Source organism: Larkinella soli, assembly GCF_003703975.1.
GTDB classification, from domain to species: Bacteria; Bacteroidota; Bacteroidia; order Cytophagales; family Spirosomataceae; genus Larkinella; species Larkinella soli.
Window position 1 is genome coordinate 230687 of record NZ_ML112622.1, and the last position, 88999, is coordinate 319685.

General features: G+C 56.0%; 78 protein-coding genes and 1 tRNA gene (1 of these 79 only partly in view). 43 read left to right on the top strand and 36 right to left on the bottom strand.

Going from position 1 to position 88999, the window contains the following annotated elements:
• Both DX909_RS01070 and DX909_RS01075 read left to right on the top strand, forming a co-directional pair.
• Positions 1-1402 carry the 3' portion of a KUP/HAK/KT family potassium transporter gene (locus tag DX909_RS01070; protein WP_128543193.1) on the top strand. Its footprint begins 542 nt before the window's first position, so only the last 1402 of its 1944 coding nucleotides appear in the window; the start codon falls outside the window, past its left edge; it ends in the stop codon at positions 1400-1402.
• A 19-nt stretch (positions 1403-1421) separates the two neighbouring features.
• Positions 1422-2483, top strand: coding sequence for an NAD-dependent epimerase/dehydratase family protein (locus DX909_RS01075; RefSeq protein WP_128543194.1), 1062 nt, complete (start codon positions 1422-1424; stop codon positions 2481-2483).
• A 67-nt stretch (positions 2484-2550) separates the two neighbouring features.
• Here the strand turns inward: DX909_RS01075 and DX909_RS01080 are convergent, their stop codons facing one another.
• From DX909_RS01080 to DX909_RS01090, 3 genes are all read right to left on the bottom strand, one after another.
• The gene (locus tag DX909_RS01080) at positions 2551-4113 is read right to left on the bottom strand and encodes an Rne/Rng family ribonuclease (protein WP_128543195.1); all 1563 of its coding nucleotides are present in this window, start codon (positions 4111-4113) and stop codon (positions 2551-2553) included.
• Between the two features lie 291 nt (positions 4114-4404).
• A complete protein-coding gene (locus tag DX909_RS01085; protein ID WP_128543196.1) occupies positions 4405-5247 on the bottom strand; it encodes a tetratricopeptide repeat protein in 843 nt (280 codons plus the stop codon).
• A gap of 104 nt (positions 5248-5351) precedes the next feature.
• The gene (locus DX909_RS01090) at positions 5352-5657 is read right to left on the bottom strand and encodes an HU family DNA-binding protein (protein WP_128543197.1); all 306 of its coding nucleotides are present in this window, start codon (positions 5655-5657) and stop codon (positions 5352-5354) included.
• A gap of 142 nt (positions 5658-5799) precedes the next feature.
• Between DX909_RS01090 and mutY the strand changes: the two genes are divergently transcribed.
• The 5 genes from mutY to DX909_RS01115 all read left to right on the top strand — a co-directional run bounded on the left by mutY (position 5800) and on the right by DX909_RS01115 (position 10671).
• Positions 5800-6888 (top strand): A/G-specific adenine glycosylase, encoded by a 1089-nt coding sequence (gene mutY / locus DX909_RS01095; protein WP_229310894.1) that lies wholly within the window; start codon positions 5800-5802, stop codon positions 6886-6888.
• A 51-nt stretch (positions 6889-6939) separates the two neighbouring features.
• On the top strand, positions 6940-7476 hold the full coding sequence (locus DX909_RS01100) for a single-stranded DNA-binding protein (protein WP_128543198.1): 537 nt from the start codon (positions 6940-6942) through the stop codon (positions 7474-7476).
• A gap of 32 nt (positions 7477-7508) precedes the next feature.
• Positions 7509-8855 carry a gliding motility-associated protein GldE gene (gene gldE / locus DX909_RS01105; RefSeq protein WP_128543199.1) on the top strand — a complete coding sequence of 449 codons (1347 nt, stop codon included), beginning with the start codon at positions 7509-7511 and terminating at the stop codon, positions 8853-8855.
• 77 nt (positions 8856-8932) lie between these two features.
• Entirely contained in the window at positions 8933-10291 is a 1359-nt protein-coding gene (locus DX909_RS01110) for a PrsW family glutamic-type intramembrane protease (protein ID WP_128543200.1), read from the top strand.
• A gap of 107 nt (positions 10292-10398) precedes the next feature.
• Positions 10399-10671, top strand: coding sequence for a hypothetical protein (locus DX909_RS01115; RefSeq protein WP_128543201.1), 273 nt, complete (start codon positions 10399-10401; stop codon positions 10669-10671).
• A 9-nt stretch (positions 10672-10680) separates the two neighbouring features.
• Here DX909_RS01115 and DX909_RS01120 read toward each other — a convergent pair whose 3' ends face one another.
• From DX909_RS01120 to DX909_RS01135, 4 genes are all read right to left on the bottom strand, one after another.
• Complete coding sequence (locus DX909_RS01120; protein WP_128543202.1) at positions 10681-11007, bottom strand: hypothetical protein; 327 nt, start codon at positions 11005-11007, stop codon at positions 10681-10683.
• An 84-nt stretch (positions 11008-11091) separates the two neighbouring features.
• On the bottom strand, positions 11092-12081 hold the full coding sequence (locus DX909_RS01125; RefSeq protein ID WP_128543203.1) for a nucleoside hydrolase: 990 nt from the start codon (positions 12079-12081) through the stop codon (positions 11092-11094).
• 32 nt (positions 12082-12113) lie between these two features.
• Positions 12114-13205: an LBF_2804 family protein gene (locus DX909_RS01130; protein ID WP_128543204.1), complete on the bottom strand. Its 1092-nt coding sequence runs from the start codon at positions 13203-13205 to the stop codon at positions 12114-12116.
• Between the two features lie 62 nt (positions 13206-13267).
• Complete coding sequence (locus DX909_RS01135; protein ID WP_128543205.1) at positions 13268-14566, bottom strand: Gfo/Idh/MocA family protein; 1299 nt, start codon at positions 14564-14566, stop codon at positions 13268-13270.
• Positions 14567-14771: 205 nt separating this feature from the next.
• On the opposite strand from DX909_RS01135, the gene ubiE reads away from it, so the two are divergent.
• The 3 genes from ubiE (at position 14772) to DX909_RS01150 (ending at position 16403) form a co-directional block, all read left to right on the top strand.
• Positions 14772-15500: a bifunctional demethylmenaquinone methyltransferase/2-methoxy-6-polyprenyl-1,4-benzoquinol methylase UbiE gene (gene ubiE / locus DX909_RS01140; protein ID WP_128543206.1), complete on the top strand. Its 729-nt coding sequence runs from the start codon at positions 14772-14774 to the stop codon at positions 15498-15500.
• Positions 15467-16183 carry a type IX secretion/gliding motility protein PorT/SprT gene (gene porT / locus DX909_RS01145; protein WP_229310895.1) on the top strand — a complete coding sequence of 239 codons (717 nt, stop codon included), beginning with the start codon at positions 15467-15469 and terminating at the stop codon, positions 16181-16183. The genes ubiE and porT overlap by 34 nt, the downstream gene beginning before the upstream one ends.
• Before the next feature lie 145 nt (positions 16184-16328).
• A tRNA-Val gene (locus tag DX909_RS01150) sits at positions 16329-16403 on the top strand.
• Positions 16404-16745: 342 nt separating this feature from the next.
• Here the strand turns inward: DX909_RS01150 and DX909_RS29415 are convergent.
• Positions 16746-16886: a hypothetical protein gene (locus DX909_RS29415; protein WP_164851160.1), complete on the bottom strand. Its 141-nt coding sequence runs from the start codon at positions 16884-16886 to the stop codon at positions 16746-16748.
• Positions 16887-17475: 589 nt separating this feature from the next.
• Here DX909_RS29415 and DX909_RS01155 point away from each other — a divergent pair.
• From DX909_RS01155 to DX909_RS01175, 5 genes are all read left to right on the top strand, one after another.
• Entirely contained in the window at positions 17476-17712 is a 237-nt protein-coding gene (locus tag DX909_RS01155; RefSeq protein ID WP_128543208.1) for a hypothetical protein, read from the top strand.
• Between the two features lie 4 nt (positions 17713-17716).
• Positions 17717-19654: a hypothetical protein gene (locus DX909_RS01160; RefSeq protein ID WP_128543209.1), complete on the top strand. Its 1938-nt coding sequence runs from the start codon at positions 17717-17719 to the stop codon at positions 19652-19654.
• Between the two features lie 4 nt (positions 19655-19658).
• Positions 19659-20483 (top strand): hypothetical protein, encoded by an 825-nt coding sequence (locus tag DX909_RS01165; RefSeq protein WP_128543210.1) that lies wholly within the window; start codon positions 19659-19661, stop codon positions 20481-20483.
• Between the two features lie 9 nt (positions 20484-20492).
• Positions 20493-21209: a DUF6339 family protein gene (locus DX909_RS01170; protein ID WP_128543211.1), complete on the top strand. Its 717-nt coding sequence runs from the start codon at positions 20493-20495 to the stop codon at positions 21207-21209.
• 65 nt (positions 21210-21274) lie between these two features.
• The gene (locus DX909_RS01175; RefSeq protein WP_128543212.1) at positions 21275-22084 is read left to right on the top strand and encodes a phospholipase D-like domain-containing protein; all 810 of its coding nucleotides are present in this window, start codon (positions 21275-21277) and stop codon (positions 22082-22084) included.
• Here DX909_RS01175 and DX909_RS01180 read toward each other — a convergent pair.
• Positions 22081-23195 (bottom strand): IS3 family transposase gene (locus tag DX909_RS01180; protein WP_128543213.1). Its coding sequence is split into 2 segments (ribosomal slippage): positions 22081-22943 and positions 22943-23195, totalling 1116 coding nucleotides; the frame shifts between segments, so codons are not numbered across the junction. The two genes, DX909_RS01175 and DX909_RS01180, sit on opposite strands and share 4 nt — an antisense overlap.
• Positions 23196-23314: 119 nt before the next feature.
• On the opposite strand from DX909_RS01180, the gene DX909_RS01185 reads away from it, so the two are divergent.
• Entirely contained in the window at positions 23315-25363 is a 2049-nt protein-coding gene (locus tag DX909_RS01185) for an FtsX-like permease family protein (RefSeq protein WP_229310903.1), read from the top strand.
• A gap of 263 nt (positions 25364-25626) precedes the next feature.
• On the opposite strand, the gene DX909_RS29420 is transcribed toward DX909_RS01185, so the two are convergent.
• A complete protein-coding gene (locus DX909_RS29420; RefSeq protein ID WP_164851161.1) occupies positions 25627-26022 on the bottom strand; it encodes a MarR family winged helix-turn-helix transcriptional regulator in 396 nt (131 codons plus the stop codon).
• A gap of 410 nt (positions 26023-26432) precedes the next feature.
• Between DX909_RS29420 and DX909_RS01195 the strand changes: the two genes are divergently transcribed.
• The 4 genes from DX909_RS01195 to DX909_RS01210 all read left to right on the top strand — a co-directional run bounded on the left by DX909_RS01195 (position 26433) and on the right by DX909_RS01210 (position 29367).
• Positions 26433-27092: a GNAT family N-acetyltransferase gene (locus tag DX909_RS01195; RefSeq protein WP_128543216.1), complete on the top strand. Its 660-nt coding sequence runs from the start codon at positions 26433-26435 to the stop codon at positions 27090-27092.
• A gap of 12 nt (positions 27093-27104) precedes the next feature.
• Complete coding sequence (locus DX909_RS01200) at positions 27105-27722, top strand: YdeI/OmpD-associated family protein (RefSeq protein ID WP_128543217.1); 618 nt, start codon at positions 27105-27107, stop codon at positions 27720-27722.
• A 349-nt stretch (positions 27723-28071) separates the two neighbouring features.
• The gene (locus tag DX909_RS01205; RefSeq protein ID WP_128543218.1) at positions 28072-28653 is read left to right on the top strand and encodes a Crp/Fnr family transcriptional regulator; all 582 of its coding nucleotides are present in this window, start codon (positions 28072-28074) and stop codon (positions 28651-28653) included.
• 84 nt (positions 28654-28737) lie between these two features.
• The gene (locus DX909_RS01210; protein WP_128543219.1) at positions 28738-29367 is read left to right on the top strand and encodes a hypothetical protein; all 630 of its coding nucleotides are present in this window, start codon (positions 28738-28740) and stop codon (positions 29365-29367) included.
• Positions 29368-29997: 630 nt separating this feature from the next.
• Here DX909_RS01210 and DX909_RS01215 read toward each other — a convergent pair.
• The 10 genes from DX909_RS01215 to denD form a co-directional block, all read right to left on the bottom strand.
• On the bottom strand, positions 29998-30732 hold the full coding sequence (locus tag DX909_RS01215; protein WP_128543220.1) for a hypothetical protein: 735 nt from the start codon (positions 30730-30732) through the stop codon (positions 29998-30000).
• Between the two features lie 147 nt (positions 30733-30879).
• The gene (locus DX909_RS29850; RefSeq protein WP_229310904.1) at positions 30880-31104 is read right to left on the bottom strand and encodes an RES family NAD+ phosphorylase; all 225 of its coding nucleotides are present in this window, start codon (positions 31102-31104) and stop codon (positions 30880-30882) included.
• Positions 31105-31254: 150 nt separating this feature from the next.
• Positions 31255-33633 (bottom strand): TonB-dependent receptor domain-containing protein, encoded by a 2379-nt coding sequence (locus DX909_RS01225; protein WP_164851162.1) that lies wholly within the window; start codon positions 33631-33633, stop codon positions 31255-31257.
• A gap of 121 nt (positions 33634-33754) precedes the next feature.
• Positions 33755-34825, bottom strand: coding sequence for a helix-turn-helix domain-containing protein (locus DX909_RS01230; protein ID WP_128543222.1), 1071 nt, complete (start codon positions 34823-34825; stop codon positions 33755-33757).
• 211 nt (positions 34826-35036) lie between these two features.
• Positions 35037-35882 (bottom strand): alpha/beta fold hydrolase, encoded by an 846-nt coding sequence (locus tag DX909_RS01235; protein WP_128543223.1) that lies wholly within the window; start codon positions 35880-35882, stop codon positions 35037-35039.
• A gap of 159 nt (positions 35883-36041) precedes the next feature.
• Positions 36042-36272 carry a glycosyltransferase gene (locus DX909_RS30060; protein ID WP_128543224.1) on the bottom strand — a complete coding sequence of 77 codons (231 nt, stop codon included), beginning with the start codon at positions 36270-36272 and terminating at the stop codon, positions 36042-36044.
• A gap of 138 nt (positions 36273-36410) precedes the next feature.
• Positions 36411-40028 (bottom strand): family 78 glycoside hydrolase catalytic domain, encoded by a 3618-nt coding sequence (locus DX909_RS01245; RefSeq protein ID WP_128543225.1) that lies wholly within the window; start codon positions 40026-40028, stop codon positions 36411-36413.
• Between the two features lie 25 nt (positions 40029-40053).
• Positions 40054-43023, bottom strand: coding sequence for a PQQ-dependent sugar dehydrogenase (locus DX909_RS01250; RefSeq protein ID WP_229310896.1), 2970 nt, complete (start codon positions 43021-43023; stop codon positions 40054-40056).
• A 49-nt stretch (positions 43024-43072) separates the two neighbouring features.
• Positions 43073-44575, bottom strand: coding sequence for a GntP family permease (locus tag DX909_RS01255; RefSeq protein ID WP_128543226.1), 1503 nt, complete (start codon positions 44573-44575; stop codon positions 43073-43075).
• Between the two features lie 5 nt (positions 44576-44580).
• On the bottom strand, positions 44581-45525 hold the full coding sequence (gene denD / locus DX909_RS01260; RefSeq protein ID WP_128543227.1) for a D-erythronate dehydrogenase: 945 nt from the start codon (positions 45523-45525) through the stop codon (positions 44581-44583).
• An 87-nt stretch (positions 45526-45612) separates the two neighbouring features.
• Between denD and DX909_RS01265 the strand changes: the two genes are divergently transcribed.
• On the top strand, positions 45613-47004 hold the full coding sequence (locus DX909_RS01265) for a four-carbon acid sugar kinase family protein (protein WP_229310897.1): 1392 nt from the start codon (positions 45613-45615) through the stop codon (positions 47002-47004).
• A gap of 12 nt (positions 47005-47016) precedes the next feature.
• On the opposite strand, the gene DX909_RS01270 is transcribed toward DX909_RS01265, so the two are convergent.
• Positions 47017-48354 (bottom strand): vanadium-dependent haloperoxidase, encoded by a 1338-nt coding sequence (locus DX909_RS01270; protein ID WP_128543228.1) that lies wholly within the window; start codon positions 48352-48354, stop codon positions 47017-47019.
• 190 nt (positions 48355-48544) lie between these two features.
• Here DX909_RS01270 and DX909_RS01275 point away from each other — a divergent pair, with 190 nt between their 5' ends.
• From DX909_RS01275 to DX909_RS01290, 4 genes are all read left to right on the top strand, one after another.
• Positions 48545-49588 (top strand): sensor histidine kinase, encoded by a 1044-nt coding sequence (locus tag DX909_RS01275; protein ID WP_128543229.1) that lies wholly within the window; start codon positions 48545-48547, stop codon positions 49586-49588.
• Positions 49581-50273, top strand: a complete 693-nt coding sequence (locus tag DX909_RS01280) for a LytR/AlgR family response regulator transcription factor (RefSeq protein ID WP_128543230.1) — start codon at positions 49581-49583, stop codon at positions 50271-50273. The genes DX909_RS01275 and DX909_RS01280 overlap by 8 nt, the downstream gene beginning before the upstream one ends.
• Before the next feature lie 38 nt (positions 50274-50311).
• Positions 50312-52054 (top strand): serine hydrolase, encoded by a 1743-nt coding sequence (locus DX909_RS01285; protein WP_128543231.1) that lies wholly within the window; start codon positions 50312-50314, stop codon positions 52052-52054.
• A gap of 856 nt (positions 52055-52910) precedes the next feature.
• Positions 52911-55133: a glycosyltransferase gene (locus tag DX909_RS01290; protein ID WP_229310898.1), complete on the top strand. Its 2223-nt coding sequence runs from the start codon at positions 52911-52913 to the stop codon at positions 55131-55133.
• Positions 55134-55136: 3 nt separating this feature from the next.
• On the opposite strand, the gene DX909_RS01295 is transcribed toward DX909_RS01290, so the two are convergent.
• Both DX909_RS01295 and DX909_RS01300 read right to left on the bottom strand, forming a co-directional pair.
• The gene (locus tag DX909_RS01295) at positions 55137-56453 is read right to left on the bottom strand and encodes a glycoside hydrolase family 2 TIM barrel-domain containing protein (RefSeq protein WP_164851164.1); all 1317 of its coding nucleotides are present in this window, start codon (positions 56451-56453) and stop codon (positions 55137-55139) included.
• Between the two features lie 735 nt (positions 56454-57188).
• Positions 57189-58001, bottom strand: a complete 813-nt coding sequence (locus tag DX909_RS01300; RefSeq protein ID WP_128543233.1) for a class I SAM-dependent methyltransferase — start codon at positions 57999-58001, stop codon at positions 57189-57191.
• 1172 nt (positions 58002-59173) lie between these two features.
• Between DX909_RS01300 and DX909_RS01305 the strand changes: the two genes are divergently transcribed.
• From DX909_RS01305 to DX909_RS01315, 3 genes are all read left to right on the top strand, one after another.
• Complete coding sequence (locus DX909_RS01305) at positions 59174-59443, top strand: hypothetical protein (protein ID WP_128543234.1); 270 nt, start codon at positions 59174-59176, stop codon at positions 59441-59443.
• A gap of 342 nt (positions 59444-59785) precedes the next feature.
• Positions 59786-60031: a hypothetical protein gene (locus DX909_RS01310; RefSeq protein WP_128543235.1), complete on the top strand. Its 246-nt coding sequence runs from the start codon at positions 59786-59788 to the stop codon at positions 60029-60031.
• 58 nt (positions 60032-60089) lie between these two features.
• Entirely contained in the window at positions 60090-60788 is a 699-nt protein-coding gene (locus DX909_RS01315; protein ID WP_128543236.1) for a LapA family protein, read from the top strand.
• On the opposite strand, the gene DX909_RS01320 is transcribed toward DX909_RS01315, so the two are convergent.
• On the bottom strand, positions 60712-61257 hold the full coding sequence (locus DX909_RS01320; RefSeq protein ID WP_128543237.1) for an SRPBCC family protein: 546 nt from the start codon (positions 61255-61257) through the stop codon (positions 60712-60714). The genes DX909_RS01315 and DX909_RS01320 overlap by 77 nt on opposite strands.
• Positions 61236-63026: a PQQ-dependent sugar dehydrogenase gene (locus tag DX909_RS01325; RefSeq protein WP_128543238.1), complete on the bottom strand. Its 1791-nt coding sequence runs from the start codon at positions 63024-63026 to the stop codon at positions 61236-61238. Before DX909_RS01325 ends, DX909_RS01320 begins: the two co-directional genes overlap by 22 nt.
• A gap of 169 nt (positions 63027-63195) precedes the next feature.
• Here DX909_RS01325 and bla point away from each other — a divergent pair, with 169 nt between their 5' ends.
• From bla to DX909_RS01350, 5 genes are all read left to right on the top strand, one after another.
• On the top strand, positions 63196-63960 hold the full coding sequence (gene bla / locus DX909_RS01330) for a subclass B1 metallo-beta-lactamase (RefSeq protein WP_128543239.1): 765 nt from the start codon (positions 63196-63198) through the stop codon (positions 63958-63960).
• 161 nt (positions 63961-64121) lie between these two features.
• On the top strand, positions 64122-64853 hold the full coding sequence (locus DX909_RS01335) for a dioxygenase family protein (protein WP_128543240.1): 732 nt from the start codon (positions 64122-64124) through the stop codon (positions 64851-64853).
• A 163-nt stretch (positions 64854-65016) separates the two neighbouring features.
• Positions 65017-65724 carry a pirin family protein gene (locus tag DX909_RS01340; RefSeq protein WP_206512951.1) on the top strand — a complete coding sequence of 236 codons (708 nt, stop codon included), beginning with the start codon at positions 65017-65019 and terminating at the stop codon, positions 65722-65724.
• A 77-nt stretch (positions 65725-65801) separates the two neighbouring features.
• Positions 65802-66374, top strand: a complete 573-nt coding sequence (locus DX909_RS01345; RefSeq protein WP_128543242.1) for a hypothetical protein — start codon at positions 65802-65804, stop codon at positions 66372-66374.
• A gap of 97 nt (positions 66375-66471) precedes the next feature.
• Complete coding sequence (locus DX909_RS01350) at positions 66472-67041, top strand: sugar O-acetyltransferase (protein ID WP_128543243.1); 570 nt, start codon at positions 66472-66474, stop codon at positions 67039-67041.
• A gap of 1 nt (position 67042) precedes the next feature.
• Here DX909_RS01350 and DX909_RS01355 read toward each other — a convergent pair whose 3' ends face one another.
• Both DX909_RS01355 and DX909_RS01360 read right to left on the bottom strand, forming a co-directional pair.
• Complete coding sequence (locus DX909_RS01355) at positions 67043-67543, bottom strand: DinB family protein (protein ID WP_128543244.1); 501 nt, start codon at positions 67541-67543, stop codon at positions 67043-67045.
• A gap of 33 nt (positions 67544-67576) precedes the next feature.
• Positions 67577-69634, bottom strand: a complete 2058-nt coding sequence (locus tag DX909_RS01360) for a CehA/McbA family metallohydrolase (RefSeq protein ID WP_128543245.1) — start codon at positions 69632-69634, stop codon at positions 67577-67579.
• A gap of 351 nt (positions 69635-69985) precedes the next feature.
• Here DX909_RS01360 and DX909_RS01365 point away from each other — a divergent pair, with 351 nt between their 5' ends.
• From DX909_RS01365 to DX909_RS01390, 6 genes are read left to right on the top strand one after another with little or no spacing between them, the layout of a single operon-like run.
• Positions 69986-71269 carry a TolC family protein gene (locus DX909_RS01365; protein ID WP_128543246.1) on the top strand — a complete coding sequence of 428 codons (1284 nt, stop codon included), beginning with the start codon at positions 69986-69988 and terminating at the stop codon, positions 71267-71269.
• Between the two features lie 14 nt (positions 71270-71283).
• Positions 71284-72240, top strand: a complete 957-nt coding sequence (locus DX909_RS01370) for an HlyD family secretion protein (RefSeq protein ID WP_128543247.1) — start codon at positions 71284-71286, stop codon at positions 72238-72240.
• Positions 72241-72244: 4 nt separating this feature from the next.
• The gene (locus DX909_RS01375) at positions 72245-73177 is read left to right on the top strand and encodes an ABC transporter ATP-binding protein (RefSeq protein ID WP_128543248.1); all 933 of its coding nucleotides are present in this window, start codon (positions 72245-72247) and stop codon (positions 73175-73177) included.
• Complete coding sequence (locus DX909_RS01380) at positions 73174-73926, top strand: ABC transporter ATP-binding protein (protein ID WP_128543249.1); 753 nt, start codon at positions 73174-73176, stop codon at positions 73924-73926. Before DX909_RS01375 ends, DX909_RS01380 begins: the two co-directional genes overlap by 4 nt.
• Before the next feature lie 18 nt (positions 73927-73944).
• Positions 73945-75051: an ABC transporter permease gene (locus DX909_RS01385; protein WP_128543250.1), complete on the top strand. Its 1107-nt coding sequence runs from the start codon at positions 73945-73947 to the stop codon at positions 75049-75051.
• On the top strand, positions 75048-76166 hold the full coding sequence (locus tag DX909_RS01390) for an ABC transporter permease (protein WP_128543251.1): 1119 nt from the start codon (positions 75048-75050) through the stop codon (positions 76164-76166). Before DX909_RS01385 ends, DX909_RS01390 begins: the two co-directional genes overlap by 4 nt.
• A gap of 17 nt (positions 76167-76183) precedes the next feature.
• Here DX909_RS01390 and DX909_RS01395 read toward each other — a convergent pair whose 3' ends face one another.
• From DX909_RS01395 to DX909_RS01420, 7 genes are all read right to left on the bottom strand, one after another.
• Positions 76184-76588: a hypothetical protein gene (locus tag DX909_RS01395; protein ID WP_128543252.1), complete on the bottom strand. Its 405-nt coding sequence runs from the start codon at positions 76586-76588 to the stop codon at positions 76184-76186.
• 44 nt (positions 76589-76632) lie between these two features.
• Positions 76633-79974 carry a maltose alpha-D-glucosyltransferase gene (gene treS, locus DX909_RS01400; RefSeq protein WP_128543253.1) on the bottom strand — a complete coding sequence of 1114 codons (3342 nt, stop codon included), beginning with the start codon at positions 79972-79974 and terminating at the stop codon, positions 76633-76635.
• A gap of 296 nt (positions 79975-80270) precedes the next feature.
• A complete protein-coding gene (locus tag DX909_RS29855; RefSeq protein ID WP_229310899.1) occupies positions 80271-80555 on the bottom strand; it encodes an aldo/keto reductase in 285 nt (94 codons plus the stop codon).
• On the bottom strand, positions 80489-80950 hold the full coding sequence (locus DX909_RS01405; RefSeq protein WP_229310900.1) for an aldo/keto reductase: 462 nt from the start codon (positions 80948-80950) through the stop codon (positions 80489-80491). The genes DX909_RS29855 and DX909_RS01405 overlap by 67 nt, the downstream gene beginning before the upstream one ends.
• Positions 80951-80963: 13 nt before the next feature.
• Positions 80964-82121 carry a putative sensor domain DACNV-containing protein gene (locus DX909_RS01410; protein ID WP_229310901.1) on the bottom strand — a complete coding sequence of 386 codons (1158 nt, stop codon included), beginning with the start codon at positions 82119-82121 and terminating at the stop codon, positions 80964-80966.
• Between the two features lie 150 nt (positions 82122-82271).
• The gene (locus DX909_RS01415) at positions 82272-83639 is read right to left on the bottom strand and encodes a Gfo/Idh/MocA family protein (protein WP_128543254.1); all 1368 of its coding nucleotides are present in this window, start codon (positions 83637-83639) and stop codon (positions 82272-82274) included.
• A gap of 272 nt (positions 83640-83911) precedes the next feature.
• A complete protein-coding gene (locus DX909_RS01420; RefSeq protein WP_128543255.1) occupies positions 83912-84409 on the bottom strand; it encodes a GNAT family N-acetyltransferase in 498 nt (165 codons plus the stop codon).
• 161 nt (positions 84410-84570) lie between these two features.
• Here DX909_RS01420 and DX909_RS01425 point away from each other — a divergent pair, with 161 nt between their 5' ends.
• Both DX909_RS01425 and DX909_RS01430 read left to right on the top strand, forming a co-directional pair.
• On the top strand, positions 84571-85119 hold the full coding sequence (locus DX909_RS01425) for a DUF4468 domain-containing protein (RefSeq protein WP_128543256.1): 549 nt from the start codon (positions 84571-84573) through the stop codon (positions 85117-85119).
• Positions 85120-85144: 25 nt separating this feature from the next.
• Entirely contained in the window at positions 85145-85648 is a 504-nt protein-coding gene (locus DX909_RS01430; RefSeq protein ID WP_128543257.1) for a hypothetical protein, read from the top strand.
• 8 nt (positions 85649-85656) lie between these two features.
• Here the strand turns inward: DX909_RS01430 and DX909_RS01435 are convergent, their stop codons facing one another.
• Complete coding sequence (locus tag DX909_RS01435) at positions 85657-86019, bottom strand: LytTR family transcriptional regulator DNA-binding domain-containing protein (protein ID WP_128543258.1); 363 nt, start codon at positions 86017-86019, stop codon at positions 85657-85659.
• A 404-nt stretch (positions 86020-86423) separates the two neighbouring features.
• Complete coding sequence (locus DX909_RS01440; protein ID WP_128543259.1) at positions 86424-87323, bottom strand: ThuA domain-containing protein; 900 nt, start codon at positions 87321-87323, stop codon at positions 86424-86426.
• Between the two features lie 210 nt (positions 87324-87533).
• On the opposite strand from DX909_RS01440, the gene DX909_RS01445 reads away from it, so the two are divergent.
• Both DX909_RS01445 and DX909_RS01450 read left to right on the top strand, forming a co-directional pair.
• Positions 87534-87941 (top strand): hypothetical protein, encoded by a 408-nt coding sequence (locus tag DX909_RS01445; protein ID WP_128543260.1) that lies wholly within the window; start codon positions 87534-87536, stop codon positions 87939-87941.
• Positions 87942-87962: 21 nt separating this feature from the next.
• Complete coding sequence (locus DX909_RS01450) at positions 87963-88913, top strand: hypothetical protein (protein ID WP_128543261.1); 951 nt, start codon at positions 87963-87965, stop codon at positions 88911-88913.
• Positions 88914-88999: the final 86 nt, after the last annotated feature.

The window sequence follows — 88999 nt, forward strand, 5'->3', positions numbered from 1 at the left end:
AATCGACGATGTGTCCATTCTTCAGGCCGTCAATCCCTATTACGGTATTCATTTTCTGAGTTATTACCCCGGTGCCTTCTGGCTGCTGGGAGCGGTCTTTCTGTCGACGACCGGTGCCGAAGCGCTGTATGCCGACATGGGGCATACCGGCCGGGGCAACATCCGGGCCAGCTGGGCCTTCGTGAAGGTCTGCCTGCTGCTCAATTATTTCGGCCAGGGGGCTTTTGTGGAAAGCATGGAGGGCCAGCGGCTGAACGACCTCAACCCGTTCTATGGCCTGATGCCCGACTGGTTCCTGATTGCCGGCATTGCGATTGCCACGGCCGCGACCGTCATCGCCAGCCAGGCCATGATTACGGGCGCCTTCACCCTCATCAGTGAAGCCATCCGGCTCAATTTCTGGCCGAAGGTCCGGCTGCGCTACCCGACCAACCAGAAAGGGCAGTTGTATGTGCCGAGCATCAACTGGCTGCTGTTTGCGGGCTGTGTAGGTGTGGTGCTGTATTTTCAGGAATCCTCCCGGATGGAAGCCGCCTACGGTCTGGCCATCACGCTGACCATGCTGATGACGACCATCCTGTTCAGCTACTACATGTATTCGCACAAATTCAACGCATGGTTTGTGCTGTTTTTCCTGATCTTCTATCTCTTTGTCGAAAGCTCCTTCCTGATCGCCAACCTGGCGAAGTTCACCCACGGCGGGTGGGTGTCGGTGCTGATTGCGGGCATCATGGCCGGCGTCATGATCATCTGGCTGAATGCCAGCAAAATCAAGCTGCGGTTGACGGAATACGTCAAGATCAGCCAGTACATCCAGCCGTTCAAGGAACTGAGCCGGGACATCAGCATCCCGAAATACGCCACGCACCTGGTCTTTATGAGCAATGCCGCCCGGGCGTCTGAAATCGAATCCAAGATCATCTACTCCATCTTCCAGAAGCGGCCCAAGCGCGCCGACATCTACTGGTTCATCCACGTCGATACCACCGACGATCCGTATACGATGGAGTACAAGGTGAATACCATCGCTCCCGACGACGTTTATAAGATTACGTTCCGGCTCGGATTCCGGGTCGAGCAGCGGATCAACCTGTTCTTCCGGAAGGTGATCGAAGACATGGTGAAGAATAAGGAGGTAGACATTACCAGCCGCTACGAATCGCTCAGCCGTCAGAACGTGATCGGCGACTTCCGTTTTGTGGTGCTCGAAAAGTTCCTCTCCTACGAGAACGATCTGCCCTTCCGCGAACGGATCGTGATGGACGTTTACTTCTACGTAAAAGGATTCACCACGCCCGAAGACCGCTGGTTCGGGCTGGACAGCAGCGCCGTGAAGATTGAAAAGGTGCCGCTGGTGATCCGCCCCGTCGAGAACGTCAAACTGAAACGCATCTATACTTAGTCACTCGTAAACCACATCTATGAAACTTCTCATCACCGGCGGAGCCGGATTTGTCGGTTCCTCGCTGGCGCTTTCGCTCAAAAACAATTACCCTCACTACGAAATTTACGTTCTCGACAACCTGAAGCGCAAGGGCTCCGAACTGAACGTGGCCCGACTGAGCAAAGCCGGTATCCACTTTGTTCACGGCGACATCCGAAACAAAGAGGATTTCGACGCCATTCCGCCGGTCGATGCCCTGATCGAAGCTTCGGCCGAGCCGTCCGTGCTGGCCGGGCTGAACGGAACGCCCGATTACCTGATCAACACCAACCTTTTCGGAACGGTCAACTGCCTGAATTTCGCCCTGAAGTCGAAGGCAAACGTCCTTTTTCTCTCGACGAGCCGGGTGTATCCCATCAAGGCCATCGAAACCCTGAATTTCGAGGAATCCGACACCCGTTTCGTCCTGACCGACCAGCAGCCGATTCCCGGCGTGTCGTCGAAAGGCATCGCCGAGAACTTCCCGCTCGACGGCGCCCGGTCTCTGTACGGAACCACCAAACTGGCTTCGGAGCTGATCATTCAGGAATACAACGAATTTTACGGCCTGAAGACCGTCATCAATCGCTGCGGGGTCATCACCGGTCCTTGGCAGATGGGCAAGGCGGACCAGGGCGTGATGGTGCTCTGGGTCGCCAAGCATTACTTCGAGCAGCAGCTGGCCTACATCGGTTACGGTGGAACGGGCAAGCAGACCCGCGACATGCTGCACATTGCCGACCTGTACCGGCTGATCGACTGGGAGCTGCACCACATCGACGAGGTGAACGGTGAAATTCTGAATGCCGGCGGGGGGGTGGAAAGCAGTGCTTCGCTTCAGGAACTGACCCGGATCTGTCAGGAAGTGACCGGTCGTACGATTCCGATCAACCCGGTAACCGAAAACCGGGCGGCCGATATCCGGCTTTATATCACCGACAATACGAAAGTGACGAACCGAACCGGCTGGAAACCTGAACTGGGCATCCGGGAGATCGTAACCGACATCACGGCCTGGCTCGACGAAAACCGGGCGGCTCTCGAACCGATTCTGAAATAAACGCCGGTCTAATAAAAACGAAAGCCGCCCCGATGGGGCGGCTTTCGGCATTCCGGAGGCTGCGGGATCAGCTCGCCGTCACTTCGATTTCTTCTCCCTGCTTATTGTAGAACTTGAACTCGTTGATCCCGAAAGAACTGTCCTTGATGAGCGTTACCCACGTCTTGTATTTCATGAACCACTGCATCTGTTTCGACCAGATGCCCTTGGTGTAGAAGGCGTACAGGTACGGGTGCATCATGATCTGCACCCCCCGCTCGTTCTGACGGGTCAGTATATAGTCCAGATTCTGTTCGACGAGGTCAGTGATCAGAATGCTGGCCTGAATCGTTCCGGTGCCGCCACAGGTCGGGCAGACTTCCTTGGTAACGATGTTGATTTCCGGCCGTACGCGCTGGCGCGTGATCTGCATCAGGCCGAATTTGGTCAGGGGGAGAATCGTGAATTTCGAGCGATCGGTTTTCATTTCCTCCCGCATCACGTCGAAAATCATCTTCTTATTGTCGGGCTTCTTCATGTCGATGAAATCGATCACGATGATTCCGCCCATGTCGCGCAGCCGGAGCTGGCGGGCAATTTCTTTCGCGGCTTCCCGGTTGACGCTGACGGCCGTAGCCTCCTGGTCTTCTTCGGAATTCGACTTGTTGCCGCTGTTGACGTCGATCACGTGCAGCGCTTCCGTGTGTTCGATGATCAGGTAACCCCCTCCCGGCAGGCTGACCGACCGGCCGAACAACGATTTGATCTGCTTTTCCAGCCCGAACTGTTCGAATACTTTGGTCTTGTTGTTATTATACAACTTGACGATCTTCTCTTTTTCGGGGGCAATCGTGTGGATGTAGGTCTTGATTTCATCATACATCTCGCGCGTATCGACGGTGATGCTGTCGAACGATTCGTTCAGCATGTCGCGAAGAATGGATGAAGCCCGGTTCATTTCGCCAATAATGCGGTCACGCGGTTTGGCGTCGCGCAGCGCGGCAATCCCCTTTTCCCATTTTTCAAGGGAGTTGGTCAGGTCGCGGTCAAGTTCCTCGACGTCTTTGCCCTGAGCCACCGTCCGGACGATAACCCCGAAATGCTGGGGTTTGATGGACGACATCAACCGCAGCAGGCGGGTCCGTTCGGCCTTGTCCGTGATTTTTTTGGAGATGTTTACCGAACTGGCGAACGGCACCAGCACCAGATACCGTCCCGCAATGGAAAGATCGCACGAAAGGCGCGGTCCTTTGGTCGAAATGGGTTCTTTGACAACCTGCACCAGAATTGGTGCATTCTTGTTCAATACCTTGTCGATTTTCCCGAGTTTGTCAATTTCGGGTTCCAGCTTGAAATTATTCAGCCGGCCGGTATTGGCCCGTTTGGCGATTACGTCTTTCGTGAATTTGTTGAGGGAATTAATGTTGGGGCCAAGGTCGAGGTAATGCAGAAATGCATCCTTTTCGTATCCAATGTCGACGAAGGCGGCATTGAGACCCGTCACCAATTTCTTAACTGTTCCTAAGTAAATATCGCCGACGGTAAAGCTGCTGTCCGACTCTTCAACGTGATATTCCAGCAGTCTTTTGTCCTGCAAAAGTGCTATCCGATCACCTCTCTGAGTCGAACTAATGACTAATTCGTTACTCACAAGATGAATAAGCGGTTAAGATGCCTGAAAATAAAGAAAAAGCCGGGCAATCGGTTCGAAGCGGTCAGGCTCTTCACCTGTCCACAAGCGAATGGTTCATCCGATTGGCCGGCCTATAGGGAAAGGCTCCGCAATGCTGCGGGCTCCCTTATTTTTTCTTATGGCGATTCTTTCTCAGACGCTTTTTCCGCTTGTGTGTGGCAATCTTGTGGCGTTTCCTTTTCTTTCCGCAAGGCATGATTTAAATGTGTTTAATCGTGAATACTTGTACCGGGCCGGGGTCCGGTACGTTTACAAATTTTGTTCAAGTTCTTTGACGGCGGCCTGAATGGTCGGGTCTTTTTCCCGTTCCTTCACATCGGCCAGCAATTTCCGGGCTTCTTCTTTCCGGCCCGTTTCGCTCAGGCTGATCGCCAGGTAAAACTGGGCTTTGGTATTGCCCGGGTGAGCGGAAAGAATCGCGCGAAACCGCTCTTCCGCCCGTTTGTACTGTCCGGATCGCATCGACAGCAGCCCCATGTTGAACAACGCCAGTTCGTTCGTCGGGTCCTGCTGGAGCACTTCGCGCAGCAGCATGATTCCCTGCATGGGCGTCTGGGTCGAAACATAGGTCATCGCCATGTTTGCCTTGGCCGCCAGCAGGTTCGGATTGCCGTCGAGTGCCTTCTGGTAATATTCACGCGTCTTGGCGCCTAACGCGGCCGACCGGTTGTTGTCGGCCGCAAAGCCATACGCTTCGTAATACAGATCGCCCGTCCGGAGAACGCCGGCATCCGACGGCGCAAGCTTCACCAGCTGCTCGGACACGTAGGCGGCACTGTCAAACCGGCTCACCTTCCGGTAGGCCTGGATGAGTGCTTCCCCGGCCGCCGGTTTCTGGTCGGAACCGGCGGAAGCGAACCGGCTTTTCAGCCCGGCGAGTTCCCGTTGCTGCTCCGGCGAAAGGCTTGGCGTATGGAGGTCCGAACGATCGTTGCGCAGCACCGCCGAATCACGGACGGCCGTCTGCGGATCGGTAGTGCGGGCATTGGTCAACTTCCGGTCTTCGTTCCGAACCACCACCTTCGGCAGGCTGTACAGCCCCGCCGTCAGCAGAATGCCCGCGCCGACAACCAGAAGAATGGATTTATTCATACTGTCTCTGAAAGTACCGCCGGTGCGGTTTGGCTTCTGACGTCCGACCCTGCCGCTTCGTTCAGCCGGAAGAGTCGGACGTCAGCCGCCGAAAAATGATACGATTAAGCAGAAACGTTTTCGTTCCGTTTAACCTGCGCTTTTACCTGCTCAACAAACACTTTGGCCGGCTTGAAGCTGGGGATGAAATGTTCGTCGATGACCATCGCCGTATTCTTGGAGATGTTCCGGGCCACTTTGCGGGCTCTCTTCTTGTTGATAAAACTACCGAACCCTCTCACGTAGATGTTCTCATCCTTCGCCAGGTTGTTCTTGATGACGGTGAAGAATGTCTCGATGGTGTGTTGAACATCTGCCTTGTCGATTCCTGTCTTCTCGGCAATTTCTGCGATTACGTCTGCTTTCGTCACGTTCGTACTAAACTTTAAGGTTCAATCAGTTGTTGAAAAAAAAGCCTCTTCAATTTGGGAGTACAAAGGTAGATTTTTCCTGTTACAGAAAAAACACTATTCTTTGTTTTTTCTTCTCAACGACACCACTTTACGAAATATTTTGGATTGGTTTTCAGACTCCTGCGACGCACCGGCCGGTTTTGCCGGGACCCTGGCGAAGTGGTACCGGCACCATCATCGCGATTTACCCTGGCGGCAGACGCAGGATCCGTATCTGATCTGGTTATCAGAGGTTATCCTTCAGCAGACGCGCGTCGTGCAGGGACGGCCCTATTACGAACGGTTCGCCCAAACGTATCCGACGGTTCAGGAGATGGCAGACGCCGACGAACGCGACCTGCTGAGGCTCTGGCAGGGGCTCGGCTACTATTCCCGGGCCCGAAACATGCACCAGACCGCCCGGTATGTGGCCGGTGAACTGGGCGGCCGGTTCCCCGACAATTTCCGCGGCCTGCTGAAACTCCGCGGCATCGGCGAGTACACCGCTGCGGCCATCGCTTCGTTTGCGTTCGGCGAAAGGGTGGCCGTGGTCGACGGCAACGTCTACCGGGTGCTGGCGCGGATCTTCGGCATCGAGGAGGATATCACCACCACCTCGGCCAGAAAGACCTTCCAGGCCCTGGCCGGCCGGCTGATTCAGGAGGCCGGCGACCCGGCCATCCATAACCAGGCCATGATGGAGTTCGGTGCCATCCAGTGTACGCCCGTCTCGCCCGACTGTCTGCTGTGCCCGTTCCAGCAGCAGTGCAGCGCCTTCCTGACCGGACGCCAGCACCGGCTGCCGGTGAAAAGCAGGAAGGGCGCCGTCCGTGAACGGTATTTCAATTATCTTGTGATCCGCCAGGGGGAGGCCGTTGCCATGAAAGAACGCCGGGAAAAGGACGTCTGGCAAAACCTTTACGACTTTTGCCTTGTTGAAACGGATCAGCCGGCGGAAGCGTTCCGCGAACTGCCCGAGGGAGAGCTTCTCAACTGGGTGCTTCGCGAGGGTATTCTGAGCGGATTGTCCGACGAACGAACCCAGGTTTTATCCCATCAGAAGATCCGGGCGCGGTTCTGGCTGGTGGAAATTCCGGAAGGCCGGAAAGTGGACTTACCAGAAGGAGTAACTTTTTGTAAACCGTCTGAAACTGAGCGGTTACCAAAGCCAATTTTAATCGCGGACTATTTGAAAAGTCTCGGTTTTTAGTTAACTTTACTTGTTAAGTTCACATCAATCCATCACAATAATTACCCTTTTATGGCAAGCATGAACAAAGTTATTCTGATTGGCAATGTCGGCAACGACCCCGAGGTTCGGTATCTGGACGGAGGATCGGTCGTGGCCCGTTTCAGCGTTGCCACGAATGAACGCTACACCACCCGGAGCGGTGAGCAGGTCGACCAGACCGAATGGTTCCGTGTGGAAGTTTGGAATGACCAGGCCAAGATTATCGAGAAATACGTGAAGAAAGGCAACCAGATCTACGTGGAAGGTCGCCTTCGGACCGAAACTTATAACGACCGTGAGGGCAAGGAACGTTTTTCCCTGACCGTTCGCGCCACGACCTTCCAGTTCCTCGGCACCCGCCAGGATGGTCCGGAAGTAGGCGAATCCTATAATGAACCGGCACCCCGGCCGCAGGCGGCTCCCGCACCGGCGCGTCAGGCCCCGGCTCAGCCGCAGGCCCCGGCCGCCCGTCAGGAAGCTCCGGCCCGGCAGGCCGCCCCGGCCCGCCGTCCGGAACCCGTTCCCGACGATCTGAATAATGCAGGCGACGACGATCTGCCGTTTTAACCCTGCGCGAGTGTTCACCAATTCGAAATTACATGGATAGCGATCCGCTTTCGGGTAAGGTGCTCCTGGCTGACGCCTGGGGCACCTATCTTCGTTTTTATGGCCCCTACGCAGGAATCCTGCTGGTTCTGCTGGCCCTGGCCGCCATCGTCTCCGCTTCCGAAGCGGCCTTTTTCTCCCTCTCTACCGATGACCGGGCCACCTGCCGCACCAGCGACGAGGCCTCGGAGCGCCGGATCATGCAGCTGCTCGACCGCCCCCGAAGGCTGCTGGCCTCCCTGCTCATCTTCAATAACCTCCTCAATCTGGCCATTGTCGTCATCGTGACCTACCTCGTCTGGGAACTGAGCCAGATCGACCCGACCTCGGGCTGGGTGCTGGCCGGGGTTACGGCCGTCGTCACGCTGACCATCGTCCTGTTCGGCGAGATCATTCCAAAGGTATACGCCAGCCAGAACAGCCTCTCGGTGGCCCGGAAAACGGCTCGCCTGGTGGCCGTGGCGTCCGCCCTGTTCAGACCGCTCTCGGTCCTGCTCGTCAGCCTGACCAACGTGATCGACAAACGCATTCAGCGACGCGGTTACAAGGTATCCATGGAAGAACTGAACCAGGCCGTCGAACTGACCAGCAGCGAGTCCACCCAGGAAGAACGCGAACTGATCCGGGGCATCGTTCACTTCAGCAACCTCACCGCCCGGCAGGTCATGCGGTCGCGGGTTGACATTACGGCCTTCTGCGAAGACCTGACGTTCAGCGAACTGATGGAGCAGATCAACCAGTCCGGCTATTCCCGTGTGCCGGTCTACCGGGAATCCGTCGACCATATCGACGGCCTGCTGTACATCAAGGACCTGCTGCCCCACCTCGACAAGGATGACTCTTTTGCCTGGCAGAGCCTGCTCCGGCCCGTTTTCTTCATCCCGGAAACCAAGAAGATCGACGACCTGCTTCAGGACTTTCAGACACGGCGGGTCCATATGGCCATCGTCGTGGACGAATACGGCGGTACCCGGGGGCTGGTTACACTCGAAGACATCATCGAGGAAATCTTTGGCGACATCAACGACGAATTTGACGAAGAAGAACCCATCCCTTACCAACAGGTCGATGAACGAACCATCGTTGTGGAAGGAAAAACGCTGCTGGTCGACGTGTGCCGGGTTCTGAAGATCGACACCTCCTATTTCAATGAAATCAAGGGGGAAAGCGAGTCGTTGGGCGGCCTGCTGCTGGAACTGTTCACCCGCCTGCCGGAAACCGGTGAAGAAGTCGGCTACGGGCCCTTCACGTTCAAGGTGCTGTCGGCCGACGACAAACGGATTCAGAACGTGCAGATCACCCGGCAGGACGTCACCGAAACCGTCGGCGTCGGGCGGTAATCCTCGCCGGAAGCATTTGGATAATCCGCTGGTTTTTCGGAGCTTATCTCCTCTGATAACCAACGACTGATCCGACCATGAATGCCTCTTCTCCGTCCTCCGATTCCAGTACGTTTCAGTGCTATGCCGGTCCCGATGCCGGAAAACGGCTGCTGCTGTCTCCCCACGTCCGGCTGATTCTCGGGAGTGGCTCCCAGAGCAGCTACATCCTGTCGGACCCCTTCGTAACCGATCAGCACCTTGTCATCTCGTACAACGGCGAGGGTCTGGATTTTCAGACCCTCGACAATCAGATGGTCCGGCTGAACGGCACCCCGGCCACGGCCGGCGAGCTGATCGTCGGCGAAGGCGATCTCCAGATCGGAACCTCCCTCTGGCGGCTCTCCCGGCCGGTGGTCGACGACCCCCCGGCCCCGAACCCGGTTTTCAGTGAACCCTTCCATCGCATTACCCATTTTGCCGGCGTCGATCAGCTGGACAGGGATTTCAGTCTGAAGTCCATTTTTTCCCGCATCGGCGAACACCGCACCGACGAGGACATCGAAAACGCCTTTACCGTCGGGACCCGGACCACCACCCCACCCCTCGACGCCATTGCGGCCAGCTGGCCGCAGCCCTGGCTGTTCGGCCGAATCGCCCTGGCCTCGCTGGTCATTTTCTGGGGGCTTTACATCGGCGTAGCCCAGTTCGGCAACGTCATCGTCATCCCCGGGCTGCTCTTTGTGGGTGCCTTCGCCATGCCGTTCGCCTGCCTGATCTTTTTCTGGGAGATGAACGCCCCGCAAAACGTCTCGCTGTACCAGACCGTCAAGCTGCTTTTTACGGGCGGTATTCTCTCTATCCTGATCTCGCTGGTATTTTTCAGTAATGCCGGGTTTCTGTCGAGCTGGCTGGGGGCTTCGAGTGCCGGTATTGTGGAGGAGTCCGGAAAGCTGCTGACGGTGCTGGCGCTGATGCGCAACAAACGCAAATACCCCTGGATACTGAACGGAATGCTGTTCGGAGCCGCCGTCGGAACCGGCTTTGCGGCTTTCGATTCGGCCGGGTATGCGTTCGTGGCCCTGCTGGGCCACGGCTCCATCGATGACGCCCTGAGCAGCATCGTTCTCCGGGGCATCCTATCGCCCTTCGCCCACGTGATCTGGACGGCCATCACGGCCGCGGCCGTCTGGCGGCTCAGGAAGTTTGGGGCTTTCAGATGGGAACTACTGCAGGAAAAAGCCTTCGTCCGACTGTTTCTGGTCGTCGTGCTGATGCACATGCTCTGGAACGCCGGCTTCACTTTGCCCCTTTTACCCGCGATCTTCGGCATTCAGTTCAAACACCTGCTGCTGGGGCTGATCGGCTGGATCATCGTGCTGAGTCTGATCCAGGAGGGCCTGAAACAGATTCGGAACGCCCAGAAGGAGGGCCGGACCGTGCCGGCTGAAAATTGAAGGGCTGCGGGAAGCGGAAGATTATGGGGTTATTTTGGTCCGGAAGCAACCAAAACCGGAGTTGGTTCGTACGTGTAGTGACATTCAACTACCCCAGCGTACGCACAATGAATTCCCTTTTATGGATGCTTCCGGCCGTGCCGGCCGGGCTGTATGCAGCCGCTCTTCTCCGGATTTTGCTGAAAGTCCGGAAAAAGTGTGAATGCCCGGAATGCCGGAATGCGATTCATCTCGAACGCACCTACCGACCCGGGTGGATGAAGCGGTATTTCGGCTACCTGCCCCTGAAATACTTTCATTGCCGCTCCTGCCACTATACGTTTTACCTGCATAGGGACACACCGGATACCGAACCGGTCCGGGCAGAGAAGTATTCCTGAAACGGCAGATTACAGTCCGACCATGATGCCTTTCACGAGCAGGATCAGGAAAGCGAAAGCCGTAATGACCAGCCCCCACTCGCGAAGACGGGTCATGACCTGCTTCATTTCGATCTGGCTCTGATAAGCGCCAATGAAATGTTCGGCAATGTCGGCGGAGGCAAACAGGCTGGCTGCCTGGAGCAGATTCCATGCATAATCATAACCGTCGACACATTTTTGCCAGATGAGAGGCTGAAGAAAGAAGTAAACCACCACGACCCACTCCTTCATTCCAAACCGGGTTACCCTTCCCTGTACCCGGTTCGCGAGGCTGATAAACAGTTGTTTCAACATGCTGCGTACGATGAGCAATCTCAAAGATAGCAAACATCCTGCCATGTTGACACTAACTCTATATAAAAAAAATACTAAAAAGTATTATTTACCCGGCCGGTGCATCATCAGCGTCTCGATTTCCGAGGTTACCTGCGCAACAGGCATGGCCTCGACCAGATAGGCATGGGGGCCGTTCGGATCGTCCTGCCAGGTGTTGCTGCCGCCGTTCAGCACGATGCGCCCGCGCTTCAGGGTATAATACGGCTCGACGCCCCGGATCGCCACCAGCACCGCCGTCTGGTCCCAGCTCATGCGGCCGTTGTTGTCTTCTTTTGTTTTCGGCATACAGAGGGCGAAGACGTCCTTCACCGGACTTTTCAGCGTCTGGTCGGCCACCAGCCGCGGGCCGGTTTTGATCTGTTTCCCGATCTCGAATCCGCTGAAGACGATCGGTGTGGGCCAGCCGGCAAAGGCCCGCTGCGAAGCCAGTGAGTCCTTGTGAACGTTGAATTCGTGGCCTTTCGGGAAGCCGCCCGCCATCGCCACAAGTTGCTTTACCTTTTTCTGCACCAGTTCTTTTCCCGACAGCTTCGAGTACCGGTCCGGGCCGGATTCGAGCAGGTTGGCCAGGTTAGTCAGAAACCCGACGGTCACGACGGTCACGCTGCCGTCGGGCTGGGCGGCCAGCACCTGCCGGTAGGTCGTCACGGCATCCGGCGCTTCGGAACTGGAGCGGATGCGGTGCGGGTATTTCTCCACCAGCATTTCGGGCCACTTCTGCCAGGCACCATCCGAAACTGCCGGGCCTTTCGGAACGCCCGTCGGCAGGTTCGGGCGACCGAAGAAGGTATTCAGGACGTCGATGGTCGGGACGATCAGTTCGTGCTTGTTGGAGGCAATGACGGCCAGGGGTCGGGCCTCTCCCCGGTCGGCCAGGGCGTGCAGCACTGCCATCGCGCCCACGTCGTCATAATCCGGGCCGATGTCGGTATCGAGAATGACAGGAACGGGCGTTTTGGCACGGCTGCCGGAGTTCTGGGCCAGGGAAAGGAGGCTGAACGCCGTCAGGCAAAGGGTCAGGAAGACTTTCATGGTTTAGGGGATTATTCGGCTAAGTTCCGAAATTACACCCATAAGCCGTCTCCTTTCAAAAAATTTCTAAGTACCGCCTTCACCTCGCCCGGCGGTGTACTGAGCCCGACGGCACTGTCCAGCCGCCGAAGCCGCTGCCCTTCCAGCGACGACAGTTCGCCGTCGATCAGGATACTGAAAATGAACAGCCGTTCGAGGCCCTGACGGATGTGTTCCGGGCAGGCAGCAAGTTGCTCGGGCAGGTAGGCGGTCGGCATTTCGTAGCGCAGGTTGAACCTGGCGGTCAGTGATTCGATCAGGAGCAGATGCGGGTAGTTATCGGGTTTCAGGGAAACGGCCGCATACTGAAGAACGCCCGGAATCTGGCCCCTGAAGGTCTGGTCCCGCCCGAATTCCTCACATAATTCATTCACGAACTGGCGGATGGTCAGGGGAGCCATGATCCGGACCTGGGCCTGCTTCAGAATGGACACGGTGGCCAGACCGGACCAGAGGGCGAACACTACCGTGCTCGACATCACCATGAAATACGGTTCGAGCGGCCCTCCCTTGCCGATCCGGGCGGCCAGCTGGAGCAGGCCGTCGCTGAGCAGGGCCAGGATGAAAATGGTCAGGAGGTAGCCCGGCATGGTCCAGGGCAGCAGAGGCCGGGGGGTCAGACGCGGTCGGAACATGCCGCGCTGTGTGCTGTTCCCGGCCAGCTTTTTCAGGTGCGTGCCGAACTGGGCGTCGTGCTGCCGCGGAAACTGACAGGCGATTTCCACCAGACGAACGGCCCATGAATGAACCATGATCTGGGCGTGCAGCATCAGATACAGCACTAAGGCGGCAAACAGGATGCTGACCAGGGGCCAGTCGCCCAGGGCGGTATGCGTCCGGGTAAACCACTCGCGCCAGAAAATATGGGGCAGATATACCACCCAGACGGCCGCAGCGCCCAGGAAGGCCGATACCAGCGTGGCCCCGGCTTTGAGCCGACGGATCACCCGTCGTTCCATCCCGTTAAGCACAAAGGGCTCATCGGAAGGGTGATCGGCATTGACGACCCGAACCAGATAGCGAAGGGCGGTTCGGTTCAGGGGAACCCGGGAGGAGTCGTCAGCAGAATCAGGTACTTCAATCATTTTGGAAACGGCTTGCCCAGATACAACTACGTATACGGGCAAGCTGTTTCCGAAATACCGGACTAAACCGGATACTTCCATTCCCCGCGGTATTCGCGGAATAGCATTTTATTGGCTTCAGGATCGTTCCTGATCTTTTCCTTTTCACCGTCCCATTCCACACTACGCCCAAGTTTATACGACAGCATCCCGAGCAGGGCCATATTGGTCGAGCGGTGGGCGATTTCGATGTCGCAGGTCGGACGGGTGTTGGTCCGGACGGCTTTCAGAAAATCCGTCCAGAGTTCGGCAATATTCTGATCGTCGGGTTTATGCAGCTGGGCGTCCTGGTGAATGATCGGCTTGTTGGGGTTGGACGGGTAGAAGGTCCAGCCGTCGAGCCAGCCCATGTGGAACGTGCCCTCGGTGCCGTAGAAGTAAACGCCCACGGCCTGCTGCGGGTGGGTTTTTTCGGCCGTGTTGCCCGCAAACTGGCGATGTTCCCAGACGGCCGTGAAGCCGTCGAAGTCGAAGCTGGCTACCTGATGATCGGGCGCGTCGGTCTGGTCCTGTTTGATGGCCCGGCCGCCGGTGGAGAAAACCGTCTTCGGGTATTTTTCCTCCGTCCACCACAGAATCTGGTCCATCCAGTGAATGCCCCAGTCGCCCAGTGTGCCGTTGGCGTAGTTAAGGTACGACCGCCAGCCGCGCGGGTGCATGGTCCGGTTATAGGCCCGCAGCGGAGCCGGGCCGCACCAGAAGTTCCAGTCCATTTCCTTCGGCGGTTCCTCGTCGGGGGTAACCTGGCCCGGTCCTCCGCCGTAATGCACGAACGCCCGGGCCATGCCGATCTTGCCGGCTTTGCCGGACTTCAGAAACTCCATGCCCGACACGTTGTGGGGAGAAACCCGCCGGTGCGTACCGACCTGGCAGACCTTGCCTGTCTGACGGGCTGCATTGACCATCGCCCGCCCTTCCATGATGGTATGTCCGATCGGCTTTTCGACGTACACGTGCGCGCCCTGCTTCATGGCCTCGATGGCGATCAGCGGGTGCCAGTGGTCGGGCGTGGCTACAATCACGATTTCGGGTTTCTCCTTGCTGAGCAGTTCCCGGTAATCCCGGTACAGTTTGGGTTTGTCGCTGGTCAGTTTGCCGACCTCCTCGGCGGTTTTGGTCAGTTGGCGCTGGTCCACGTCGCAGAGCGCCACCACTTTAGACTGCCCGGCCTGCATGGCGCAGCGCAGAATGTTGTTGCCCCACCATCCGGAGCCGATCAGGGCGGTGCGGTAGGTCGACTGCTGGGCGTAGGTAATAAACGGCCGGGCCGCCAGGGCCGCCCCCGCCAGGGCGGAAGACTTCAGAAAATCGGAACGGTTCATAATCGCTAAGGGAAAGGAAAAATCGTTGAAAACTAAGCATTCCCCCCAGGAATCACAAACTTTCGGCGGAAACGGAGGGTTTGTTACATTTGTAGAATGATTGAATAATTGAATTGTTGAATGACTGAATGAAGCTTCGAAATGCTTATCTCAGCAGAGCCTCATTCAACAATTCTATCATTCAACAACTCAACAATTCACTATTATGTCCGTCGTACCGTACAAAGAAAAGAATACCAGCAAGCGAGAACAGATCGAGGAGATGTTCGATAATGTCTCTCCGAAATACGACCTGCTGAACCACCTGCTGAGCGCCGGCATCGATTTTTACTGGCGGAAGCGGGCCATTGCGCTCCTGCAGCCCGAAAAGCCCCGGACCATTCTCGACATTGCGACCGGCACGGGCGATTTCGCCATCGAAGCCCTGAAGCTGAACCCGGAAAAGGTGGTCGGCGTCGACATTTCGGAAGGGATGCTGGCGGTCGGACACGAGAAGATGCGGAAGCTGGGCTACGAAAACCGCATCGAACTCCGCAGGGGCGATTCGGAAAGATTGCCGTTTTCGGACAATGTTTTCGACGCGGCCATCGTTTCGTTTGGTGTACGGAATTTCGAGAATCTGCTGAAGGGTCTGACGGATATGCACCGGGTGGTGCGGCCGGGCGGCACCTGCCTGGTTCTGGAGTTTTCAAAACCGCGCCGGTTTCCGTTCAAACAGTTTTTTGGATTTTATACGAATCGCATCCTGCCGCTGATCGGCCGAATGGTGTCGAAGGATCCCTCCGCCTACACCTATCTGCCCGAATCGATGCAGGCCTTTCCGGACGGCCCCGATTTCATACGGGTTTTTGAGCAGGCCGGGTTTACACAGACACGATGGATACCACTTACGTTCGGCATTTGCTCCATATACATCGGAAAAAAATCCTCCTGATCGGCTTACTGGCGTCGCTGTTCAGCCCGGAACTGCGGGCTCAGTCGACGATGCGCTACCGGCGGGTGCACCTGGAAGATTACGAAGACCGGGCCATCCGCTACGGTTTTCTGTTTGCGGCCCCGATGACCCGGTTCAACGTCAAATACAGCCCCGGTTACGTGACGGCGGACTCCGCCTATCAACTTTATTCGCCCAACAAAGTCGGTTTTCGGGTCGGTTTTGTCATGAATGCCGTCCTCAGTGAACATTTCGACGTCCGGATCACGCCCGCCGTTTCGCTCTACGGCCGTTCGGTCGAATACCGGTATCCGGGCGGCATCCAGAAGACCGAACTCCGCGAGTCCACCTGGCTGGAGTTTCCGTTGCTGCTGAAATACAAGTCAAAACGCCGGATGAACTCCCGGATGTACGTTGTCGGGGGAACGTCACTGGGCATCGAAACCAACGTCCGCCGGCGGGAGGTGGCCGGGGCGAGCCGCCTGCTGACCAAGAACACCGACCTGACGGTGGAGTACGGCATTGGTTTCGAGCAGTTCTTCGAGTTTTTCAAATTTGCCCCGGAGCTGCGGTTCTCCCACGGCCTGGTGAATCTGTTCGAACCGTTGCAGGGCAGCCCCACCAGCGTGGGTATTCAGAAGCTCCGGACCCATACCGTCACGCTGTATCTGACGTTTGAATAAACGGGGCAGATAAGCATTTGAACTTGAATCGGTTAAAAAATAATCCGATTTTTTTCGGGTAATTCCTTGCATAAAGGCCGGCGGGGCCTCTATATTTGCAGTCCCAAACGACACCGACCTGGTGAAGGGCGGGAAAGAAAAACAAGGGTTCTTAGCTCAGCTGGTTCAGAGCATCTGCCTTACAAGCAGAGGGTCGGGGGTTCGAATCCCTCAGGACCCACCCTCATAATCAGGCACTTATCGGCAACGGTAAGTGCTTTTTTGTTTTCGGTTTAAACGCTGGTTTAAACAAGATAACCTGTCAAGTATTCCCAATCAAAAGGCTAAGACTCTTTTGTCAAAAATTTGATGGCCCGTTCGAGCGCTTCGTCTCTCCCGGCCTGGATACCTTGGATGGTGGGTTGTATTTTTATGTCAGGTTGAATTCCAGCCCGCTCAATGGGCATGCCCCTTAGCCCCAACCGAAGATGGCCGGGTATATGGTAGTTGACAAAGTAAGAATTGGCTCCGGCGGTTGGACTTCCAATCAACGTAGCATTACAGATCGTTTTTAAGGCCAGCGTCATATTATCGCCGACACTCTGGGCCGCCCGCTGGTCAGCACCACCACTTTAACCGGCAGGGCCAGCTTTTTGTCATACCGCATCGATTCGGTATACGACCCCTCGCTTGCGATCAATACCCCCCACCGGGCCACAGCCATCGCCTTTGGCGAGGTAGCCGGCAGGTTTCCCGAAGCTGGTTATAGATCCCAGGCTGTGTTTTACGAGTCATTGTTTCTACGATTCTGCTCTACTAGGCATCGCTGCCCTGCGGATAGCACCGTAAGGTAAAGATAACCCCTTGGCCTGATCGAGCATCTTTAGTATAATGTCGTGAGGCACTCGACTCAACCCACTGGTCAGATCAAGATACCCCACCTTTGCAGTAAGCCACTTGACCACCGGTTATCAAAGGCAAGAGAAAATTCCCGCCAACATAATTGAACAGATCCAACAAATTTGATATAGAAGTAGGGCAAAAAGATTCAAAGCATTTGATTGAAGATAATATAATGCCTTGAAAAGTATACAAATAAACCATCAAAGCACGATCTCTAGTCTATATTTTGGATAATATAGACTACATTCAAAAATTTTTTTGACGTTTTTACTTGCATTATTTGAATTTTTCCTAATACCTTTGCGATAAGTAAGAATCAATGTAGTCAACTGAGCAGGACTTTACTGGGTCAATAGTGACATCAACCACGTAAGATCAGAGACATAAAACATTAGAAAATTAGAAATCATATGGAAAACACTAACACAGAAGCAAGAAAACAGAGATTTAAAGTGGTTGCATCTAGGAGAGTACAAAAGGTATTGGATGACATGGAAAACCTCTCTAAATGTGCGAACAAAAGAAACTATGAATACACAGATGAGGAAATAAAGAAAATGTTCAAAGTATTAAACGAAAAATACATGCAACTAAAAGCAGCTTTTGCTGCCACTTCAGGACAAGAAAAAGAGACCTTTAAGTTCTAAAGAAATGGAAACTAATATCGGCTGGAAAGGAATACCTAAGATTAAAGGCTGGGATGGGCTAAATAATGCTGCCATTCAAACCTTTAATAGCGACATAGTTCGATCATTCATAAGAGAGATGTTCCAAAACTCAAATGATGCAAGGGAATTTGGTGAAGGCGAAAAAAAGAAGAAGTTGAAAATATCCCTGAATTATAGGACAATAACAAGCGAGGAAATCCCAGATTTCAATGAGCTCATTGAAATTATCAAATCTACCTCCAACGCACCAGCTAACAAAGGGCACGAGCAATTTTTCAAACAAGCATTAGAAAGTATCCAAGACCAAAACAGTATTTGTGTTTTAGAGTACAAAGATTATAATACAGTAGGGCTATCAGGAAGTGATGAAGACAACGATTCTACATTTTATGCATGTGTTCTTGCAGAAGGTTTATCAATAAAAAAGAATACCACTGCAGGAGGGAGCTACGGAATCGGGAAAAACTCAACATATGGCTTTTCTAAAATCCGAACAGTTTTGTATTCATCCTTAAATAAGGAGGAAGAGTTCATATTTCAAGGCGTAGCTAAGCTAGCATCTTACAAAAAGGGTGATACTACAAATGAATATCGCGTTTTCTTAGGAGAAGGAACCGAGGCCAGATCTGTAAGAGATAAAAATAAACTAACCCAAAAGCAGAAAGATTTCTTGGTCCGAGATAAGCCAGGGCTCACACAAATAGTGCTATGCCCAATGAAAACCGAAATGTGGATTGAAGAATTCGCAAAAACAATTTTAAAAAACTATTGGCAACTGCTTTCAATTGACGAGCTTGAAGTTGAATTAATGGAGGAAGGAAAAGTTCAGCTTTTTATTTCAAAAGATACGCTAGAAGGTCTCTTGGAACAATACTTTAATAATACAGAATTTGATCCTGCAGAAGATACTGCTCCAAAAGGAAATCCCCTTGACTACTATAATTGCTATAAAAAAAACGAGCCAATAGATGCGGAAATTTATGCAATAGGAAAAGTTAAATTTTTCTATGAAGAGCTTGACCATAAAAAAACAAACCATATCGCATTCATAAGGAATGGAATGGTAATATATAGTGAGAACATACACGGTTTCAGTTCTATTAAATATTGTGGTGTGTTCCTAGCCGACGAAGAAGGGGGCAATGAAATACTCAGGATGATGGAGCCACCTACTCATGACCACTTTGACCCTCCTAGGCTGGAAGAAAAATCTAAAGAATACACAAAAAAAGATGGCGAAAAGATACTAAAAGAAATAAAGTCATTGATCAGGAAGTGTTTAAATCAGATTTTAGAAAGGTACCGGACAGGGGTTGAAGAAATCCCATGGCTAAATGAATTATTCAACACCCCGAATGGACTTTCCAAATCAACTAAAGGCCATAATACAGGAATAAATGGAATTAATGAAACTGTATCAAGGATTTCATCAAATAACGTAAAAGTTTTAAGCTTTTCTTCTTTGAGTAAGAATAGCAGTGTTACAGTTCAGGGGGAAGAAGAAAGTGTAACCAAAAGTTTTATTTCGGGAAATAAAAAAGGCTCCTCCTCAAATAATAAAACAAGCAAAAACACTAGCAGGGAATCGGCTAAAGCAGGGAGCTCCATAATAAAAGTTCGCATTTTTAAAAAAACAACAGTTACCAACAACTCTCATTCATATATAATTAAGTTTAAAAGCCAAGAGAAGATTAGAAATAAAAACTTTCTCATTAAACAAATTGGCGATACAGGTGAAGTTAGCTCATTCGTAATAACTGACCTGATAGACAAAAATGGCAATAAAGTTAAATTTGAAGAGTTAAAAGGCAGCCGTGGAGAGCGAAACGGCTATAAGCTTTTAAATATTCAAATACCAAACGAGTTAGCTCTAATTGTACAAGAGCCGTATCATAGTGCATTTTCAATCTCTGAAAAATAAAAAAATGCAAGCGCAAACATACTCCTTTCCGCATCCGGTCCTTGGGTTAGGCGATGATATCAGTGGAATGTTAAATTTAGAATTGGAAACAACCAGGAATTCTCAGAATAGGACACTAGAATTCAATATAAAGAAGTTTAAAGTAGAGAACGGATACTTTGAAGATCTTCTTGTTTCAAATAAGGCAGGCATACTTTATAAAGTTTATTGTAGCTCTACATTAAAAACTTGGACGTTTTTAAATCCTAAGGACAAATTTGAAATCCCAGAAGACGATCTCGATAACAAGGCCGATATTAGCCCTTATTTAATTGCTCTCGAAGAACTAAAAGATTATTCTGACTCTTCTTTTAACGAAGATTTTGAAAACCAAAAATTCACTATTGGTAAATATGATATTATTGGTCTATTAGGAACTCTTCAAGTTCCAATAACTAAGGAATATGAGAACTTAACCTTAAGTAATATTTTCCGATTCTCTGCATCTAATGATGAAGAGGGCCCAATCACTTTCAACTTTAATTCCGATAAAATCTTTATTTATTATCCTATTGCCCAAGATGGAGCTCATATTCATAATGCTTTATTTAACAAATATAGGTGGACCGCATATAATTTATTTATCCTTCCGGCGCTTACAGAAGCATTTCGTTTAATGAAAGCGCCAAATGACATTAAAGAAGAGTACCAAGATAAAGAATGGTGCAACGTGTTAAGTAGACTATTTCCGGACCATGAAAACACCCCAGATCCTTATTCTTGTGCACAACTCCTTTTGAACAGAGAACTTCCTCTACTTCTTTCTTATAATGAATTAATTAAAACCTGAATTGTAGCTATGAAAATTTTGACTAATGCATGCTGTGACAGCCTGCTATTGATAGCAAGCGACATGAGAGAAAATAATCTTTATAGTGGCACTAGCTTTGAAGGGGAATTTAATTTTCTAAATGAGGAGTTACCTATCAATGAACCATCTGATGTTCAACTGATATTAAACAATAGCGCTTCAGCTGATTTTGAAAATTCAAAAAAGATATTTGAACATTTCAAGAGGTTGAATCGTGCTCAAGCTAGTGACCGCCGCATTTGGGTGACGCTTACACACAAATACTTTTTTGAATATACGAAAAACAGGTGGGAAATTAACCAAAATACTACGCCCAGGACTCTTGTTGAGCGTTTTCATTTTGAAGGGTTTGGTCTTGCTACTAGGATGAGAAATAGTATTTCAAGGTTATGGTGGGCAGCTAAAATTACTTATGATGAAAACAGGGATGATAATTATGAACTTACAAAACTTCTTTGGACTAAACAAGATCTTTATCAAGGCCTTGTAGAGAGAAGCTTTGGAACTTATGATTGTGTTGTAAAAGGATTTTTAGAGTTTTATTCACGGAACCCTTCACTTAATGAAGGCCAGATAAGACGTTTATTCACAGGCCTAAATGCAGTTGGTGGAGTTAAACCTTTAGCATTCCATACCAAGGATGAAATAATTGATATATTAGAATCAATTAGTGTGTTTTATAAAGAGGAAGTAGTTTTAACTTAATATAATTTTTCTTTTCAACTAAAAGAATAGAATAATCAATAACAAAACTTCCTAGTACTTAACATATGGTAATTTCTCAATTCACAATCCAACAATTAGTTCCATTTGTAACAGGTGACACTTATCCACCAAGTCGTAGCGGTCGAGAATTAGTAGCACTTTTCAACAAATATGGCTCTAGAGATATTTATGATGAATTCGGCCTTCCAGATATTGGCAAGCAAAATGGACAAAGACCCTCTCGAAAGCAGTATGCTGAGGCAAGAATGCGAAACCTCGTATCTAAACTTGAGTTTAGAGAGCTTTTAATGGAAATTGTAAATAACTTAGAAAATTACGAGGATACGATTCCTCATTTGAATAAAGTCTTAAATCCAGAAGGATTTTCAATAGTTAAATATCTTGGCTTATATACCATCAGTGAAGGTGTAGTAAATAAGCAGAGCCAGGTCATCAATTATGCACATTTCCAAAATATACTAAATTCACTTCTCCTTGAGCTTGAAAATGCAAAAGTTTCTATTAGAGTTGCCATGGCTTGGTTTACAAACGAAGCTCTTTTTAATAAACTATTAGAAAAGTTCAATAATGGTGTTGATGTAGAAATTGCGATATTTGATGATCGCATAAATCAAAAGTTTGGAGTTGATTTAACCCAGTTACCACATAGGAGAATTAAAAAAGCTATTCGTGGAGGATTGATGCATAACAAGTTTTGCGTTATAGATAATCAAGTGGTAGTGACGGGTTCTTATAATTGGACAAATAATGCTGAATTTCGAAATGATGATGACCTTGACCCAAACCTTGGACAGCGAAAGCTAGAAAATCAGGCTTTCTTGACCTTGACCCAAACCTTGGACAGCGAAAGCTAGAAAATCAGGCTTTCTTTTTCTTTGATTTTTATCCCCTTCCCCATCTCGTTAGGGGTCAAGTTGCCAATCGAACTGTGTGGGCGAAAGCCATTGTATTCCTGCCTCCAGCCTTCAATCTTTTCTTGTGCGTCTTCTAATGACAAGAACCAATGTGCATTTAAGCACTCGTCCCGGAAGCTTCCATTGAATGACTCAATAAATGGGTTATCAGTAGGTTTTCCGGGCCGAGAAAAGTCCAGAGTCACTCTGTTATCATAAGCCCACTTGTCTAATGCTTTCGAGATGAACTCACTGCCATTATCGACTTGAATCCGTTTTGGTACCGTTGAATTCTCGGCTTTTAGCCGATTCATTACAGCCACTACATCTTCCCCTTTCAGCGACTGGCCCACATGAATTGCCAGGCATTGGCGGCTATAGTTATCCACTACAGTTAAGGCCCGGATTTTTCGTCCGTCAAAGAGCTGATCAGCGACAAAGTCCATGCTCCAACTTTGATTTAATGTGGAGAGTTGAGGCCGCTCAAGCCGCTGGGCCGCTGCTCTATTTCGCTTTGGTCGTTTGCTTCTTAGGTTTAAACCCTCCTCGCAGTAGACTCTCCGCACCCTTTTGTGATTGTCCCGCCAACCTTCTCGTCTCAGTAAAACATGGATACGCCGATAGCCATAGCGGACACGTACTTGAGCAATTTCTTTTATTCGGTGTCGTACTGCAGTATCATCCCGTCGATGCGGTTTATAATACCAACAGGACCTTTGCAGTAGGATAACCGAACAAGCACGTTGAACCGGAACACGGTAATCAGTTAATAAGCTAGCGGCCAGCATCCGCTTCTGGGCTGGCCTTAGAGCTTTTTTTTGAGCACATCCTGGAGCATTTGTTTATCCAGGCTTAAATCGGCTACCAGTTGTTTAAGCTTTTGATTTTCCTCTTCCAGTTGTCGTAGTTTTCGTAACTCAGGAACCCCCAGCCCAGCGTACTTTTTCTTCCAGACATAGAAGGTTGCTTCGCTAACCCCCATTTTGCGACATACCTCTGGAACGGGTACTCCGGTGTCAGCCTGACGCAGGGCAAAAATGATTTGAGCCTCAGTGAATTTGGACTTTTTCATAGCGATTCTTCAATTAATTTAAGGTACCTAAATCGCCTGAATTTTTCTACCCACCCAGTGTCCACTTTTTAGGGTCAAGGTCAGAAAATTCAACCACTATCGTCCGGGATTTGAGTTGGGTGTTAAGTAGCGGAATAAAAACCAGAAATATTAATGCCACTTACATCAGTGAAGCTTTTTTCCAGCTCTTTCATTTTCCGCTGGAAAAAGGCACTTATCCGGTTGAACCGAACACGATGGTGTTAACCCACCAGACCGCCCAGTGGTTCTTTGGCGATATCAATCCTATTGGAACCATCCTGGAACACCCCACCCTCGGCAGTTTTAAAATTGTTGGGGTCCTAAAGCCTTTCACCAGCCTGAGAACTCAATTTCGGGCCGATGTATTTGTCCCATTAACCAGTTATCTGACCGGCAAAAACCCGGCCAATGACTGGTCCACCCTGAATGCTCATACCTTCCTGAAACTAACCAAAGGCATAACGTCTGGCGACCTTGACCGGCAATTGTTAAAAACCGAACGAGAAATCAATCAATTACTGAAACCACTCGCTCCCGCCACCCTGCATTTTAGAGCCCAATCCCTGGCAGACATCTCCCCGTCAAAAGAAATCTTAACGAATGACCCCTATGTCCAGGACATTCGCAGTATGTATGTAAATTTTGCGTTTCAGCTGATTCTGCTGGTACTTGCCTCCTTAAACTACATCAATCTGACCCTGGCCCGATCGATGAACCGAAGCCGTGAAGTTGGGGTACGGAAAGTGGCCGGCGCCACCAGGTCCCAACTGGTTATGCAATTTCTGGTTGAATCGGTCTTGATTTCGTATATCGCCCTGGGGGTTAGTTTGCTCCTATTATGGTGGATAAAGAACCAGATTCAGCTTTCCTGGCTCACCTGGGACATCGATCACCTTGGCTACCTGATTCTTTTGTTTTTCGTTTTCAACCTGATTCTGGGTTTGGTAGCCGGCGCTGCTCCCAGCTTTATCCTATCCGCCTACCAGCCGGTAAAGGTGTTGAAAGGGACAATCGCCCCGGTCGGTTTGGGAAAAATAGGCTTTCGGAAAGCGTTGATCATCGTGCAGTTCATGATCGCAATGGTCTATATATTCTTTATCGGGCATCTGTATCATCAGGTCGATTACATGGCCACCGATAATGAAAATTACCAACGTAAGGATATACTCAATTTAAACCTGGCCGGTAAGCAGTATAAAACCTTCGCTGCGGAGGTAAGTACCCTCAAAGAAGTACAAAAGGTAGGATATACCTCGATGATGTTTATGAATAGGCCCGCACGGGCAAGCATTAAAAAAGCGAAAAGTGAGGCATCGAATTCCGCGTTTTACTACGCCGCCGACCGGCAGTTTATTGAAAATATGGGACTTCGGATCGTGGCGGGCCAAAACCTGATTCCCAGCAACTCCGACGGGCCATCCCCCCTGATTGTGGTCAATCAGAAAGCCGTCGAAAAACTGGCCCTGGGTTCGGAGCAGAAGGCGATCGGCCAACTCATCGTGTTGAACGACTCCGTTTCCGCCACCATTATTGGGGTAGTGGCCAATTTTTGCCACTATGATTATGAAAGTAAGATCGAGCCGGTCGTTTTTCAGTACCGGCCTTCTTTATTCAAAGTGATGAGTTTAAAAACAAGCCCGGTCAGTGATCGCAAGGCCTTGGAAGCCACCCTGAAAAGCCAGTGGATGAAATACACCCCGGACCAGGAAATGAACGCATCCTGGCTGGATACCGAAATGTACGAACGCTATTATAACTACGATGAAATGCAGTTTATGTACATCGAAGGCGTTGCCATTTTCGTCATTGCTATCTTAGGGCTCATCGGCATCCTAACCTACAGTTTAGAAAAACGAACCAAAGAAATCGGCATCCGGAAAGCAATCGGCGCCACAACTGTCGAAGTCATCCAATTGATGTCGAAAGAATTTAGTAAGCTTCTGGCCATTGCCATCACGATTGCCCTCCCCCTGGGGATCGTCATCGGACAGTACATGAATCGCTTTTATGTATTCAATCAGGGGATTGGGTATCTGACCATGTCCGCCTTGGTAGCCGCCATCCTGGGAATTGCCTTAGGGGCAGTGGGCTACTTTTCATGGCGGGCCGCACAAGCCAATCCGGCCATCACCCTGAAGGCGGAGTAAGGGCTGCTACTGGTCGTTTCAGGCTCGCTTCCATATGGTAAATCATTTGGTCCGCACAGTGAGTAGTCCATTCAGTATTTCCTAAGCGGAGCGTCATCTTATCCACGGAGGGGTCTGTTTGACATAAAACGGCAATAGTGAGCGTGGGCAACCCCCTTTCTCATTGTCACCGGCTGATTAACCCGGTTTGCTAAGCTGTATTACCCCTTTTTCACGGTCAATAAGGGAACAGTTGGTTAAGAAAGGACTAGCTCATCCCCACTTCACGATTCCATGTGCTTTATCTGCGCCAGCAAGTTGCCGTATACTTCCTCAAAGATAGCCGAACGGGTTTGTCGATAATGAGCGCTGTGGACATCATCTAACCGTTGCAGCAACCCCGCCAGCAGCCGCTTTTCAGGTTCGGCCAGCCAGTCGAAACTGATGTGGCCTACCTGCTCAAGACGCTCGTAGCTCCGCAGCAGGAGTTCGGTGCCGGCAGGGGTGATACGGACCCGCCGGGCGCGTTTGTCGGCTTCGTCGGCCAGTTCTTCCACCAACCCCAGCCGCCCCAGCCGCTTAATAATTTCAATGCCCGAGGGGTACTCCGACAGCATATACGTAATGAGTTCGCTTTTGGTCGGTTCCCCGAGGTGGCTAATCACGTGCAGGTAAGTCATATCGTCCACGTTATGGAGGCCCAGGCCAGCCAGCGCCTTTTTTGAGTAAAGCTCGCTGAAGCGCCCTAAGCGGCCCAGTAACTTACCCAATAGACCATTAAGGGGCACCCGATCAAAAAGGTCGTCGCCAAAGGCCGGGGAGGCCGGCTGACGGGCCAGATACCACACGCAAAAATCAGCCAGCGAAGGGTGAGGCCGCTCCGTTTCATAAGCCGCCCACTGATTTACCAACTCCACGATTAGCTTACTGGTCATGCTGCAAAAACTTTTTTCTATGTAATAATAGAAATTTTTTCCATAATCCTTAACATTGGATATATTTTAATTGTTTTTTAAGATAAATAACAGATAAAATCTACGAAAACATAGAATCATTGTGCCTGTCATTATATCTTTCTACTCTATAATCTATGAACCGTATACCGATCCCGTTCCGGTCCGCCACCCGCTCCGACCTGCCCTTCGTAGCCTGGTGTAACTATGAAGCCACCTCACCCTACCCCGGTTTTTCGTACTGGGACCCACTGCTCGACGGCTTCCATACCGATACGCACGAATTTATCCAAACCGTGCTGGCCCACGATGCGTTAGCCTGGGGCCGGGTTGAGGACTTTGTAGTGGGCGAACTCGACAATCAGCCGGTTTGTGGGGCCTCAGGCTTCGTGATGGCTCCGGAAGATTACCGCCCGCTGCGGCTCGACCGACTGGCAGTCGTGGCACAAACGCTCGGCTGGTCCACCGAGCAGTTGGCGCTCTTTGAAGAACGCTACCGGCAGGTTTGGTCCGACCCTCATGACCCGACACTGAAACCAACGGGGGAGTGGACCATCGAATGTGTGGCTGTGCAGGCCGACTATCGCCATCGGGGGTTGGGCAAACAGCTCCTGGAAGCGGTGATTGACCTCGGCCGCGCCCAGGGGTATCGGACGGCAGGCATTGCCGTCACGCTGGGAAACGAGGGAGCCCACGCGCTCTACCGGAGCGTAGGATTTGACCCGTATCTGACCTACTGGCCGGCTTACTTTCACGGGCAGTATCCCGGCACTCAGAAATTTATTAAAACGCTGTAGCTACCCTACCTCATGGCAACCAAGTCCCAGAAATCCAACGCACTGGTTTGCGAAAACCGGACCGCCTGGCGCCAATGGCTGACCGATCACCATGCCACCGAGTCAGGGGTGTGGCTTAAATTGTTTCGCAAAAACGAGCCGACATCCACCTTAACCCACCAGGAGGCTTTGGACGAAGCGTTGTGTTTTGGCTGGATCGACGGAGCCATTCGCAAGGGCGATGGCCACCACCACCTGCAATATTTCGCCCAACGCAACCCGAAAAGTAACTGGAGTCGGATCAACAAGGAAAAAATAGCTAAACTCAGAGCAAGCGGTCTGATGACGAAGGCGGGTCTACAGATGGTCGAGTTAGCCCAAAAAACCGGCACCTGGACCGCTTTAGACGAGGTTGAAAACGGAACCCTCCCACCCGACCTGGCCGACGCGCTCAACGCCAATGCCACCGCTAAAGCGCATTTTGAGCATTTTCCGCGCTCGACCCGGCGGGGTATCCTGGAATGGCTGCTCAACGCTAAAACTGAGAAAACCCGCAGCAACCGCATCCACGAGATTGTAGCGAAGGCCGAAAAAAACGAGCGGGCCAATTTCCCGGCTAAGAAAACGGAAGGAAGCCGGTCTTCGCTCTAACAGAGCCCCCTACCGCAACATAGGGTATATCTGCGGAAGAGTACATAATTCATCATTCGGCAAAACGATCGTCTCACAAACTCATACGGATCACGGAAAATCAGCCCTTGATTTGAGATAACAATTTGACACAGAGCGTAGCCTGAGTTGATGCAGCAGTAGAAACCCAGTGAACGTCGCTTAAAAATGGACGTTTGGTGAGATGACCAAATAGGTTTCATCATTATATTTCCTAATAGGCTTACTCCACAAAAATACAGAATGCAATTATTTTGTATTGAAAACGGGCCAATCGGCGAAGTGGTGGCTAGTAAGACAGATGGCAATAACATAGGAACCTATAAAAACCATGCAAAACATACTATTTGATTTTATATCAAAATACATTTCTCTGACCGAAGAAGAGAAGAACGCCATACTTTCGTTAGATATATTCCGCTCGATGAAGAAGGGAGCTACTCTACTCAAAGAAGGACAAAAATCAAATGATAGCTATTTTGTGTTAAAAGGCTGTATCCGAACATATTATGTTTTAGATGGTGAAGAAAAAACTACTGCTTTCTACACAGAAATGGAAGCTTTGACACCCTATTGTGTAATAAGTAAAACCCCCTCCCAATATTTTATAAGTTGTATTGAAGACACTTTACTTTTAGTCACAAATTCTGATATGGAAGAAAGAGTAAACAGTCAATTTCCTAAATTTGATATAATGTGTAGACTGTTTTCAGCAGAAGTTTTGGCTAAAAATAAAATAGACTTCGACGAATTTAAGACTTCTTCACCTGAACAACGATACCTTAATTTATTACAAAAAAGACCAGACCTTATTCAACGTGTACCACAACGCCAATTAGCGAGCTATTTGGGTATTAAACCCGAATCATTAAGTAGGTTAAGAGCAAGGATTATGGAGAAAGATAAGAAGTAGGGTTAATTTCTTAACTTAAGTTAACGAGTTCCTGTACCTCGTCAATCTACTTTTGCAGCATCGATTCACATAAAAGGGAAAGAAATGCAAAAGAAAACTTTACAGTTTGGACTGGCCTTAGTGTTGGTAAGCAGTCTACAGGGGAATGCACAATATGCCAAACAAGACAGCACTTACAAAAGGTGGTTCGTTGGTAGTTCTTTGTTTGTTTTGTTAGGCAATTTTGATACGAAAAATCCTCCCAACTTCGCTCAACTCAATTTAGGCTACCGAATTACAGGAAAAGATGTAATTTCTTTAGAAGTAAAAACCTGGAAATATGCCTGGCCGAATGGTATTCACCCATTTTTTAATAAAGCATACAAAAAGCCTGAAGAACAATTTCCAGGATATATTCGTGAGTACGGGTTTGCAATAGCTTATCAACGTTTCTGGTGGAAAGGGCTATATACAGCTGTACATATAATGCCTACATGGCAAACATTTGTAAATAAAAACGGCAATAAAATTGACAATGGTTTTCAGGTTTTCAACACATACCGTGTTGGTTATCACGTCAAACTTTTCAAGGACAAATTTTTTATTCAACCATCAATTGCAATTACGCACCGTGCTTATCACACAAAGTTGCCTGATGGTTTTAAACAGTTGGATGATAAATGGTCTAAATTTATCTTCGGAGAACCGGGATTACATTTTGGGTATAATTTTTAGTAATTTTACCGAAAACTGAAGCCTGACTGAAACTAATATGACATGACACTAGCTACCAATCTGGGTTAAGTAATCCCAGCGTAAACCAGTTCGGAATTAGCGTTCTAGTGTTCTGCGGCATTGAACTCATGAAAGTAACCTATACCGTCACTGATGTGTAATGTCGGCCAGCAACAGGGTACCCAATAGCTACAAAGCGTTTTTCAGGTGGGCTACTAGTTAAAATAGTCTTCCAATAGACAAAATACAGATGCCAACCGGCTAATTAAACAATTTCAGCTTCGTCCCAATCTGGTAACAAAAGCGCTGAAATACACTCTTTTGAGGTAATTAATCGCCAGCTTTACCACATCCGTACCGGAAAGCTTCCTGCGGTCGATAAAGCGGCATCAGGAACCTGCGTTACCACCCTGCGGGTAGCCAGACAGTGGCAGGGAGATGCCAGGAGCCCATACACCCGGATTCTGAATCCGGGTCGGGTACGGGTTGTTTAAAGTAACCCTTTCGGACGCTTACCGAATCAAGGATGACCACAGTTAAAATGCTATATAAGTAACTGGAAGTTGCCTCATTCTCCTAAAACGCTCCTTTCGAGTCACGAATTGAGGAGGTTAAGAACCTGTTCAGAAATCAGCCTGCTTGCCCGAAAAAGTACATCAAGACCGTTACTCCCAGGATGAGGAACGTCCAACTAAGGATAGCCCGTCTTTTGGGTATAGGCCCGTTGGTCAACACCTTCTTGCCCAGAGGTAAGAAGGCTACACATAGACCAACGGTCGATAAAATTGATACGGGTGAAGCCCCTTTTAACACGCCCAGCATTAATGCAGACATGAGTCCCAGGCCAACGGCCCCAATCAGGCTCAATACCCCTGCCCGGTACGACCCCACCGCTAGTATGAGCCAACCTGACATGATTGCCCCGGATAAACCAGCTATGATGTGAAACGCTCCATAGGAGTCGGCAACCGCCTTTGTTGCCAGTTGTAGGTTTTGGACCTCCACTAATTGAAACGCTAAATGATTTATTCCGTAATGAAAGGTCCGGGCAAATAAGCCGAGCATCACCAAAGTGCCTCCCCAGCTTGCCCAGGCAGGAGCTTTAAGTCCAACCAGGTTCGTCAAGGTCAATACGGCAGGCCACAACAGGATATTGCCGGCCAGAAAGAAACTGTAGGCAGTCATCATCTGAGTGGGATGCTGGTCAAAGGCTTGGAGTTGTTGGGGAAAAAAGAAATCAAATTGGACCCGGAGCAGTTCGGCCATCAGGAGCAGAAGTGGCCCAAGGATCATGGAAATTCCGCCAATCCATCGACCGGGGAATGAATAGACAGGTATTGCCGGTGAATTTGTTTCTGAAGCCATCTCCTTTGGTTTTTTTCTTCAAAATAGCTATTATACAAGGTACCTTGCAATACACGATACATCAACGGGCTGATTTTCCTTCCAATGGCAACGGAAGAAGTGCCTAAGGGAAAGGTCCCAGTGATAAGGTTGAGGAAACTACCCTGTCTAATAATACCCTCCTTTGAATTGACCAGGTTCTGTCCACTCGAATCGGTGTAAGCTCCTTAAGTTATTCGCTCCACTATTGCCTGGATAATAAGGCAGGTCCGCTAAAGGCGTACCCTCCAAATGCACCATATACTCCAGAAAGCAGAGCTCCGGCGTTGTGGCCGCGTAGACTAACCCTTTGGCATTTTTGGCATTCCAGCGCCCGCCCCGGGTCCAGCGCAGAAGTAGCTTGGGCGGCCATAGGACATTAGAAAAAAAGTAGACTCATTTGATCCGACTAATCCCGGCCGGCTGATGCTTTTTTGTCTTGGTTTAAATGTGTTAGACCGTAAAGCCCCAGGAGGCCCGCGGACTTCACCGGCTTTCTGCCGGTTATCTGGCCCGGTTCTGCTCCGACTCGGCCGTTGATTTGCTTCGGTAACCGGTTTTAAATGGTTTTCCGAAGCGATAGGTAAGGCTTACCGTAACATTGGAAGTAGCATACGTTCGGTCATAAAAAATATCCGTTTGACCGACGCTGTAATTCCCTGATGCGTTGGTTTGATGAAACAGATCGTTGGCCGTCAACCGGAGCTTCCAGGCCTTTCTGAAGAAGTCTTTTTCAATCCCCAGGGTCACCGTAGCCCGGCTCCTGCTGTGAAAAAGGCCGTAGTATTTGTCGCCAAGGTACCAGGCCATGAATTGCACTTTAAATAAATCATTGACGTTGAAGGTGTTGGTGGTATATATATACAGCTGCGGCCGGGGCCTGACCAGTTTAAAATCATACTGACGATCCATCGACTTACTCTGACTGAGCGTGATGGTGTTGGTCGAATTCCACCACCGGATGGTGAACGTGGCCGAACCGGAAAGAAAAACGGTATGGTCTTTTTCCAGATTAATGCCTTTGAGCACATACGTGTTCGGGCCATCGCCCCGCAGAGCCGCACCGCTGATCGGGTCCCGTGTAAAATTGTATCCGGCCCGACAATCAATCTGCCGATAATTCATACCCATTTCAAACGCGTGCACCTTCTCCGGCCGTAAACCCGGGTTTCCCTGAATACTGGTGAAGGGGTCCTGGTAGATCACCCAGGGATTCAGAGCCTGATAGCGGGGACGCGAAATTTTGGCCACGTAGGAAAGCCGGACATCCAGTTCGGTTGAAACCGCTTTCGTCAGTAAAAGATTGGGAAATACGTTTCCATAGCTTTTTCGAAGTGCCTGCCCATTTCCGGCAGTGGTGTTGAGTTCATAGCGCGTCCATTCACCCCGGATTCCGGTTGCGAAGCGGATGGTTTTGCCGATGGCACCGGTATAATTGAAATAGGCGGCCGGTATGAGTTCCGTATAGGCAAACTGGCTGGACAAGCCGGGATCGAGCCGGAAACCGGCTTCCGACCCGGCAACGAGGAAATCGGTGCCGGAAGCGGTATGGGCGTAGGTCAGTTTAATCCCGGTTTCAAGCTTGTTCTCCCGGCCGAATACTTTCGTATAGTCGGCCTGCGTGCTTGAAATGGTGATGTGATAGGACTGGTTATTTTTAAGCTGCCGGGAGAAACTGCTGTCATTGACGACATTCCTTTCGCGGATCCCATCGCGGACATCCGTACGGAAGCGGGCAAGCTGGCTGCCTGCGAAGAATCCTGACCCGAGCGAATCCAGGGTACGGTTGTAGTTGAAAATCAACGAATGGTTCAGCCGCTTTTCGTCTTTGTCCAGCCGGCTGTTATAAATTCCCTGGTTCACCGCGTCGTCAATGCTGTTTCGGCTGAATTGATGGCCGCCCTGCCTGTCGAGGTTTCCCCTGTAACTGAACGAATAGTAGGTATTTTCAGTAGGAGTATACTGCACACCGAGGCCGTAGGCGGAGTAGTTGCGGAGTCTGCGCTGCCAGTCGGTCGTCAGTTCTGAGCGTAAAAAGATCGCCGAATCAGGTCGGGTGCGGGTCGTAGAAAGCACCTCACGGTCCTTTCCGGTGCGCAATGAATAATTTCCGGCTATGGTCCATTTACCCCGCCGGTACGTTCCATCCGCCAGGGTATTGCCTTCGCCACCCGCAAAATTCGAATAGGTATACTGCTGGGTTACCGACCCGGCCGTGCCTCGCTCGCTATTGGTGCGGGTGATAATCCGAATCACGGCTTTCCCCTCGGCATCGTAGCGGGACGACGGATTGGCAATGATCTCCACCCGTACGATCCGGCTGACGGGAATGGCCATCATCTGTTCGTACGTGATCGCCTGATTGTTTAGGAAAATAAGTGCTTCGCCTTTTCCGGCCACACTGATACGCCCATCGGTAAAGATGACGCCGGGCGACCGTTCCAGAACCTGAGCTACGGAAGTGCTGCCCGCCAGGATGGAACCGGCCACCTGCATGCTCACAGTGCCGTTGCTCCCGTACCGGGCCAGGGGCGCCTGGCGGCTGATGCGTACTTCTTCTAACTGAACATTTCGGTCCTGCACGATAATTGTTCCCAGATCCGGCTTTGGCCGGTTTCTATTTTCAAGATGAAGGATGGTGTCGGCGTAGGACAGGCTGCTTAACCAAAGCAGGGCCGTGCTTTGACGGATCGCCGTAAAGGACACAAGGCCATCGGGGAAACTGCCGCTTCTGACCACGGCAGAATCAGGAAGGGAAAGCAGCCTGGCCTCGACGGCTACGGGTTCCTGACGGACGTTGATGACCCTGACCTTCAGGGTAGAAAGAGACTGACCGAGGGTCGGATGCGCCAGCGTGAGCAGGAAGGCTGTTACACACGGCAAGCCGGGGAGTTTCATGGCTGATTATGAAAAATTTTGTCAGCCTCAAAAATCGGCAGGCAAGCCGCGGCATCAGTTCAGGAAAACGGAATCAGGAGTGTGGATTTATAATACCGTACTTACCCTAAATAGGAATGGATTGGTTATCAGAACTTTGATAGTTGGAAGGCGTAACGCCCTTGATCTTTTTGAAAGCTGCAAAAAAGGTCGATTTGGAGTTGAATCCTACCTCGTACCCGATTGCTTCCAGGGTAAACCGCGGTTCGGTCGTCATCATCCTGCAGGCTTCGGCGATCCTGAATTCATTGACGTACGTAGTGAAATTTTTGCCCAGATGCTCATTGAGCAGCGCCGAGAGCTGGTGACCTGAAATCTGAATTTCGCGCGACAGTTCATGAAGTTTCAGGTCAGGATTTTTGTAAACGGCCTTTTCGATCATCACCTTCTCCAGTTTGGCCAGCCAGCGTTCCGCGTCGGTGTTGTTAAGCTTTTTAGCGACGGGCCTGGCGGGCAAAAGCAGAAAAATCGCATCGGTATTTTTTCTATAAAAGAGAATGGTTGCCATCAGGTAAAGAATCAGGGAGAAGGCAATGGCCCCACTGATGTAGGAAGCGAAAGGGGCGTTGATCAGGGAAGTGAAATAGAACAGAAAGATAACTCCGTTTCCAATAAAAATCATGGAAATCCAGGTTTCAGCCGGTTTCATGCGATAAGAGCGGTCGAATAACTTTCCAATCAGCCCCCGGATCGCCAGACCGGATGCGACAAGGAAGCAAAACCATTGAAAATAAATCACTTTGGCGAAATAGCGGTTCCAGAAGACGGAATAGACTTCATAGGGAAAAAGGATCCCGACGAACAGGGTAACGACGGCGAGCGCAACCAGGGTCCCTATCCAGCTTTTGGGCAACCTGGCTAACGGGTCTATGGCCGAACGAACAAAAAAGTATAAAAAGGGCCCGATAAAAAAGCAGGCCGAAAGGCCGATCTGCAGGTAGATCTTGGGAAGGCGGCCGTCAAAGTAAAGAAAAACCGACTTGCCGATCCGAACACTCAGGGCCAGCAGCAAGGCCGCCAGAAAATAATTGGCCAGATACTTCTTTTGGGTAAAAAACAGCAGGAATAATCCCAGGACAAGCCCGTTGAACGCGCCCAGCGCACTGAAAAAGAAGAGAATCTCTTTGCCGGTATTCATTGTATCTGAACAGGATAACCTTTCAAATGTAACGATTTGGTCACCACTATACAAACCGGAAAAGGGAGTTCGAACTTACTGCTTTACCTCTCAGAATCAGAGAATTATCGTTGCCCACAGGTGTTTTCTGGCCATTCGGCCGCCGAATTTTATCTGCCGGTTTGCGTTTTGCTTCCCTGAGCGTCTTTTAATACCAGCTCTATACTCGAAATCACCAGGTCGGGGTCATCCCGATGCACAAAGTGGCCTGCGTCGGCTCTGTAAAAAAACGCCCTTTAGGCACGGTATTCACGAACTGAACCCAACGTTCGACCCGGAACTTCATTTTCGACCGAAATAACGCTTCGTCGATCGGCCGGGCGTTGGGAAAGGCATCATAACGCCCTCCGGTAAGGAGCGCTACCGGAATGCCGGGCAACGGTTTATCCCTGAACTCGGCAAACTCCGACCGCCTTAGGTCAAACAACACCTGTAGCTCCTCCTGAAGCGAAGGGGCCATTTTGGGGTCGGGCCGGAAGAGGTCACGACGGCGTTGGGCAATAGCACTGTCCACATGGGCTTTGTTCATCCCGGCATCCAGCATATACTGACCAATGCGTTCATACGTCTCGGTAAAGTCGGCCGGATCGATGATGACCAGACCCGCCAACTCCTGGGGATAGTACACGGCAAAGCCCCGTACATAAGCTCCGCCCAGCGAGTGACCCACCAGCACATAAGGCGGTTTCACCTGTAATGCCTCCAGAATTTTCCGGAGTTTATCGGCGACATTCTTCACGGTGGGCAACTGCCGGTCAGGCTCGGAGTCACCGATGCCGGGCCGGTCATAAGCCACCACGGGAGCGAGCTTGCCGACGGCATCGAGGATGGTATCCCAATGCCCCATCGGAGTGCCGAAGCCGCTTTCGAACACCACTACGGGCCGACCTTCTTTTCGGGTTTCCAGCCCTGCCGTTTGGACGGCTATCCGAGTGCCGTCGATGGTGATCTTTCTGATTTGGGAATACCCCCGGCCGTAAAGGAGCAGGAGACTCAAGAGGGGGAAGATTCTATTCATTGGGGATTGAAAGAAGCCTGAATTTGCATTGGTCAAATCATAAAGTTTCCCCGCTTAGGGGTTATATCGACTCTACTGGACCTGGAACCCTATTCTCCAGACCGCCGGCCCTTCAGAATATTGAGCCATTCGTGGAAGCCGACCGGGAACAGGTTCGGATTACCGTGCGGGTAGTTCATACCGGCCCGTCCGCGAATTTACCTGCCGGGACAAGAGAAGCCGGGATTCGTAATCGTAAAGGATGGTACCGGTTCTATCGGTACTTCCTCTGTCAATGACCATCCCTTCGAAATCGGTAAACGTTTGAACGCCTATGCTGTTTAAACAACTCCCCGGCGTCTTTTCGCCATTCAAAACCGAGACGATAATGAATAGGAAAGAGAATGCCATTGCCAATTGGCCGGGAGCCTGCCAGGAAGGGGACGTTAGTTCCTTATGAAACTGGATTCATAGTTTGCCAAGATACCGGTTTCGCCCGTTAAACCCAGAAAAGCCCAGAGGATCTGATTCATCGGCCCGAACAGGCAATCAGTCAGTGATCTCGAACAAATAGGTGCCCGAGGTCAGCGGCAGCACTACCCGGCCATTTTCCTGCCGGAGCCCCTTCCAGGTCGCCACGGCCCGGCCGCCTTCCTTCACCTTCGCCGGGCTCCCGGCCGGCAGGTAGAGAGTCGCATGGGTGTTAGGCGGCACGGTGGCCTGATAGGTCCACCCGTTGCCGGTTCGCTGCCATTCGCTGCGGATACGCCCGTAGATCGAGTCGTAATACCCTTTGGCGAAAGTGATCTTCCGGTCGGGGTCGGGCGTGGGTTTCAGGATGAATTCCTTAAAACCGGCGATGTCGGGGTGCCGCTGGATGCCCAGCGAGTAGTTGTACATCCAGGCCGCCACCGCCCCGAAGGAATAGTGGTTGAAGGAGTTCATGCTGTTGTTCCCGCCGAAGCCGTTTTCGACCGTGTAGGAGTTGAGCCGCTCCCAGATCGAAGTCGCCCCGTTGACCACCGAGTACAGCCAGGACGGATATTCTTTCTGCTGCAGGAGCCGGTAAGCCGTCGCATCGCTGCCGTTTTCGGACAGAGCCTCACTGATGGAGGCCGTGCCGATGAACCCGGTCATCAGCGAATATTCAGGCCGCTCCGCGCCCGCGTCGTCCTTGTTTTTCCGCTGGATGGTCTCGTTCAGAAACCGGATGGCGTAGGGCTTATTCCCGTCGCTGAAGACGTCCAGCGCCAGCGGAATAGCATAGGACGCCTGCGTGTCGACCACCTGCCCCTTGTCCGACTTCTGCGCAGCCTGCTGCTGGTTGGGCGGCCCCATAAAGCCGGTTTTCAGGCCGGATTTGACGGTTCGGTGCGTGGCCGGGTCGACGTAGATTACGTTCCAGGCGGTTTTGATTTCCTCCCGTCGCTTCCCGAACCGCTCGGCTTCGGCGGTTTTGCCGAGGAGAGCCGCCACCTTGCTCATGATGCCGAGATCGTAGGCGAAATAAGCCATCCAGAACAGGGTATTGTCGTTTTTGTTGCCCTCCGGGCTCAGCCAGTCACCCAGGGGGCCTTCGTTCAGGATGCCGGTTTCCTTATCCACTTTGCTCTCCAGAAACCCGATATACCGCTTCATGGCCTCGTAATGCTCCCGCAGCACCTGCCCGTCGCCATACTGCCGGTAGACTTCCCACGGCACTACGATGCCGGCGCTGCCCCAGAGCGTGCCGCCGAAGCCGCCCCCGAGCGGAGCCACGTCGGTGAAACGGCCGTTTTCGGCCTGCACGTCGCGCATCGCCAGCAGGTGTCTTCTCAGAAACGGGTTGGCATCGGTCAGAAACGTGGCGCTTTTCGAGAAAACCGAGATGTCGCCACTCCAGCCCATGCGCTCGTTGCGGGCGGGCGTGTCGGTCGGGATGGAGAGGAAGTTGCTGCGCAGCGACCAGGTGATGTTCCGCCAGAGTTTATTGACGAGCGGGCTGGAGGTTTCGTAGGCCGAAGCCAGCCCCGTTATCGAGCTGATCACCAGCGCCTTTACGTCGCCGGCCGGAACCGGCTGATCCAGTCCGGTGATCTCCACGTATCGGTACCCGTGAAACGTAAACCGGGGCTGGATCACTTCGTCGCCCCCTTTCAGAAGGTGAACGTCCTGCGTCAGGGCGGCCCGGATGTTCTCCATCATCACCATGCCCTCCTGCCCTTTGTAATCCGGCAGGGCCGGGTATTTCATCTCGGCGTAGCGCAGGGTCACCGCCTGGCCTCTCTTCCCGTTTTTAACCAGAATGCGGGGAAACCCGACCATGTTCTGCCCCATGTCGTACACGAAAACGCCCGGCCGCACTTCCTCCCGGTTCTGCGCCGTCAGGGTGGCGACGACGGTAGGGTTCTCGCCCATCTGACCGACCAGCCGAAGGTCCTGGTAATCGAAGGTGGTTTTCCGGCCCTGGGCGTTCGTGAACGTGCCGAGGTAGGCGGTGCCTTCCAGCGGCACTTCCACCGCCGGTTTCCAGCCCGCGTCGTCATACGTCGCCAGCGACCAGTCTTTTATTTTTTCTTCCTTCCCGGCCTCATACACTTGGCCCTGAAAGAACGAACCGTACCGCACCGGGCCGTCGGTAAAGAGCTTCCAGGAGGCAGGGTCGGAGGTGATCGTCTGCTGCGATCCGTCGGTGTAGGTAATGACCAGTTTGCCGAGCAGCGACTGGCGGTCGCCGAAGAAATTCCAGTTTTCACCGCTGAAGGTGATGTTCCCGCTCCACCAGCCTTCGCTCAACCAGGCACCGAGGGCATTCTTCTGCCCCGGCCGGATGGCTTTCGTCAGGTCGTAGGTCTGGTACATATGGGTTTTGTTGTACTGCGTCAGACCCGGGTTGAAATAGTCGTTGCCGATGCGGTTTCCGTTCAGGTGCATTTCATAAATCCCCCGGGCAGTCACGTACAGCCGGGCTTTGGCGATGGGTTTGGCCTCCGCCGTAAAAACCGTGCGCAGCATCGGAGCGGCATTCCGGCTCGGGTCGGCCGTGGTAAAGGTGCCCCCCTTCACGGTATACTGCCCGTTTTCGACCGTCAGCCCGGCGTCTTTGAAAATCCCCTGATACGCCGGCCCGGAAAGGTTCTCGCTGAAGAGCGGATTGGAGGGAAACCGGTAATTCCGGACGGTAACCTCCGAAAAGTAAGCCGTCTGGTTCTCAGGCACCCGGAAGCCGATGTCGGCCAGCATCGGGAAGCTGATGTAGTTATTGCCGCTTCCGACCGGGTTCAGGTTGAGGCCCCGGGGCGCGAAGGGCGAAGCAGAAGCCGGGGCATTTTTGTCCTTCAGCTTGTTTTCCTCCGCACTGCCGTCCACGAAAAACTCGAACAGGCCGAAGTTGCATTCCGCCCGGACGATATGTTGCTCGTACTTGTTGGCGTTGCTGATCAGCTTCTGCGGGATGTCGAGACTCCGGAAGGGCTTGTCCGCCCGGTCGTCTTTCGCGTACCCGACGCGGTAGATGTTCAGCCGGGCCAGCCCGTCGGGAGCGTCCGACACGCCGGAAATGTCCAGTTCGACGGCAATGTACCCCTCCCCCGGCTTATTTTCCTGTCCCATCAAGTTCAGATTCCGGTTCATCAGCCGCCGGTCGTTCGCACCAAAAACGAAAGCCGCCCGGGTGCTGTTGCCGGCTTTGTCGAGCCGGACGCCGAACTGAAATTTATACACCGACAGGTAATGGGAATACAGCACGAGGTCGTCGCCGGATCCGCCGATCCATCGCGCGCCCGACCAGCCCGAAAGCGTCGGATTCATCAGGCCGGTTTCAAACCAGGACCCTGCCGTCGATGGTTTTCCCTGCTGATCCCAGACCGTTACCTGCCAGCCGTACCGGGTAGTGGGCTGAAGGGCGCTGCCGCCATATTCGATGCCGTGGGCGACCGCCGAGGCCACTTTCTTCGTATCCCAGACCGTCTTGCCGCCGGCGTCCGTCACCACGATCCGATATGCCGTCTGAGCGTAGCCCCGCCGGTTATCGGTCGCCTTCATCTGCCACGAAAAGTGCGGATTCGGCACGTCGATGCCCAGCGGAGTCGTCTGGTAGTCGGTTTTCAGTTGGTCGGGCGCCACCCCGGCGACGACCCGGCCGAGGATGGCGGTGAACAGCAGGGCAGTAACCAGATAGTTTTTCATCAGGGGAAAAGTCTGCCGACCCGGCTTACTGGGTTTTGGCGGTCGTCATGAATTTAACGGTAGTCAGCGACATCAGCGGCTGGATGGCGGTGGCCTTGTCGTTTTTGAAGACGAAATACACGTCATGAACGCCTTCCGCGCCTTTCAGGTCCATATAGACCGGCGGTCGGGCAAACCGGTTGGGTGAAGGGGCGGCCGGCGCTGCGGTGGGAGCAGCGGTATTCCCGCCGGCCGGGGTCGCCCCCGGAGCGGCCGAAGTGCCTGCCGCCGGGGTAGCCGCATTGCCGGATTCCATCTGCGCCATGACCTTCGCCATATCTACTTCCGGGGCCAGCGGAACGACCACCGACCCGATCACGGGGCCGTCGGGGCGATCCAGCCGGGCCTCGATGGTTCCGCCCACGCTGCCTTCGCGTCGCTGGGCGGCCGCCGTCATCTCCAGCTGCCGGATGCCGCTCAGGTCGAACTGCCGGAAGGCAACGTAAGAGTTGGGGTACGCCATGATGTTTTCGGTCCGCCCGGCTTTCACCTCCACCCCTTTTTTAACGGGCGCGGAAGCCGCACTCACCTGCGGACTGCGCAGGACGATGAGTTGCTCGGCCGTCTGCGCCGGCACGGCCCTGCCGCCCCGGTCGGTATAGGCCGCCCGGACCAGCACCGAACCCCGGCCGTTGTCGCCTTTCGGGATCGTGAGCCGGTATTCGCCCTGAAGCGGTAAACTACTCAGAGTCTTTTCGTTGACGTGCAGAATGTAGTCCACGATGGCCCGCGCGTCGGTTTCGGACATGGCCGGATGGCCCGGCATTGCCACGTCACCCCAGACGCCCGCACCGCCCTGCCGCACCTTGCCGACCAGCCGGTCGAGCGCCCCGGCATCGCCCTGGTACCGGGTGGCGATGGCCGCAAAAGCCGGTCCCACCGACTTGGTCGCCACCTGATGGCAGACCTTACAGTCGCTTTTGCCGATCAGGGTCTGGGCTACGGCGTAGCGGGTAGAGGCATCCACGCTCCGCTGCCCCTGCCGGACTTCGGCAAAATCGAAGCCTTCGGAGGTGTAGTCGATGCTCATCGCCACGCGCTCGGCCGGGATTTTGCCGGTTTTCAGGCTGCCGTCTTCCTGATCGTCCACCTCCACGGCGTAGCGGATGGGCTGATCCGGGAAGAAGAAGGTTTTGTTACCGGCCACCTGAACCTGGACCTTGGGGGCCTCGTTTCCGGCGATGATGCGCACCGCCTGGCTGTTGGCGGCTCCCTGTTTGTCCGTGACCGTCAGCGTGGCGGTGTAGACCCCCGGCTTGTCGAAACGCACCGTGGGGTTGGCCCCGGTGAAGGACCGCGCGGGCTGGCCGGCGCCCGAAACCACCCAGCGGTAGGTCAGCGGGTCGCCGTCGTAGTCTTTCGTGCCTTCGGCCGAGAGCGCCAGCTGCAGGGGCACGCTCCCGCCCGGTTTGGCGGCCGACGCCTGCACGATGGGCTTGCGGTTGCCGCCGTTGTATTCGATCCGGATCAGGCTGGAGTTGTCGCTCTTTCTGAACCAGTTGCTGCCGTATTCCAGCACATAGAGGTCACCGTCCGGCCCGAACTTCATGTCGATGGGCTCGACGGGCCGGTAATTGGGCAGAAAACGCTCCATCGACTTGTAGTTGCCTTCGGCATCCATCGAAATGAGCATGATCCAGCCCCGCGAGAAGTCCGTCGCGATCCATTTGCCTTCGAAATAGGCCGGCCAGGGCCGTTTGGCGCCTTTGAAGTCCGCCTGCCGGTACACCGGCCCCCCGGTCGCCGAGCGGGAGCCGGTCCCAACCAGCGGAAACTCCTCCGATACGCCGTAGGGATAATAGATAAAGGAAGGAGCCACCGGCGGCAGCTCGCGCAGGCCGGTATTGTTCGGTGAGTTGTTTACGATTCGGTCGGGGTCTTTCTTTTCGAGCGGTCTCCGGTTTTCGTAATCGTAGACCGGAAACGCCTGCCGGTTGCCTACGAACCACGGCCAGCCGAAATTCCCTGGTTTCCGGCCCTGGTTCAGTTCGTCGTAACCGCGCGGGCCGATCTCCGAATCGGAGGTGGCGTCGGGGCCGACTTCACCCCAGTACAGATAGCCGGTTTTGCTGTCGATGGAAATGCGCCAGGGATTGCGGTGCCCCATCGAATAAATTTCCGGGCGGGTTTTCTCCGTTCCTTTCGGGAACAGGTTGCCGTCGGGAACGGTGTAGGTGCCGTCCGGTTCGGGGTGAATGCGCAGGATTTTGCCGCGCAGGTCCATCGTGTTGCCTGAGTGGCCCTGATCGTCCCAACTGCTGCGGCCGGGCCGCTCGTCGGTCTGGGCCGCCTGCTGGTTGCCGGTGTTGTTGCCGACGGTCAGGTACAGGTTGCCGGCGCGGTCCCAGACCATGCCTCCGCCGGTATGGCAGCACACCTCCCGCTGGGTCTGCACTTCCAGCAGCACCTTTTCCGAAGCCTTGTTCAACTGATTGTCTTTCAGTTCCCAGCGGGTCAGGCGGTGTTTGGTCTCCGTGGGGTGGGCGTAGTAGAGATACACCCAGTGATTTTTCTCGAAATTGGGGTCCAGCGAAATGCCCATCAGCCCCTCCTCGGCCTCCGTCACGCGGCCTTCCTTGGAGGTGTATTTGGTATTGACCGGGATGGTGGCAATCAGGTCGACGGTTTTGGAGTCCGGGTGGTAGACCTTCAGGGCACCCTTGCGCTCGGCGATGTACACCATCCCGTTCCGGGCGACCTCGAAGGCCATCGGCTCGTCGAGGTCCTCAGCCAGCCGGACGGGCGTAAAGCGGGTTTCGTCCAGTTTGGGGGGCTCGTCTTGGACGACAAAAGCACTGAATACAAACAGGATCGCGGCCGGGATCAGCACCGCAGAGGGAAACTTCAGGGACTTCAGTAAAGCGTTGGTCATGGTCATCAGGTTTCGGGTCGGGCCGTTGGCGATTGGCCCGACCGGTCGGCCGGGATTGGCGGTAATCTGAGTAATTTTACGCACAACCGCTCAGGCCGTCAAAACGAATCGACCGTTGCCGCTTACCGCCCGACTAACCGCCCGATTTTGACGACGGGACCAGACGGGTCGAACCGCCCGACCGGCGCACCACCAGGGTGATGACGCCCAGCCCGACGACCGGAATCAGCAGGTCGAGCAACGACCCGCCCGAGCCGAAGAGCAGGTTGACCAGCGCAATCAGCACCCCGCCGACCGCCCAGGAAAAACTCGTCGGCACCGACCACACCATCAGCTGCTGCTTTGCATCCGTCAGGCCCATCATCCGGTTGACCACCCAGAACAGGCTGTCGTTGAAGTAACTGAAAAACAACGAACCGATGGCGGCCGCCTGGGCTGCAAACAGCATGTTCATGCCGGGAATCTGCGTCAGCACAGGGGCCGTAATCGAAGCCGCCGTAATCATCGCGACCGTGGCCGACCCCTGAATGAGACGAATCGCCGTCGAAACCAGGAAGGGCAGCATCAGCGGAGAAAACGGCAGCCGGGCGATCAGGGCGGCCAGCTGGGTGCCGGTGCCCGATTCGCGCACCACGAAGCCCAGCGCCCCGCCCGCCCCGGTCACCATCAGAATGATGCCGGCCGACTGAAGCCCTTCCTCCAGCCGGGTGGCGGTTTCGTGCCGACCGAGATTCGGCACCAGCGTATACACGGCCAGCAACGTACTGATGCACAAGGCAATAATCGGCGTACCGACGAATTTCAGCACCTCGACGCCCAGCATCCAGCCCGGCAGGTCGTTGCCCGTGGGAAGATCCACCAGACCGATCAGCGCCTTGATGAAGATCAGCAGAATCGGAACGACGATGGGCAGCAGCGACAGTGTCAGGGAAGGCAGCGGCCGGTCGGTTTTTCCGGCCGGATCGAAGCCGGGGCCGGTTTCGGTCGGCGGGTCGGCCACGGCCTCTCCCGTAAAGCCGGGATACCGCTTCCGAAGCCACTGGGCGTACAGCACGAAGACGGCCGTGCAGGGAAGGCCCAGCAACAGGCCGAGCAGAATCATCGCCCCGACGTCCACGCCGTACAGACCCGCCACGCCGAGCGGTCCCGGCGTTGGAGGAACCAGCGTGTGGGTCACCACCAGACCGCCCGCCAGGGCCACGCCCATCGTCAGAATCGGGCGGTTGCCGTTCCGGGACAGCGCCCGGGCGATCGGAAACAGGATCACGAAGGCCGAATCGGCGAAAATCGGGATGCTGACGATATAGCCGGTCAGGGCCAGCGCCCACTCTTCCCGCCGGTTGCCCAGCCGGCGGATGAACGAGTAGGCAATCTGCTCGGCCGCCCCCGACACCTCCAGAATCCGGCCCATCATGACGCCGAGTCCGATGATGATGCCGATGGTCCCGAGCGTCGATCCGAAGCCGCGGGTGATGGCGTCGAGCGTCTGGTCGGCCGACAAACCGCCCGTGATGCCCGCTATGGCCGCTGCGACGATCATGGCGATCAGCGGGTGTACTTTCGTGCGCAGGACCAGAAAAATCAGAACGAAAACGGCAACGGTCAGGCCGATCAGGGAGCTGTTAAAGGGCTGCATCGGTTCTACAACTGATTTTGGGACATAAACTGGGTGATGAACCCGTCGAAAGGGCCATCGACCCGGAAACCCATTTCCAGCGCCCGGCGGTTGTCGAGGGCGCCCGGCCAGCTGCTGACGATGGCGTCGATGGCCGCGTCATACCGGAAGGTGACCCGCTCGCGGGCTTCCCGGCCCGCCACTCGTTCGAGGGAGTCGAGCATCTGGGCCACCGTCACCCCGATGCCCGGCAGGTTGACCGTCCGCCAATCGCCGAACGCGGCCGCGTCGAGGGTGGCGGCTTTGAGAATGTTTTCCACGATGGTATCCGGGCTCGAGAGCCAGAGGAGCAGGTCGGGCGAAACCGGACACACGGCCGGCTCGCCCTGGATCGGTTCGCGGATGATGCCGCTCACGAAGGAGGAAGCCGCCTGGTTGGGCCGCCCCGGCCGAACGCAGACCGTCGGGAGCCGCAGCACCCGCCCGTCTGCGAAGCCTTTCCGGGAATAGTCGTTGACGAGCAGTTCGCCGGCGGCTTTCTGGCTCCCGTAAGACGAGCGGGGCATCACGGCCGTGGTGTCGGTGACGACCTCCGGCAGCCGGCCGCCGTACACGGCCAGCGAACTGGCGAACACGAACCGGCAGCCCGGACTCCGGTGCCGGCAGGCTTCGAGCAGTTGCCGGGTCAGATCGAGGTTGACCTTCCAGCCCAGATCGAAATCCTTCTCCGCGTGGCTGCTCACCACCGCAGCCAGGTGAAAGATCAGTCCGGTATCGGCCGTAATCAAGTCGTTTACAGCACCCTCTTCAGAAAGATCGGCCTGACGGCAGGTAACCCGAACGTCGTCCACCGGCGCCGGTGGAACGATATCGACCAGTTCCAGCGTATCGAAGGAAAGCGAACTGTTCAGGAGCGCCTGAGCCAGCCGCCGGCCCAGAAAACCGGCCCCGCCGGTGATGATGATCTGCATCGATTTGAATGAGGAAAAAGTAAGTTTGGGGAAGATTTCCTAATGTACAATAAAGAGTCTCTGATGGAAGTAACGGTCGATCAAAAAATGGCTCAGCTGCCTCCGGTTTTCGGAGAAAGCCTGCTGGCCTCCCTCCGGGAAGAATTTGTGAGGAGCGAAAAAACCATCGTCGTCCTCGACGATGACCCCACCGGCACCCAGACCAGTTACGACGTGACCGTCATTACCTCCTGGGATACGGCTCTGATCATTGAAGAACTCCGGAAGCGGCCGTCGATCCTTTTCATCCTGACCAACTCCCGCAGCCTGCCCGAGCGCGAGGCCGTCGAACTGACGCTGGAAATCGGCCGGAACCTGAAGGAGGCCGCGGAGGCATCGGGCCGGGAGGTGGTGGTGATCAGCCGGAGCGATTCGACGCTGCGGGGTCATTTTCCGGCGGAAGTCAACGCTCTGGCCGAAGCCCTGGACCTGAACGACGCCGTCCGGGTGCTGGTGCCGGCCTTCATCGAGGGCGGGCGCATCACCATCGACGACGTGCATTACCTGACGGACAACCAGCGGCTGATTCCGGTTTCGGAGACGCCGTTTGCCCGGGATGTGGTATTCGGTTACCGCCATTCCCATCTGAAACGGTGGGTGGAGGAGAAAACCGGCGGGCAGGTGCAGGCCGAAGCCGTGCAGTCGGTTTCGCTGGACGACATTCGGCGGGGCGGCCCGGAGGCCGTCGCGCGGAAGCTGCAGGCCTGCGGGCCGGGGGCGGTCTGCATCGTCAATGCCGCCGATTACCGGGACCTGGAGGTGGTGGCGATGGGACTCATCACGGCCGAGAAGGCGGGCCGGACGTTTCTGTACCGCAGTTCGGCCACGCTGGTGCCGATCCGGGCCGGGATGGAGTCCGGCCGGCTTTTCGATCCCGGACCGGAGGATTCTTCTTCCGGGAACGGATTGCTGGTCGTGGTCGGCTCACACGTTCCCCGGGCCACCGAGCAGTTGGGATACCTGCTGGAACACGGTGAGTACCAGCCCATCGAGGTCAACGTGTCGGAACTGCTCCGGACCGACCAGCCGGCGGCCCGCGCAGAGGCCATCCGCCGGCAAACCGACCGATGGCTCTCCGCCGGAACGAATGTGGTGATCTATACCAGCCGGAGGCTGGAGGTCGGTCCCGATGCCGAAAGCAGCCTGGCGATCAACGCCACCGTTTCCGCGTTTCTGGTCGAGGTCGTCAAAGGGCTGACCGTCCGGCCGAAAGCTCTGATCGCCAAGGGCGGTATTACCTCCAGCGACCTGGCGACCAAAGCCTTGTCGGCCCGCTGCGCGCACGTGCTGGGACCCATCATCCCCGGCGTCCCGGTCTGGAGGATGCAGGCCGGCGGCAAGTTTCCGGGCCTGACCTACGTCGTTTTTCCGGGCAATGTGGGCGGGCCGTCCGCACTGGCGGAGGTCGGCGCCCGCTTCGGTGCCTCCCTCCGCCCGTAAGGCCGGACGCGGTTATTTGCGGTTCGCCAGGGCGGATGATTCTTCTGCGCCGTCGGCTTGCAGTCGCTGAATCACGGCATCGGCTACCTTTCGGCCGAGGTCCAGGCCGGTGTCGTTGTCGGTGCGGAAATGGATTCCGGCCTGGAACCGGGATTCCGCGGCTTCTTTCGCCTTTTTCTGGAACAGGGCGCCGTCGGCCGGGAAGAAGTACGAGAGCAGATTGCCCATGGCGCCGCTCATGACCGCATGGCCGGACGGGTAGCCTGGAAAGGGGGGCGTCGGGATCAGCGGCTGGTAGGTGGTGTCGTACTGGTCGGGCCGGATGCCCCAATAGGCATATTTGGCGTCGAAACAGGAGATGAAGGCATCATAGTAGGTCACCGCCACGGCGGCATAGATGCGGGCGGCCCTCGGCGGGTTCTGCGGCAGGTTGTTCTCAAACATCTTCCGGTTCAGCAGCTCGTCGGTCGAGGCCTGGCTGGCGTAGAAAAAAGCGTTGGCCTTCGAGCGGAACGTCGGTTTGAAGGCTTTCAGCTCGGCCATGTCCTTCGCAAAGTCGGGGGGCGGCCCCGGCCGGAACTGGCTTGCGCTGGTCAGCACCACGGTTTTGGATTGCCCGGCCATGGGAAACATCGGTATCTTCCCGTTCCAGATGCCGGGCTGGTCGGGGCGCTTGCCGTCCCAGGCGGTTTTCGGCACGAAATCCCGGGTGTGGGCCAGTTCCATTTCGGCAATCTTTATCCCGAGTTCGAAACCGGCTTTCGTATCCGACGGATAGGCCATCCCGGCCGCCACCCGCGAGGCCATCGCCCGCTGGGCCATCCGCCCGACCGAATCGGCCAGGGAAGGAAAGAAATGGGCGATGATGGTGCTGGCGACGCCGGCCGCCACCGAATGCTCGCAGGGGTAGGAAGGGCTTTCGGGCTTCGGTCCGAGCGGCTTCACCCGGCGGTCGGCGGTATAGGGCCGGGGGCGGTTATAGGCGTATTTGGTGTCCCAGGCCGCGATGGTGGCGTCGTAGATGGCCACGTTCATCAGCATGTTGGCCAGGGCGCCGTAGCGGCTGGTGTCGGTCATCCAGAGCCGGCCGATGAGGTCGTTCCAGCGGTAGCCGGGGGCGCCGGCGTTCCAGAACTGAATCTGCGCCCGGTCGTCGGCCGTCAGCGCCTGCTGGCGGGCCAGCACCCGGGCCGTTTCTTCCTTCAGCGAAGCGGACGGAGCCGGCAGCCGATACGCCCGGCCGGAGGGAATAAACCAGGTTTTCCAGGTGCCGGCGGTCGGCTCGACCTGAGCCGGCAGCCGCACGGTCATCCCCAGAAGGGTAGCGAGAAGGAGTAGGCATTTTTTCATGGACGTCGTTTTTTAAACGAGATTATCCATTTCTGTTCAGGGTGTAAAGCCGCCGTCAATACACGACCGGGAAACGTATACGAACGACCGGTTTGCGGCCATCGAATCCGTTGGTTGACCGAAACCGTCCATCCGTTGACGGTAAGGCCGAAGCGAATGACTTTCCGGAATTTAATTCGTACTTAGCGGAATGAAGATTTCAGTCGATAAGGAGCAGTTTCTCTTCTACCTGCGCGTAGGTGCGGCTTTTTTATCGCTCTGGATTTTCGGGGAGCTGGTGAGCCACCCGGAAACGTTCTGGCCCCGGGTACTGAACAACCTCTGGCGGTGCATTTACATCGTCGTTCTGAACTTTATCCTGTTTGAATACACGCTGCCGTTTTTCCGGTTTCACTGGCGGAGGATTCTGCTCGGACTGGTCTTTATCTGGGGGCACCTCATGCTGTATTCGTTCGGTTTATACGCCTGGCGTCTGATCGGGATTCAGCTGCATATCTACACGGCGATGACCACGTTTGCCACGGTCGACCAGGGCGTTGAATCGCAGATGTCCTATAGCGTGGGCTCCATCGTATTTTTTGGTCTGGTCCGGCATATTTACGGCTACACGAAACTGAAACAGGCCGCGCAGCAGCTTCGGATCGAAAAACAGCAGGCCGAACTGAATTACCTCAAGTCGCAGACCAACCCTCACTTTTTATTCAATACCCTGAACAACATCTATTCGCTGGCGCGGCTGAAGTCCGATCTGGCCCCCGAATCCATCCTGCGCCTGTCGAAGATCCTGCGGTACATGCTGTACGAAACGGGGGGAGCGTATGTGGCGATCGAACAGGAACTTAAGGTCATCGGCGACTACATCGCCCTCGAACGGCTGCGCTACGACGAATCGCTCCGGATCAATTTCAATTACGACGTCGAAGACATGAAACAGGCCCTGCCGCCCCTGCTGCTGATTCCGCTCGTCGAGAATGCGTTTAAACACGGCGTTTCGGAAACCCGCACCCATCCGTTTATCGACATTCACCTATCGGTTAAAAACCGCCTGCTGACGTTTTACGTCAAAAACTCTACCGACACTTTCCCCGAACAACGGCCCGTCCGGGAGAACATCGGCCTTTCGAACCTCCGGCGTCAGCTGGAGTTGTTATATACCGATTTCAGCCTGACGGTTCAGCCGGGCGACTCCGTTTTTACCGCTTCGTTAACCATCCATCTGGGCAGCCATGTCTAAGCTCCGTTGCATCATCATCGAAGACGAACCGCTGGCCGTTAAAGTGCTGGCGGACTACATTGCGCAGGTCCCGTTTCTCGACCTGACCGGCACGTTCCGGGATGCGATTCTGGCGACCGATTACCTCAGAAACCACTCGGTCGATCTCATTTTTCTGGACATTCATCTGCCCCGGTTAAAAGGCATGGCGTTCCTGAAAACGCTGACGCACCTGCCGGCCGTGATCGTTACCACCGCCTACCACCAGTATGCCGTGGAGGGCTTCAATCTGAACGTGACGGACTATCTGCTGAAACCCATCGAATTCGAGCGGTTTCTGATCGCCGTCAACAAAGTTAAAAAAGCCGTGCCGGACGTTTCGCCCCTGCCGGAAAGCCCGGAAATCCGGGATTTTATCTTTCTGAACGTTCAGAAAAAGAAGGTGAAGGTTCTGTTTTCCGACCTCCTTTATGTGGAAAGTCAGCGGGAATACGTCAAAATCGTCACAACCCGGCAATCGTTCGTTTCAAAGATGAGTACGCACGAAATCGAAGCGCTGCTGCCGATTTCCCTCTTCAAACGGATTCACCGCTCATTCATCGTGGCCGTCCGCCGGATCGACTCCTACACGGCCGACTCCGTCGAGATCGGCGGAATTTCAATTCCGATCGGACGCGGGTATCGGGATATTGTCGAAAACCTGTAGCTTTAGGGTTACATCCTTCGACCCTAACCTCCTGCCCGATGCGCCTTTTCCTGCTGCCCGTCCTGCTCACGGCGGCCCTGTGCCTGCCCGCCGACGCTCAGAAGCCCATTGCCCCCGCCCCTCCGCCCTCTCCCCTGTCGGCCAAAGCCGACGCCCTGTTTGCGGAGTGGAACAAAACCGGCTCGCCCGGCGCGGCCGTCGGAGTGATTCATGACGGAAAACTGGTCTATGCCAAAGGCTTCGGCGAGGCCGATCTCGAAACCGGTGCGCCCATCACGCCCGAAACCATCTTTCACGTGGCTTCCGTGTCGAAGCAGTTTACGGCCTACGGCATCATGCTGCTGGCCCAGCAGGGGAAACTGTCGCCCGACGACGACATACGGAAGTATCTGCCCGAAGTAGTGCCCGATTTCGGCAAGACAATCACCATCCGGCACCTGCTCCATCATACCAGCGGCATCCGGGACCAGTGGAACCTGCTGGCAATGGCCGGCTGGCAGCTCGACGACGTCATTACCAAACAGCATATTTTCAACCTGATCCGGCGGCAGAAGGAACTGAACTTCGCGCCGGGCAGCGAGTTCGCCTACTCCAACACCGGCTACACGCTGCTGGCCGAAATCGTTTCCCGGACCGGCGGAAAACCCTTCCGCGAGTGGATGCAGCAGAACGTCTTTGCGCCCCTCGGCATGGACCACACGCTGTTTTACGACGATCACGAACGGATCGTCAAAGGGCGGGCCTACTCCTTTACGAGGGTGCCGAACCCGTTCATGATGCAGTATAAAAAAAGCGTGCTGAGTTATGCCAATGCCGGCGCCACGAGCCTCTTCACCACCGTTCCGGACCTGGCGAAGTGGATGACGAACTTCCATAAAACCACTCTCGGCAACCCCAACACGATGGGGCAGTTGCTCGAAAAAGGGCGGCTGACCAAAGGCGACACGCTGAGCTATGCCGCCGGAATCTTTCACGGCATCCACAAGGGGCTGGCCCACTACGGCCACAACGGGGCCGATGCCGGCTTCCGATCCTTTCTCTGCTACTTCCCGAAAGAAGACTACGGTTTTATCGTCCTGAGTAACTCGGCCGAGTTCAACCCGGTGCAGAAGGCGTATCAACTGGCCGACCTGTATCTGGAGAAAAGTTTCAAAGAAGAAAAGAAAGCCCCGGCCCCGGCTCCGGCCGTGGCGGCCGCCTACAGGATCGACCCGAAACGGTTCGACTCGTATGTGGGTGACTATCAGCTTTTCCCCAACTTCGTGCTGACGTTCAAACGGGACGGCGAGCGGTATTTCATGCAGGCGACCGGCCAGCCGCAGGCCGAGATTTTCGCTTCGTCGGACTCGACCTTTTATCTGAAGGTGGTCGACGCGAAGGTAACGTTTCACCAACCGGTCGACGGCAAGGTAACCCGGATGACGCTGCACCAGTATGGCAACCTGCCCGGCCGGCGGGTGGAGCCGTTCACGATTTCCAAAGAAGCTCTGAAGCAGGTGGCAGGCACGTATTTCAGCCCTGAACTGGAGACTTTCTACCGCATCCGGCAGCAGAGCGACTCGCTGATGCTCGTCCATGTCCACCACGGGGAAGTGTTGCTGAAACCGGTGGAAAAAGACCGGTTCGACCTCCCCTGGTGGTTCATCCAGTCCATTGAGGTGGTGCGCAACGGCGATCAGGTGGTCGGACTGCGCATGAGCAGCGGACGGGTCCGCCATCTCTGGCTCCGGCGACTTCCGGAGGATTTCTCCGGTGAAATCCCGCCTATCGCCAGCAAATAACCGGACCGGCCCTCTCCGTCCGGCTCATCGGAGATCACTAAAATCAGAGGCCCTGGGATCAGGGCCTCTGATTTTATTCAGGAAACATCCGACTTTTACCTCGACACTTATTTTAGGAATTTACGGCTTTGTGAATTTCCCGACGGAACCTTCAACTACTGGAACGGCCAGGACCTCACGGACATCGGCCCCAACAGGGGTGTGCTGCTCCTCCGCGAACCCTGAGGAAATGAAAGAGGGCGGCTTTGAAGACCGTCGTTTTCTGCCCGAACCGCCGAACGGAAGGTGAATCGGACGGGCCGTTGGCTCTTTTTTTTCCGGGCGGGGGTGCCCGAACATCTATCGGGATTTTTGTCCGTTAATGCCCGCCGGGCGGGGGAATAACCGTCTGAATGGAAAAATCAGCTCATATTCGTGTCTTGTTTTTGCGCCCGACAAATGCAGTTCTGTCCGGTTTATAGGAATAGTTATAGATCATAAGTTTCCAAAAATCCCGGCCCTATATTTGGCGGCTGCACCGTTTTTCCTTTAATTTTAGTAAAATAATTCGAAATGAGCCCATTATAAAGCCTCTTTCTGCCTACTCTAATGCATTGAAATTTAATAAGATATGACGAAATTATACAATTTATTTTTACAGTCTGTTGCCAAACAAAGAGATGTAGTTTTCATACGAATTCTGATTGGTACCGGTTTAATCAGCCTTCTGTTTTTTGCCATAGTTTTTTTTCAGCCTCAGAATCGGGGCTACTCCTGGCTATATGTTCTGTTATGCATTTCCATCGGCTACAAACTGATCCGGCTGCTGCATGAATGGTATCACTACTGGAAGGTGGAGCCGCCTACGCCCCCGCCGATGACCCGCTCCTATACGGTCGATATTCTGACCACCTTCTGCAAGGGAGAGCCCTATGAAATGATCGTGACTACCCTGAAGGCCATCAAGGCCATCAAATATCCCCATAACACTTACTTATGTGACGAGGCCGACGATCCGTACCTGCGCAGGGTCTGCGAGGAACTCGGTGTGGTTCACGTCACCCGTACCATCAAGAAAGACGCAAAGGCCGGTAATATCAACAACGCGCTCCGACAGGCAACCGGCGAAATCTGCGTCGTTCTTGACCCCGATCATATTCCGGTGCCCAACTTCATGGATCACGTTCTGCCGTACTTCGACGACCCGGAAATCGGCTTCGTGCAGTGCGTTCAGGCCTATTATAACCGGAACGAGAGCCTGGTGGCCTACGGTGCCGCCGAGCAGACCTACAGCTTCTACGGTCCCATGATGATGTGCATGGGCAACTACGGCACGGCGCAGGCCATCGGGGCCAACTGTACGTTCCGGAGATCGGCTCTCGATTCCATCGGCGGACACGCGGCCGGTCTGTCGGAAGATATGCATACCGCCATGCAGCTCCATGCCAAAGGCTGGAAGTCGGTCTACGTGCCGAAACCGCTTTCCTATGGTCTGGTTCCTTCTACCCTCGCCGGTTTTTACAAGCAGCAGCTGAAATGGTCACGGGGTACGTTCGAGTTACTGTTCGTCACCTATCCGAAGCTGTTCAGCCGGTTTACCTGGCGGCAGAAGATTCACTATCTGACCATTCCGCTTTACTTCCTGATCGGGGTGATCCAGTTTATTGACCTGCTGGTGCCGATCTGCGCGCTGGTCATGATGCGGCTGCCCCTGCGGCTGGACCTGGAATTGTTCGCCCTGGCCTATCTGCCGCTGCTGCTGATGGCTTTTCTGATCCGACAGTATTCGCAGCGCTGGCTGATCGAAAAGAAGGAGACCGGTTTTCATATCATGGGGGGCCTGCTCTGCAGCGGGACCTGGTGGATCTACGCCCTCGGCTTCATTTACACCCTGTTCCGGGTCGACGTTCCTTACCTGCCGACCCCAAAAAACGACCGGCCCCAAAACAACTTCCTGCTTTGCCTGCCGAACCTGCTCATGACGTTCATTACGCTGGGGGCCATCGCCTATAGCGTTTACTATTACGAATTCCTGTCCATCGGCAACCGTTATGTCCAGATGATGATCGGCTTCGGGCTGATCAACGTTCTGATCATGGGTCTGAATGTCGTTCTGGGTCAGGAGAAGTTTCTGGCGAGCCTGCGGGAAATGATTCAGCGAAGCTCGTTCCGTACGTCGCGCTGGACCTGGGTCTGGCGGGTCCGGTACCGGCTCTACGGCTACCTGCGGGCTTCGGCACTGCCGCTGTACGGCATCATGCTGTTATTGACTTCGGCACAGGTAAGTTACACCTTCCGGAACAGCTTCCGGGAAAACGAGGGGGAGGTTCGCTACGCCAATACCCAGCCGTTTTATTTCAGCTTCAGTTCGGTCCGCTACCAGCCGGCCAGCCTCTCCGGTCCCATCCAATCCGTCATCATTCCGCAACACCTAACCTTCCCGACCAACGGAACCACGGTCATTTCCGACTTGAAATGGACCCGGAGCCCGCATGATCTGCCGTTGCTGTACCTGGAGCCGGATGTGGCCGTTTCGCCGGGCGACTCCTCTCTCCTGACCTTCCTGAGCGACCTGCGGAAAGGGAAGTACGATCCGGTCCTGACGCGATTTGCCGATCAGGTCAAACGCTATGACCGGCCGGTGCTGGCGGCCTTTGCACCCGGCTTCGACAATACCGCCCATTCCTGGGGAACGCTGCGGGGCCACACCTTATTCGAATACCAGCTGACCTTCCAGTATCTGGCCGACTTTTACCAGAAAGCCGAAGTAAAAAATATCACCTGGGTCTGGTGTCCGACCCACCCGCATACCATTTCTTACTATTATCCCGGTAATAAGTACGTCGACTGGATCGGCCTCCGGGTCGTCAACGACCCGGCCACGGCCCCGGATGGGGAGAGCCATTCCTTCTCCGCTCTGTATCAACCGCTCCGGAATGCCATTACGCGCAGCAGAAGCTACAGCCTTCGTCAGAAGCCGGTCCTGATCACTCAACTGGAAACCACCGCATCGAACGACCGTCACCAATGGCGGACCCAGGCGTTCAGCTCGATCTACGAGCGATTTACGGAGATCCGGGGAGTTCTGATGAACCAGTAAAACCTAAGGATTGGGGACGGAAGCAGTAACCTGGAAGGGAATGTTGGCCGTCCCTACGTGTCGGCGCGGATCGAACACGTACACAAACAGGCGGTATTCGCCGGCGCTTCGGGGAAGCCGGAACCGGATCTTCGGCGCCCGGGCCGATTCGATCAGCCCGTCCATCGGTACCAGCGGGGTGTCGTGGTAATCGTAGTCCAGCCGCTGCCTTGCCTGGGGCCGGATTTCCCACAGATACGTTAAGGTATCGCCATCGGGATCAAATCCGGATACCTCCGCCGTGTGAATCTGATCGCGAGCTTCCCAGGTCCAGGAGGGGGACTCCTGCCCGTCGACCAGCACCTTTTCGATGCGGGGAGCCTTGTTGGCGGGGGCCTTCCCGGTCCAGAGTTCCTGCATGGTTTCCACCAGTTCGGTTTCCCGCCCGGCATTATCGAAGAAGCTGTACCAGGTGTGCGTTCCCTCTTCTTTCACACCCCATAGAAATACGTAGGAACCCAGGCAGGCCGGCGGCCGTGAACCGATGAATTTCCGGTAGATTGACCGAATAAATTCACTTTTCTGATGGCTAAAGGGCTCGATGGGCGCCTTCCATTCGGTATTTTCGCTCTCCCAGTGCCCGAGCGGGCCAAATTCGGAAATGAGATACGGACCGGTCCAGCCCCCGGTCTGAAGCCGCTCCTCCAGTCTGAACATCTCCCCATACACATTGATGGAAAGGATGTCGATTTCCGGACAGCGGTCTTTCAGCACCGCGAAGGTCTGGGACCGGTTGGACCCGATGGCGGTCGTGACGGGATGGTTCGGGTCGATTTCATGGATCATGGCGGCTATCCGGTTAATCTCGTCGTAGACCTGAATGTTCCGGGCTCTCAGATTCCATTCGTTGCCGACGCACCACATCAGCACCGCCGGGTGGTTCTTGTATTTTAAAACCGTCTTCCGGATACGTTCAAACTGCCGGTCCACGGCATCCTGGTTGTAATAGTCGAAGCCGTCGATTTCCCGTTCGATCCAGAGTCCGAACAAAACGGAAAGGCCGTTTTGCCGGGCCTGGTCCAGAATCCGGTCGGCATCGTTGTCGTCCCAGATCCGGAGCGAGTTACCGCCGGCCTCGGCCAGCCGCTTCAGGCGGCTTTCGCCCCCGGCGCCTTTGATGAAATAGGGTTTTCCGTTCCGCATCAGCAGGAAGGTGTCGCCCAGTTGAACGACGCCCGTCGATTTGGAGCCGGCCACGTTCCGGCTCGATGAATCGGACCGGTTGCAGCTTCCCATAAAAAAAGCGGTAATGATACTCAGCAACAGGAATTTCAGATTCATGCTATTCATTCAAACGGTGACAGGACAGGCGGATACTTTATGGGAAATCGACTTCAGAATCAAATGTTTGCACAACAAGGCCGGGGCTTCCAAACGGATTCCAGCCGATCATGAACCGGAAAAGCCGGAACTGGCCGGGCACCATCCTATATACACCGGATCCTGCGTTTGAATCCGTGCGGAACCCGGTTCGATCATAAGTGCCGGCTACGGATTCGGATTCGTTTTGTTCCTGAAAGGATGCAATCAAACCTCTAAGATATTGACTGTTTTTAATTGCTAATTGCGGCCGGAGTCAGAATGGTAATAGCGGATAGAAAAAGCAGTGAAATTTTTGATTTCATATAATTTCATTAACGACTCATGATCTTCTTTTCTATCTAGCAACCGCCATGAGAGGTTGCATGGACAAGTATTCAGTCCCTATTTTATGCCGCTTAAATACCTAATAAATAAGTTTTACTCTCTACGGGAAATTACCGCAGAAGAGTAAAATAAAACGAAAATAATTTACTTATCAACTCTTATTGGGAGAATTTTCAGGATGAGATTCGCAAAAAAGCAGAATATTATAAGGTTAATGTCTGTTAAAAAAAGAAGCTGAAAAAAGTAACAAACAGGAAGTTATACCGTAATTCGGAAGCCGTAATTATCTTTTAACTGGTCAGGCACCGACTGATCGATCGGTGCCTGCCTCAATAATTCAATAATTACTTAAATAAGTTTTATCGACTTTCAGGAGTTCATCGGATGGATATCTGATAATTGCCGCTTCGATTTTTTTGTAATTACCTGGCTTCCTTTCTGCCAGGAAACCAGGATCGACAGCCCGACGGGCAGGCGGAGGTTTCGCCGGAGGAGCCATTGTTCGGATCTGAAAATGGCTTCGAACAGCCGTTGGTAGAAGGCACCGTCCATGACGTAAAAGTCCGAACCGGCATCGGCCCGCCCGGTATTTCTGAACGGCCAGACCCTCGACAGGAGCCGGACCAGGGCAATGGGAAAGAAAAGCCAGAAGTTGAAAAAGGTACGGTAGTGCACCTTCCCCTCCTCCCCACCGAACAACGCCAGCAGCTCGCTGACCCGGTATCGCCGAATGTGGTGATTGACCTCGTCATGGCGGTTCCATAGAAACATGAAGGCCGGAACCGTCAGGCACACGTAACCGCCCGGACGGCAGACCCGCACCATCTCCTCCACAGCCCGCTGGTGATCTTCCACATGCTCGATGACGTCGAAGGCGCACACCAGATCGAAGGAGTCGTCTTCATAGGGAAGGTCCAGAACGGAAGCCTCGACGATGTCGATTCCGAGGGTTCGGCGGGTGAATTCGCAGCATTCGCAGTCGTACTCGATGGAGGTGACCTTACCGAGGTTCATCAGGACTTCCGTAGAACGCCCCGTGGCGGCCCCGACATTCAGGATGGAGGGCCGTCCCGTAGAAACCGGCAGCGATTTCAGGTGGTCGAACAGAATGTTTTCCCGTACGCGGAACCACCAGTGCCGGCGTTCCAGCTCGTAATATTCCCTATAATACTCCGGCTTCATAGTGCTTAGAATCGTATTGGATGGAACGGAACCCGTACGGCAATTCTCCGGAATTTCACACTGAGTCTGAACCGTTGCGGAACGGTCCCGGCATGACCGAAACCGGCAAGTCCTGCCTTCATAAATAACCCGATTTCATGCCTGATAAATACCCGGACCAGGCCATAAAAAAAGAAATAACCCAGGCTATATACGCTCAGTACTTTCTCCAAATAACCGAGCGCTTGAAAGGGATTCCCGGCAAGACATAGCTTAATTTAAAAAATTGCCTCGATAGAGAGACTAACCGGAAGAATAAAGAGTTGATGAAACTTACTATTTGGTCAGTTTCTTTTATTTAACGAGAATTTTTTCCGGAACGGGTGGCCGCAATACGGCTGAAAGGGCGAATTTAAAAGTAAAGCCCGGAAAGGCTCCGTGGGGCCTCTTCCCCGAACGACCCGGCCGGCATGAAAGGCGACGATCGATCCCCCGGAAGAAGGGCACACGGCATTGGCGGGTATATTTTTCGCCCGGCCCCTCGATGATTCTTCAATCGTGCGTGCCGCCAGGCCTAGGTAAGCGGCTGAAGCGGTTTGCGCCTTTCCGCATGGCCTGATCAGGGCAGACTGCCCATCATGAGCCGCCAACGCAATGAAGCCGCTTTCCGATCGGTCTTTCATAGGCAACCCAAAAGAACGAATGGGAAAGAGTTAAAGGATCATCTAATACGAATTTTACCGAAATTATTCAGGAAGTTAAAAGAGAAGATATGGTATTATTATCCTTTTATCTACTATCCGGATAACCGACATTTATTTCAGCCATTCCTATTCTGACAATTAATGGTAATCCGTCGATTTATAAGGAAGCCGGAGGCTAAAATCGGCTACCTGTAAACAGGCGTGGGACGGATGAAAAAGAAGGTGGTTAAACTTTGAAAATAAACCGGCCCGGAGCCTAAGCAGAACGGAACCGTACCGGTTTCGTCAGGACGAACGGACCCGTTCCCGTCCATTGGTGAAGTGCTCCCGTATCCTTCGAGGCAAATGTCGGCAGTACCGGAACCGGGGTATTTGGAACCGGTCAGTAAGTCGTGCCCCGAAAAAGGCGTGTCGGGCAAAAAACGGGCGTCGGTGGGTTATGCATTTAGTGATCAGGACCGTACCTTTGCACCGAAAACTGGTCAGGCTATGTTACTCGAAGTGCTTTTAGCTACTCTGGCATTTGGGATCGCCTGCTTCATCGTGGGACGGTATTGGGAAGAAAAGATCGCCAACCGCCCGCGCCGGGCACCCCGACCGCCTAAACCAACCCGCAAACGGATCGAAAAAGATCTCGACCAGTTGCTGCATCTGTATCAGCAGGGATTTCTGTCGGAAGCGGAATTTCAGCGGCTGGCCGACGAACTCATGGACGAGTTCAACGGCCTCGTGACCGACCGCCCGGGCGGCAGGGGCTGACCGCAGCACATGGACACCAGCCCAAAGGCTGAAAAACCGGTTCCCTCACCCTCTCCTTCACGCTTCAGACTACGTCCGATTTTGCTCCGGAAGCGAATCCGGCAGACGACCGGCTATACCACCCCGCCATCCGCCGGACGACGCACCCCCGGATGTCGGTTTGATCACCAAATACGGGACCATTTCTGCCCAATAGGCTGAAGGTCAACTCATCAGATGACAAGTCTCAGGAGATCGGATGATGCCCGTCACGGCTCCGGGCGGGCCGCCGGCCGATCTTTGCCGGTGCCGGGAGAGAACCCGACGTTCCTTCCGGCAGCCACTAATCCAGCTCTTACGACCATGAATTTTGAACCGACCCGGAACCAGCTCGCCGTCGTCCTGCCCGCTACCTGCCGGAAAGCTGAAGTGACCTTTCAGAAGCGATTCGATGCGGGCGATGAAGTCCGTCTGACGCTGGCTCCCTGCCGGCTGTCGCGGCAGGTCATCCCGACCGGCCAGCTTAGCACCGGCCTCTGGCATGTCATCCTGAACTGGTGGGACGGAAAAAGCCACTACTGGCGGGAGCAGGATATTATGGTTCAATAACCGCCGGCCGTAAAAACCACGTGAGAAAGCAAACCTAAAACCGCCGGACGGCCGCCCTATGAATATGTACTGGAAAACCTGGGCGCTCTCCTGCGCCCTGGGCGAACTGCTCGGGATCGGAGCCGCCGGCGCCATCGCCGTCGCCTTCAATCATCTCCTGGGCGAACCCGGCACGACCGCCGGAAAGGCGCTGAATATGGCCGTCATGGTTTCCGCCGGTGTTCTGGAAGGGAGCCTGCTGGGCTGGTTTCAATGGCGGGTGCTGCGGCTGCGGTTTCCGCGGATTCCGGCCCGGGAGTGGATTTCGTATACCGTTTTCGTGGCGGCCGGGGGCTGGCTGCTGGGGATGGCCATCCCGCTGTTTTTCTCCGCCAATAACCCGACCCAAAAACCCCTGGCCGAGCCGCCCCTGGCGGTGGTGTTGCTGATGAGTATGCTGATGGGGCTGATTCTGGGCGGACTGTTCGGAGCGGTTCAGTGGCTGGTGTTCCGGAAATACGCCCGCAACACGTTTCGCTGGATTTACGCGAATGCGCTCGGGTGGAGCGTCGGCATGCTCTGGATCTTTGTGGCCGCCACGCTGCCCGACGCCCGCACGCCCGGCGGTACCATCATCGTACTGGGTATCATCGGCGGAATCCTGGCCGGCCTCAGTGTCGGCGGGGTAACGGGCTGGTTCCTTAAGCGCATTGTGGCTGAAAACCCGCAGCCATCTCCGCCCGGTCCCGGATGCCCCGCAGCATCTTCTGCTCCATGATAAAATGCAGGGGATCGATGAAAACCCGCCAGATCAGGAAATTCAGGAACGTCGGCGCATAGGACATCCGGTAGACGGTCAGCAGACGGGTGGACCCGTCCGGCTGCGGGTGCAGGTGAAAAGACCAGAGATTCCTTACACCGCCGGGCTGTTCGGCGAAAAAGATCAGGCAGCGGATTTCCTGCATCGCCACCAGCCGGGGCCCGTTCATCGGCCCAGGAAGCAGGGTATCACCGGGTTGCAGGTTCTGGTACTGCGGCAGAATCCGGTCGGTACTGTAGCCATTCAGTCCGAAAAGGTTTTCCAGCCGGTCGTAGCTATATAACCCTCCTTTCCGAATTCCGAGCTGTTTGAGCCAGGGCATGATGGCCTCCGGAGCAGCCCGGATCGAAATCACCCGAACGTTGCTGTAGATCGGCTCAGGCAGCAGCCGCCGGAACAGGCTGTCTACTGCTGAGCCTGCGTACAATTTTTGATGCGGTAGATTTTTCCGTCCGCTTTCGTGTAGAGGTACATCTTATTGCCCAGCCCCACGCCGAACCGCAGATCGGTTTTCTTACTGCCGCTCAGGTCCTGGAAGGTCGTCGGTTTGCCGTTCAGGACCACTTCGAACTCCCGGATGGGGGCCGGTTTGCCGGGGATGAGCTGGCTGTTCTCCACATAAAACACCCGGCCGTTGACGATATCGCCAAAGATATATTTTCCCGTCAGCTGCGGAATATCCGTCCCCGAATAGACGAAGCCGGCCGAGACGGCATTGCCCTCGTCGTGATCGTAGAGCGCGGCCGGATAGGTATAATGGAAGGCTGCGTCGTTCTCGGGCAGGTGATAGACGAGGTCCATGCGGCCCCGGTAGTTCATCACGAAATTGCCTTCCCGTTCGGGCCATCCGTAATCGGCCCCGGCCCGGCCCACGTTGATCTCTTCGGAGTTGGCATGGCCGATGTCCGAAATGAGCATCTTCCCGTCGGGGGTCCAGGCGATCCGGTTCGGGTTGCGAAAGCCGCGGCAGAAAATTTCTTTCTGAACGGCCGGGTCGGTGGCGTTGGCATACGGGTTCGTGGCCGGGATGCCGTAATGTCCGTTCTTGCTGTTTTTGCCCTGCGGATCGATGCGCAGCACCGAACTCCAGATGCGGGTTTTATCGTGGCAGACGAACGGAAATCCGTTTTCGGTGGCCCCGCCGTCGCCCACACCGATGTACAGCATGCCGTAATCCGGGCTGCCTTTCCTGGCATGCGGGTTAAAGGTAATTTCCTGCATGCCGTGGATGGGCGACACCATGTTGACGCGCAGCAACTCGCGGCCGGTGCCGGCAAAGGTCGCGGCCGTCGGGTCCGAAATCTTCCACTCCGTCACGACCCATTGCAGCGTCACCTTGATGGAGTCGGCATAGGCAAAGTCGGCCGGGGCGGCATTGGCCTTTTCGGTGTGGGAGGTATAAAACAGGCCGTTGGCATAAAAATCCGGGTGAAAGGCGTAGCTCCCGAAGCCGGTGGCCAGGCCCGGCGTGTGAATGAAGCCCGGCCGCTCCCTGGCCATGTCCATGTAGACTTTCAGGTCATTGCCGACCATCTCGTAGAGTTTGCCGCGCAGGTCCTCCAGGAAAACCCGGTTGGTCTTTCCCGGCAGCACCACCATCTTGTTGATGCGGGCCAGGGGCACCTTGTCGGCGCTGGCCGGGGCGGTGGTGATCTCCTCCAGTTCGAGCCGCAGGCCGGATTTCGTGATTCTGGCCGGGATGGGGTCCTTCAGCGGAGCGCCCAGTTTTTTGGTTTCGGCCGATACCACCTCCACCTTCTGGCTGGCCCCGATGTAGGCCATCAGCGCCGTCACGTCCGTATCGCTGAGCTGCGTGAACGGCGGCATCATCTGCTTGTATTCCTGAAAAAGCTCGGCGGCACGGGCGTCGCCACTGTTGATCATGGCCGGCGCGTTATGAATGAATTTCCGCATCCATTCGGGCGTCACTTTCGTCGTGACGTCGACCAGGTTCGGCCCGATTCCCTTCTGTTTGAAGTTATGGCAGGTGAGGCAGTTGGCCTGAAAAAGCTGCTGCCCTTTGGCAATCACCTGTTTGTCTTTCGAATAGGCCTCCCCGACCGGGATCTTCCCGCCCGTCTGCTGGGCTGCGGCCCAACCGGAAAAAAGAACCGCGCCGGCCAGCAGCACCGCCCGAAACCGGGGGCGCCCCATCGGGCCGGAGAAGAATGGAGGGAGATATTGGGAAATGGACATCGTTGAAACCGTTTGTTTCGCGCTATGTCCATACAAGTCCCAAACCGGGTAAATCTAATGGCTTCGATAAAAAAAGTACGAAGTCGCGGAGTGCTCCGGGGAAAGCCCGGATTCCTGCGTATTTTTGATTCCGACCTCAAAACCGCTTCCCGATTCCGTTTCCGAACCTATGAGCAAGCTGCTGCGCACCCGGCTGTTGACTTTCGCAATTCTATTCCTGATTCGCGGCCCGGTATGGGCGCAGGCCGATAAAAAGCCGATGCTGGAAGTGACACCCCTGAACGACCGGGTGTACGTCCACGTTTCCTACGGCGAATACAACAACGCCTTCATCCCCTCCAACGGCCTCATCATCGACACCGGCGACGGCGTGGTGCTGGTCGATACGGCCTGGGACAGCGACTCGACGGCCGACAACACGCGCCGGCTGCTCCGCTGGGTCGCCGACAACCTGCGACGGCCCGTCCGGCTCTGCATCGTCACCCACGCCCACGATGACCGCGTCGGCGGTATCCGGGCACTCCGGGAAGCCGGGGTGCGGGTGGTCAGCACGCCCCTGACGGCCCGGAAGTCCGTCGAACGGGGGTATCCCTCCCCGGAAGCCGTTCTGCCGGCCGACACCACCTTTCGCATGGGCCGGGAGTCCATCCGCTGCTACTTCCCGGGCGAGGGCCACACCAGCGACAACATCGTCGTCTGGCTGCCCAACCACCGCATTCTGCACGGCGGCTGCCTGGTCAAGAGCGTGGCGGCTTTCGGCATGGGCAACGTCGCGGAAGCCAACCTGAAGGAATGGGCCGGTTCGATCCGGAACGTGATCGACCGGTTCGGCACGGCGAAGGTCGTCGTGCCCGGCCATCAGGAATGGGGCGATGCCAAAGCCCTGGAGCATACCATCCACATGCTGACGAAGTTCGCGGCCGGCCGGCGCTGAGCCGTCTCCCCTGCTTTTCGTTCCCGAACCGGCGGAGGGTGTCCGTTTACCGACACATTCCGCCGGTTTACCTATTCCTTCCGCCCCCACGCAACGCGGCTCCGAATCACGGCGTTATGCCAGTAAACGATCGTGCAACCAACCCATTCGCTACTGCTTTCATGGAACGTAAAGAATTTTTAAAACGGGGTTTCACCAGCCTGCTCGGCTTCATGGCCGTCGCTCCGATGATCGGCGCCTGCAAGGATTCGGATGTCGGGCCGACGACCGATTCCACCACCTCGACCAACGGCAGTTCGTCGTCCAGCTGCGCCGTGACGCCATCGGAAACCGAAGGTCCGTTTCCGACCAAAAAACCGGCGAACTTCGTCCGGAAGGACATTCGCGACGACCGGACGGGCATTCCGCTGGCGATCAGCATCACCATCAAAAACGCCGGAAACGGCTGCGCGGCCCTGTCGGGCGCCCTCGTCGATATCTGGCACTGCGACAAGGACGGTTATTATTCGGAATACGGCGGCTCCGGTATGCAGAGCCTCAATCTGACCGCCGTGGATTTTCTCCGCGGGCGCCAGACGACCGACGCCAACGGTCTGGTGGAATTTACGTCCGTCTTTCCCGGCTGGTACAGCGGGCGTGCCCCGCACATTCACGTGCATATCTACAACGCGAGCGGAAAATCGCTGCTGGTGACCCAGATCGCGTTCCCCTTCGACATCAGCAATACCGTCTACACCACCGGCCAGTCCTACGGGTACACGAAGGGAACGCAGGATACGAAAAACGAGCGCGACAACGTCTTCAGCGACGGTTTCGCGACCGAACTGGCCACGGTATCGGGCAGCAATGCCGCCGGTTACACGCTGACGCACACCATCGTCGTCAACGGATAAAGGCAGCGGCCCGGGGTGAAGCGTCGCTCCGGGCCGTTTATTTTCCTATATTACATCCGTATCGGCTTTCTCTGTCGCATGTCTAAAGGTCTGATTCGCCTGAGTTTTCGTAAGATCATCGACGCAGGGTCGGTTCATGTTCAACCATTTACCGCCGGTTGACATGGACACCCGGACCCAGGCCCGCATCTTTCTGGCCGACCAGCGCGGCTGCACCGAAACCCCCGGCGGCACGAGTTGTCACACCCTCAATTTCGGAACGTATACGGCCGAAGGTCGGGAGCCGTTCGGGCCGCTCTGCCGCTTCAGTGACGAGACGCTGCGGGCCGGCGCCGGGCTGGAAGCGAAATCCGGCGTAAACACCGAGGTGGTTCTTTTGCCGGTCACGGGCGGCCTCGAATACCGGGACGACCAAACGGCCGGCTTTCTCGAATCGGGGCAGATTGGCGTCTTTTCCCTACCGGCCGGGCGCTCGTACACGGTCACCAATCCCTACGAAACGGAAACCGTGCAGTTTCTGCAACTCTGGTTCGCCCATGGTTCGTCCGGGTTCGAGCCCGGCTTTTCGGCCGTCCGTTTCGATCTTTCCCAGAAGAACACGCTGCTGCTCCTGTTCGAGCGCCCGGGCGACGCTCCGGTGCGGGTGCTGCTGGGCCGCTTCGACGGCCGCCGGGAAGGAAGTTACCTGGCAGCGGCCGGAGCGCAGGGAACGGGGGTCTTCCTGTTCGTTCTGCAGGGAGTTTTTGAAGCCGCCAACCGGCTGCTCCACGAAAAGGACGGTCTGGGGCTGTGGTTTGACCGGGACGAAGTGATCGAGTTCGAAGCCCTCTCCAACGATGCCCTGGTCCTGCTCGTCGAAGTGCCCCGCTGACCGGGATTGCAAATCTTCGCCGGTTCGGTTAGCTTTAGTGGCCTGTTCAGGGGTGATACGCTAACCCTTCCGATCCCATGCCGCCCGAGAAATCCGACGTTCCCAAAAAATCGGTCAATGTTGAACTGCTCCTGGCGATTTCGGCCACTTTTCTGAGCCTTTGCGCCCTGATCGTTTCCATCTTTCAGACCGGCATCGCCCGGGAGCAGACGGTCATCGCCCAGCAACAGCAGCAGGCTTCGGTATGGCCGCATGTTCAGCTGGCCTATTCCCAGAACGGCGACCAGTTTACCTGGTCGGTACTCAACAACGGGGTCGGCCCGGCCGTGGTGAAGGCGGTTTCCATTCGTTATCAGGGGAAAAAGTATCCCACCCATTACGCTCTGCTTTCGGAAATGATGGAACGATACGGGCAGGGCGCCCGCATTCAGATGGATATTGCCGACATTTCCCCGGGTAACGTCCTGAAATCGGACGGTGAACTGGTCCTGGGACGCCTGGCCAACAGCCGGCCGGTCGCCGACGCCCTGCGGGGGATGATTATGGACTCTTCCTTTCACTTCCGGCTCGTTTACGCCGACGTGTACGGGAACTGCTGGCAGAACGACCAGGATCAGGTAACCCGTCTCTCCCGCTGTCCCGACCGCTGATCGATTCCGTCTGTTCCTATCCGGCGGCCTTCAGTCCGGGTAGCTCCCGGACCGCATTTCGTCTACCTTTAGGCCGGTATTTAAAACCGGAATCGAAATGCAGACAAAATCGGAGAAAGAAAAAATGCTGGCGGGGGAATTGTACGATGCTCAGGACCCGGAACTAAGCGCCGACCGAGTCCGCACCCGGCTCCTCCTCCTGGCTCTGAACCAATCCAGGGAGGACGAGCCGGAGGAGCAAATCCGGCTGTTAAAGGAACTGCTGCCCCAGGCCGGTGAGGGGCTGATGATTCAGCCGCCTTTTTACTGCGACTACGGGTATAATATTCTGACGGGCGAGAAGGTGTTTTTCAACTTCAACTGCGTCGTGCTGGACGTGACGACCGTGACCATCGGCAGCCGGACCCTGTTCGGCCCGAACGTCCAGATTTACACCGCCACCCACCCGACGGACCATAAAGTCCGGGCTTCGGGGCTGGAGTTTGCCAAACCGATCGTCATCGGGGAAGACGTCTGGGTCGGCGGCAGCGCGGTCATCTGCCCCGGCGTCACCATCGGCGACCGCAGCATCATCGGCGCCGGCAGCGTCGTCACGCGCGATATTCCGGCCGACGTCTTTGCCGCCGGAAACCCCTGCCGGGTCATCCGGTCCCTCGGCGACTCCTGACCTATTTCCAGGCGCCCAGCAACCGCCGGATTACCAGAATCTCGCCCGTGTGATAGCTGGTATGGTCGACGATGAGCAGGGCTTCGCGGAGCAGATTCTGGCCTTTACCGTGCGCAAACGGGGTGTACAGGTCATGGTCGGGGTCGGTCAGCAGGGCAATGAAGGCGTCGCGGTCTTTCCGGATCTGATCGAGGGCGGCCTCCCAGAGCGCATCCCCGGCCGGGGCGGTTTCCTTCGGCCAGTAGCCCTCCGGCCAGGGCGGTGACTGATAGGTCGCATCGCGGGAGAACTCAAGAATATCATTTTGAGCGATCCGGATATGTTCGACCAGCTGCCAGATGCTGTAGGGCAGCTTTTCGGGAACCACCCCGCGCAGTTCGGCGGGCAGGTCCTTCACGGCCTCGTCGAAGGTAGCGTGGGCGTGACCGCCCCGAAGAAATTGAATCAGCTGTTTCCGAACTGCCTGGTTGGTGGCGTCGGCTGAGGGAACGATGGACGACATAACTTTTAAAGGAAAGGGGTGATGGATCGTCGTTCAGTCGGCGGCCTCCCAGGCGGCTTTGAACCGGGTGAAACCGGCCTGCACCCGCGCCGGGGCCTGCTCCAGCGCCTGCCGGCAGGCCGGCTCCCTCAGGCGGTTACGTTCCTGGAGGACGGCGGCCGTCTGAACGATCACTGCCTCATCGAAACCCGCCAGCCGGTCGAAAAGTTGGCGAAAATCATCTTTTGATGCCTCCACCAGTTGAAGCGCGTACGTATACGCAGCGGTTTTTCGGCCATCGCCGTCGGCATCGATCCAGACTGCACCCGACGCCCCGATCAGCCGCGGATTCCACTCCGCCGATACCCGCTGGTAGGGATTCGGAACGGCCCAGAACGGCCGCGACACACCCGGCCCCTCCGCCACGGCCACCAGCCAGACGTCCTGCCTGCCGACCGGTATCGTCCAGCTTCCCTCCCACTGCACCCCGTTCCGGCCGGGTTTGGAAATAACCGCTTCTCTGATTTTCAACCCGTTGGCATACAGCGAAACCCGGTCGGCTTTCAGCCAGGAAGGCCCCAGCACCCGCACCGAAGTCCGTACCTCGCCCGCAGCAGGCACCAGATCGCCCGGACCGAAACGCCGGTCGATCGTCAGCTCGGCCATGAGGCCGAAGCTGACCATGACCCGCCCCGCCAGAAACTGATCCACCGCGCGGTCGACGTCGATGCGGCCGGGCTGCCCGTCCGGATAACGGATGTAGGTGCGGCCCTGCCCCACCAGATACCGCCCGACGTCGTGCGAATCGCTGGAACCGACCGGCGTCAGCAGCCGGCCCCGGTTCAGAACGCCGAACCAGTCGCGGAACAGCTGCAGGATATCCTTCTGCTGGGCGCTGGAGTTGATCACCTCCATGGCGTTGGCGGGCAGGTTCCAGCCCTGCCGGTCCAGCCCGGCTTCGGAAACGTACCGTTTCGGCCCGAAGGGGATAAAGTCGTAGTGTTTGTCGCGGGCGTGGTTCAGAATGATGACGCGGCCGTTGCCGTCGAGGTTACGGGCCGCGGCCGGCCAGTCCTTCACGCGGTGGTCGGGAACGGGGGCGGAGGGCGAAACCGGAAAGACGTTGAAATGACCGACTTCCGTAGTGAACTCGTTGCCCGTCACGGCCGTAAACCAGGCATTGAGCTTCATTTCAGCCGCGACGGGCGCAATATCGACGGCCACGTTATGATCGGTCAGGATGGGCAGTTCGAGGCCCTCGCCCGCGATGCTCAGTACGCGCTCCTGCACCGTGGCATCGCCGTGCCGGGAGTAGGAAAACGTATGGATATGCGGGTCGGCGGCAATCCAGCCGTCGGTCGGCACCTCTTTCTCAATCTGGAGCCGGTGCCGGACGGCGTCCCCCGCTTTCAGGTTCAGCGTGAGCGAATCGACTCCGTATTCGGTGCCCCGACCGGCATAGACCGTATAGCGACCGGCCGGAAGACTGAAGGCGGCTTTGCCGTCGCCGGTATACAGAACCCCGGTGCGGACGGCCAGCGTCTGGTTCGGGAGCGCCCGCAGAGGCTGTAACGCGCCGTTCGGGTCGGCTACGGTGATGCGGACGGGCAGCGGCCGGCCGGTTTTCCGTTCCGTCACCGTCAGTTCGACCCGGGCCTCTCCCAGAAGCCGGTCCGTCGGGCGATCGAAGAGGCTGATGGCCCCCACCCGGATATCATCCGGCAGAGGGTCGGTTCGGCCGAACGGTTTGGTGTAGGCGATAGTCAGCGTATTTTCACCCTCCACGAGGGTGTTGGGCCGCACCGGCAGGTAGCAGATGCGGGCACTTTCATCAGGGTCGAGCCGGCCGAGTTCCTGTCCGTTCAGGGTAACGCTCCAGCCCAGCCGCACATCTTCCTGCCGCAGACTTAGGGTCTGCTCCACGTTGTTCTTCCGGGCGCTGAATCGAACGGTCAGCTGTTTTTCGGCCGATCCGCGAAAGCGGTTCCACTCCGGCTCGTCGCCCGCCCGCAGGTGATGCAGGGGCTGTTCTACCACCAGCGATTGAGCTGGCAGGCCGTAGCCGACCGCCACCAGCAGCAACACCGATCCCGTTTTTACTATCGTCTGCATACCGGTTCAGGAAGTATCGATTCCACCAGACCTAAAAGGAGGTCTATACAGAAAACCTACCCTGAGAATACATCCGCTTCATACCCCGTTTCTTCCGTTTGAAAGAAAAGTTTTAAATGTTTATTTAAAATATTTTTTCTAATGTTCACTATACTTACTTTTGCTCCCGGATTCAGGACGAAATTGCCCCTATGGAAAAGCCAATACACGAATCATCCTTCGCAGTAATTACTTTTCGCCTGGTTTCACCATGGTGAAACCGGGGGAATGCCGGCCTGAACCGCTATTTTTTTTGAATTTGTATTAAATAAATATTTAAACTTTCTTTTTAATTCAGGTGACTTCAATCCCATGAAATCGATCCTTTTCGTCCTGTGTCTGCTGAGTATCCCGGCCGGGAGCCGGGCGCAGACGGTGCAGGCTCTGGCGCTGGAAGACTGCTATGCCCTGGCCCTGGAAAACTATCCGCTCATCCGGCAGCGCGAACTCATCCGGAAAACCCGGGACTACACGGTTGAAAATGCCGCCCGGGGGTTTCTGCCGCAACTGTCGGTTTCGGGCCAGGCTACCTATCAGAACCAGACGGTCGATTTTTCGGAAAGCCCGCTGGGGGCCGTCGTCCCGAACGGTATTTCACTGCCTAAGATCAGCAAGGACCAGTACCGGATCACCGGCCAGGTGGATCAGCTGCTGTACGACGGAGGAGCCATCCGGCTTTCGCAGGAAGCCCGGCGCACCGAAGCCGGGGTGCAGGAACAGACCCTGGAAGTGACGCTTTACGGCCTCCGGGAGCGCGTCAACGGCCTGTTTTTCGGCATCAGCCTGATTGATGAGCAACTGCTGCTGGCCGATCTTCGCAGGGCCGACATCCGGAACGTCGTGGAGCGTACGGAAGCCGCCCTCGCCAACGGAACGGCCTTTCGGAGCAGCCTCAATGAACTGCGCGCCGAACTGATCCGCGCCGACCAGACCACCACCGAACTGAAAGCCGCCCGCCGGGCCTATCTGAATATGCTCGGCGTACTGATCAACCGGCCTCTCAATGACGGCACGGTGCTCGACCGCCCCCGGCCCATTGCGCTGAACGCCCAGATCAACCGGCCTGAACTGACCCTGTTCGACCGGCAGAAGCGGCTTTACGACGTGCAGGAGAGCCGGCTGAAAGTGGACGCCCGGCCCCGGATCAGCGCTTTTTATCAGGAAAACTACGGCCGGCCGACCTTCAACATTCTCAGCAACCGGTTCGATTTCTTCCGGATCGGCGGCCTCCGGCTCAACTGGTCGCTGGGCAGCCTCTACACCACGCGCCGGAACGACCGGCTGCTGCTCGATCTCAGCCGGCGGCAGGTAGACCTGCAACGGGAAACCTTCCTGTTCAACACCGGCCTGTCGCTGGTGCAGCAGAGCGCCGAGGTGCAGAAATACCGCGACCTGATCGAACAGGACCGGCAGATCGTCGACCTCCGGAATGCGGTCAAGACCTCGGCGGCCGCCCAGTTGCAGAACGGCGTCATCACCACCCACGACTACATCAGTCAGGTGAACGCCGAGAATGAAGCCCGGCAGTCGCTCGCCCTGCATCAGATTCAGATGCTTCAGGCTCAGTATATGTATAAAACCACCTCCGGAAACTAATCAGCAACCAACCGATGAAACCATTTGCCTCCCTCATTCTCCTGGCGGCCGTTCTCAGCAGCTGCGGCAACGACGGCCCCGACTACGACGCTTCGGGCAACTTCGAAGCCGACGAAGTGATCGTTTCCGCCCAGCAGAACGGCCAGATTCTGTCCTTCACGCCCAACGAGGGCGACCTGCTGAAGGCCGGCGCCCCGGTGGGTCAGATCGACGTAGCCTCGGCCCGGCTTCAGAAAGAACAGGTGCAGGCGTCCATGCAGGCCCTCCGCGAACGTACCAGCAGCGTGGAGCCGCAGGTGGAGCTGACCCGCCGGCAACTGGCCGTGCAGGAAGCCCAGCTCCGGCAGCTTCTCCGCGAACGCACCCGTACCGAAAACCTGATCAAAGCCGACGCGGCCACGCAGAAGCAGCTCGACGACCTCAACGCCCAGATCGACCAGCTGCAGAAGCAGACGGCCGTGACGCGGCAGCAGATCCGGGTGCAGGAAACCGGCGTCGCCACCCAGAACCGGGGCGTCCTGAGCGAACGCGGCTCTCTGTCCAAAGTTGCCGAGCAGTACGAGCTACAAGTGCAGAAAGGCCGCATTATCAACCCTTTGGCGGGGACAGTCCTGACCAAATACGCCTTTGCGGGCGAGATGGCGACGGTCGGAAAACCGCTTTACCGGATCGCCGACACCGACACGCTTACTCTGCGGGCCTACATCACCGGCGACCAGCTGCCGCAGGTCCGGCTCGGGCAGGCCGTGACGGTGCGGATCGATCAGGGCGAAGACCGCTCTAAAACTTATCCGGGAACGGTCGGCTGGATTTCGTCGAAGTCGGAATTTACGCCCAAAACCATCCAGACGAAGGACGAACGGGCCAATCTGGTCTACGCCCTGAAAATCCGGGTGAAAAATGACGGCTTTCTGAAAATCGGCATGTACGGCGAAGTGCTTCTGAATGCCGCTGTGGGCCAAAACCGGTAAAACCATGGGAGCGGTAACGGTTACGAACCTGACCAAAACCTACGAGAAAGGAAGCGTCACGGCCCTCGACGATGTCTCCTTCCGGGTGGAAGCGGGTGAACTCTTCGGGCTGATCGGCCCGGACGGCGCGGGCAAATCGACCCTGTTCCGGATTCTGACCACCCTGCTGACGGCCGACCGGGGCACGGCCGGGGTCGACGGCTTCGACGTGGTGAAGGACTACCGGAAAATCCGGAATACGGTGGGCTATATGCCGGGCCGGTTTTCGCTGTACCAGGACCTGACGGTGGAGGAAAACCTGAACTTCTTCGCCACCCTGTTCGGCACCACGATCCGGGAGAATTACCACCTCGTGAAGGACATTTACGAACAGATCGAGCCGTTCAAAGACCGCCGGGCGGGCAAGCTCTCCGGCGGGATGAAACAGAAGCTGGCCCTCTGCTGCGCCCTGATTCACAAGCCCACAGTGCTGTTTCTGGACGAACCGACCACGGGCGTGGACGTCGTCTCGCGTCGGGAGTTCTGGACCATGCTGAACCGGCTGAAGGAACAGGGCATCACCATCCTGGTGTCAACGCCTTACATGGACGAAGCCGTTCTCTGTGAGCGGATTGCGCTGATCCAGACCGGGCGGATTCTGTCCATCGACACGCCCGACGCCATCGTCCGGGGCTATCCCGACCGGCTTTTTGCCGCCCGCACCGACGACCTCCCCCGGGCGCTGGCCGACCTCCGGGCGAACCCGTCCGTCCGCAGCACCTACGCCTTCGGCGAATACCTGCACCTGGCGTTCCGGCAGAACGACACCGAAAACGTTTCCGGCCTGAGCCGGTATCTGGCCGAAAAAGGCCATTCCGGCATTGAAATCAAACCGGTGACGCCCACCATCGAAGACCGCTTCATCGACCTGATGACCCGCGAAACCACCCCATCATGAACACAAAGGAACAAAAAGCCATCGTCTGCCGGGACCTGACCAAACGGTTCGGGGATTTCGTGGCCGTCGACCACATCAGCTTCGAGGTGGAGCGGGGCGAGATTTTCGGGTTTCTCGGCGCCAACGGAGCCGGCAAAACCACGGCCATGCGGATGCTCTGCGGGCTGTCGCATCCCACCTCCGGCCAGGCGGCCGTCGCCGGTTTCGACGTCTACCGCCAGCAGGAATCCATCAAACGCAGCATCGGTTACATGAGCCAGAAATTCTCCCTGTACGAGAACCTGACGGTGCTGGAGAACATCGAATTTTTCGGGGGGGTGTACGGTTTGTCGGACGCGAAACTGAACCGCCGGAGCGAGCGGCTCATCACGACGCTCGGACTCGGCCAGGAGGCCCGCAAGATGGTCGGCAGCCTGCCGCTGGGCTGGAAGCAGAAGCTGGCCTTCTCGGTGGCCGTCATCCACGACCCGGCCATCGTGTTTCTGGACGAACCCACCGGGGGCGTCGATCCGGTGACGCGCCGGCAGTTCTGGGACCTGATCTACGAGGCCGCCGGACGCGGCATCACCATCTTCGTGACCACGCACTACATGGACGAGGCCGAATACTGCAACCGCATCTCGATCATGGTCGACGGGCGGGTGGAAGCCCTCGATACGCCGGGCAACCTGAAACACCGGTTTGCGGCCGATTCCATGGACGAAGTTTTCTACCAACTGGCCCGGGGCGCCAAGCGTGCCGCCGATTAGCCGCAACCCCGACGACCGATGAAACAGCTACTGGTCTTCATCCGAAAAGAATTTTACCATGTCTTCCGCGACCGGCGCACCCTGCTGATCCTGTTCGGTCTGCCGACGGCGCAGATTCTGCTGTTCGGATACGCCCTGAGCAGCGAAGTCCGAAACATCAACCTGGGTGTCGTCGATTTTGCCAAAGACCCGGCTTCGCAGCAGATCGTCAGTCGGGTGCAGTCCAGCCGGTATTTCAACCTGAAGGAGGCCATTCCGACCTACGACGCCATGCAGCGGGCCTTCCGCGAAAACCGCATCCGGGCGGCCCTGATCATCCCGGCCGGGTTCAACGGCGACCTCCGGCATACGAACCGCGCGCAGGTGCAGGTCATCGCCGATGCCTCCGACCCCAACGCGGCCACGACGATCACGAATTACCTGACGGGCATCATCGGCGACTATCAGCGGGAACTAAACGCCACGGCGGCCCTGCCCTACCGGATCGGCACCGAAACCCGGATGCTCTACAACCCGGACCTGAACGGCTCGCTGAACTTTATTCCGGGGGTGCTGGCGCTCATCCTGATGATCGTCTGCACGACGCTGACCTCCGTGTCGGTGGTGCGGGAAAAGGAACTCGGCACGATGGAAGTTCTGCTGGTGTCGCCGTTCCGGCCCATTCTGGTGCTGATCGCCAAGGCCACGCCCTACCTGGTGCTGTCGCTGCTCGACTTCACGCTGATTCTGCTGCTGGCGGTATTCGTGCTGGACGTGCCGGTGCGGGGCAGTCTGCTGCTGCTGTTTGCCGAGAGCGCGCTGTTCATCGTCTGCTGCCTGTCGCTGGGGCTGATGATCTCCAACGTCACGGCATCGCAGCAGGTGGCGATGCTGGCGTCCATGATGGGCATGATGCTGCCGACGCTGCTGTTCACCGGTTTCCTGTTTCCGCTAGAAAACATGCCGCTGCCGCTGCAATGGATCTCGCGGGTGGTGCCGGCCCGCTGGTATTACCTGATCGTCAAGGCCATCATGCTGAAGGGGCTGGGGTTTGCCGCAGTCTGGAAAGAAACGGCGGTGCTGGTGGGGATGGCGCTGGCGCTGCTCGGGGTTAGTCTCAGAAACTTTAAAATCCGGCTGGCATGAGAACGTTGAAATTCCTGTTACGCAAAGAATTCCGGCAGATATTCCGGGATAAAAGCATTCTGGCGATGATCTTCATCATGCCGACGGTGCAATTGATCATCATGCCGCTGGCGGCCAATTACGAGGTCAAAAACATCCAGCTGGCCGTCGTCGACCGCGACCACAGTTCGTATTCCCAACAACTGATTGCGAAGATCGGCGCTTCGGGCTACTTCCGGATCGTGGCCGACCCCCGCTCGTTCCGGGACGCCCTGCGGCTGGTGGAAGGCAACCGGGCCGACCTGGTGATGGAAATACCGGCCGGATTCGAGCGCAATCTCGTGCGGGAAGGGGCGCAGAACCTGGCCCTGTCCGTCGATGCCATCAACGGCACCAAAGCCGGGCTGGGAGCCGCCTATCTGACCCGCATCATCGGCGACTTCAACACCGACGTGCGGCTGGAATGGGTGGAGCCGGGGCGCTTCAACCCCATGGCCACCATCGAGGTTACATCCCTCAACTGGTTCAACCCCCGGGCCGAATACCGGTTTTTCATGGTGCCGGCCATCCTGGTGCTGCTGCTGACGCTGGTGGGCGGTTTTCTGTCGGCCCTGAATATCGTGCGGGAGAAGGAGATCGGCACCATCGAGCAGATCAACGTGAGTCCCATCCGGAAATGGCAGTTCATCCTCGGCAAAATGATCCCGTTCTGGGTGCTGGGCCTGATCGTGTTCACCATCGGCCTGACCATCGCCCGGGTCGTATACGGCATCATCCCGGCCGGGAGCCTGCTGACGCTGTACGTCTTTGCCGCCGTGTATCTGGTGGCGCTGCTGGGCTTCGGCCTGCTCATCTCGACCTTCAGCGACACCCAGATTCAGGCCATGTTTGTGGCGTTTTTCTTCATCATGATCTTTATCCTGATGAGCGGGCTGTTTACGTCGATCGACAGTATGCCCGTCTGGGCACGGACCATCGCCTACCTGACGCCCGTCACGCACTTCATCGAGGTCATGCGCATGATCGTCCTGAAAGGCAGCGGGCTGGCCGACGTCTCGCGGCAACTGCTCTACGAGGGCCTGTTCGCGGTCGTTCTCAACGGCTGGGCCATCCTGAATTACCGCAAAACCACCTGAATGACGTCCATACTGCCCTATTTCGGCTTTTCTTCCTCCTTCGTCATCAGGGTTCCGCGGGCGATCGGTTCCGGCTTCGACTGCGGGGTCTCGTAGCGCAGCAGGGTCGCCGTCGGATGAACGGCCTTGGGTGCCTTCGTCACCAGCAGCTGATAAGACCGGTTGCCGATCACGAGGTTGTAGTAGGTCATCCCGCCCGACTCCTGCGCCAGCCCCCAGTTGGCCACCGGCTCTTTGGCAATGAAGGTTTCGTCTTCTTCCTTCAGAGCCGCAAAGGTCGTGTCGGGTGTGAACTGCTTGCCGGTCACGCCCGAAATCACCTTGACGATGGCGGGCGGGGCCGACGGGGCGGTTTTATTCTGCGCCGAAGCTGACGCTCCCATCAGCAGAATCGGCAGTAATAGAGCAATGATCGTTTTCATAACGTTCGCTGTAAACTTAAGCTGATCGGGATTTACAACCAGTCCTAACCGGCGGTCAAATCCTGCCCAGCCGGCCGGAGGGGCATCAGCTGCCGGAGGATGCGCAGCGGAATGCCGACGTAGTCCGGGCGGTGGTTCAGCTCCTGGTTAAGGTCCATCAGCGCCTTTTCGAGCAGATAGGTATCCAGCATCAGTTCCAGGTCTTCCGGCTGATCCGGCAGGATGGAACTCGATCCCAGGGTCGAAAAATACGCTTTCGTAAAAAAGCCGCTCATCGAATGCGCCCAGAAGTCGGCGAACGGCAGCAGCTGCTTCGTCTCCTCCTCGGGCACCTGAATATTATTCCGGAAGCCCTCATAGGCAGCATAGTACAGCGAATGAACCAGATAGGCCACATCCCGCAGGGGGGAGCGTTTCAGGCGTCGCTCGCTGTAGCTGCGGCCCGGGTCGCCCCCGAAATCCTGAATGACGATGCCTTTTCCCGTCATCATCATCTTGTCCAGCGTCAGGTTTCCATGAATGCGGATCTTGCCGGCGTCCAGCTTCTTTGCGTAAATACGCTTCAGAAGGCCCAGCAGTTCGTTTTTCCGCTCCAGCAGGGTCTCGGCCTCCGCCCGGACGTCGTCCGGCAGCCCGCTCCGGCGCCGGTTCTGGAACGTCTCCCGCACCAGCGACTGGAATCCGGAGAACAGCGCCCGCTGGTAGTGCAGGGAGAAGTTCTCGGGGGCAAAATCCTTCTGGCCGTCACCGGCGGCCAGGGCCTGGTGCATCCGGGCCGTACACTCTCCGAAACGTCGAACCTGATCGGCCGCCCGGGGTCCCAGCAGGTCCTGCACCTCGGGAGCCAGTTCGTCGAACCCGACGGGCCGGATGAGCGAGCCTCTCCGCTGGCCGGGGTTCACCTCGCTGAGGTCGCGGGCCAGGATGCGTTCGAGGTAGTTGTTGATCCGTTCCAGCATGTAACTCTGGCCGTCGCCGTGGTTCTCCGCCATTTCCTGCATCATGCCGAGCGTGAGCGCCGGGCCGCCGGAGCGCAGTTCGACGGTGCCGACAAACGGCAGAACGTGCGCAAACCCGTCTTTTCCGGCCAGATACCGGCTTATTTCGACGTCCGGGTTGGCAACCTGATCGACCTTGCGGTACATCTTCAGCTGGTAACAGTTGTTGTAGCCGACCGCGATGTAGGACGGCGTGGCCGCCACCACTTTCGGCCGGACTTCCGGCGTCTCCTCCAGGAAGTTCTTCAGGGCGGTGCCGTCGTTGAAGGCCAGCTTTTCGTCCGGCCCGGCCCCTTCCGGTTCTCCGGCCATGCGGTTCAGCATCACTTTCTGAAATTCCTCGATATAGAGCGCGTCACAAAGCACGGCGGTTTCCTCCCCGCTGCGGACCTGCGCCAGAACTGCCTGCGGGCTGGTTTCGAGAAGCCGGGCGGCTTCCGGATCACGCGCCAGGGCGACAGGCAGCTGGTACCGGTCGGGAAGGCCCCGGCCGTAGGTCGTTTCGATCAGTAGGAGGTAGGCTTTGGTTTCGGCCAGCGGCACAGGAACGGTTTCCACCACGGAGACGCCGTGCAGATTCCGGTCTTTTCCGTCGAACCAGGCCACCCGCTGCAGGTATTCGGGCAGAATCCGGGTTTCCATTCGTTCGCGGAAATCCGGACTCAGCAGGTCCCGCCAGGTATTGACCTCCAGCGAAGGCAGCGACTCCACCGGAACGGCGTCCGGACAGGTCGGTTCCAGCACGAACCACTGGTAGTCGAACGAGGCCAGCGTGAACAGGTAGGCGCCGGTATCCCGGACCGGCGGAAACTGGTTGCGGCTGAAGGCTTCGGTAAGGCAATACCCCTTGAAGTCGCTCAGGTCGATCTCGGCGGGCTGGGCATACTTCGAGAGGTTGACCACGATGAGAAGGATTTCGTCCTCATACCGGCGCGTAAAAGCCAGCACCTTGGGATTCTCGACGTTCAGAAAGGTCAGGTCACCCCGCCCGAAGGCCTTGTACTTCTTGCGGAGGTTGATCATCCGCTTCGTGAACCAGAACAGCGAGGACGTATTGCGTCGCTGCATCTCGACGTTCACCGACTCGTAGTGGTATTCGGGGTCCAGAATGGTCGGCAGGTACAGCTTCTGCGGGTTGGCCGACGAGAAACCGGCGTTCCGGTCGGGCGACCACTGCATGGGCGTCCGGACGCCGTCGCGGTCGCCGAGGTAAAAGTTGTCGCCCATGCCGATTTCGTCGCCGTAATACAGCACCGGTGTGCCCGGCAGCGAGAACAGCAGGCTGTTGAGCAGCTCGATTTTCCGGCGGTTGTTGTCCATCAGGGGCGCCAGCCGGTGCCGGATGCCGAGGTTGATGCGGGCTTTCGGGTCTTTGGCGTACGTCTTGTACATATAATCCCGCTCCTCGTCGGTCACCATTTCGAGCGTCAGCTCGTCGTGGTTCCGCAGGAACATGGCCCACTGGCAGGTCGGCGGGATGGCCGGCGTCTGCTCGAAAATGTCGGTGATCGGATAGCGGTCTTCCATCTGAAGCGCCATGAACATCCGCGGCATTACCGGGAAGTGGTAGTTCATGTGACACTCGTCGCCGTCGCCGAAATACGAAGCCGAATCTTCCGGCCACATATTGGCTTCGGCCAGAAAAACTACCCCCGGAAAATGGTCGTCGACGTGTTTGCGGAGTTTTTTCAGGAACACGTGGGTTTCGGGCAGGTTCTCGCCGTTGGTGCCTTCGCGCTCGTACAGGTACGGCACCGCGTCGAGCCGGAAGCCGTCGACGCCCATGGCGCACCAGTAATCGATGATTTTGAACACCTCCTCCTGCACCTGCGGACTGTCGTAGTTCAGGTCGGGCTGGTGGTGAAAGAACCGGTGCCAGTAATACTGGCCGGCCACGGGGTCCCAGGTCCAGTTGGAAGCCTCGAAATCCTGAAAAATGATCCGGACGTCCTTATACTGGGTGGGGTCGTCGGTCCAGACATAGAACTCCCGTTCGGGCGAGCCTTTGGGGGCCGTCCGTGCGCGCTGGAACCAGGGGTGCTGGTCGGAGGTGTGGTTGATGACCAGCTCCGTGATGACTTTCAGGTTGCGTTTATGAGCCTCTTCCAGAAACTGCCGGAATTGCCGGATGGTGCCGTAAGAAGGATTGATGTTATAATAGTCCGCGATGTCGTAGCCGTCGTCACGCAGCGGAGACGGGTAGAAGGGCAGCACCCAGATGGCCGTTACACCCAGTTCCTGGAGGTAGTCCAGGCGTTCGAGCAGGCCCTGAAAGTCGCCGATGCCGTCGCCGTTCCCGTCCCGGAACGCCTTGATGTGCAGCTCATAAATGATCGCATCTTTATACCAATGGAGTTTATCGTCAAGTTTGATGTCACTTCCTGCCATAGTTCGTCAATCAAGAGAGACTAAAATGGGTTTCCGATTACAGGTAATAAGACGGTATCTCCCTTTTTTGTTGGGAAAAGAATACCAAGCGGGAACGAAACGGGGGAAGGAAAGAAAAAATAGCCGCCGGAAAGGGTTCCGGCGGCTATCTGGCAACAACAAACTCAAAAACGATTAAGACGATGAAAAAGGCCTTAATACAAAGTTTTACGGGACGCTTTAAAAGTAGCCCGGCTTTCTTAAAACCGGCTTAGGAAGGCATTAGAATTTCCTTAGTAAAAGGAAAGCGGCCGGGTTCAGCGCATCGCCAGGGGCGTTTTCCGGCGCGGGGGCGGGAAGGCCCCGTCCGGCACCCGGAGGTCTTCTTCGGTCAGGACCAGGTCCAGGGCCGCCCGGTTTTCGCGGACGGGTTCGGGGCGGGCGGCTTTCGGAATGACGAGGCAGTCGCCGGACCGCAGCAGCCACGCCAGCGCCACCTGCGAGGGCGTGGCTCCGTGCCGGTGCGAAATCTGCTTCAGGATCGGGTTTTCCAGCAGCGACCGCTGGCTGCTGCCCGTATGTTCGATGGGCGAATAGGCCATGGCCGGCAGGATTCGAGGGTTTCGGCCAGCGAAACGGAGCCTCGCCAGTGAAGCAGATACAGGTCCAGATAGTCGGTTCTGAGCCGACGCAGGCTGCGCTCACAGGCTTCGACGGCGCTGCGCCGGCCCGCGTGGTGCGGATAGACCTTGCTCACCAGACAGACCTCATCCCGGCGGCCCGCGATGGCCTCCCCGACCAGTGCTTCCGCACCGCCTTCGGCGTACATCTCCGCCGTGTCGATCAGGGTCATGCCGAGGTCGAGGCCGAGCCGCAGCGACTGAATCTCCGCCTGCCGGCGGGCGCGTTGTTCACCCATGCGCCAGTTGCCCTGCCCCAGCGCCGGAACAGCCCGGCCCGACGGCAGCAGACAGGTCCGTGTCGAAAGATCCTTCATGAAAAAAACCGGATTACAGTAACAGCGAATCGACCCGGTGGGCGTGCACCATGCCCTCGGCGTCCGACCAGGCAAAAATCGTAAAGCGGCCGTCCTGCGAGGCTACCAGCGCCGTGGCGTCCCGCTGGTCGAAGACGAACTGGGCCGCCGAGAGGTGCCGCGTGCCGCCGGCCTGCGTCGGGTGGATCACCAGCGGCACGTTGCCCACGATCGGCTCCGTCACTACGATCTGCTCGACCGGCGTGCTTCTCAGCGAGCGGCCGATCTTGGCCCCGAAGCCCAGCAGTTCATACTGGTGGTTGATGAGGGTGGCTCCGTCGACGGCCGTCAGCCCGGCCACGCCCTCGACGGCCATGCTCAGCGCCCCGCGCCACTCGCTCCCGGCCTTTTCGGCGGGTTTCCGGCGGAGCAGGTCGGCCAGCAGGGAAAAGGCCGGCTCCACGGCGTAGGTCATCGGCTGGATGATCGACTCGGGCCAGGTCCGGCTTCCGGCCGGTACCACGAGCAGCAGGCCACCCCGCCCGTGCGCCCGCATGGACACCGCCAGCTGTACCATGACATTCAGCGAATTATTCCAGTAGGCCGGGGAGGTGAATCCCAGCATTGAATTCAGGAGTTCGGGACAGTCGGGCTTTTCGCCGGTGCGGTCGTCCACGACCTTGATCTGGTCCCCCTTGAGAATGGCGACGTTGACGAACTTCCCGAAACCGCCCATTCGCCGGTGTTTGATCACCAGCAGGCCGGGTTCGATCACCTCCAGCACAAAACAGTTGGTCGGGATGTCCTGGGTGGTTCCCCAGATATAATACTGGTCGTCTTCGTGCCAGACGCCGAGGTGAATGCCGGGGCGCTCCACGGCCGGCGCCAGCTTGGTCAGAATGGCCGGCGTCAGCGGCAGCCGGTAGGCGAAGGACAGCGGCTGGTGGGCGGTCTTCAGGGGCAGAAAGGCCAGCGATATTTTGGGCGAGTAGCCTTCCTCCCGGCGGAGGCTGGCCCAGAAAGCCACGTCGATGATCGTCTCGATGGCCCGCTGGTGGGGCAGCGGAGCCAGGTCCCGCTCTCCGCTCAGCAGGGCGGAAGCGTGATGATGGGCAAAGTGCCTTTCGACCGTGGCGGCCACCGAACGGGCGGCCTGATAAGACGACTCGGACAGCATACGGGTTTCCTGCATAGGGTGCGGGTTTCGGGGGAGTTATAGCGGCAACACAAAATCGGACTTTAAAATTGGTCGGCCGGGCCACTTTTTACATTCGTTTTCGCTAACCGCCTGATCCGTCGCCAAAAACAAAGCCCGACGCGGGGCCGGGCTTTGCATTATCCGTTATACTTTTCTGGGGTCCGGATGCGTATACGGTTTTCGGTAAGGCCGGGCCAGGAGGCCGTTGGCTTCGCGGTCGCCGACGATCTCGTGCTTCTGGGGGTCGTAGACGATGGGCCGGCCGGTCTGCATCGAAATGTTGGCTAGGATGCAGCTCGCCGTGGAGATGTGTCCCTCTTCGATGTCGGCCACCGGGCGGCTTTTGTTCTCGATGGCTCCCAGGAAGTCGAGCATGTGCAGGCGCGTGGCCGGAGCCGCGTTCAGCTCGATGCGTTCTTCCTTCAGGTCTTCCGGGTATTTTTCCTTTTCGTAGACGACGTCCTTATGGATCTTGGCGCCCTCGCCCATCGGCAGGAAGTCATACTGCATGGTGCTGGCCCAAAGGGTTCCTTTTTCGCCGTAAAGCGTGAACGACCAGGGGTATTCCGGGTTGTTGGGCGTGCCCCAGCTCCGGTGCTGCCAGACGCAGTTCAGGCCGTCGTATTCAAAAATGGCCGACTGCGTATCGGCGATGTTGGACTTGCCGTCTTTCTGGACGAAAATACCGCCCGTCGAGGAAATCTTCTTCGGCCAGCCGAGCTTGAGCATCCAGCGAACCGTATCGAACATATGGATGCACATATCGCCCATGATGCCGTTGCCGTATTCCATGAAGGTCCGCCACCAGCGGATGTGGGGCAGGCCGTCGTAGGGGCGCATGGGCGCGGGGCCGGTCCACATTTCATAATCCAGAAATTCCGGAACGGCCTGCACCGGCGGGTTGCCGTTGTTGCGCATGTGGAAGTAACAGCACATCTCCACGTGCGATATCTTGCCCAGCAGGCCGGCATCCACGATATTCTTCTTGGCGTCGATCAGGTGCGGGGTGCTCTTGCGCTGGGTTCCTACCTGCACGGTCTTGCCGTATTTGCGGGCGGCCGCCACCATCGCTTCGCCCTCCACCACGTCGACGCTGATCGGCTTCTGCACGTACACGTTCGCACCGGCCTTCACCGCATCGATGGTCTGCAGGGCATGCCAGTGGTCGGGCGTGCCGATCAGCACGATGTCCATCTGGTTGTCGGCCAGCATCTTGCGGTAATCGCTATACAGTTTGGGCGTCTTGCCGGACTTCTGACGCTGACTGACGAGCTTGCCGGCCGCGTCGAGCATATTCCGGTCGACGTCGCAGAGGGCCACCACCTCGACCGGCGCCACCTGGATCAGCCGGAACAGGTCGCTTTTGCCGTACCAGCCGGTACCGATCAGACCGACCTTATACGGCTGGGGCGGATTGATGATGTCCATGCCCTGCGCACCAAAAGCCGACAGGGCCAGCGAGGCCGAAGCTCCCTGCAGGAACCGACGGCGGTTGATATTAAAGTGATTCATCGAAAAGTAAGGGTTTCGGCGGCCGCAGCCGGATTAAAGGTAATTATAACTGAAAAAGCCCACCAAGTTTAGCAAATACTTCTCATACTTCGAGGAATTTTCCTACCGGAAAAACGAAGATTGCAATGCCGCCGGCCGGTGCGCTTTGTTGCAAAGCACATTTGAGTTTTCAATAAACCACCCTGAAGCCGTTCCCGCCGGGCCGTGCGCCTTCTCCGGATCAGGTCCTTCGGCGGGCGGGTGGGCCATGGCGGTCTCAGCGGGAAGCCGTTTCAGTCGGTTTCGAACAGCAGCAGGTCTTCGTTGGTGCCGGCCAGGAAAAACCGCTTCCTGAAACGCAGGCCCAGTTTTTCGAGCAACCGGATGGAGCCGGTATTGTCGGGGTCGGTAATGGCTGCGATTTTCTCCAGACCAAGTTCCGTGCGGGCGTAGGCGATGACGGCCGATGCGGCTTCGTAGCCGTACCCTTTCCCCGCATAGTCCGGCAGGAAGGCAAACCCGATGTCGGGATGGTCGAGGTAATCCCGTTTGAGCAGACCGCACAGCCCGATGGGCGTTCCGCTCTCCTTCAGCGCCACCAGGTCCAGCCCGAATCCGTGCTGCTCATAGGAATGTTGCGGGCCGTTCCGGATGTAGCCCCGGGCGTCGTCCGGATTTCGGACACCCCGGTCGCCGATGAAGCGCAGCCAGGACGGGGTGTTCAGCAGCTCGAGAATGAAGTCGGCATCGGCGTCGGTGAGCCGGCGCAGGAGCAGGCGGGGTGTTTCCATCGGTTTTCCGGGTGGCGGTAATTGTCCCGGATTCTCCCCCGGCTGTTCACCGGATTCCGCCCACTGTCCATTGCGGCTTGGGACGGTCGGGCCGGGACGTCAATTTTGAAGCAAAAATAGGGCGGTTTCGCCCACTATATCCACAACAAATACCTTAAATCATGTTTAAACTCACCTTTCTTCTGCTGGGCCTCTGCCTGATGACCACCGCGTTCCGCAGCAGCGACTGCACGCCCGCCATTACCGACGGCCGGCTCTTCGGCATTTTACCGATGGCCGACAAAAAAGTCGTCTGGTCCGAAGTGGTTGACTGCGGCAGCCTGCCGCAAGCCGAACTGTTCCGCCGGGCGCGGCTCTGGGCCGTTCGAAACCACGCCAACCCGAGCGACGTACTGCACCTGAACGACCGGGAAACCGGCGACCTGGCCGGCAAGGCGACGCTCACGGTCACCGTGCCGCGTTCGGAGGTTCAGGCCGGGGGCGTTTATTCGTTCCGGTATACGTTTGTTTTCGAATCTACGAACCGCAAATACCGGGCAACGATCAGTCATCTCGAATGGCTCGACTCCGGAGGCCGGGCGGTTCCGGTCGAAAGTTACTGCCCGAAGAATGAAAAGGACGTCCGGACGATCTACGCCGAGGCCGACCGCCAGGTCCGGGAGATGCTGGCTTCGCTGCAGGAGGATGTGAAAAATTATAAGGCCTACTGAAAACCGCTTCGGCGACCCAACGCTCATGAACCGCAATGTTGCCAATCTGGTCGGGCCGGAGCTGATCTGGCTGGTCCTGACCCTGCTGACGGCCTTTCTGGCGGCCCGGAACCAGCCCACCACCGAAGCCGGCAACGACCAGTTGCTGACGCTGGGCTGGCTCTTTCCGCTGCTCGGCGTCAGCCTTTCCTTCACCAGTCTGGCCTGGGCGCCGGGCAACTCATGGTGGTGGCTGCTGCGCATCGGGCTGGCCTGCGGCATCGGCCTCGTCTTTCTGGTCACGAAGCTCGTCGGGGGCATCGACTATCACGACAGCCGCAATTCCGGCGTCGGAACGGCCTACATCATGTACATCATTTTCGGGCTGATGGAGCTGTTTCTCGGGATTTTCGTGGCGGTGTTCTTCCTGCTCACCCGCTGGAGTTTCCTGCCGGTGGTGAAGTGGTTTGCCATCATCGTATGCGGTTTAACCGTCTTCTGGGGAATCATCTCCTGGCTGGCCTCTTTCGGGAAGCAGACGCCCTCCTGAGCCGGCGCTTATCCGGTAACGCCCGACCGGCGGTTCAGCCCGGCCCATTTCTTCAGGATGGTGTTCATATGCCGACGGCTGACGGCCAGCTGACGGCCCGTCGAAAGCTCCATCACCGGCAGGGGAAAATCCGGAAAATCGGCCGGCTGGAAGGACTGTACGTGTTCGGGGTTGACGAGGTAGGTGTCGTTGATTCGCCAGAACGTCGGCAAAAACGACTCCCAGTATTCGAGCGGGGCAGTCGTGGAAACGCACTGCACTCCCTGCGCATCACAGCAGATCACCAGGGTAGAGAACCCTTCGGTGTAGAGATAGGCAATTTCCGGCGACGGTATCAAAGTCTGACTACGAAGTTCGTTTAGGTTGAACACGAATCAATACGGCAGGTTTACAGACAGAGAAATCGGATGGTGAGTCAAATATAGAAAGTAAATGTCAGAAAATATTCCGGCCCGCCGAAAATGTTTGAATCGGTCAGGAGAAACAAAAAATTTCTTTAACCGCCTGATCCTGCAGGGTTAAAAGGATAACCCGGTATTTTACCCCGTTTTCGTTGCCGGCATTATTCAGTCGCTGTTCCCGGGGTTCGCCCCGCCGTCTCCGGCCGGTTTTTGAGACACCCAATTGCGAAATTACCCGCAAAAATCGATCCGGCCGTAAAAACAAAACCGCCCCCTGCCGGGAACGGTCTGTATCGGTCTACCTAATTATGAGAAGAATTCTTTAGTGCTTCTACTCCGGCAACCTGAAAATGGACTACGCCGTCGCAAAAAAATTATTTGATACACTGATTCGCTTCCATCTCCGCAGGGGTCGGCGTCGGGGAATCCACCCCTCCGGCCGGAAGATCGACCCCGGCCGTCCAGGCGATGGCGTTCAGCACCAGCTTCCGGTAGTTGTCGTCGGCCCAGACGCGGTGATAGTGCCCTCCGGTTATGCCGAATCCGCGGCCGCCGTCGGGCCGCTCGCGGCACCAGGCCAGATGCTGCGGCTTTCCGATTTCGGCCCGCACGTGCGGATTGCTGCTGTGCGACCCTTCGGGCCGGTTCAGCGTGGACGCCGGCGGAACGGTGGTGAGAATGGGCGTAACGCCTTCCATGCCCTCCCGAAACCGCATGTGGTAGTACCATTCGTCCTTGCTCGTGAACGGTTTAACCCCCCGGGTGACGGGATGCTGCGGCAGGGAAGTAAACTCGGCCGTCCAGACCGGATTCACTGACCAGAACGGCTCGAAATAGCCGCCGATCCAGTTCAGATAGTGATCGCCGGGGCGGCCTTTGGGCACTTCGACGGCAAAATGGATGCAGGTGAGCCCCACGCCTTTCTTCATCAGGGCGTCGATCTGGTCGAGGTGCCGATTGGTGACGTTGCCCTCTCCCCCATCACCGTAGACCACGATGGCGGCCGCATTCCGGAAAGCCGACTCCTTCGGCCAGCCGTCGGAGTAGACCTCAGCTTCGACGGAAGGGAGCGCTTCGTTGAGACGCTTCGCCAGCAGAAGGCACCCGGCCTTGTGTTCATGTTCTCCGTGCGGGTGGCTGCACCCGCCGGCAATGAACACGATCCGCTTTTTCCCGGACTGCCCGGCGGTTTCCGTGGAATCGGTCCGGCAGTTCATGGCGGGAGAAAAAGCCAGTAGTAACGAAAGCAGCCATCCGGAGAGCAGCGTACGCATGGGAGTTCAGGTTTATAAAGTTTCAGAGAAAGTAACCGCTGAGAGGACCATTGGTTTTCCATCCGGCCAGGTCCGGTATGATCCCGGGAAGATCCACCCCCGGTCTACCGAAAAACCACCGGTCAAAATACGGGCAAAATCACCTGGTACAATGCCGGAAAAAAGGCGATTTTAGCAGTCATATCGAAAAACCACTCCCTCCCAAAAGCGATGAGCAAGAAAACGAAAATCCAACTGGAACTGGACCCGCTCGAAATGCATCAGCTCCTGGCGCTTCTGAATGAAACCCGGCCGCGAAAACAGGCGCTCCGCGGGCTGGCGACCCCGCTACGGGACAACCTGCTGAACCAGTTAAATGCAGAGAACGTAGCGGTTTCGGTGGACGAAGCGGTGCGGGGAGAAATCGCCCGGCTGGCCGGACTCCCCGCCGATCAGGTGTTCAACGACGATAAGCTGTCCACGTTAGGCTTCAGCACCTCCCTGATCAAACAGCGGCTGGCGGCCGCGCTGACCGGTGTAGCCCAAAACTTCAAACCCGGTGCTCAGGTGACCTTTGCCGAGGTCGATGGCTGTGATACGGTAGAAGACTGCATCGATCTGGTTAAGAACAAAATCTAACCCCCATTCCGTCCCTCAACGATGGTTTACCAAACGTTCCGCCCTTTTCTTTTCCTGCTTTTCGTCCTGTCGGCGGCCCATGCCCAGACGGATTCAGCCGCCATCACCCGGTCGGTCCGGCCGCCCCAACGATGGAGCCTCAAAATCAGGCAATCCTTCCAGAGCGAAGATACCAGGCCCGAACCGGCCATTCTGACGGCTACGTTTCCCAAAACCGGTGCTTCCTCCATCCTGATCGACGCTGCGGCCGGCCTGACGGGAGAAGTCAACCAGACTTTCTTCATCCAGGGTGAAGTGGAATATCACCGGAATACCCTGATCGAAAAAGAGCAGAATAATTTTCAGGTCGGTATCGGGGCCCGTCAGTTTATCGGGGTGGTCAACGATGCCCGGTCCGAACGGTCCTGGGTGCTGAACAGCAATGTCAAATATAACCGGATCAATGAAAAAACAGCGACCGAAGGATTGCTGGCGACTCTGGATCTTACCCGGTTTCTGAGGCAGCCGGTCAATGCGGGAGACTTCTGTCGGAGTTCCTTTGCACTGAACGCGCCGATTCGCTGTGTCTTCGGCAGCCGGCAGTTCAATGCCTTCCTCAGCCCCAATGTCGGCCTGGAATATGAAAACCGCTGGAAGGCGGAAAGCGACTCGGCTAAAGGAAATATTCTGCGTGGTGTTTTGAAAGCCTATCTTTCGGTGTCACCGATGACTACCGACAAAAGAGGCCGGTTTCTAATCCGGGTATTCGACCTCTACGTCGACTACACGGCCCGTTATACCTTTTTGGGCACGCTGAACGAAGCCGCCGGCTGGCGGCCCCTTCTGGATGCAGGGATCAATTTCCCCATCTACGGTGCCGGTACCGAGTTTAACAGGCTGAGCATCGGCTTCAGTTATCGATATGGAGAAAACCCCGCTCAGGGGCTGGCCCGGCAGGAATTCTGGTTATTGGCCTTTAAAGTCAAGATTTGACCCGAAGCAGTAATAGCAAAAAAGGGCCGTTTGGCCCTTTTTTGCTCCGATGATTTCAGCTCCACTCGCGGTCGGCCGAGTCGCGC

Bases quoted from the DNA above. Each gene is read 5' to 3' on its own strand.
- DX909_RS01075 (WP_128543194.1), top strand. From the start codon at position 1,422: ATGAAACTTCTCATCACCGGCGGAGCCGGATTTGTCGGTTCCTCGCTG.
- DX909_RS01085 (WP_128543196.1), bottom strand. From the start codon at position 5,247: ATGAATAAATCCATTCTTCTGGTTGTCGGCGCGGGCATTCTGCTGACG.
- DX909_RS01100 (WP_128543198.1), top strand. From the start codon at position 6,940: ATGGCAAGCATGAACAAAGTTATTCTGATTGGCAATGTCGGCAACGAC.
- gldE (WP_128543199.1), top strand. From the start codon at position 7,509: ATGGATAGCGATCCGCTTTCGGGTAAGGTGCTCCTGGCTGACGCCTGG.
- DX909_RS01110 (WP_128543200.1), top strand. From the start codon at position 8,933: ATGAATGCCTCTTCTCCGTCCTCCGATTCCAGTACGTTTCAGTGCTAT.
- DX909_RS01115 (WP_128543201.1), top strand. From the start codon at position 10,399: ATGAATTCCCTTTTATGGATGCTTCCGGCCGTGCCGGCCGGGCTGTAT.
- DX909_RS01120 (WP_128543202.1), bottom strand. From the start codon at position 11,007: ATGTTGAAACAACTGTTTATCAGCCTCGCGAACCGGGTACAGGGAAGG.
- DX909_RS01125 (WP_128543203.1), bottom strand. From the start codon at position 12,081: ATGAAAGTCTTCCTGACCCTTTGCCTGACGGCGTTCAGCCTCCTTTCC.
- DX909_RS01130 (WP_128543204.1), bottom strand. From the start codon at position 13,205: ATGATTGAAGTACCTGATTCTGCTGACGACTCCTCCCGGGTTCCCCTG.
- DX909_RS01135 (WP_128543205.1), bottom strand. From the start codon at position 14,566: ATGAACCGTTCCGATTTTCTGAAGTCTTCCGCCCTGGCGGGGGCGGCC.
- ubiE (WP_128543206.1), top strand. From the start codon at position 14,772: ATGTCCGTCGTACCGTACAAAGAAAAGAATACCAGCAAGCGAGAACAG.
- DX909_RS29415 (WP_164851160.1), bottom strand. From the start codon at position 16,886: ATGGCTGTGGCCCGGTGGGGGGTATTGATCGCAAGCGAGGGGTCGTAT.
- DX909_RS01155 (WP_128543208.1), top strand. From the start codon at position 17,476: ATGGAAAACACTAACACAGAAGCAAGAAAACAGAGATTTAAAGTGGTT.
- DX909_RS01160 (WP_128543209.1), top strand. From the start codon at position 17,717: ATGGAAACTAATATCGGCTGGAAAGGAATACCTAAGATTAAAGGCTGG.
- DX909_RS01165 (WP_128543210.1), top strand. From the start codon at position 19,659: ATGCAAGCGCAAACATACTCCTTTCCGCATCCGGTCCTTGGGTTAGGC.
- DX909_RS01170 (WP_128543211.1), top strand. From the start codon at position 20,493: ATGAAAATTTTGACTAATGCATGCTGTGACAGCCTGCTATTGATAGCA.
- DX909_RS01175 (WP_128543212.1), top strand. From the start codon at position 21,275: ATGGTAATTTCTCAATTCACAATCCAACAATTAGTTCCATTTGTAACA.
- DX909_RS29420 (WP_164851161.1), bottom strand. From the start codon at position 26,022: ATGACTTACCTGCACGTGATTAGCCACCTCGGGGAACCGACCAAAAGC.
- DX909_RS01195 (WP_128543216.1), top strand. From the start codon at position 26,433: ATGAACCGTATACCGATCCCGTTCCGGTCCGCCACCCGCTCCGACCTG.
- DX909_RS01200 (WP_128543217.1), top strand. From the start codon at position 27,105: ATGGCAACCAAGTCCCAGAAATCCAACGCACTGGTTTGCGAAAACCGG.
- DX909_RS01205 (WP_128543218.1), top strand. From the start codon at position 28,072: ATGCAAAACATACTATTTGATTTTATATCAAAATACATTTCTCTGACC.
- DX909_RS01210 (WP_128543219.1), top strand. From the start codon at position 28,738: ATGCAAAAGAAAACTTTACAGTTTGGACTGGCCTTAGTGTTGGTAAGC.
- DX909_RS01215 (WP_128543220.1), bottom strand. From the start codon at position 30,732: ATGGCTTCAGAAACAAATTCACCGGCAATACCTGTCTATTCATTCCCC.
- DX909_RS01230 (WP_128543222.1), bottom strand. From the start codon at position 34,825: ATGAATACCGGCAAAGAGATTCTCTTCTTTTTCAGTGCGCTGGGCGCG.
- DX909_RS01235 (WP_128543223.1), bottom strand. From the start codon at position 35,882: ATGAATAGAATCTTCCCCCTCTTGAGTCTCCTGCTCCTTTACGGCCGG.
- DX909_RS30060 (WP_128543224.1), bottom strand. From the start codon at position 36,272: ATGGCATTCTCTTTCCTATTCATTATCGTCTCGGTTTTGAATGGCGAA.
- DX909_RS01245 (WP_128543225.1), bottom strand. From the start codon at position 40,028: ATGAAAAACTATCTGGTTACTGCCCTGCTGTTCACCGCCATCCTCGGC.
- DX909_RS01255 (WP_128543226.1), bottom strand. From the start codon at position 44,575: ATGCAGCCCTTTAACAGCTCCCTGATCGGCCTGACCGTTGCCGTTTTC.
- denD (WP_128543227.1), bottom strand. From the start codon at position 45,525: ATGCAGATCATCATCACCGGCGGGGCCGGTTTTCTGGGCCGGCGGCTG.
- DX909_RS01265 (WP_229310897.1), top strand. From the start codon at position 45,613: ATGGCTCAGCTGCCTCCGGTTTTCGGAGAAAGCCTGCTGGCCTCCCTC.
- DX909_RS01270 (WP_128543228.1), bottom strand. From the start codon at position 48,354: ATGAAAAAATGCCTACTCCTTCTCGCTACCCTTCTGGGGATGACCGTG.
- DX909_RS01275 (WP_128543229.1), top strand. From the start codon at position 48,545: ATGAAGATTTCAGTCGATAAGGAGCAGTTTCTCTTCTACCTGCGCGTA.
- DX909_RS01280 (WP_128543230.1), top strand. From the start codon at position 49,581: ATGTCTAAGCTCCGTTGCATCATCATCGAAGACGAACCGCTGGCCGTT.
- DX909_RS01285 (WP_128543231.1), top strand. From the start codon at position 50,312: ATGCGCCTTTTCCTGCTGCCCGTCCTGCTCACGGCGGCCCTGTGCCTG.
- DX909_RS01290 (WP_229310898.1), top strand. From the start codon at position 52,911: ATGACCCGCTCCTATACGGTCGATATTCTGACCACCTTCTGCAAGGGA.
- DX909_RS01295 (WP_164851164.1), bottom strand. From the start codon at position 56,453: ATGAATCTGAAATTCCTGTTGCTGAGTATCATTACCGCTTTTTTTATG.
- DX909_RS01300 (WP_128543233.1), bottom strand. From the start codon at position 58,001: ATGAAGCCGGAGTATTATAGGGAATATTACGAGCTGGAACGCCGGCAC.
- DX909_RS01305 (WP_128543234.1), top strand. From the start codon at position 59,174: ATGTTACTCGAAGTGCTTTTAGCTACTCTGGCATTTGGGATCGCCTGC.
- DX909_RS01310 (WP_128543235.1), top strand. From the start codon at position 59,786: ATGAATTTTGAACCGACCCGGAACCAGCTCGCCGTCGTCCTGCCCGCT.
- DX909_RS01315 (WP_128543236.1), top strand. From the start codon at position 60,090: ATGAATATGTACTGGAAAACCTGGGCGCTCTCCTGCGCCCTGGGCGAA.
- DX909_RS01325 (WP_128543238.1), bottom strand. From the start codon at position 63,026: ATGTCCATTTCCCAATATCTCCCTCCATTCTTCTCCGGCCCGATGGGG.
- bla (WP_128543239.1), top strand. From the start codon at position 63,196: ATGAGCAAGCTGCTGCGCACCCGGCTGTTGACTTTCGCAATTCTATTC.
- DX909_RS01335 (WP_128543240.1), top strand. From the start codon at position 64,122: ATGGAACGTAAAGAATTTTTAAAACGGGGTTTCACCAGCCTGCTCGGC.
- DX909_RS01340 (WP_206512951.1), top strand. From the start codon at position 65,017: ATGGACACCCGGACCCAGGCCCGCATCTTTCTGGCCGACCAGCGCGGC.
- DX909_RS01345 (WP_128543242.1), top strand. From the start codon at position 65,802: ATGCCGCCCGAGAAATCCGACGTTCCCAAAAAATCGGTCAATGTTGAA.
- DX909_RS01350 (WP_128543243.1), top strand. From the start codon at position 66,472: ATGCAGACAAAATCGGAGAAAGAAAAAATGCTGGCGGGGGAATTGTAC.
- DX909_RS01355 (WP_128543244.1), bottom strand. From the start codon at position 67,543: ATGTCGTCCATCGTTCCCTCAGCCGACGCCACCAACCAGGCAGTTCGG.
- DX909_RS01360 (WP_128543245.1), bottom strand. From the start codon at position 69,634: ATGCAGACGATAGTAAAAACGGGATCGGTGTTGCTGCTGGTGGCGGTC.
- DX909_RS01365 (WP_128543246.1), top strand. From the start codon at position 69,986: ATGAAATCGATCCTTTTCGTCCTGTGTCTGCTGAGTATCCCGGCCGGG.
- DX909_RS01370 (WP_128543247.1), top strand. From the start codon at position 71,284: ATGAAACCATTTGCCTCCCTCATTCTCCTGGCGGCCGTTCTCAGCAGC.
- DX909_RS01375 (WP_128543248.1), top strand. From the start codon at position 72,245: ATGGGAGCGGTAACGGTTACGAACCTGACCAAAACCTACGAGAAAGGA.
- DX909_RS01380 (WP_128543249.1), top strand. From the start codon at position 73,174: ATGAACACAAAGGAACAAAAAGCCATCGTCTGCCGGGACCTGACCAAA.
- DX909_RS01385 (WP_128543250.1), top strand. From the start codon at position 73,945: ATGAAACAGCTACTGGTCTTCATCCGAAAAGAATTTTACCATGTCTTC.
- DX909_RS01390 (WP_128543251.1), top strand. From the start codon at position 75,048: ATGAGAACGTTGAAATTCCTGTTACGCAAAGAATTCCGGCAGATATTC.
- DX909_RS01395 (WP_128543252.1), bottom strand. From the start codon at position 76,588: ATGAAAACGATCATTGCTCTATTACTGCCGATTCTGCTGATGGGAGCG.
- treS (WP_128543253.1), bottom strand. From the start codon at position 79,974: ATGGCAGGAAGTGACATCAAACTTGACGATAAACTCCATTGGTATAAA.
- DX909_RS29855 (WP_229310899.1), bottom strand. From the start codon at position 80,555: ATGGCCTATTCGCCCATCGAACATACGGGCAGCAGCCAGCGGTCGCTG.
- DX909_RS01405 (WP_229310900.1), bottom strand. From the start codon at position 80,950: ATGAAGGATCTTTCGACACGGACCTGTCTGCTGCCGTCGGGCCGGGCT.
- DX909_RS01410 (WP_229310901.1), bottom strand. From the start codon at position 82,121: ATGCAGGAAACCCGTATGCTGTCCGAGTCGTCTTATCAGGCCGCCCGT.
- DX909_RS01415 (WP_128543254.1), bottom strand. From the start codon at position 83,639: ATGAATCACTTTAATATCAACCGCCGTCGGTTCCTGCAGGGAGCTTCG.
- DX909_RS01420 (WP_128543255.1), bottom strand. From the start codon at position 84,409: ATGGAAACACCCCGCCTGCTCCTGCGCCGGCTCACCGACGCCGATGCC.
- DX909_RS01425 (WP_128543256.1), top strand. From the start codon at position 84,571: ATGTTTAAACTCACCTTTCTTCTGCTGGGCCTCTGCCTGATGACCACC.
- DX909_RS01430 (WP_128543257.1), top strand. From the start codon at position 85,145: ATGAACCGCAATGTTGCCAATCTGGTCGGGCCGGAGCTGATCTGGCTG.
- DX909_RS01440 (WP_128543259.1), bottom strand. From the start codon at position 87,323: ATGCGTACGCTGCTCTCCGGATGGCTGCTTTCGTTACTACTGGCTTTT.
- DX909_RS01445 (WP_128543260.1), top strand. From the start codon at position 87,534: ATGAGCAAGAAAACGAAAATCCAACTGGAACTGGACCCGCTCGAAATG.
- DX909_RS01450 (WP_128543261.1), top strand. From the start codon at position 87,963: ATGGTTTACCAAACGTTCCGCCCTTTTCTTTTCCTGCTTTTCGTCCTG.